At 60.8% G+C, this 113,228-nt stretch carries 106 protein-coding genes and 1 pseudogene (2 of these 107 only partly in view); 57 read left to right on the top strand and 50 right to left on the bottom strand.

All coding sequences use genetic code 11. The annotated features are described in order from the left end of the window. Both HZ994_14010 and HZ994_14015 read right to left on the bottom strand, forming a co-directional pair. Positions 1 to 449, bottom strand: partial view of a hypothetical protein gene (locus HZ994_14010; protein ID QTN33382.1) — the 5' portion only. 178 nt of this gene lie to the left of the window's left edge; 449 of the gene's 627 nt are visible here — the first part of the coding sequence; its start codon is at positions 447 to 449; its stop codon lies beyond the left edge, outside the window. Between the two features lie 43 nt (positions 450 to 492). After that, positions 493 to 1,077 (bottom strand): PEP-CTERM sorting domain-containing protein, encoded by a 585-nt coding sequence (locus HZ994_14015; protein ID QTN33383.1) that lies wholly within the window; start codon positions 1,075 to 1,077, stop codon positions 493 to 495. Between the two features lie 546 nt (positions 1,078 to 1,623). On the opposite strand from HZ994_14015, the gene HZ994_14020 reads away from it, so the two are divergent. Continuing rightward, on the top strand, positions 1,624 to 2,397 hold the full coding sequence (locus tag HZ994_14020; protein QTN33384.1) for a hypothetical protein: 774 nt from the start codon (positions 1,624 to 1,626) through the stop codon (positions 2,395 to 2,397). A 119-nt stretch (positions 2,398 to 2,516) separates the two neighbouring features. On the opposite strand, the gene HZ994_14025 is transcribed toward HZ994_14020, so the two are convergent. Further along, positions 2,517 to 4,334: an alpha-amylase gene (locus HZ994_14025; protein QTN33385.1), complete on the bottom strand. Its 1,818-nt coding sequence runs from the start codon at positions 4,332 to 4,334 to the stop codon at positions 2,517 to 2,519. An 875-nt stretch (positions 4,335 to 5,209) separates the two neighbouring features. Then, a pseudogene (locus tag HZ994_14030) lies at positions 5,210 to 6,031 on the bottom strand (MFS transporter). Positions 6,032 to 6,154: 123 nt separating this feature from the next. Between HZ994_14030 and HZ994_14035 the strand changes: the two are divergent. Continuing rightward, positions 6,155 to 8,068: a hypothetical protein gene (locus tag HZ994_14035; GenBank protein ID QTN33386.1), complete on the top strand. Its 1,914-nt coding sequence runs from the start codon at positions 6,155 to 6,157 to the stop codon at positions 8,066 to 8,068. Here the strand turns inward: HZ994_14035 and HZ994_14040 are convergent, their stop codons facing one another. Continuing rightward, positions 8,069 to 9,472 (bottom strand): Gfo/Idh/MocA family oxidoreductase, encoded by a 1,404-nt coding sequence (locus tag HZ994_14040; protein ID QTN33387.1) that lies wholly within the window; start codon positions 9,470 to 9,472, stop codon positions 8,069 to 8,071. Next, entirely contained in the window at positions 9,469 to 9,663 is a 195-nt protein-coding gene (locus HZ994_14045) for a hypothetical protein (protein ID QTN33388.1), read from the bottom strand. Before HZ994_14045 ends, HZ994_14040 begins: the two co-directional genes overlap by 4 nt. A gap of 116 nt (positions 9,664 to 9,779) precedes the next feature. On the opposite strand from HZ994_14045, the gene HZ994_14050 reads away from it, so the two are divergent. The 7 genes from HZ994_14050 to HZ994_14080 all read left to right on the top strand — a co-directional run bounded on the left by HZ994_14050 (position 9,780) and on the right by HZ994_14080 (position 18,325). Beyond that, complete coding sequence (locus HZ994_14050; GenBank protein ID QTN33389.1) at positions 9,780 to 11,384, top strand: SAM-dependent DNA methyltransferase; 1,605 nt, start codon at positions 9,780 to 9,782, stop codon at positions 11,382 to 11,384. A gap of 98 nt (positions 11,385 to 11,482) precedes the next feature. After that, entirely contained in the window at positions 11,483 to 11,869 is a 387-nt protein-coding gene (locus HZ994_14055) for a hypothetical protein (protein QTN33390.1), read from the top strand. After that, on the top strand, positions 11,866 to 13,062 hold the full coding sequence (locus tag HZ994_14060) for a restriction endonuclease subunit S (protein QTN33391.1): 1,197 nt from the start codon (positions 11,866 to 11,868) through the stop codon (positions 13,060 to 13,062). Before HZ994_14055 ends, HZ994_14060 begins: the two co-directional genes overlap by 4 nt. 6 nt (positions 13,063 to 13,068) lie before the next feature. Beyond that, the gene (locus tag HZ994_14065) at positions 13,069 to 13,887 is read left to right on the top strand and encodes a hypothetical protein (protein ID QTN33392.1); all 819 of its coding nucleotides are present in this window, start codon (positions 13,069 to 13,071) and stop codon (positions 13,885 to 13,887) included. Continuing rightward, positions 13,884 to 14,594 carry a DUF3800 domain-containing protein gene (locus HZ994_14070; protein ID QTN33393.1) on the top strand — a complete coding sequence of 237 codons (711 nt, stop codon included), beginning with the start codon at positions 13,884 to 13,886 and terminating at the stop codon, positions 14,592 to 14,594. The genes HZ994_14065 and HZ994_14070 overlap by 4 nt, the downstream gene beginning before the upstream one ends. After that, on the top strand, positions 14,594 to 15,073 hold the full coding sequence (locus HZ994_14075; GenBank protein ID QTN33394.1) for a hypothetical protein: 480 nt from the start codon (positions 14,594 to 14,596) through the stop codon (positions 15,071 to 15,073). Before HZ994_14070 ends, HZ994_14075 begins: the two co-directional genes overlap by 1 nt. 114 nt (positions 15,074 to 15,187) lie before the next feature. Continuing rightward, complete coding sequence (locus HZ994_14080; protein ID QTN33395.1) at positions 15,188 to 18,325, top strand: type I restriction endonuclease subunit R; 3,138 nt, start codon at positions 15,188 to 15,190, stop codon at positions 18,323 to 18,325. Between the two features lie 59 nt (positions 18,326 to 18,384). Here the strand turns inward: HZ994_14080 and pyrE are convergent, their stop codons facing one another. Beyond that, a complete protein-coding gene (gene pyrE, locus HZ994_14085) occupies positions 18,385 to 18,951 on the bottom strand; it encodes an orotate phosphoribosyltransferase (protein ID QTN33396.1) in 567 nt (188 codons plus the stop codon). Between the two features lie 223 nt (positions 18,952 to 19,174). Between pyrE and HZ994_14090 the strand changes: the two genes are divergently transcribed. The 5 genes from HZ994_14090 to HZ994_14110 are packed head-to-tail and all read left to right on the top strand — an operon-like array spanning position 19,175 to position 22,087. Continuing rightward, the gene (locus HZ994_14090; GenBank protein QTN33397.1) at positions 19,175 to 19,837 is read left to right on the top strand and encodes a sigma-70 family RNA polymerase sigma factor; all 663 of its coding nucleotides are present in this window, start codon (positions 19,175 to 19,177) and stop codon (positions 19,835 to 19,837) included. Then, positions 19,818 to 20,411: a hypothetical protein gene (locus HZ994_14095; GenBank protein ID QTN33398.1), complete on the top strand. Its 594-nt coding sequence runs from the start codon at positions 19,818 to 19,820 to the stop codon at positions 20,409 to 20,411. Before HZ994_14090 ends, HZ994_14095 begins: the two co-directional genes overlap by 20 nt. Then, a complete protein-coding gene (locus tag HZ994_14100) occupies positions 20,408 to 20,905 on the top strand; it encodes a hypothetical protein (GenBank protein ID QTN33399.1) in 498 nt (165 codons plus the stop codon). The genes HZ994_14095 and HZ994_14100 overlap by 4 nt, the downstream gene beginning before the upstream one ends. 25 nt (positions 20,906 to 20,930) lie before the next feature. After that, entirely contained in the window at positions 20,931 to 21,611 is a 681-nt protein-coding gene (locus HZ994_14105) for a DUF1573 domain-containing protein (GenBank protein QTN33400.1), read from the top strand. Beyond that, a complete protein-coding gene (locus HZ994_14110) occupies positions 21,611 to 22,087 on the top strand; it encodes a hypothetical protein (GenBank protein QTN33401.1) in 477 nt (158 codons plus the stop codon). Before HZ994_14105 ends, HZ994_14110 begins: the two co-directional genes overlap by 1 nt. Here HZ994_14110 and HZ994_14115 read toward each other — a convergent pair. After that, entirely contained in the window at positions 22,062 to 22,925 is an 864-nt protein-coding gene (locus HZ994_14115; GenBank protein QTN33402.1) for a hypothetical protein, read from the bottom strand. The two genes, HZ994_14110 and HZ994_14115, sit on opposite strands and share 26 nt — an antisense overlap. A gap of 13 nt (positions 22,926 to 22,938) precedes the next feature. Between HZ994_14115 and HZ994_14120 the strand changes: the two genes are divergently transcribed. The 6 genes from HZ994_14120 (at position 22,939) to HZ994_14145 (ending at position 27,303) form a co-directional block, all read left to right on the top strand. Then, positions 22,939 to 23,127 (top strand): hypothetical protein, encoded by a 189-nt coding sequence (locus HZ994_14120; GenBank protein ID QTN33403.1) that lies wholly within the window; start codon positions 22,939 to 22,941, stop codon positions 23,125 to 23,127. Between the two features lie 466 nt (positions 23,128 to 23,593). After that, a complete protein-coding gene (locus HZ994_14125; GenBank protein QTN33404.1) occupies positions 23,594 to 23,929 on the top strand; it encodes an integration host factor subunit beta in 336 nt (111 codons plus the stop codon). Positions 23,930 to 23,941: 12 nt separating this feature from the next. Continuing rightward, positions 23,942 to 24,466: a septal ring lytic transglycosylase RlpA family protein gene (locus HZ994_14130; GenBank protein QTN33405.1), complete on the top strand. Its 525-nt coding sequence runs from the start codon at positions 23,942 to 23,944 to the stop codon at positions 24,464 to 24,466. Between the two features lie 64 nt (positions 24,467 to 24,530). Then, positions 24,531 to 25,742, top strand: a complete 1,212-nt coding sequence (gene lpxK, locus HZ994_14135; protein QTN33406.1) for a tetraacyldisaccharide 4'-kinase — start codon at positions 24,531 to 24,533, stop codon at positions 25,740 to 25,742. A 17-nt stretch (positions 25,743 to 25,759) separates the two neighbouring features. Continuing rightward, on the top strand, positions 25,760 to 26,389 hold the full coding sequence (locus tag HZ994_14140) for a phosphoribosylglycinamide formyltransferase (protein QTN33407.1): 630 nt from the start codon (positions 25,760 to 25,762) through the stop codon (positions 26,387 to 26,389). After that, the gene (locus tag HZ994_14145; GenBank protein QTN33408.1) at positions 26,386 to 27,303 is read left to right on the top strand and encodes an AAA family ATPase; all 918 of its coding nucleotides are present in this window, start codon (positions 26,386 to 26,388) and stop codon (positions 27,301 to 27,303) included. The genes HZ994_14140 and HZ994_14145 overlap by 4 nt, the downstream gene beginning before the upstream one ends. Before the next feature lie 199 nt (positions 27,304 to 27,502). On the opposite strand, the gene HZ994_14150 is transcribed toward HZ994_14145, so the two are convergent. The 11 genes from HZ994_14150 to HZ994_14200 form a co-directional block, all read right to left on the bottom strand. Then, complete coding sequence (locus HZ994_14150) at positions 27,503 to 28,549, bottom strand: hypothetical protein (GenBank protein QTN33409.1); 1,047 nt, start codon at positions 28,547 to 28,549, stop codon at positions 27,503 to 27,505. A 7-nt stretch (positions 28,550 to 28,556) separates the two neighbouring features. Continuing rightward, complete coding sequence (locus HZ994_14155; protein QTN33410.1) at positions 28,557 to 30,287, bottom strand: 4-alpha-glucanotransferase; 1,731 nt, start codon at positions 30,285 to 30,287, stop codon at positions 28,557 to 28,559. 197 nt (positions 30,288 to 30,484) lie between these two features. Continuing rightward, the gene (locus tag HZ994_14160; GenBank protein ID QTN33411.1) at positions 30,485 to 30,925 is read right to left on the bottom strand and encodes a hypothetical protein; all 441 of its coding nucleotides are present in this window, start codon (positions 30,923 to 30,925) and stop codon (positions 30,485 to 30,487) included. A gap of 49 nt (positions 30,926 to 30,974) precedes the next feature. Beyond that, a complete protein-coding gene (locus HZ994_14165) occupies positions 30,975 to 31,460 on the bottom strand; it encodes a type II secretion system protein (protein ID QTN34405.1) in 486 nt (161 codons plus the stop codon). An 80-nt stretch (positions 31,461 to 31,540) separates the two neighbouring features. Continuing rightward, positions 31,541 to 32,827 carry a type II secretion system F family protein gene (locus HZ994_14170; GenBank protein QTN33412.1) on the bottom strand — a complete coding sequence of 429 codons (1,287 nt, stop codon included), beginning with the start codon at positions 32,825 to 32,827 and terminating at the stop codon, positions 31,541 to 31,543. Positions 32,828 to 32,919: 92 nt separating this feature from the next. Continuing rightward, positions 32,920 to 34,590, bottom strand: a complete 1,671-nt coding sequence (locus HZ994_14175; protein QTN33413.1) for a type II/IV secretion system protein — start codon at positions 34,588 to 34,590, stop codon at positions 32,920 to 32,922. 44 nt (positions 34,591 to 34,634) lie between these two features. Continuing rightward, on the bottom strand, positions 34,635 to 36,314 hold the full coding sequence (gene tadA / locus HZ994_14180) for a Flp pilus assembly complex ATPase component TadA (protein ID QTN33414.1): 1,680 nt from the start codon (positions 36,312 to 36,314) through the stop codon (positions 34,635 to 34,637). A gap of 140 nt (positions 36,315 to 36,454) precedes the next feature. After that, positions 36,455 to 37,405 (bottom strand): SAM-dependent methyltransferase, encoded by a 951-nt coding sequence (locus HZ994_14185; GenBank protein ID QTN33415.1) that lies wholly within the window; start codon positions 37,403 to 37,405, stop codon positions 36,455 to 36,457. An 88-nt stretch (positions 37,406 to 37,493) separates the two neighbouring features. Beyond that, the gene (gene rpsP / locus HZ994_14190; GenBank protein ID QTN33416.1) at positions 37,494 to 37,745 is read right to left on the bottom strand and encodes a 30S ribosomal protein S16; all 252 of its coding nucleotides are present in this window, start codon (positions 37,743 to 37,745) and stop codon (positions 37,494 to 37,496) included. Between the two features lie 191 nt (positions 37,746 to 37,936). After that, entirely contained in the window at positions 37,937 to 38,368 is a 432-nt protein-coding gene (locus HZ994_14195; protein QTN33417.1) for an exosortase system-associated protein, TIGR04073 family, read from the bottom strand. A gap of 70 nt (positions 38,369 to 38,438) precedes the next feature. Then, complete coding sequence (locus tag HZ994_14200; GenBank protein QTN33418.1) at positions 38,439 to 40,043, bottom strand: phosphoglycerate dehydrogenase; 1,605 nt, start codon at positions 40,041 to 40,043, stop codon at positions 38,439 to 38,441. 220 nt (positions 40,044 to 40,263) lie between these two features. Here HZ994_14200 and HZ994_14205 point away from each other — a divergent pair, with 220 nt between their 5' ends. Then, the gene (locus HZ994_14205; protein ID QTN33419.1) at positions 40,264 to 42,084 is read left to right on the top strand and encodes an acyl-CoA dehydrogenase family protein; all 1,821 of its coding nucleotides are present in this window, start codon (positions 40,264 to 40,266) and stop codon (positions 42,082 to 42,084) included. A 34-nt stretch (positions 42,085 to 42,118) separates the two neighbouring features. Here HZ994_14205 and HZ994_14210 read toward each other — a convergent pair whose 3' ends face one another. Further along, positions 42,119 to 43,303, bottom strand: a complete 1,185-nt coding sequence (locus HZ994_14210; GenBank protein ID QTN33420.1) for an RNA methyltransferase — start codon at positions 43,301 to 43,303, stop codon at positions 42,119 to 42,121. A 151-nt stretch (positions 43,304 to 43,454) separates the two neighbouring features. Here HZ994_14210 and HZ994_14215 point away from each other — a divergent pair, with 151 nt between their 5' ends. Both HZ994_14215 and HZ994_14220 read left to right on the top strand, forming a co-directional pair. Continuing rightward, a complete protein-coding gene (locus HZ994_14215) occupies positions 43,455 to 44,138 on the top strand; it encodes a DUF1275 domain-containing protein (GenBank protein QTN33421.1) in 684 nt (227 codons plus the stop codon). Between the two features lie 9 nt (positions 44,139 to 44,147). Then, positions 44,148 to 45,302 (top strand): class I SAM-dependent rRNA methyltransferase, encoded by a 1,155-nt coding sequence (locus tag HZ994_14220; protein QTN33422.1) that lies wholly within the window; start codon positions 44,148 to 44,150, stop codon positions 45,300 to 45,302. A gap of 3 nt (positions 45,303 to 45,305) precedes the next feature. Here the strand turns inward: HZ994_14220 and HZ994_14225 are convergent, their stop codons facing one another. Then, entirely contained in the window at positions 45,306 to 45,797 is a 492-nt protein-coding gene (locus HZ994_14225) for a hypothetical protein (GenBank protein ID QTN33423.1), read from the bottom strand. A 140-nt stretch (positions 45,798 to 45,937) separates the two neighbouring features. Between HZ994_14225 and argJ the strand changes: the two genes are divergently transcribed. After that, positions 45,938 to 47,191, top strand: a complete 1,254-nt coding sequence (argJ, locus tag HZ994_14230) for a bifunctional glutamate N-acetyltransferase/amino-acid acetyltransferase ArgJ (protein QTN33424.1) — start codon at positions 45,938 to 45,940, stop codon at positions 47,189 to 47,191. A gap of 163 nt (positions 47,192 to 47,354) precedes the next feature. Further along, positions 47,355 to 49,301 (top strand): alpha-glucosidase C-terminal domain-containing protein, encoded by a 1,947-nt coding sequence (locus HZ994_14235; protein QTN33425.1) that lies wholly within the window; start codon positions 47,355 to 47,357, stop codon positions 49,299 to 49,301. A 6-nt stretch (positions 49,302 to 49,307) separates the two neighbouring features. On the opposite strand, the gene HZ994_14240 is transcribed toward HZ994_14235, so the two are convergent. Then, positions 49,308 to 50,597 (bottom strand): hypothetical protein, encoded by a 1,290-nt coding sequence (locus tag HZ994_14240; GenBank protein QTN33426.1) that lies wholly within the window; start codon positions 50,595 to 50,597, stop codon positions 49,308 to 49,310. 267 nt (positions 50,598 to 50,864) lie between these two features. Between HZ994_14240 and HZ994_14245 the strand changes: the two genes are divergently transcribed. Continuing rightward, positions 50,865 to 51,410 carry a hypothetical protein gene (locus HZ994_14245; protein QTN33427.1) on the top strand — a complete coding sequence of 182 codons (546 nt, stop codon included), beginning with the start codon at positions 50,865 to 50,867 and terminating at the stop codon, positions 51,408 to 51,410. Positions 51,411 to 51,482: 72 nt separating this feature from the next. Here HZ994_14245 and HZ994_14250 read toward each other — a convergent pair whose 3' ends face one another. After that, positions 51,483 to 52,946, bottom strand: a complete 1,464-nt coding sequence (locus HZ994_14250) for a sulfatase (GenBank protein ID QTN33428.1) — start codon at positions 52,944 to 52,946, stop codon at positions 51,483 to 51,485. 224 nt (positions 52,947 to 53,170) lie between these two features. Between HZ994_14250 and HZ994_14255 the strand changes: the two genes are divergently transcribed. Continuing rightward, complete coding sequence (locus tag HZ994_14255) at positions 53,171 to 53,344, top strand: hypothetical protein (protein ID QTN33429.1); 174 nt, start codon at positions 53,171 to 53,173, stop codon at positions 53,342 to 53,344. Between the two features lie 14 nt (positions 53,345 to 53,358). Here the strand turns inward: HZ994_14255 and HZ994_14260 are convergent, their stop codons facing one another. Both HZ994_14260 and HZ994_14265 read right to left on the bottom strand, forming a co-directional pair. Then, positions 53,359 to 54,165, bottom strand: a complete 807-nt coding sequence (locus HZ994_14260; protein ID QTN33430.1) for a TIGR03943 family protein — start codon at positions 54,163 to 54,165, stop codon at positions 53,359 to 53,361. Further along, positions 54,162 to 55,160, bottom strand: a complete 999-nt coding sequence (locus HZ994_14265) for a permease (protein QTN33431.1) — start codon at positions 55,158 to 55,160, stop codon at positions 54,162 to 54,164. Before HZ994_14265 ends, HZ994_14260 begins: the two co-directional genes overlap by 4 nt. 149 nt (positions 55,161 to 55,309) lie before the next feature. Here HZ994_14265 and HZ994_14270 point away from each other — a divergent pair, with 149 nt between their 5' ends. Next, entirely contained in the window at positions 55,310 to 55,921 is a 612-nt protein-coding gene (locus HZ994_14270) for an HNH endonuclease (protein ID QTN33432.1), read from the top strand. Between the two features lie 13 nt (positions 55,922 to 55,934). Here the strand turns inward: HZ994_14270 and HZ994_14275 are convergent, their stop codons facing one another. Beyond that, positions 55,935 to 56,942 carry a polyprenyl synthetase family protein gene (locus tag HZ994_14275; GenBank protein ID QTN34406.1) on the bottom strand — a complete coding sequence of 336 codons (1,008 nt, stop codon included), beginning with the start codon at positions 56,940 to 56,942 and terminating at the stop codon, positions 55,935 to 55,937. Positions 56,943 to 57,087: 145 nt separating this feature from the next. Between HZ994_14275 and HZ994_14280 the strand changes: the two genes are divergently transcribed. From HZ994_14280 to HZ994_14295, 4 genes are all read left to right on the top strand, one after another. Beyond that, a complete protein-coding gene (locus HZ994_14280; protein ID QTN33433.1) occupies positions 57,088 to 57,903 on the top strand; it encodes a glycoside hydrolase family protein in 816 nt (271 codons plus the stop codon). Between the two features lie 78 nt (positions 57,904 to 57,981). Continuing rightward, entirely contained in the window at positions 57,982 to 58,770 is a 789-nt protein-coding gene (locus HZ994_14285) for a DUF1080 domain-containing protein (protein QTN33434.1), read from the top strand. Positions 58,771 to 58,863: 93 nt separating this feature from the next. Further along, on the top strand, positions 58,864 to 60,921 hold the full coding sequence (locus HZ994_14290; protein ID QTN33435.1) for an alpha-galactosidase: 2,058 nt from the start codon (positions 58,864 to 58,866) through the stop codon (positions 60,919 to 60,921). A gap of 48 nt (positions 60,922 to 60,969) precedes the next feature. Beyond that, a complete protein-coding gene (locus tag HZ994_14295) occupies positions 60,970 to 61,734 on the top strand; it encodes a hypothetical protein (GenBank protein QTN33436.1) in 765 nt (254 codons plus the stop codon). A gap of 80 nt (positions 61,735 to 61,814) precedes the next feature. Here HZ994_14295 and HZ994_14300 read toward each other — a convergent pair whose 3' ends face one another. Beyond that, entirely contained in the window at positions 61,815 to 62,099 is a 285-nt protein-coding gene (locus HZ994_14300) for a 4a-hydroxytetrahydrobiopterin dehydratase (GenBank protein ID QTN33437.1), read from the bottom strand. A gap of 156 nt (positions 62,100 to 62,255) precedes the next feature. On the opposite strand from HZ994_14300, the gene HZ994_14305 reads away from it, so the two are divergent. The 4 genes from HZ994_14305 (at position 62,256) to HZ994_14320 (ending at position 65,414) form a co-directional block, all read left to right on the top strand. After that, entirely contained in the window at positions 62,256 to 62,696 is a 441-nt protein-coding gene (locus HZ994_14305; GenBank protein ID QTN33438.1) for a hypothetical protein, read from the top strand. 64 nt (positions 62,697 to 62,760) lie between these two features. After that, positions 62,761 to 63,372 carry a L,D-transpeptidase gene (locus HZ994_14310; GenBank protein QTN33439.1) on the top strand — a complete coding sequence of 204 codons (612 nt, stop codon included), beginning with the start codon at positions 62,761 to 62,763 and terminating at the stop codon, positions 63,370 to 63,372. A gap of 64 nt (positions 63,373 to 63,436) precedes the next feature. Continuing rightward, positions 63,437 to 64,315 carry an MYG1 family protein gene (locus HZ994_14315; protein ID QTN33440.1) on the top strand — a complete coding sequence of 293 codons (879 nt, stop codon included), beginning with the start codon at positions 63,437 to 63,439 and terminating at the stop codon, positions 64,313 to 64,315. A gap of 31 nt (positions 64,316 to 64,346) precedes the next feature. Beyond that, positions 64,347 to 65,414: an HD domain-containing protein gene (locus tag HZ994_14320; GenBank protein ID QTN33441.1), complete on the top strand. Its 1,068-nt coding sequence runs from the start codon at positions 64,347 to 64,349 to the stop codon at positions 65,412 to 65,414. Positions 65,415 to 65,443: 29 nt separating this feature from the next. Here HZ994_14320 and HZ994_14325 read toward each other — a convergent pair whose 3' ends face one another. Genes HZ994_14325 through HZ994_14340 form a run of 4 tightly spaced genes read right to left on the bottom strand, consistent with a single transcriptional unit; the run spans position 65,444 to position 70,805 of the window. Beyond that, complete coding sequence (locus HZ994_14325; GenBank protein ID QTN33442.1) at positions 65,444 to 66,082, bottom strand: YdeI/OmpD-associated family protein; 639 nt, start codon at positions 66,080 to 66,082, stop codon at positions 65,444 to 65,446. Then, the gene (locus HZ994_14330; GenBank protein QTN33443.1) at positions 66,079 to 67,677 is read right to left on the bottom strand and encodes a WG repeat-containing protein; all 1,599 of its coding nucleotides are present in this window, start codon (positions 67,675 to 67,677) and stop codon (positions 66,079 to 66,081) included. The genes HZ994_14325 and HZ994_14330 overlap by 4 nt, the downstream gene beginning before the upstream one ends. 11 nt (positions 67,678 to 67,688) lie before the next feature. After that, the gene (locus HZ994_14335) at positions 67,689 to 69,041 is read right to left on the bottom strand and encodes a DASS family sodium-coupled anion symporter (GenBank protein ID QTN33444.1); all 1,353 of its coding nucleotides are present in this window, start codon (positions 69,039 to 69,041) and stop codon (positions 67,689 to 67,691) included. 9 nt (positions 69,042 to 69,050) lie between these two features. Next, complete coding sequence (locus HZ994_14340; protein QTN33445.1) at positions 69,051 to 70,805, bottom strand: ABC transporter ATP-binding protein; 1,755 nt, start codon at positions 70,803 to 70,805, stop codon at positions 69,051 to 69,053. 95 nt (positions 70,806 to 70,900) lie between these two features. Between HZ994_14340 and HZ994_14345 the strand changes: the two genes are divergently transcribed. Together HZ994_14345 and HZ994_14350 are read left to right on the top strand one after the other, a co-directional pair. After that, positions 70,901 to 71,539: a hypothetical protein gene (locus HZ994_14345; protein QTN33446.1), complete on the top strand. Its 639-nt coding sequence runs from the start codon at positions 70,901 to 70,903 to the stop codon at positions 71,537 to 71,539. After that, positions 71,540 to 72,712 (top strand): hypothetical protein, encoded by a 1,173-nt coding sequence (locus tag HZ994_14350; GenBank protein QTN33447.1) that lies wholly within the window; start codon positions 71,540 to 71,542, stop codon positions 72,710 to 72,712. Here HZ994_14350 and HZ994_14355 read toward each other — a convergent pair. After that, entirely contained in the window at positions 72,704 to 73,621 is a 918-nt protein-coding gene (locus HZ994_14355) for a ribonuclease HIII (protein QTN33448.1), read from the bottom strand. The two genes, HZ994_14350 and HZ994_14355, sit on opposite strands and share 9 nt — an antisense overlap. Positions 73,622 to 73,644: 23 nt before the next feature. Then, positions 73,645 to 74,937, bottom strand: coding sequence for a CPBP family intramembrane metalloprotease (locus HZ994_14360; GenBank protein ID QTN33449.1), 1,293 nt, complete (start codon positions 74,935 to 74,937; stop codon positions 73,645 to 73,647). A 97-nt stretch (positions 74,938 to 75,034) separates the two neighbouring features. Between HZ994_14360 and HZ994_14365 the strand changes: the two genes are divergently transcribed. Next, on the top strand, positions 75,035 to 75,787 hold the full coding sequence (locus HZ994_14365; protein QTN33450.1) for a hypothetical protein: 753 nt from the start codon (positions 75,035 to 75,037) through the stop codon (positions 75,785 to 75,787). A 3-nt stretch (positions 75,788 to 75,790) separates the two neighbouring features. Here the strand turns inward: HZ994_14365 and HZ994_14370 are convergent, their stop codons facing one another. The 6 genes from HZ994_14370 to tatC form a co-directional block, all read right to left on the bottom strand. Beyond that, positions 75,791 to 77,260, bottom strand: coding sequence for a sulfatase (locus tag HZ994_14370; protein ID QTN33451.1), 1,470 nt, complete (start codon positions 77,258 to 77,260; stop codon positions 75,791 to 75,793). 343 nt (positions 77,261 to 77,603) lie between these two features. Then, positions 77,604 to 78,500 carry a zinc ABC transporter substrate-binding protein gene (locus HZ994_14375; GenBank protein ID QTN33452.1) on the bottom strand — a complete coding sequence of 299 codons (897 nt, stop codon included), beginning with the start codon at positions 78,498 to 78,500 and terminating at the stop codon, positions 77,604 to 77,606. Positions 78,501 to 78,545: 45 nt separating this feature from the next. Continuing rightward, positions 78,546 to 79,322: an MBL fold metallo-hydrolase gene (locus HZ994_14380; protein QTN33453.1), complete on the bottom strand. Its 777-nt coding sequence runs from the start codon at positions 79,320 to 79,322 to the stop codon at positions 78,546 to 78,548. Continuing rightward, positions 79,319 to 80,509: an ATP-dependent Clp protease proteolytic subunit gene (locus HZ994_14385; GenBank protein ID QTN33454.1), complete on the bottom strand. Its 1,191-nt coding sequence runs from the start codon at positions 80,507 to 80,509 to the stop codon at positions 79,319 to 79,321. The genes HZ994_14380 and HZ994_14385 overlap by 4 nt, the downstream gene beginning before the upstream one ends. Beyond that, a complete protein-coding gene (locus HZ994_14390; GenBank protein ID QTN33455.1) occupies positions 80,506 to 81,366 on the bottom strand; it encodes a hypothetical protein in 861 nt (286 codons plus the stop codon). Before HZ994_14390 ends, HZ994_14385 begins: the two co-directional genes overlap by 4 nt. Next, entirely contained in the window at positions 81,359 to 82,762 is a 1,404-nt protein-coding gene (gene tatC / locus HZ994_14395) for a twin-arginine translocase subunit TatC (protein QTN33456.1), read from the bottom strand. Before tatC ends, HZ994_14390 begins: the two co-directional genes overlap by 8 nt. Before the next feature lie 394 nt (positions 82,763 to 83,156). Between tatC and HZ994_14400 the strand changes: the two genes are divergently transcribed. The 5 genes from HZ994_14400 to HZ994_14420 all read left to right on the top strand — a co-directional run bounded on the left by HZ994_14400 (position 83,157) and on the right by HZ994_14420 (position 86,815). Beyond that, a complete protein-coding gene (locus tag HZ994_14400; GenBank protein ID QTN33457.1) occupies positions 83,157 to 83,570 on the top strand; it encodes a DUF883 family protein in 414 nt (137 codons plus the stop codon). 16 nt (positions 83,571 to 83,586) lie between these two features. Continuing rightward, positions 83,587 to 84,111 carry a phage holin family protein gene (locus HZ994_14405; GenBank protein QTN33458.1) on the top strand — a complete coding sequence of 175 codons (525 nt, stop codon included), beginning with the start codon at positions 83,587 to 83,589 and terminating at the stop codon, positions 84,109 to 84,111. After that, the gene (locus HZ994_14410) at positions 84,108 to 84,488 is read left to right on the top strand and encodes a hypothetical protein (GenBank protein QTN33459.1); all 381 of its coding nucleotides are present in this window, start codon (positions 84,108 to 84,110) and stop codon (positions 84,486 to 84,488) included. The genes HZ994_14405 and HZ994_14410 overlap by 4 nt, the downstream gene beginning before the upstream one ends. A 98-nt stretch (positions 84,489 to 84,586) precedes the next feature. Next, on the top strand, positions 84,587 to 85,669 hold the full coding sequence (locus tag HZ994_14415; protein QTN33460.1) for a type IV pilus twitching motility protein PilT: 1,083 nt from the start codon (positions 84,587 to 84,589) through the stop codon (positions 85,667 to 85,669). A 36-nt stretch (positions 85,670 to 85,705) separates the two neighbouring features. After that, on the top strand, positions 85,706 to 86,815 hold the full coding sequence (locus HZ994_14420; GenBank protein QTN33461.1) for a type IV pilus twitching motility protein PilT: 1,110 nt from the start codon (positions 85,706 to 85,708) through the stop codon (positions 86,813 to 86,815). Between the two features lie 355 nt (positions 86,816 to 87,170). Here HZ994_14420 and HZ994_14425 read toward each other — a convergent pair whose 3' ends face one another. Together HZ994_14425 and HZ994_14430 are read right to left on the bottom strand one after the other, a co-directional pair. Continuing rightward, the gene (locus HZ994_14425) at positions 87,171 to 87,476 is read right to left on the bottom strand and encodes a tyrosine-type recombinase/integrase (GenBank protein ID QTN33462.1); all 306 of its coding nucleotides are present in this window, start codon (positions 87,474 to 87,476) and stop codon (positions 87,171 to 87,173) included. Continuing rightward, positions 87,365 to 88,426, bottom strand: coding sequence for a tyrosine-type recombinase/integrase (locus tag HZ994_14430; protein ID QTN33463.1), 1,062 nt, complete (start codon positions 88,424 to 88,426; stop codon positions 87,365 to 87,367). Before HZ994_14430 ends, HZ994_14425 begins: the two co-directional genes overlap by 112 nt. Before the next feature lie 290 nt (positions 88,427 to 88,716). Here HZ994_14430 and HZ994_14435 point away from each other — a divergent pair, with 290 nt between their 5' ends. Then, positions 88,717 to 89,451, top strand: coding sequence for a hypothetical protein (locus tag HZ994_14435; GenBank protein ID QTN33464.1), 735 nt, complete (start codon positions 88,717 to 88,719; stop codon positions 89,449 to 89,451). A 161-nt stretch (positions 89,452 to 89,612) separates the two neighbouring features. Then, positions 89,613 to 90,437 carry a DUF4393 domain-containing protein gene (locus HZ994_14440; protein QTN33465.1) on the top strand — a complete coding sequence of 275 codons (825 nt, stop codon included), beginning with the start codon at positions 89,613 to 89,615 and terminating at the stop codon, positions 90,435 to 90,437. A 570-nt stretch (positions 90,438 to 91,007) separates the two neighbouring features. Here HZ994_14440 and HZ994_14445 read toward each other — a convergent pair. Then, a complete protein-coding gene (locus HZ994_14445; protein QTN33466.1) occupies positions 91,008 to 92,198 on the bottom strand; it encodes an IS110 family transposase in 1,191 nt (396 codons plus the stop codon). Between the two features lie 1,574 nt (positions 92,199 to 93,772). Here HZ994_14445 and HZ994_14450 point away from each other — a divergent pair. Next, positions 93,773 to 94,423 carry a hypothetical protein gene (locus HZ994_14450; GenBank protein ID QTN33467.1) on the top strand — a complete coding sequence of 217 codons (651 nt, stop codon included), beginning with the start codon at positions 93,773 to 93,775 and terminating at the stop codon, positions 94,421 to 94,423. Positions 94,424 to 94,555: 132 nt separating this feature from the next. Beyond that, positions 94,556 to 94,795: a hypothetical protein gene (locus tag HZ994_14455; protein QTN33468.1), complete on the top strand. Its 240-nt coding sequence runs from the start codon at positions 94,556 to 94,558 to the stop codon at positions 94,793 to 94,795. Positions 94,796 to 96,176: 1,381 nt separating this feature from the next. On the opposite strand, the gene HZ994_14460 is transcribed toward HZ994_14455, so the two are convergent. Continuing rightward, a complete protein-coding gene (locus HZ994_14460) occupies positions 96,177 to 96,587 on the bottom strand; it encodes a hypothetical protein (protein ID QTN33469.1) in 411 nt (136 codons plus the stop codon). Positions 96,588 to 96,879: 292 nt separating this feature from the next. On the opposite strand from HZ994_14460, the gene HZ994_14465 reads away from it, so the two are divergent. Further along, on the top strand, positions 96,880 to 97,623 hold the full coding sequence (locus HZ994_14465) for a HEAT repeat domain-containing protein (protein QTN33470.1): 744 nt from the start codon (positions 96,880 to 96,882) through the stop codon (positions 97,621 to 97,623). Between the two features lie 262 nt (positions 97,624 to 97,885). Here the strand turns inward: HZ994_14465 and HZ994_14470 are convergent, their stop codons facing one another. Genes HZ994_14470 through HZ994_14480 form a run of 3 tightly spaced genes read right to left on the bottom strand, consistent with a single transcriptional unit; the run spans position 97,886 to position 99,259 of the window. Then, positions 97,886 to 98,164 carry a transposase gene (locus HZ994_14470; GenBank protein QTN34407.1) on the bottom strand — a complete coding sequence of 93 codons (279 nt, stop codon included), beginning with the start codon at positions 98,162 to 98,164 and terminating at the stop codon, positions 97,886 to 97,888. Between the two features lie 59 nt (positions 98,165 to 98,223). Then, complete coding sequence (locus HZ994_14475; GenBank protein QTN33471.1) at positions 98,224 to 98,580, bottom strand: metallopeptidase family protein; 357 nt, start codon at positions 98,578 to 98,580, stop codon at positions 98,224 to 98,226. Positions 98,581 to 98,599: 19 nt separating this feature from the next. Further along, positions 98,600 to 99,259, bottom strand: a complete 660-nt coding sequence (locus HZ994_14480; protein QTN33472.1) for a hypothetical protein — start codon at positions 99,257 to 99,259, stop codon at positions 98,600 to 98,602. Positions 99,260 to 99,367: 108 nt separating this feature from the next. On the opposite strand from HZ994_14480, the gene HZ994_14485 reads away from it, so the two are divergent. From HZ994_14485 to HZ994_14500, 4 genes are all read left to right on the top strand, one after another. Continuing rightward, positions 99,368 to 99,853: a hypothetical protein gene (locus HZ994_14485; protein QTN33473.1), complete on the top strand. Its 486-nt coding sequence runs from the start codon at positions 99,368 to 99,370 to the stop codon at positions 99,851 to 99,853. A 69-nt stretch (positions 99,854 to 99,922) separates the two neighbouring features. After that, on the top strand, positions 99,923 to 101,281 hold the full coding sequence (locus HZ994_14490; protein QTN33474.1) for a DUF839 domain-containing protein: 1,359 nt from the start codon (positions 99,923 to 99,925) through the stop codon (positions 101,279 to 101,281). After that, positions 101,278 to 102,870, top strand: coding sequence for a hypothetical protein (locus tag HZ994_14495; protein QTN34408.1), 1,593 nt, complete (start codon positions 101,278 to 101,280; stop codon positions 102,868 to 102,870). Before HZ994_14490 ends, HZ994_14495 begins: the two co-directional genes overlap by 4 nt. Positions 102,871 to 102,917: 47 nt before the next feature. Beyond that, a complete protein-coding gene (locus HZ994_14500; GenBank protein ID QTN33475.1) occupies positions 102,918 to 104,096 on the top strand; it encodes a galactose mutarotase in 1,179 nt (392 codons plus the stop codon). Between the two features lie 26 nt (positions 104,097 to 104,122). Here HZ994_14500 and HZ994_14505 read toward each other — a convergent pair whose 3' ends face one another. From HZ994_14505 to HZ994_14515, 3 genes are all read right to left on the bottom strand, one after another. Next, a complete protein-coding gene (locus HZ994_14505; GenBank protein QTN33476.1) occupies positions 104,123 to 106,009 on the bottom strand; it encodes a SulP family inorganic anion transporter in 1,887 nt (628 codons plus the stop codon). Between the two features lie 15 nt (positions 106,010 to 106,024). Then, a complete protein-coding gene (locus HZ994_14510) occupies positions 106,025 to 107,125 on the bottom strand; it encodes an LptF/LptG family permease (protein ID QTN33477.1) in 1,101 nt (366 codons plus the stop codon). A 108-nt stretch (positions 107,126 to 107,233) separates the two neighbouring features. Further along, positions 107,234 to 107,920 carry a hypothetical protein gene (locus HZ994_14515; protein ID QTN33478.1) on the bottom strand — a complete coding sequence of 229 codons (687 nt, stop codon included), beginning with the start codon at positions 107,918 to 107,920 and terminating at the stop codon, positions 107,234 to 107,236. 202 nt (positions 107,921 to 108,122) lie between these two features. Here HZ994_14515 and tsaB point away from each other — a divergent pair, with 202 nt between their 5' ends. Then, positions 108,123 to 108,776 (top strand): tRNA (adenosine(37)-N6)-threonylcarbamoyltransferase complex dimerization subunit type 1 TsaB, encoded by a 654-nt coding sequence (tsaB, locus tag HZ994_14520; GenBank protein QTN33479.1) that lies wholly within the window; start codon positions 108,123 to 108,125, stop codon positions 108,774 to 108,776. On the opposite strand, the gene HZ994_14525 is transcribed toward tsaB, so the two are convergent. Next, entirely contained in the window at positions 108,765 to 110,276 is a 1,512-nt protein-coding gene (locus HZ994_14525; GenBank protein QTN33480.1) for a mechanosensitive ion channel, read from the bottom strand. The two genes, tsaB and HZ994_14525, sit on opposite strands and share 12 nt — an antisense overlap. A gap of 395 nt (positions 110,277 to 110,671) precedes the next feature. Here HZ994_14525 and HZ994_14530 point away from each other — a divergent pair, with 395 nt between their 5' ends. From HZ994_14530 to HZ994_14540, 3 genes are all read left to right on the top strand, one after another. Further along, a complete protein-coding gene (locus tag HZ994_14530; GenBank protein ID QTN33481.1) occupies positions 110,672 to 111,637 on the top strand; it encodes a hypothetical protein in 966 nt (321 codons plus the stop codon). A gap of 37 nt (positions 111,638 to 111,674) precedes the next feature. Then, positions 111,675 to 112,337: a PEP-CTERM sorting domain-containing protein gene (locus tag HZ994_14535; GenBank protein ID QTN33482.1), complete on the top strand. Its 663-nt coding sequence runs from the start codon at positions 111,675 to 111,677 to the stop codon at positions 112,335 to 112,337. Between the two features lie 387 nt (positions 112,338 to 112,724). Beyond that, a protein-coding gene (locus HZ994_14540; protein QTN33483.1) for an FKBP-type peptidyl-prolyl cis-trans isomerase crosses the window boundary here: on the top strand, positions 112,725 to 113,228 show its 5' portion. The gene runs 312 nt beyond the window's last position; only the first 504 of its 816 coding nucleotides appear in the window; the start codon lies at positions 112,725 to 112,727; its stop codon lies beyond the right edge, outside the window.

The following is a 113,228-nucleotide window of genomic DNA, read 5'->3' on the forward strand; positions in this document are numbered from 1 at the left end:
TTTCCGGGAGCAAGTCCGGAGAGAACGTTGCTGGAAAGCACAAGGGCGGCATTGCCTCCCTGGATGTCTCCGCCCCATTGCTGGTCACCGGGATTATTCAGGTTGCCGGGTGCGCCGCCATCGCCCTGGTTCCATTGGAAAGGCATATTCACGGGCGTGAATGCACCACCTGTGAGTCTCCAGAAAAGGGTGTGAGCGGTCACATCGGTGCCGTTGTTCTTGAAGGACTTCTGTTGGCCGCCGATCTGGAGTGTGTCGCCCGGGTTGAAGTTACCAAGCAGGCTCCCGTCGAAATCGTCGTTTGCCGAGACTGCGCCGATATCGTAGAAGTTGAGGGGAGAGGTTCCGGTTGTGGTGGTGAAGACAAAGGAATCGTAGATTCCGGCGGCTCCAAAGGATGTTCCTGAAGTGATCAGTGCAAGCGAGCCGATGAGGTTACTCAGTTTCATGACGGTTGGGTTGTTTAAGTTGTTGGAATGCAAGGATCAGAGATCAGGCGCGGCGGCGGCGGAGGAGAAGTCCTGCACCGAGGAGACCAAGCAGCGCGCTGCTTGGCTCTGGCACCACGGTGAAGGTTGCCTTGTAGTTGTTGCCGCCATTGTTGGAAAAGTGCGTTCCGTCGGAAGAGTTCGCCGAAGCGAAAACCTCCAGTGTATAGTTCCCGTTGCCGAGGCCGGAGAGGAGATCCACGGTGGCTGCGGTTTCATCCCATTTCTGGTCCCCTCCTCCGCCGATGTTGGAATCGAACGGTAAATTGATCGAGGCAAACGAGCCGGGAGTGTCGCCGTCCTTTACGACCCTGTAGCTGAGCGCCGCGCTGAAGACATCGCTGATCCCGTTTTTGAATGTCTTGACCTCGCCACCCCTCAAAGTCAGGGACACAATCTGTGTCAGATCGAATGTCCCGAGGCTTGCCCCGTTAAGGTCAGGATTGCCCGTCGTGGCCTGCATGTCGTAATAGGTGTCCGTCGATGCATTGATCTTCAGGATGCCGTATGACTCGAAGATTCCGGAGGCAGCATGGGATGCGCCGCTGGAGATGAGGGCCAAGACCACAACGAGATTTGTCAGTTTCATAAACCGAAGCTTTAGTTGGTTGAGTTTTTTTGCGCTGATGGATCTTCCAGATCTGCGCGAGGGAAATCATCTCTGCATCTCCCGTTCCGTCAATCAGATTTCCAGGTTTTTTTAGGCGCGGGAAAAATCGAATCTGAACCCGAAATGACCCCGGAAAAATGCACCTGCCCCGACGGAAGCGCCGCTGACCAAAGCTTACGGCACGCGCAATCTTCTCAATGTCATCATCGCCGATTCCGCCCCGCCCGTGGCCGAATACAGCTACAACGTAAGGAACCGGCTGCCCGCGACCAAGATCGAGAACGGCCTTGTTCACCGCCACCAGCGGGTATGACGGCGCGGGCAGGCTTACCGCCGTCGCCAATGACGCCCTGGACACCGCCGCCTACACCCCCAGCCCCGACGGCCTCAAAAAAGCACCAATCACCCCTTGGATCTAAGGTCGCACCTGACCCCATATCAAAAAAACTTGACACATAATTCTCGTATAGAATCCTTCCCGGACTAATTGAACTGGTAGTTCTAATTCCTGAAACCCACTTAGAGATGAGACTGATCCTTGCCTTACCCATCATTCTAGCCGCAGCTGCCGGCAGCTCTTCCGCAGCGACGATCGTCAATCTTCTGGAGGTGGACGCATATTATGACCAGACCGGCGGGGATCCTCTGACCACTCCCGCAAGCAACCCGGCCAACATCAATGCGGGTCTCACGATCAACGTGACTTTCACGCCGAATTCAACGGATATCGGTGAACTCGGAGGCGCGATCGCTCTTGTCGAGATCGGGGGTAACGCGAACGGCACCGGCCTGTATCTTCTCGGTGGGGAACTTCACTTTCTCGGAAAAATGCAAGGTGCTGCCGGAGATGTGGTCACCTCCTTCAACGACCTCGACTACAGTTCCGGCAACAATATGATCGGCGTGAAGAGCGCGTTCGGACAACTTTCCGCAGACACGGAATATTCGGTGGCTGTGCTTTACGATCCGCTGGGGGCGACGCCCACCCTGACCCTTGGTGTAAAGCCCACGGGAGGCGGCCTCGCGACCGAAAGCTACACCCTCACCGGTGTAGGTGCTAAGAACAACTGGTATGGCAACCGTACGATAACCTCTTTCCGCACGCCTCTCAACGCAGGCGCTGGGACGACGAATACCGGTTCGCCATGGAGGGAAGGCACAGGCTTCATGAAAGATCTGTCCGGGACGGCGGGGCGGGCTTTGCTTTGGAACGCGCAAGGGACGATCGTTCCCGAACCCTCGTCGCTCTCCCTTCTCGCGCTCTGCGGGATTTTCCTGCTGCGCAGAACGCGCAGGTAGGTTTCTTGAATTGGGTCAGATAATGGGTTGATCACACCCCTTGATTTCAATGCAGCATCTGCCCCCCTTGATGAGCTGGAATGAATGTAAGAACCGTACCTGGGGGGATGTAAGCCATTCTACCGCTTGATCTCGAGCAGTAGCGCGGAGCAAGGGGCGAGATCGGGTAGGGCGAGGCCTTCGCCAACAATGGAGCCGGACCATTCGGAATCGAGGCGGTCGGTGAATGCCAAGGGTTCGTCGCCGCTGTGACCCAGGAAAGTCCGGGCATCCTCCGGGATTGTGATTTTCACCCCGCGGAGGGTTTCCGTGCCGTGGAGATTGGCGACGACCAGAAACGTCTGTCCGCTTTCCGCATCGCGGCGCAGGAACGCATAGAGCCAATGGCCGGAAGCTGTTTCGCCGCCGACGCGGCCGAAATCCGGATTGTCCTTGTTGGCGTGGTTGAGCCCGTAGAACCCGCCTTTCGCAAAGGCTGGGTTCCGCGTGATGCCGATGAGCTTTCCATACCACTCCCGCAATGCTTTCTGTTCGTCGCTCAGGCGGCCGCCGTCGAATTTCCCGCCGTTCAACCACTTGCAGAATTCCGGCATGGACCAGTAATCGAAAATGGAGGTGCGGGCGTCGTCGCCGCCGAAGCCTTCCTCGCCGAGGGCGGGCTCGCCGACTTCCTGCCCGTTGTAGATCATGATCGGCCCGCGGCCCATGGAGAAGAGAATGGCCGAGACGGGCTTGCCGACCTTCATGCCGAGGCCACCCCAGCGGGCGGGGTTGGCGAGGCGGACCTCGTCGTGGTTCTCCGCGTAGCGGAGGGATTGGTGGAAACGGTCTCCGGTGAAGGTCAGCGGATCGAGGTCGTTGGCCCATTTGTCGGATTCGTGGATGGCCTCGAGGATGTCGTAGGAGGGATCGTCATAGACCGCGTCGAAACCGGCCTTGAGGAGTTCGTCGAGGACGTGGCCCTCGGTGAGTTTCGCGGGGTCGTTGTCGTAGGCCTCGGCGCAGAAGAACACCTGCGGATCGCGCTCGCGGCTGCGTTTCACGGACCAGCGCCAGAATTCCATCGGCACCATGTGGGCCATGTCCACGCGGAAACCATCGACGCCCATTTCCTGCCAGTAGCCGAGGATTTCATCCATCGTGCCCCAGGTTTTCGGGACGGCATCGGTTGCCGCAAGCTGCGAGGTGTCGCGGCCGGAGGTGAAGTCATGGCCGTAGTTGAGCTTCACCGTCTCATACCAATCGCTGATGGCAGGCGCCCAGGAAACCACGTTGTTCCCGGTCACCCTGCCGAAGTCGGTTTCCGGCGGGAATTTCCCGTCGCAACCCTCGCCGGTGGCGGGGAGCTTGAGCGGTGCGCCGCCGCCGGGATGGTCGGGCTGGAGGTAGAAGAAATGGTTGTCGCGGGAGAAAAAGGCGGACTTGTCGTCGTCCTTGCCGAAGGAGAGGTCGGGGCGGACATCGGACTCGTAGGATCGGGCGACGTGGTTCGGAACGAAGTCGATGATGACCTTGAAGCCCGCCTCCCGGCAGCGGCCTAGCAGCGCCTTGAATTCATCGAGGCGTTTTTCCGGATTCATCGCGTAGTCAGGGCAGACATCGAAGTAGTCCTTGATCGCGTAGGGGCTTCCGGCGATGCCTTTCAGGATGTCCGGATCGTCCGCCGGGCGGCCTGGATACGCGGTGCCGCTGGCCTGTTCGAGCACTCCGGTGAGCCAGATGTGGGTGATGCCGAGCTGTTTGAGCGAGGCGAGCGCCGCCGGGGTGATGTGGGCGAATTTCCCGCAGCCGTTTTCCTCCATGGTCCCGTTGGTCTTGCGGGTCTCGTTGATATTCCCGAAGGTGCGCACCATGAGCTGGTAGATCACGGGGCGCGGGGTTTCGGCGGCGCACACGGACGCCATCGCAAGGGCAAGGATGATGCTTCGCAGGATCATGGTTCGCTGGGGTTTCCGGTTTCCGAATCGTCGCTGACGATCAGCGTGGCGGCGGACGCGATGGCCATCGAGATCCCGCCGGCCAGCACGGCCTTCATGGCGTCGCCGCCGAGGAAAGAGTCCACCAGTTTCCCGAGCGCCACCGCCGCGAGGATCTGCGGGAGGACGATGAAGAAATTGAACACCCCCATGTAGAAGCCCATCTTGTGGCCGGGGATCACGTTCGCGAGCATGGCGTAGGGCATGGAAAGGATGGACGCCCAGGCGACACCCACGCCGGTCATCGAGAGCAGCAGCATGGCCGGCTGTTTCACCAGATAGGCTGAAACCAAGCCGAGCGCCCCGACCGCGAGGCAGACGAGATGGATGCGTTTGGCGGGAAGGAATTTCGTCAGGGCGAGCAGCACGAAGGAGAACCCGAAGGCCACCAGGTTGTAGGCGGAGAAACAGACCCCGCCCCACGCCGTGCCTTCCTGGTATCGGCGTGCGGATGAGAGATCCGCCTGAAGCTTTGCCGCGATCCCGGATGCAGCCCCTTCGTTTTCGGCGAAGGCCAAGGCAAATCCCTGGATCAGCGGACTCTCGGTCTCCTTTTCGCTGGGCGCTTCCGTGGCGGACATCGCGCCGACCACCAGCTCCTCCATGATCGCCGCGTCGATCCGCTCGCCCGGATCGGGATCCGCGGGCTTGAGGCCGAACATCTGCAGCAGCGAGCCATACCATGCCCTCGCCGGGCGTGCGGCATCCGCCTCGCTGGCAAGCTGCGCTTTCCTCGCCTCATACGCCTTGGCCAGCGCCGCGCCCGGAGCCAGCCACTGCGGCTCGCTGTCGATCAGTTCCTTCGACTCCTCGTCATGCAGGCCAAGCGGCTTGCCTCCGAAGACGCCTTTCCCGACCGCCGGGACGAAATAGATCCACATGCTGAACAGCGCCAGCCAGGTGAAAAACTGCACCACCGAGAGCTGCTTCATCGCCGTGGGCATGGAGCCGATCCCCTGGAAAATCTCCCGGAACGCGGTGCCCACCCCGGAGTTCTCGCGCTTCTCGCGCTCGAATTCCTCCATGTCCTCCGGGGGGTATTCGCGGGTGGTGAAAATGGTCACCAGCACCGCACCGAAGAACACGCCTGCGCCGATGTAGAACGCCAGCTTCACCGCAGGTGGGATCGGGCTTTCCACCGTGGCCTCCTTGCTGACCCCGAAGCCGTTGGTGAGGATGAAAGGCAGCGCCGAGGACAGCACCGCACCGAGCCCGATGAGCAGGCTCTGCATCGCGAAGCCGCTCTTCCGCTGATCCTTCGGAAGCATGTCGCCCACAAAGGCGCGGAAAGGCTCCATGCTGATGTTCACCGAGGCATCGAGGATCCACAGCAAGCCCGCCGCCACCCACAGCGTCGGCGAGTTCGGCATCGCGATGAGGGCGAGGCTGGCCAGGATCGCCCCGACCAGGAAATACGGCCGCCGCCGCCCGAGCCGCGTCCAAGTACGGTCGCTGTAGTAGCCGATGATGGGCTGCACGATCAGGCCTGTCAGCGGCGCCGCCAGCCACAGGATGGGGATGTCCTTCTCATCCGCCCCGAGGAATTGGTAGATCGACGACATGTTCGCCATCTGCAGCCCCCAGCCGAACTGGATGCCGAGGAAGCCGAAGGACATGTTCCAGATCTGCCAGAATGAGAGACGCGGTTTTTCGTTCATGGGTTTGGAATGGGATTTGACGGTATGAACTAAGTGCCGGGAACGGCCTTTCGGCAAGCTCCGACATTCGGCGGCCGAGAGAGGATTTGACCAAGCGCCATACCTGTCGGAACATCGCCGGACGTGAGCTTGCCGAAAATCATCCCCCTACTCGCCGTCCTGCTCTCCCCGGCCGTCGCCCGCCCGTGGAGCGACGACGTGATGTATTTCCTGATGACCGACCGCTTCCTCGATGGCGATCCGGAAAACAACAGCCCGCCGGGCTGCGATCCCGCTCTTTATGATCCGCACCAGAAGGACATTTCCCGATACATGGGAGGAGATCTCCGCGGCCTGGAAAAAACCATCGCCTCCGGCTACTTCAACGATCTCGGCGTGAGCGCGCTGTGGATCACCCCCGTGGTGAAAAATGTCTGGCGCTCCGGCTACGATCTCGGCGGGTGGAAGGCCGGATACCACGGCTATTGGACACAGGACTGGCTGGACATCGACCCGCACCTCACGAGCCGCGTTTCCTTGGATGGCAAGCCCTATGCAGATGATGCCAATGGCCGCATGGAGCATTACCGGGATTTCGTGAGGCTGGCGCACTCCAAGGGCATCAAGGTCATCCAGGACGTCGTGCTCAACCACGCCGGGCCGGTGTTTTACTATGACGCGGATGGCGACGGTGTTTTCGATGTCACGAAAAAGGACGAGTGGGTGCAGCCCTTCAAATGGGACGGCTTCCATGCCAATGCGAAATGGGCGGACATCGCCAAATGGAACGCGGCCCGCACGCAGCCGGACGGCCCGCGCGAGTTGTTGGGCGCGAAGATCCCGACGCGCGGCACGCTGGCACGGCTCGATTCATACGGCCGCAAGGGTTTCTCGGACGGCAGCCTCGGCAAGTCCGACGGCGAGGAGGTGATGTGCGATTTCTTCTCGCTGCGGGACTTCTGGACGGCGCCCGAAGGCGAACACTTCGACGAGCTGGTCGATGAGTTCGTGGCGATCTATCATTTCTACCTGACCACCGTGGGGGTTGATGGCCTGCGGATCGATACGGTCAAGCACGTGCACCACGAATTCTGGGACGTTTTCACGAAACGCCTGCGCGCCCGGCTCGGGGCGGCTGCGGCGGACAAGCTGATCTTCGGGGAGGTCTATGACGGGAACCCCGCCACGCTTGGCCGCTACACATGGCGCTCCGACTGGCCGCAATCCAGGGAGCCGGCGATCGACTCTGTGCTCGATTTCGATTTCTGCTTCAGCGCCCGCGAGTATCTGCGGCAGCCGGGGAGACACTTCGGATCCCCGGCATCCCTGGAGAAAGCTTTGGTGACCCGCACCGCTGCCAATCCGGACACAGGCCGCCCCTTTTACAACCCGGCACCCGGTGCCGACGGGCTGAACTCGCGGCAGAAGATGATCACCTTCATCGAGAACCACGACGGCCTGAACCGTTTCCGTGTCAAGGGCGTCACCGAGCGGCGCAACCGCCTCGCGCAGGGGCTCGTGATGACCTTGCCCGGCATCCCGTGCCTGTACTACGGCACCGAGTTCGCCCTGCTGGACGAAGGGGGAAAGATCGGGCAGGACGATGAAACCGGGCGCATGATGTTCATAACCCGCCGCAACGGGCCGACCTTTGCGGAAGTGAAATCGTCAGCATCGTTCCAGGAAATCAAGGCTCTCGCCGCCCTGCGCGAAAAGTTTCCCGTCCTGCGCACCGGGAACCTGATCCCGCTGTGGGTGGACAACGATTCGGGGACGGAGGACGACGGGGTCTTCGCCTTCGCCCGCGCGACGGATGACGGGGCATCGTTCGCCGTTGTCGTCGTCAACGCCGCGGACGAACCGCGAGTCACTGGAGTTGCGAACCATGTCATGCAGCTTCCCGTTTTCCTGCAGAAACCCGGGTTGGCACTTCGCCCCGTAATGAGCGTCGGAAGCGCCAAGCCGGCAGCGGCGGCCTCATATCCGACCACTGGGCCGCTGAGGATCACTGTGCAAGCTTCCGGCCTTGTGGTTTACGCGGCAATCAAGGAGCCATGATCATACCTTATCCGCCGTGTATTCCCAGCCGTCGCGGTATTGGGCGCGCTTGATGAGCTTGTTGGCGGCGTCGTTGCCGATGGCCAGGTATTTTTCCTGATCCCACTGAATCGGGGTGCCGGTTCGGATGGCGAGTGCGCCTAGGAGGCAGAGCTCGGTGAGCGGCACGGCGTAGTCGAACTGGGACATGAAGGGGAAATGCTTGCCCTGCTTGACGGCGAGCGACCATTCCTTCTGCGAATCGCCGGGAGTGGGGCTGCGGTCGAGGGTTTTCGCGGGCGGGCTGGCGAGGAATTCCTGCGAGCGGGCTTCGGGGAGGATGGTGAATTTCTGCGCCTGGCTGCCCTCGTTGCAGAGGATGCCGTCCGCGCCGACGAGGTAGAAGCCGGTGCCGCCCATGGGCTTGTTGAGATCCTTGGGGACGGGTGGGAGGCAATCGGAACCGTCGGTGTTTTTTCCCTCATACCAGTAGAGGGTGATCTTGCCGTGGCCGGGGACGTTTTCCCAAATGTATCCGACCTTTGCGCCGCGCGGCCAGGCGATGTCTGTGAGGCCGTCTGCAGTGGCCTCGATGCGATCCGGGACGCCGAGGCCGATAGCCCAGACGATGGGGTCGAGGTTGTGGCAGCCCATGTCCCCGAGTGCGCCGGCTCCGTATTCGAAGAGGCCGCGCCAGTCGAAGGGGTGGATCTTGGGGCGGTATTCCGCATCGGGTGCCTGGGCGAGCCAGAGCTGCCAATCGAGGGTGGCGGGGACGGCTTGTGCGGGTTTTGGATCGGCGGCGTGGCCCTGTGGCCAGATGGGGCGGTTGGTCCATACGTGGATCTCGCTGATTTTTCCGATGACGCCGGCATCGAGCCATTCCTTGAGCTGGCGGTTTTGCTCGTAGGTGTGGCCTTGGTTTCCCATCTGGGTAATGATGCCTTTTTTGGTGGCGGCCTTGTGGAGCTCGCGGGCTTCCCAGAGAGTGTTGACGAGGGGTTTCTGGACGCAGATGTGCTTGCCTAGGGAAATGGCGTGCATGGCGGCCGGGTAGTGGGAGTGATCCGGGGTGGAGATGGTCACGCCATCGATGCCCTTTTCCTTTTCCAACATTTCGCGGAAGTCCCGGTATTGCTTTGCGTTGGGGAATTTCTTCGCGGCGGCGGCGAGGTTGTTGGAATCAACATCGCAGATCGCGACGATCTCATTCTGCCAGGATGCGCTCTCCATATCGGAAAAGCCTTTCCCGCCCACGCCGATGCAGCCGATGCCGAGTTTTTTCCCGGCAGGGGTATCCTGGGCGCGGAGCAGGAGGTTCGGCATGGCGATGCCTGCTGCGGTGGTGGCGGTGAAGCCCTTGAGGAATGAGCGGCGGCTGCTGGTGGGGAGGTGCTGGGTCATGGCGGTATCGTGAAATTTCACGGGATAATACACCGCATCGGAACCCATTGTTTCATGGCATACCAGCCGGGGGATCTCAGGCGAGCAGCGTCGTCCGCGGATGGCTCTGGCACGACGGTGAGGAAACCGGTCGTGTAGTGGGCGTAGGTGTCCCAGGTTTTGTTGTCTGCAAGGGTCGGCAGGCTGATGGAATCGTGCGCTTGGCGCGCCACTTGTTCATGAGTCCTCCGCTTTTGAAAATCACGCCGGGCAGGTATAGTCAGCCACTCCCTATTCCGGCCTTTTATTCTTCCCGCTAGGACGGAAAGCGTTAGAACTGCATTAACACATGCATTGGACAGAACCCGCCACCGCCGACGACTCCCACGCCGCCCTGGAGAAAAAGCTCTGGGATGCTGCGAACATGCTCTGGGCTGGGGCGGATCTGAAGCCTTCCGAATACTCGCCGACCGTGCTCGGGCTGATCTTCCTGCGCTATGCGGATGTCCGCTTTGCGGCGGTGGAGAAGGATCTGAAACCGCAGGCGGGATCTCGCAGGAAGATAGGGGCGACGGATTACCATGCCGCCGGGGTCATCTACCTGCCGGAAAACGCCCGTTTCGCGGAGCTGCTGGCCTTGCCGGAAGGCGCGAACACCGGGCAGTCCATCAATGACGCCATGCGCGCCATCGAGAAGGAGAACCCGGATCTCGCCGATGTGCTGCCCAAGACCTACCACATCCTCGACAGCCGCACGCTCGCGGAGCTGCTGAAGGTCATGGCCTCCATCCCCATGGACAAGGGCGGCGATACCTTCGGCCTGATCTACGAATACTTCCTCGGGAAATTCGCCATGACGGAGGGACAGAAGGGCGGGGAGTTCTACACGCCCACCTCCATCGTCAAGCTCATCGTGGAGATCCTGGAGCCTTACCACGGGCGCATCCTGGATCCCGCCTGCGGCTCCGGCGGCATGTTCATCCAGTCCGCCCGCTTTGTGGAGGAACATAGGAAAAACCCCACCACGGACATTTCCGTCCACGGCCAGGAGCGGGTCACGGATACCTCGCGGCTCGCGCGGCTGAACCTCGCCGTCCACGGGCTGAACGGGGACATCAAGCAGGGGAACACCTACTACGAGGATCTCCAGGACTCCGTCGGCCGCTTCGATTTCGTGCTGGCGAACCCTCCGTTCAACGTCAGCAAGATCGACAAGGAAAGGCTCTCCGGCGATCCGCGCTACCCCTTCGGTATCCCGCGCACGGACAACGGGAACTACCTCTGGATCCAGCACTTCCACTCCGCGCTGAACCGCACGGGACGCGCCGGATTCGTCATGGCAAACTCCGCCGCCGATGCCCGCGCCTCCGAGCAGGAGATCCGGGAAAAGATCATCCGCGCCGGGGATGTGGATGTCATGGTCGCCATCGGGCCGAACTTCTTCTTCACCGTCACCCTGCCCTGCACCCTCTGGTTCTTCGACAAAGGCAAATCAAAAATCCACAATCAACAATCATCAATCGGCAATCGAAAGGACACCGTCCTCTTCATCGACGCCCGCCACATCTACCGCCAGCTCGACCGCGCCCACCGCGATTTCACCCCCGCCCAGCTCGAGTTCCTCGCTAACCTCGTCCGCTTCCATCGCGGCGAGGATCTGGAGTTCGCCCACGGCTCCGAGGGGAAATGGGAGGAAACCTTCGGCGATGCAGCGGGCTACACCGATGTCCCGGGGCTATGCAAAGCGGCGACCCTCGCCGAAATCGAAGCCCAGGGCTGGTCGCTCAACCCCGGCCGCTACGTCGGCGTCGCCAAGGGCGAGGATCTCAGCGATGAGGATTTCAAGGAACAACTCGAAGCGCTGAACGAGGAGCTTGAAGTGCTGAATACCGAGGCGCGGGAGCTTGAGGAGAGGATTGCGGAAAACGTCGTGGAACTGTTGGAAACAAGATAATGGCAACTCTCATCCAGGCGGCCACGCCATATTCTTGCGCTCTAGCATGCATAGAATCTATTTTTCGAGACGTTGGGACCGACTTTTCCCAACAGGTAATGTTTGAGAAGCTGGAAGGACAATTTCCAGAATGGGAAGAGCACCTTGGAAATACCCGAATTGCAGATCTTCCACGAATTTTTGAAGCGGCCGGGATTCCCGCGGAGATGCTGCAACCGAATGATGTTCCGGAAACAGTAGAGCTATTCGCTGAGTCACTGGGCGCAATAGTTAGTCGGGAGAAATGGTGGAAGGACGAATCGAAGTGTGAATTGATCGATAACTGGCATGCGATGCGGCTCATTGAAATACGGGATACTGAGCTAGTTGTAATGAATCCCGGTTACGCTCCTCGACAATCAAGGTTGGAATCTCTTCCTATACGCGATCTCAAGGCAATAGGATCTCGAATATTCGTCTTTAGAAGACGGGAGGAAAACGCATGAAGCTCACCAATCAGCCAGCGAAATCGACACGCCTCGATGAACTCGGGTTCGTGAGTCGGGGGCGTTCGCGCCATCGGCCTCGAAATGACGCGTCGCTTTATGGGGGCGAGTATCCGTTCTTCCAAACCGGCGACATTAAGGCCGCGAACCTTTATCTGACAGAATACTCACAGACCTACAGTGAAGCGGGCTTGGCTCAAAGCAAGATGTGGGACAAGGGGACACTTTGCATTACGATCGCGGCAAATATCGCAGAGACGGCAATACTCGGTATTTCGGGCTGTTTTCCGGATAGCGTTGTTGGTTTCGTTCCCGATCCAGACAAGGCGGACGTGAAGTTCATTAAATACTACATCGATATCCTGAAGTTGGGAATGCAGAGCATTTCTCGCGGCACGACTCAGGACAACATGAGTGTAGAGAAATTAATGTCGTTTGATTTCAACGTCCCTGATCTCCCCACCCAACGCAAGATCGCGGGCATCCTCTCGGCCTACGACGACTTGATCGAGAACAACCTGCGCCGCATCAAGATCCTGGAGCAGATGGCGCAATCCCTCTACCGCGAGTGGTTCGTCCACTTCCGCTTCCCCGGCCACGAATCCGCAACCTTCAAAGACTCCGAACTCGGCCGGATTCCGGAAGGGTGGGAGGTGAAGAAGTTGGGACAAGTCGCAAAAATCGTCATGGGCCTCTCGCCAAAAGGCGACACCTACAACGATCAAGGTGATGGTATGCCACTGGTCAATGGTCCGGTTGAATTTTCAGAGCGATTCACTAAGCGCATCAAGTGGACGACTTCACCCACCAAAACGTGCAAAGCTGGCGATCTGGTAGTTTGCGTACGTGGATCAACGACAGGTAAGAACGTCAAAAGTGACGGCGAGTATTGTCTTGGACGCGGTGTTTGCTCCATCAGTTCTGAACATCAAGGCTTCGTAGATCAAATGTTCGCCAATGAACTGCCGACTCTTCTTGGCATGACCAGCGGATCGACTTTTCCAAGTTGGACCGGTCCCGTTCTACAATCGCATCCCGTGATTTTGCCGCCGAAGACTTTGGTCGCTGAATTTGATCGGATTGCACGACCCATGTCAGACGAGATTCAAAAGCTCGCCTGTAAGAACGATAATCTTCGCCGCACCCGCGACCTTCTGCTGCCGAAGTTGCTGAACGGTATTTCAGAATCCTAACTGCCAATGTCCAGCATCACCACCATTGAAAAACGGCATCTCGAAGACCTTTTCGAGATGAGTGGTGGCTTTGTCCTCAAATTTAGCAACCGCAACCGTTTTGCAGAAGCCGTGCGCGATGCAACGGGGTTGGATATTGAAGATTCAAGATATGCCTCCCAGGGGACATCAATGGCAAAGCGGCTTCGAGCATTTTGGTCGCAGGAATCGGATCAAGTCGCAGGCCGGCTGATCAGTGCGTTTGTCAGCTATGCAGAAACGTTTAATTCACCAGATCCCAAAATGGTTGCGACCTGCCGTCAGATCGCTCGTCGATTGACTGGTGAGTCTCAATCCTTCGATTCGATCACGGAAAGCCAGTTCCTTTCCCACGAATACCCTGAGGTGAAGTTCGATCACCTGCCTATCGAGTCCGGATTTGTTCCCGTGATTCAGCAGCGATGGCAGGAGGTGAGGAAATGCATGGATGCAGGTGCTGACCTTTCGGCGATTATCCTGCTTGGCAGCATGCTGGAAGGCATTCTTTTGGGAGCGGCACAATCGAATTCAAAGGCATTCAATCAATCATCTGCGGCCCCGAAGGATGATAGCGAAAAGGTTTTGCCTCATTGGAAATGGAATCTCTCCCAACTCATCGATGCCGCCTACGGCATCGGAATGCTCAAACTGGATGTAAAAAAGTTCAGCCACGCGCTGCGTGATTTCAGGAACTATATTCACCCTTATCAGCAGAAGATTTCTGGATTCAACCCAGATCAAGATACTGCTCGAATTTGTGTTCACGTTTTCCGCGCGGCGGTGAATCAACTTTCCAAAAGCCAATGAGCGAGATTTACAACATTTACTGTGACGAAAGCTGCCATCTGGAAAACGACGGCCAGAAGAGCATGGTGCTAGGTGCCATTTCGTGCCCCAAGGATAAGGCCCGTGAGATCGCTGTTCGTTTGCGTGAGTTGAAGCAGGAGTGGGGCATGTCACGGCATATGGAGGTAAAGTGGAGCAGTGTGGCTCCGGCAAAGCTGGATTTCTACCGGCACTGGCTGGACTACTTTTTCGATGACGATGATCTGAGCTTCCGGGCGCTGGTGATTCCCCGGAAAGCGGAACTGGAACATGGCAAATACGGTCAAAGCCATGACGACTGGTATTGGAAGATGTATTTCGACATGCTTAAAGCGGTGCTGAGGGAGGACAGGCGCTACCGGATCTTTCTCGACATCAAGGACACGCTTGGCGGGAAAAGGGTGGCCAAGCTGCACGACGTGCTTTGCAACAATCTCTATGATTTTGATCGGGAGATCGTCAGCTCCGTCCAGCTCGTGCATTCCCATGAGATCGAGCAGATGCAGCTTACGGATCTATTGATAGGGGCATTGTCTTATCAGGCGCGGGGGCTCAAAACCAGTCCGGCCAAACTCGAACTGATTAAGCGTTTCAAGGAAAGGAGCAGGCTCTCGCTTGAACGCTCGACACTCCTTGGCGCAAAGAAAGTGAACCTGCTTTTCTGGCAACCCAATTTCCCCAAAGACTGATGGCAACGGACGATTGGCTGCCTCCCTTGATGGAGTTCAACGACTACGGGGGTGACTGGAATGCCTACCTTGACGCGATCTATGCGGCGTTTCGGAAGGATTTCGTGACCTCCAAGGCTTCGTTTCGCGGGCGTCGGCTGGGCTTGAAGCGTTATCCGGAATACGATGGCAAGGAGGCGACGTTCTGGCACATGACTTCCGAGGGGAGTGTGGAAGAGGAAAGGATTCCGGATTTTCGTCGCTGTGAGCGTATCCGCTGGCCGCGGCCGCTGATCGAGCACGAGGCGGAGCCTGAGGTGCTGGTATGGATTGAGCCCCGTGGGGCGAACGATGACCGGATCCACATCTACCTGCCGGACGAGCGTTATCTGGTCGTGCTGGCGGATCGCGGAAACTACATCCTACCTTGGACGGCGTTCTACATTGAGCACGAAAACGGGCACCGGAAATACCTGAAACGCCATGCACTCCACTCCTAAAATAGCTGAAGCCGCCCCGAAGGACGGCCTCGTAACTCCTTCCACAGCATGGTGGATGAGATGCAGAACCAGTAACACGTGGTTCCGAGGAGTCAACCCCTGAAATCCCAAACCATGGCCTCCACCTACACCGAAGACCACCTCGTCGAGCAGCCTGCGATCCAGCTCATGCAGCATGAGCTGGGGTGGGATGTGATGAATTGCTTCGGGGAATGGCAAGGTGGGGTGAGTGATCTTGGGCGGGAGGGGAAGCGGGAGGTGGTTTTGACGGGACGGCTGAGGGCGGCGCTGCTTTCCCTGAATCCGGATCTGCCGGAGGAGGCGATTGATGTGGCGGTGGAGGAGCTTTCACGGGACAGGACGGCGCTGAGTCTGGTGGAGGCGAACCGGGAGATAGCCAAGCTGCTGAAAGGCGGGGTGACGGTGAAGTTCCCCGACAAGGAGAATGGCGGGCAGCGGGTGGAGGTGGTGGCGGTGATCGATTGGGAGGTGCCGGAGAACAACGATTTCCTGCTGGCCTCGCAGTTCTGGGTGGCGGGGGAGTATTATACGAAAAGGCCGGATCTGATCGGTTTCGTGAACGGTCTGCCGCTTGTGCTGATGGAGCTGAAAGCGCCGGGCGAGAATGTGCGGCAGGGTTACGACAAGAACATCGCGGACTACAAGGGTTCGATCCCGCAGCTTTTCCACTATAACGGGTTGATCATCGTATCCAACGGGGTGCAGAGCAAGATCGGCAGCCTGACGGCGAAGTGGGAGCACTACGGGGATTGGAAAAAGGCGGTGAGCGAGGAGGAGGCACCGGACATTTCCCTGAACACCCTGCTGCGCGGGACTTGCGACAAGGGGCGGCTGCTGGATCTGGTGGAGAATTTTTCCCGCTTCTCCGATGAGAAGGGGAAGACGCAGAAGCTGGTGGCGAGAAACCATCAGTTCCTGGGGGTGAACCGTGCGGTGGAGGCGCTGAAGCAGGCGAAGGATGGGAGGATAGGGGTTTTCTGGCACACGCAGGGATCGGGGAAGAGTTACTCGATGGTGTTCTTCGCGGAGAAGGTGTTCCGCAAGATCGCGGGGAACTGGACCTTCGTGGTGATCACGGACAGGATGGAGCTGGATAGACAGATCTCCGATACTTTCGCAAACTGCGGGGCGGCGAACGGCAAGAACTCGAAGGCGACGAGCGCGAGCCATCTGCGGGAGCTGCTGACGGCGGATCACCGGTATGTGTTCACGCTGATCCATAAGTTCCGCACGGAGCCGGGGACGCTGCATCCGGTGCTCTCGGAGCGGGACGACATCATCGTGCTGACGGATGAGGCGCACCGCAGCCAATACGATACGCTGGCGATGAACATGCGCACGGCGCTGCCGAATGCGAAGTTCGTGGCATTCACGGGAACCCCGCTGATCGCCGGGGAGGAGAGGACGCGGGAGGTTTTTGGCGAATACGTGAGCATCTATGATTTCAAGCAGTCCGTGGAGGACGGTGCGACGGTGCCGCTCTACTATGAGAACCGGACGAAGGAGCTGGAGATCACGAACCCGGAGCTGAACGAGGAGATCTACCAGACCATCGAGGACGCGGGGCTGGACGAGGATCAGGAGGAGAAGCTCAAGAAGGTGCTGGGTCAGAAATACCATCTCATCACCCGCGACGACAGGCTGGACGAGGTGGCGAAGGACATCGTGCACCATTTCCTGAACCGCGGCTACCAGGGCAAGGCGATGGTGGTATCCATCGACAAGCTGACGACCCTGCGGATGTTCGAAAAGGTCAAGGCGGAGTGGAATGCGGAGACGGCACGGGTGAGAGCGAGGCTAGCGAAGATGAGCCCGCAGTTTCCGGAATACGAAGAACTGAACGCGCGGCTCAAGAATCTGGTGGAGACGGATATGGCGGTGGTCGTCTCACCGGGTCAGAACGAGATCACGGAGATGGCGGCGAAGGGATTCGATATCCTGCCGCACCGGGAGCGGATGGTGAAAGAGGATCTGGAGGAGAAGTTCAAGAATCCGGAGGACAAGTTCCGCCTGGTCTTCGTCTGTGCGATGTGGCTCACGGGCTTCGATGCGCCGAGTTGCTCGACTCTCTATCTCGACAAGCCGATGCGCGGCCACACGCTGATGCAGACCATCGCCCGCGCGAACCGGGTCTATGGCGACAAGGTGAACGGCCTGATCGTGGACTACGCGAATGTTTTCCAGGAACTGGAGAAGGCACTGGCGATCTACGGAGCGGGCGGCAGCGGCGGGGAACTGCCGGTCAAAGACAAGACCGAGCTGGTGGAGGCGCTGAAAATCGCGCTGGAACAGGTGACGGAGTATTGCCGGAAACAGAATGTGGATCTGGCGGCGATCCCGAACTCCTCGGACAAGCTTTTCATCCCTGCGGTGAACCAACTGATGCGCACGGACGAGGTGCGGGATGAATTTCTAGCGCAATCCAATGATGTCGCGAGGCTCTACAAGGCCGTGATGCCGGATCCGGTGATCCCCCTGCTGGCACCGAAGGCGCAGCTGATTGCGGAGCTGGCGAAATCGGTAAGGGCAACGAAGGATGCAGTGAACATCACCGAGGTGATGGAGAAGATTTCGGGTGTGCTGGATGGATCTATCGTGACGACGGCGAAGGAAGAGCCGGGTGCGCCTGCGAAGACGATCGACCTGAGCAAGATCGACTACGGGGCGCTGGCGAGGAAGTTCGAGAAGAGCAAGACGAAGAACATCGAGGCGCAGCAACTGCGGGCGCTGATCGAGCGGAAGCTGGACAACCTGATACGACTGAACGCGAGCCGTTACGATTTCCTCGACCGCTTCCAGAAGATGATCGAGGCATACAACAGCGGGGCGCTGAGCATCGAGCAGTTGTTCGCGGATCTGGTGACCTTCACCAAGGATCTCAGCGAAGAGGAGCAGCGCCACCTGCGGGAAAACGTCAGCGAGGAAGAGCTGGCGGTGTTCGATATCCTCACAAGGCCGGGTCCGGATCTTTCCCCGCAGGAGACGGAAGCGATCAAGAAGGTCTGCCGGGACTTGCTGGCGAAGCTGAAGACCGAGAAACTGGTGCTGGAATGGAGAACCAGACGCACGACCCGCGCGGCTGTGCGGGTGGAGATCGAGAAGATGCTGGATTCCGGATTGCCGGAGAAATACACCACCGAACTCTTCGAATCCAAATGCGGAGCGCTGTTCCAGCACGTGCTCGAAAAGTATCCGGATCAGGGGGCGAGTGTTTACGGAGAGGCGAGCTGAAGCTCGCGGTCCGATGGGGAATCATATGATGGGCGACCGTAGATCGCCCCCACGTGCTTTCAAGAGAGCAGCGTCGTCCGCGTGAAGAGCGGGATGACGTGGATGCCGCGTGCTTCGATGGCCTGGCGGCCGCCTTCCTCACGGTCCACCAGGACGATGCAGAATTTCACATGGCCGCCTTCCTTTTCGATGGCGTCGATGGCTTTGAGGGTGGAGCCGCCGGTGGTGATGACGTCATCGACGACGATGACGTTCTGGCCGGGGGCGAAGTTGCCTTCGATCTGCTTCCCTGCGCCGTGGCCTTTGGGTTCCTTGCGGACGGTGAAGACCTGGAGGGCTTCGTCCGGATGGGAGCGGGCGGAGGCCATGCCGATCGCGAGGGAGATGGGGTCGGCCCCGAGGGTCATGCCGCCGATGGCCTGGATGGAGAGCTTTTCGGAATGGATCTTGGAACGGACTGCGTGCCATCCGAGATCCCCGATGAGGGCGGCGCCGAAGGGATCGAGGGCGGTGACGCGGCAGTCGATGTAGAGGTCGGAATGTTTCCCGGAGGCGAGGGTGAAGCTGCCGGTGCGGACGGATTTTTTCAGGAGCAGGGCTTTGAGGTCGGCTGTGGTCTGGAGCATGTGGTGAGGATGAATGGCCGTGCCCGAACGTCCAACCATTTCAGCGCCGCGTGCCGCAGCGTCCGCCCGGCGTTGCATGGCGCGGCCATCAGGGAATCTCACGGAAACGCCATGAGACCCCAGGCGTCCTGGCGGCACCCTTCATTCTGACATTGCGCCGCCGCCCTGCCGCCTGCAACATCCCTACGGCGTATGTTGCTCCGCCATTTTCCCTACGAAACCGATGAATAAGCCGAGAGGTGATGCGTCCAAACCAGTGCCAAGTCCGCAAGGATCCGCAGACACGGATGCTGCGGCGGGGGATGCCGAAGAGGATTCCGCGCTGGTGGGCTTGGCGCAGCAGGGTGACATGCGTGCCTACGACGCGCTGGTCATCCGCCATCAGGGAAGGATTTACGCAATGATACGGAACATGGTCAAAAACGACGCCGATGCCTGGGATCTCTCCCAGGATGTCTTCGTGAAGGCGTGGCAGGCACTGCCGCGCTTCGAGGCGCGTGCCCGTTTTTCCACCTGGCTGTTCCGCATCGCCCACAACACCGTCTACGACTGGGTGCGGAAACGCAAGATCGAGGGCGCCGGCGAGCTCAACGACGAGATCTTCAACCGCGACAGCATCGAGGCCTCCGCGCGCACGGCTCCGTCCGTTGCCGATGCCCCGGATGATGCCCTTTCCAACACCGAACTGCGCGCAAAGATCGAGGAAGCCCTGGGGAAACTCAGCGAAGAACACCGCGAGGCCGTGATCCTCAAGGATGTGCAGGGGCTTTCCTACAAGGAAATCGCCGAGGTGATGGGCAGCACCCTCGGTACCGTGATGAGCCGCCTCTTTTACGCCCGCCAGAAACTCCAAACCCTCCTGAAAGATGAATACGAATCCCGATGAAACCAAGCTGGCACTTTGGCTGGACGATGAGCTGACCGGTGCCGAGCTCGCCGCCATGGATGCGTGGGCGGCGGACAAGCCGGAGCAACTCGCCGCCCGCGGGGAGCTGCGCCGTTACCGGAACATGATGGCCTCAGCACTGCCTGCCAGCGAGGAGCCGCCGTATCCGGATTTTTTCCTCAGCCGCGTAAACCAAGGCATCAGGGATCTCCAGGCTGCGCAAACAGCACCCGCACCTGCCGCAGCCCCATTCTGGAAATCCTGGCTCATGCCCATCGCCGCCTGTGCGGGGATGGTGCTCGCCTTCGGGATAGGTCGGCACGCCTCTCCGGACGGTGGCCAGCCGCTTACCGTTGTGCCACCGGCGACGCCGCGCATCTACACGCCGGAAGAGGGCGTGGATGCCGAGTGGTTTGCCAGCACCGGTGCCGGTGCGAATGTGATCGTCCTCCAGGGCGTCAGCGCGATCCCTGACTCCACGGACTTCTCGGAAACCGTTTACGTGCCCACCGCCCGGGAGTCCGACAGGACGGCCGGGCAGCGCAAGCAAGACCCCGAATCCAGCACCCAATGAAATCCTTCCGACATCTCTCGCTAGGCTTATTGCTGGCACTCGCATCGCTGCAGGCCCCGGCTCGCGCTCAGGAGGATCCGGGCCGGGCAAAGGTCGGCCAGCTTGAGGTGACGGTGTATTTTGCCACCGACGGGGATCCGCAGGCCGCTGGGGCAAATGCCAGGGAAATTTCCGAAGAGCTCCGGGCGCGGCTGATCAGTGAGGAAAAACTCAGATTCTCCCACTACCGCGCGCTTGGCGCCGAGACTCAGCCGATTTTCCGCAGCTATGAGAACTGGGCGCAGCCGCTCAAGCCATCCGATGAGATCCTCGTGCGTTTCGAGACCCGCATCCAACCGCAGGAGGATTCCGTCCTGCTCGACCTGGAGCTCTGGCTTGCGCGGAAAAAAATCCTCAAGACCGACGCCCATCTGCGTCGGAGTCACCCCTTTACGTGCTGGGTCCCCGAATGGCGCGGCGGGCGACTCATCATCGCCGTTGAGCTTGCGAACTGAACCGAGACGCGCAATGATGAACTCCATGAAAGCCCTAGCACTGCTCCTGTTGCTTGCCGCCGCCCTTCCGGCCGCCGCCGCCCTCCGCTTTGAGGCACCGTCCATCAAGGCCGAGGCGAACCTAGATGACAAGTTCATCACCAGGGATTTCAAGTTCACCAACAGCGGAGACAAAGCGGTTACGATCAGGGAAGCCGATGCCGGCTGCTCTTGCCTTGCCATTCAGGTGGCGGGCGGCAAGCTCAATTACGCCCCCGGCGAAACCGGCACCCTCCGCGCCGTCTTCGAGCTTGGAAGCTTCCAGGGCACCGTGGAAAAGCAGATCAATGTCTGGCTGGAAGGCGATCCCGAGGAAAAGCCATCCACGACCCTCTCGATGAGCGTCCACATCCCTGTCATCATCAGCGTGGAACCAAAAAGCGTGAAATGGCAGGTCGGCGGGCCGGCGGACATGCAGGTCATCGAGGTGACCATGGATTACGGGAAGCCGATCCGCGTCACTTCCGTAGCAACCGGCAACGACATGTTTTCCGCGGAACTCGTGACCATCGAGGAGGGGAAACGCTACGCGATCCAGGTCAAGCCGGCGAAAGGGACGGATGCGGGCGGCCTTGCGGTTGTCCGCATCGAGACGGATGTGGATGTCGAGAAACAGCGCGTCCAGCAGGCATTCGCGGTCATTTCCGCACCCATCGGAAAGCGCTGATGAACACCGCCGCCGCGCAGCTTGGCGTGATTGCCGCAATGTCCCTGGCTGCGGCCGGAGCCACTTGGCTCTTGAAAGGGCCGCCAGCCCCACCTGCTGCCTTCCACTGCGATGCGAAGGAAATCGGGGAGGATGAGATATGCCTTGCCGATGTCGCCGGGAATGTCATCTGGGTGGATGCCCGTACACGCTCCGAGTGGGAGGAAAACGGCCTGGATGGGTCCATCCTCTGGAACATGGACCCCAAGGAGGATCAGAATGAAATGGAAGCCGGTGCGATGATGCGCATCGCCGCCGCAGGTGCCGATCTCGTGGTGGTCTATTGCGGCAGCAAGGCCTGCGGCACCAGCAAGGAAATCGCACACCGCATCCGCGCCCTCGGTACAGGCACGAAGGTGAAAACCCTCCACGGCGGCTGGGATGCGCTACGGGGGCGGGGGAGGAATCCGCTCACGGATTCCAGTTCAGGGCCTTGATATCGAGCGCTTCGAGGTACGGTTTCTCAGGATCCTCCTCCATGTTCCAGCGCATGAACACGGTGCACGGCTTCGCCAGCCCGTAGGTGAAGCCGGAGTTTTCGTCCCTGAGCATCGCGCCGATCTTGGATTGTTTCCCGAAATATGCCTTCGCGATTTCCTTGGTATGATCCGTTGCCAGGACATCAAGCGTGAACTTTTTGTCGGCCCCGGGGACATCGTCGTAGCAGAATGCGCCAGCCGACACGATGACCTGGAAGGTGTCGGCCTCTTCCGACGGTTTCTCCGCATAGCGCGCAAACCTGCCACCGAAGAGATCAAGGAACGGATCCACCACCACCTTCGGCGGGCTCGTCCCGCGCGTGCGGACAAGCATGGTCTGGGGATCCTGGCCGCCGTCTGCGGTAGCGAACACGACATGGTAGTAGTAATCAACCGTCTGCTCGATGGAATTGATCTCGCGGACATCGACCGTCGTGCCCAGCACCTCCGGGAGCGGGCCGTCGAGAGGCGAGCCGATCAGATCCTCCTCCGGGCGCTTGGTCTCGATGTGCGGCATGCGCTCCTCGAGGGATTTCATGCCGAGGAATTCCTCCAGCAACTCCAGCGCCGCGATGCCGCCGTCCACCGGCTGCTCTGCGGGCGTGGATGCATCCCCGGCATCGCCTATCACAGGCATAGACGGCTCGCCGACAGGAAGCGCGGGCTGGCTGTCCGTGTTGGTGAGCGCCTCGAAGCTGTTATCGTTGCCGGCCTCAGGCTCCAGAACGCCGTTCTCGGCGACGGGCTTGGCACTCAGGCCGCCATCCCTCTGAAGGAAGGTTTTGACCCCATACATTACGCCTATAGCAATGCAGACGAAGGTCATGGGAACCATCAGCCGCAGAAAACGGTTCCGATGGGGTCTGTGGCGCGGCGGGCCAGCGGCACCTGCCTTCGTGCTGATCGATCCGCTCGGCTCCGGCCTGACCCTGGTCTGTGACGGTGCCGTATCGGCCGCCGGCAGCTGTCTGGGTTCGGGGCGCAGCACGCCTGGCTGACCCGTCACAGGCTGGGGCGTCCTGTTGTATTGCGGCAGTGGCGCTTGCCTTGGCGCTTGGTAAGCCGGCTCAGGGGCTGGCGCTGGCTGGCGTTGCCGATAATGCTGCTGGAGCGGATCCGGCGCATGAGGTGTCATCGAAAACGGTGCCTGGATGAGCACCTGGCAAGAGGGGCAGGGGCCTGTCACTCCTCCCATGCTTGCGGGCACGTTGAGCTTTACGCCACACGCCGGGCATAGGAACAGGATATCGTCGCTGGCATTCAAACCGGGCGATCCATAGCCGAAACGACTCGCTTAGTCAATCTTTCAGAAAACTTAAATGTTGCGGCCGGATGGTTCAACCGCCTTCACGCTGGGATGTCCTGAACTGGCATGGAACTGGCTGGAACATCCTTTTTTGGCGCGACAAGCGGCGCGCCATCTGCTTTAACCGCCGAGTCCATCCGCACATTTCATCTAACACAATGCCGTCATCCACCACAAAGCGCCAACTCGTTTCCAGGATCACCGACAAGCTAGGCCTCAAGGGCGTGGCGATCACGCAGCAGGACACCACCATGGTGATCCAGTCGTTCATCGATGAGGTCATGGAATCCCTCGCCAACGGAAACAATGTGGTGCTCAGGAACTTCGGGGTTTTCGAAGTCAAGGAGATGAAGGCCAAGGTCGGCCGCAATCCGAAGGATCCGGGAAAGCTTGTCACCATCCCCGCCCGCGCCGCGGTGAAGTTCAAGCCGGGCAAGGAGATGAAGGAAAAGGTCGCCGCCAGCCTCCAGCTCATCCGGGAGCGTGAGCAATAGGACAAGCCGCAGATGATACTCGGGCTTCCATCCGCAATCCGCCTCATCCCCTTCGCGGCGGTGGTGCTTGCCGGCTGCATTTCCTGCTCCTCGCGCCCCTCGGGCTACTCCGGCTACATGACCCGTTCCTACACAGTCCGTGGCCAGACATATCACCCCATGAGCGTCGAGCAGGCGCTGGGCCACAGGGAAACAGGCATCTGTTCCTGGTACGACGAATCGAGTTTCTTCGGCCTGAAACGCGGCAACACCTCGCTCGGCGAAAAAGTCCAGCCATGGCACATGACAGGCGCACACAAGACATTGCCGCTGCCCTGCCTCGTCAAGGTCACCAACATGGAGAACGGCCGCTCGGTCAAGCTACGCATCAACGACCGCGGCCCCTTCATCCCGGGGCGGCATCTGGATGTGACACCCCGCGCCGCCAAAAAGCTCGGCTTCCACGGCGATGGGCTGACCCGCACGCGCCTCGAGGTGCTTTCCGTAGGCGATGGGAGCTACCGCCGGAAATCCCGGGGAGGCTTCCTTTTCTGGTGAAAGCTACCGCACGTCGGGCTTGTCCGCCGCCGGGGGAACGCCCACCCTTGCCCATGCAGGAAACATGAAAGAGCGGATCGACGAGCTGGAACAATGGGGGGCGGATGTGATTTTCGGCCGCGCCAAGGGCTTCCGCGCCAGCCTCATGCGCATGCTCATGTTCGGCCTTTCCGGCATTTTCCGCATCCTCGTGCAACTGCGCATCGCGCGCTACCGCAGTGGCTGGAAGCCCCAGGAATTCCTCGGCGTCCAGGTCGTCTCCATCGGCAACATCACCCTCGGCGGCACCGGCAAGACCCCTGTCGTGGAGCTCCTCGCGAAATCCCTGCGCGACCGCGGCAGGAAGGTCGCCATCCTCTCACGCGGCTATAAGAGCAAGAAGCTCGACCGCGCCCAGAAATGGACGGGTGCGGATGGAAGACCGTTCCCCGCCGATCGCATGCCCAAGGTCGTCTCCACCGGCTCCGCCCTGCTCTTGGATTCCAAGTTCGCGGGGGACGAGCCCTTCATGCTCGCGAAGAACCTGGATGGTGTCGCCGTCGTCGTGGACAAGAACCGCGTCAAAGGCGGGCGTTTCGCCATCGGCGAGATGAAGTCCGAGATCCTGATGCTTGATGACGGCATGCAATACCTCGATCTCGCCCACTCCATCGACATCGTCCTGATCGACTCGAAGTCCCCTTTCGGCACAGGCTCTCTCCTCCCGCGCGGCACCCTCCGGGAGCCGCCGCGCAACCTCCGCCGCGCCTCCTACATCCTCATCACGAAGTGTGACGGCACGGCGAACGGAGAACTCATCGCCCGCATCCGGAAATACAATGCCACGGCTGAGATCATCGAGTGTGCCCACGGCCCCATCCATCTGGAAAACCTATACACCCGGGAGCGCGAGCCGCTCTCGTTCCTGGAGGGGAAATGGGTCGGTGCGATCAGCGCCATCGCCGTCCCTGAGAATTTCGAGAAATCCCTGGCAGCCCTCGGGGCGAAGGTGGAGATACGCCGCCGATTTTCCGACCACCACCGCTTCACCCGCCGGGATGTGGACCAGTTCATGCAGCGCTGCGTGGAGCGGGACATGGAGATCATTGTCACCACGGAAAAAGACGCCGTCCGTTTCCCCAAGCCCACGGAAATCAACGTCCCCATCTACTTCCTCCGCATCGAGGTGGAGATCCTTTCCGGGCAGGAGGCTTGGGACGGGATGGTGGACCTCATCTGCAACCCGCCCCCTGTCAGGGATTCCGTCCTCAGGAATGCCGGTGAATTCCGGGTGTGACGGGGAAATCCAAAGGAATGGAACTTGAACCTTGGCACCCGCCCGCTGTCGTTTACACAAGGTCCGTGCTCTCCCTCGGAATACTCGGCTCAGGCTCCGGCTCGAACATGCAGGCCATCCTGGATGCCATCGCTGCGGGCGGCCTGTCCGCTCGCGTCGCCCTCGTCCTTTCCGACAATCCATCCGCCCAGATCCTCGCGCGCGCGCAAGCCAACGGCATCCCGGCGGGCGTCATCGACTGCTCCCCGCACCGGATGAAATTTCCGGAGGAAACGCAGCGTGAAACCGCCCGGCGGCTCATCGCGGCAGGTGTGGACCTGGTCTGTCTGGCCGGATTCATGCGTCTCGTGAAAAAGCCGCTGCTCGATGCCTTTCCCGCCCGCATCCTGAACATCCACCCATCCTTGCTGCCCGCCTTTCCCGGCCTGGAGGCATGGAAGCAGGCCATTGCTGTGGGCGCGGAGGAAAGCGGAGCCACCGTCCACCTGGTCGATTCCGGGATGGATACCGGCCCCATCCTTGCGCAGGCCCGGGTCGGTGTCCTTCCCGGTGATACCCCGGAATCCCTCCACGCCCGCATCCAGGCGGCGGAGCACCGGCTCTACCCGGAAACCATCGCGAACTACGCCAGCCAGCTCAACCTATGAATCCCGACGCACTCCAGCCCCTCCTCCAGCATCTTTCCGAAACCGTGATCGGCGCGGAGGAGCCAGCCCGCATGTTGGTCACCGCGCTACTTGCCGATGGCCATGTCCTCATCGAGGGTGCCCCGGGGATAGGCAAGACAACCCTCGCCCACACCCTCGCCACTTCCATGGGAGGCACCTTCAAGCGTGTGCAGTTCACCCCGGACCTGCTGCCCTCGGACCTGCTAGGCTACAACCTCTACCGCTCCGCCACCGGAGGCTTCGAGTTCATACCCGGCCCCGTTTTCGCAAACTGCCTGCTGGCGGATGAGATCAACCGCACCTCCCCGCGCGTCCAGTCCGCGCTGCTGGAAAGCATGAACGAGGGCAACGTCACCATCGACGGTGTGACCCACGGGCTGCCCAAGCCGTTCATGGTCATTGCCACCCAGAACGACACCCACACCGCAGGCACGTTCCCGCTGCCCGAGCCTCAGCTCGACCGCTTCCTGCTTTCCCTGGAGATGACCCTCCCTGATGCGGCGAAACAGGCAGAGATCATCCTTTCCCACGCCTCACGGTGGGGGGCCGCAGCGCCTGCGCCGGACTTCGGCCTCGCCCGCGAGGCGATCCTGGCCCTCCAGGAAAAAGCCGCGCAGGTTCCGGTCTCGCGCGCCATCGCGAAATACATCACCGCCCTCTGCGAGGCCTTGCGCAAGCTCGCGGGTTCCGATCAGAGCGTATCGGTGCGCGCCTCCCTCGCCATCCTCCGTGCCGCCCGTGCGAACGCTTTCCTGGATTCAGCCCCCGCCGTCCACCCGGATCACGTTCAGGCAATCTTCCCCGCCGTCATGCGCCATCGAATCTTGGCGGACGAGAGCTTCGATGCCCTGGAGCTGATCGGCATCGCACTTTCGAAAACGGCGATCCCGTAGGCAGTGGGGAAGTGATCCGCAATTCCCCAATCGCACCCCCCCTCACATCCCAGACCGACCTTTTCGCGGAAGTCCCGCTCGGTGCATTCCCGGATCATCCCCCTGGAGAACTGGACAGATGATGAGCCCTTCCGCGATGGCGGGGGCTTTGCCAAAATAATGGGGAAGAACTGCGGGCGCGGTCAGCCGGGGAAAAATTTCAAGGCTGCTGAGGGATTTCTATGACCAGGTTGTCAAACAAGGCATCCCCGCCGAGGCGTCCGCTGCGGTCAAGGCTGATCGAGCCGAGGGCGCCGATCTGCGCCGCGGGCACGGTGATGCGGGTCGAGAATTTCCGTGCTTCCTTTCCCTTCGGGATGACTGAGGGGCGCAGTTCCACATCGCCGTTGGGCAGCCTCTCGACGCCGATGACCATGATGGCAAGGCTGTCGGTGGCGGGCGTGAAGCCCATGTCCTTGTTCGGCGTGAGCGATTCATGGGTGTCGATGAGTTCGAAGCGGAAGCCTCCGCCATCGTATCCGGGATGGAAAAGTGTGCGCACTTTTCCGACGGAGACGCCGATGTGGTAGGCGCTTACGCCGCCGGGGGCGCCTCCCAGCATCACCTCGATGCTGAAACGGTCCGGGAAGGTGTCTTTCCCGGTGAGCTTCCCGGCAGGGAGGATGAGGCGCTGGTCGCCCTCGATCGGCCCCCTGCCGGAGAGGATGAGGGTGCCCTTGGCGACCTTGCCGGTGAGGCCGGGGCTGGCATCGAATGTGAAATCGCGGTATTGCTTTCCGATGTCGGGGGCATCGTCCCGAAAAATCTCCGAGTAGAGGATAGGTGTTCCCCTGGGCGGTTCCACGCCTTGCTTTTCGCGGTGCAGGCTGGCGAGGGCGTAATTCAGGAGAGCCGGGCGCTGCCAGATGCCGTTCCCGCCGAGCTGTCCGCGGATTTCACGGATGCGGAAGTCCACTTCCGGATCACCGCTTTCCTTCAGCCCGTCCAACCACGGTTTTGCATCCAGTCCCATGCGCTGGATTTCCTTTTGCGCACCCTCCCGGGTGGCGAAGTTCTCGGAGGAAAGGAGGGAGACGAGCTCCAGGAAACGTTTTTCGGAAACGGCGCCCGCGACCTCGGGCAAGGCATCGCCGAGGGCGACGCCCTCTTCCGCAAGGAGTTGGAGACGCCAGTCCTGATGCTGCGCGGCGAGGCCGGAGGCGGCGCACCATGCGAGAGTCGGGATCAGCAATTTGGCCGGTTTCATGGCATGATCATGAAGGGGATGGGCACAACGCCGCATGGGGCTTGCGTCCGGTGACGGAAATGAGGTTTGCCAGGATGCGCCCGTGTTCCGCCATCTCGTGGGAGGAGATGTTGAGCCGGAGGCGCCAGTTCCCAGCACCGGCCGTGCCGGGGGTGTTGATGCGATCCCTGAGGGCGAAGAGATCCGTCACCATGAGCACCGCGTAGCGGGAGTTCGATTCCAGGAGCGTCTTGATGAGGCGCCAGTGGATCGCATCGGAGTACGGGGGCCAATCGTTGTGCGCTGGAATGGGGATGCCGGAGAATCCCGCGAGAAGGCGAAGCGCGTGAGCGGCGCCCTCCGCGGCCCAGTGGCCTTGCTCGGTGGGGTTTTCGTGCTGGATGAGTATGGTTTTGCGGCAGTTCTCCCAAGTGGCGCAGAGGGAGTCGTGATCGTGGGTGGAGTAGGAGGCGAAGGAGTTTTGCGGGAAAACATTGCCCATGACGGGGGAGCCGTCCTGATAGGAATCCCAATGCGGGATGCGGTATCCTGCGATGCCGAGCTCCCCGAGATGCGGGCGGACATATTCGGGAACCCAGCCGAGATCCTCCGCGATGATCTCGGCATCACCGGCGGCATCCAGGATGGCACGGAGGCGGAAATCGCCGTTGGCGAGGTTCGTGGCCTTGTTTTCATGGGAGTCATCCGCATGGATGAACCAGCGGGGCAGGCGGCCATCGGTGAGATCCGCAGCTTCGCCATGGCCGAGGCCGAGGAAGCGGTGGTTGTCGCGCGGGTGCCACGGGAATCCGTAGATGCGGTAGAATCCGAGGATGTGGTCGATGCGGAACATGTTGAAAATTTCCGTGAGGCGGGAAATGCGCTCCCGCCACCATGAGAAGCCGTCCTGGGCCATCGCGTCCCAATCGTAGAGCGGCACGCCCCAGTTCTGGCCCCATTCGTGGATGAAGGGGTTTTCCGAGGAGTAGCCTTCGGGCGGGGTGCCGCCGAACCAGTTGGTGTGGAATCCCGCGCGGTGGAAGAAGACATCCGCGGAGTGGAAGGAGACGCCGATTGGGAGGTCACCCATGAGCTTGACCCCGCAGAGATCGGCATGGGCGCGGACGGCGCGCCATTGCCGGAAGCAGAGCCATTGGACATATGCGAAGCGATCCAGCCGGGACTCGATGTGGCCGGGGTTCCGCGCCCTGAGGGCGGCGGCAAAGCGGCGTGCGGAATCCGGGCAGCGGGATTCTTCGGGCCACTGGTCCCAGCTGAGGTGCTCGCCATGGATTTCCATGAGCAGGCGGAAAAGGCAGTAGTCCGGCAGCCAGGCCGCGCTGCGGTCGCGGAAGGCCAGGAACTCCGCCGCAGGGGCGGACTCGGCGGCACCCATGAAGCGGGCGAAGGAGATCTCGAGAAGATGGTTCTTCGCGGCGCGCACCGAGGGATAATCGATGAGATGGGCGGAAACGTGAGCGCCGAGCGTGTTGCGCGCGGCATCCGTTTCCGCGCGGGTGAGGAAGGGGATTTCTCCGTCGCCGAAGGAAAGGTAGATGGGGTCGAGGGCGATGGAGGAGATGCCGGAATAAGGGCTTTCATCGGTGCCGTTCTCGTTGATGGGGAGAAGCTGGAGGAAGCCGATGCCGTGTGCGGCCGCCCAATCGATCCAATGGCGCATTCCTGCGGTATCGCCGATCCCGAGGTCGCCATGGATCCGGGTGGAGAATGCCGGGATCAGTAGGCCGGTGGTTTTCACTCCGGGATCCTTATTCCCGATTTGCGGTGTCTGGAAGTATGAAATGGGGTGGGATTCCCCTCGGTGAGTGATGCTGGCCAGCGGCAAGGGGTGGCTGCACCGTGATGCCGGGTAAGAGCGGAGGAAACCGCCGGCGCCTGAGGCTTGGGGTGCCGGGGCAGCGGAATGCAACCATTCCTTGTTCTTGCGGTGGGGGATCAGCTGCGCCTTCCTGCTTCCTCAAGGAAAATCTCGGAGAGCCGGAAGCAGCGGCGGGCGAGTTCGCGGGCTTCGTTGTCCCCGATGAGGGCGACACCTTCCTCGCTGACCTCGGCAAGGAAGATTTTCCATGCGTTTTTCGCGATTTTTTCGGGATCGGGCTTGCGGCGGGGTGGTTGCTGGGGGCGTTGGCCGCCGCTGGTTTCGGCTTTGCCTTCCGGGAGCTTGCCTTCGACGGTGGCGGAGGTTTCCTCGGCGACCAAAACATCCTCTTCCCTGGGGGATTTCCCCTTGCGACGGCGGCGGGATTTCTTCTTTGCCACCTCTGCGGTTTCTGGGGCTTCGGGCTTTCCGGAGGGATCGGGCGATTGCTTGGGATTCTTGTTGGAGACCCTGCGAACCTTGGGTTTCTCCGGAGAGGGTTGTGTATCTTCTGGCATGTGTTGCGTGTGTGGAACCGTAGGGGAGCCGGGCGAACCAGGCTGCGGCTCAGTTCCTCATGTCATCAGGGGTGTCCTCTGTGGCGTCCTTTCCTTTCGATAGGATATCGAAATCAGGGTTCTTGGCCTTGGGATCCGAGCCGATGCGGTAGATGTATTCACCTCCCCAGGGATCCATGATTTTCACGTTGGCACCGGTTCCCTCCGTCCAGCCCTGCTTGTTGTTGATCGGATCGAGCTGGTTTACGTAGATTTTGCCGGGAGGCGTTGCGTTGGCGGGATCCCAGTAAAGGATCCTGTAGAGGCTGTTGGAGTTGCCGGCCGGCGGATAGTCGCCGTTGTCGAGCTTGTAGTCCTCCAGGGCGTTGTCCAGAAGGCTGATCTGGATCGCCGCCTGTGAGAGCGCCTGTTTCTGGGTGACGTAGTTGAAACCGCCGACCGAGAGGGCGGCGAGGATCACGATGATGGTGATGACCACCAGCAGCTCGATGAGGGTGAAGCCCTTTGCCGGGGAGTGGGAGAGGTTCGTTTTCATGGGTTTTTGCGGATTGGCGTTTTACGACGGGGCAAGATAACCCGGTTGAGGTTGTGTTTCACCCGGAAAATGCAGGCGTGTCACTGTTCGCTCATCGTCTGGATCATCTTGATGAGCGGCAGGAACAGAGCGAAGACGACGGCACCGACCACGAGGGCGAGGATGACGATCATGATAGGCTCAAGGATCGAGGTGAGTGCGGTGACGGCGTTGTCAACCTCATCGTCGTACACATCGGCGACCTTCAGGAGCATTTCCGGGAGCTGCCCGGTTTCCTCGCCGACGTCCACCATGGAGATGACCATGTTCGGGAAGACGCCGCTGGCCGAAAGGGGTGTGACGATGGATTCACCTTCCTTGACGGCCTCGTGGACCTTGGAGATGGCGTCCGAGATGATGACGTTGCCTGCGGTGTCGCGGGTGATGTTGAGGGCTTGCAGGATGGGGACGCCGGAGGTGACGAGGGTGCCGAGCGTTCGTGCGAAGCGGGAGACGGCGGACTTGCGCTGGATGTCACCGAAGATGGGGAGGTGGAGCTTGGCCTTGTCGATGAACTGCCGCCCGCCCTTGGTGCGGCCGAGTGCGGTGAGGCCGGCGTAGATTCCGCCGGCCGCGACGAAGAGCCAGACGACGTTGGGTATTCCGAGGATCTGCCTTCCAAGGCAGAACTCCGAGAAGCCGAAGACGATCTGGGAGATGAGCGGCAGGGCGTCATCGGTTTCCTCGAACATCTCCTTGAATTTCGGGACGATGAAAATCATCAGGAAGATGAGGATGGCGATGGCGATGAAGATCACGATGGCCGGATAGACCATGGCGGAAACGATCTTGTTCTTGAGCTTCTGGGCCTTTTCCTGGTATTCGGCGAGACGGTTGAGGACGACTTCGAGAACACCGCCGAGCTCACCGGCCTTGACCATGTTCACGTAGAGCTTGTTGAACATCCTCGGGTGCTGGGCGAGGGACTCGGAGAAGGTGGAGCCGCCCTGGACGGAATCGGCGAGGGCGCTGATGGTGGATTTCAGGCCGGGGTTCGGCTCCTGTTTTCCGAGGACGGTGAGGGAGCGGAGGAGCGGAAGGCCGGAATCGATGAGCGTTGCGAGCTGGCGGGTGAAGACCATGAGCACCTTGGGCTTCACGGTTGCCTTGCCGGTGGCCATGGCCTTGCCCTTGGGCTTCTTGAGTGCGGTGCGCTTGGCCGCGATCTTGGCCTTGCCGGGCCCGGCCTTCCCTTCCTCGGAGATCTGCGTCGGATAGAGGCCTTGGGCGCGGAGTTTCTGGATGGCTTCAGCTTCGGTGGCTGCGGCGACGCTTCCGTCGGCCTGCTCACCTTTTGCATCGAGGGCTGAGTAAATGAAATTTGGCATTGGGGTTTGGTTGGGAGTTTCCGGAAGGATGGCGATTGTATGCGGTTTGGCGATGGAAAAGTTGGGTGAAATTCGAGCGGGGGGGAAGCAGTTCAGGTGTATTTGAGGACTTCCTCGATGGTTGTCTTGCCGAGGTAGATGTTGCGCAGGCCGTCCTCCCGGAGGGTGTTCATGCCAAGCTCGATGGCTTTCTGTTTGAGGACGACGCTGGGTGCGCGGTTGGTGATCAGCTCGCGGATGGGTTCGGTGATGTTGAGGAGCTCGTAGAGGCCGGCGCGGCCTCGGTAGCCGGACTGGCCGCAGACCTCGCAGCCGGAGCCGGTGTAGAACTGCTTGTCTCCGAGTTCGTGGGGCGAGACCCCGAGCTGCGAGAGGATGGCCTCGTTGGGTTCGTAGGGAGACTTGCAATCCTTGCAGATGGTGCGGACGAGGCGCTGTCCAAGGACGCCCTCCAGGGATGCGGCGACGAGGAAAGGCTCGCAGCCCATGTCGATGAGACGGGTGACGGCGCCGGGGGCGTCATTGGTGTGGAGGGTGGAAAGCACAAGGTGACCGGTGAGGGCTGCCTGGATGGCGATGGTGGCGGTTTCCTTGTCGCGCATTTCCCCGATCATGATGCGATCCGGGTCCTGGCGTAGGAAGGCGCGGAGGATGCGCGGGAAATCGAGGCCGATGGCCTCGTTGATGGGGATCTGGATGATGCCGTCGATGTCGTATTCGACGGGATCCTCGGCGGTGAGGAGCTTTGCGTCGATGGTGTTGATGCGGCGCAGGCCGGCGTAGAGCGTGGTGGTCTTGCCCGCCCCTGTCGGGCCGGTGACGATGAAGATGCCGTTGGGTTTCTCGATGGTCTCGCCGATGTATTCGTAGATGGCATCGGGCAGGCCGAGGTTTTCCAGCGAGAGGTTGACCGAGGAGCGGTCGAGCACCCGGAGAACGACGGACTCGCCGTGGTGTGTGGGGAGCGTGGAGACGCGCATGTCCACCTGTTTCTCGCCGATCTGCTTGACGATGCGCCCGTCCTGCGGGATGCGGCGCTCGGCGATGTTCATGTTCGCCATGACCTTGACGCGTGACAGGATGGGCAGCGCGAGGTGCACCGGCGGCGGGGCCATCTCATAAAGTGCGCCATCGACGCGGTAGCGGATCTTGAAATCCTTCTCAAAGGGCTCGAAGTGGATGTCCGAGGCTTTTTCCTTGATCGCCTGGTAAAGCACCAGATCAACATAGCGGATGATGGGGGCGGAGTTGGCCTCGGCCTCGGCGTTCTCCGGGTTGAATTCCTCGGCCCCGCTGTCGAGCTGGGAGAGGATGTCGTCCATCGCGCGGCCTTCGCCGCCGTAGCATTCGTTGATCTTCGCCTCGACGAGGTAGTCGGGGGCGATCACCACGACGATCTCGCGGCCGAGCGCGAAGCGGAGGTCTTCGACGGTCTGCGGGTTGAGCGGATCGACGAGGGCGAGGTGGAGGCCCTGGTCGTCGAAGTTGACGGGAAAGGCGCCGTGGAGGCGGGCGGTGCCGGCTGGCACGAGATCGAGGAGGGCGTCGGGCGGGGTCCAGTTTTTCAGGTCCACCAGGGTGGCCCCAAGCTCGGAAGCCACGACGGGCCAGACATCGTCGCGGGATTGGATGACCTGGAAGTCCGCGAGGAGTTCGGGCACGCTTTTGCCGCTGTTTTCGACCTCGGCGAGGATTTCCTCGGAGAGCGAGGCATCAATGAGGCCACGGGATTGGAAAAGTTCTAGGAGTTGGCGGTTGTCCATTTTTGGGTAAAAGCTGAGACGCTGAAATTCTGAGACGCGGAAATCTAGTCGAAGTCGCCCATGGTTGCGTGGACGACCTCGGAGCCGGATGTGAGGCCGGATAGGACTTTTCGGATGCCGTCCTCGCGTAGGGTTCGCATGCCCAGCTCGCGGGCGCGGCGGCGGAGCTGGCTGGTGGTGAGGCCGGTGTTGATCATCGCGCGCACCTCGTCGTCGATGTTGAAGAGTTCGAAGATGCCCATTCGGCCGCGGTATCCGTTGCGGCGGCATTTCTCGCAGCCGACGGGGCCGTAGATGGAGGCGTCCGCAGTGCGGGAGGCGTCGAGGTTGAGGGCGCGCATATCCTTTTCGGAAAGCTCGGCAGGTGCCTTGCAGACGGGGCAGAGCTTGCGGACGAGGCGCTGTGCGAGGATGGAGCGGACGGCGGAGGCGATGAGGAAGGGCTTGACCCCGATATCGGCGAGGCGGGCGACGGCGGAGGGTGCGTCGTTGGTGTGAAGGGTGGAGAAGACGAGGTGGCCGGTGAGGGATGCGTTGATGGCGATGTTTGCCGTTTCCGCATCCCGGATTTCCCCGATCATGATGATGTTCGGTGCCTGGCGGAGCATGGCGCGGAGGGCGGCCCCGAAGGTCATGCCGATCTCGGATTTCACCATCACCTGATTGATGCCGGGCAGCTCGTACTCGACGGGATCCTCGACGGTGATGATCTTCTTGTCCGGCTTGTTGATGACGTTGAGGCAGGCGTAAAGTGTCGTGGTTTTTCCAGAACCCGTCGGGCCGGTGACGAGGATGATGCCGTCGGGCAGGCCGAGCAGCTCCTCGAACTTCGCCTGGTCGTCGGAGAAGAAGCCGAGCTCGGGCAGTCCGAGAAGCAGGGCGGTCTTGTCGAGGATACGCATGACGATGGATTCGCCGTGGTTCGAGGGGACGGAGGAAACGCGGAGATCGACTTCCTTTTCGCCCATCTTGAGCTGGATGCGGCCGTCCTGGGGGAGGCGTTTTTCCGCGATGGACATGCTGCCGCTCATGACCTTGAGGCGGGCGATGATGGCGGGGAGGAGTTTTTTCGGGTGGGTGTCCACGTGGACGAGCTTTCCGTCGAGGCGGTAGCGGATGCGCACGGAAGTCTCAAGGGGCTCGATGTGGATGTCGGAGGCGCGCAGGCGGAAGGCTTCCGTGAGGGTCTGCTGTACGAGCTTGATGATGGGGGCGTCGCTGGCTTCGGAGCCGGCCTCGGAATCGCCGGTGGAGACCTGGAAGGAGTCGTCGGGGGAGCTGCTGCGCTTTTCCTCGACGTTGTAGAACTGCATCAGGTGGTGGTTGATGTCAGTGTGGGTGGCGCAGGCGAGATTCAGCTCGCGCCCAAGGACGTGCGGCAGGCTGTCGAGCGTTTCGAAATCGAGCGGGTCGGCGACGGCGACGGTGAGGTACATGCCGTCGTCGGAGACAGGGATGGCGCGGTATCTGCGGGCGATGTCCTCGGATACGGTGAGGATGACGGAGGGGTCGAAATGGAAGCTGGCGAGGTCAACGAAGGGGACGCCGGCATTTGCGGCGAGGGTCTCGGCGACCTGTGATTCGGTCAGCGGGGTGGTGTTGATGAGGTGCTGGATGATCGTCTCGCTGCCGCTCAGGGAAGCGCGTGCGGTGCGGATCTGTTCCGGGTCGATGATGCCGCTTTCCGCGAGCAGTTCTGCGAGATAGTCTTCGTTTGAGAACACGGGGATATGGGTCTTGTAAGGTCTGAAGGGGCTTGTGAGCAGGGGATTTTACCCATCACACGGCGCGAAGATGGGCAAAGGGCGGGAGAGTGTCAACCAACCACATCGCGAAATGCGGCGGGGAGGAATCATTTGCCGATTCATAGCCTCTCCTGTGACAAGGCCATGAAATTGCCCGCCGCCTCCATGAGGTGGTCGCCGCCGGCTGCCGTGTAGCGGCGGATGAAACGTCCGAGGGCCTCCGGATCGCGGGCTCCGAGCCATGCTGCGGGCCATTGTGAGAGATCGGTGAAATTTACATCGGCGGTGATGTCGCGGAGTCCGGGATTCTGATAGATCTCCGCGCCGCAGCTGCGCTGGTGCAGGAAGTATGCGCGGAGGCTTCCGCCGGGACGGCGGTGATAGAGGGTTTCCGCAGTGGTGCCGTAGTCGATGGTGAGCATTTTCCCGCGCTTCCAGCCGGGCAGCCAGGATTCGAGCCACAGGCGGTATGAATCGTGGATCTCGACGCGCTGGCCATCGGGGAAATCGAGTTTGAAAGCCGAGGATGGAGGTAGCCCGGCGGGTGGCAGCAGGATCTCGGCAGGCTGTCCGGAGGAGTGCACGAGTGCGACCTCGCGCCATTCTCCGTTGGATTTCTCGAAAAGCCGGCATGGGAACGCATCGACGAGTTCGTTGGAAAAAATCACCGCGTTGCCGGAACACGCGGCCAGCGCGCCGTGGATGCGGGTGTGGTGGGAAACCTTTTTCCCAAGCAGCTCCGCCTGCCGCTTTGCAAGGGCGGGCGAGGATTCCACGAGATGGAAGCGTGTCCGCAGCCGGAGGGTGAAAGGCAGCCTGCGCATGACCTGCCCGGAGAGCGTCCCGAGGCCGGGGCCGATCTCGATCACGTGGCGGGTTCCGGTTTCGCGTAGTGCCTCCGCCACCCATCCTGCAATCGCTTCCCCCGGTGCCTCGGATAACTGCGGTGCGGTGGTGAAATCGCCACGCGCGCCGATGCCGCGGATGTTGCGTGCGTAGTAGCCGCGCACCGGATCATGGAGCGCCCGCGCCATGAAATGCTCGAAGGTTTCTGGATTCCCGGGGTCCAATGTGCTGGCGGCTGTTTGCCTGAAAAGGAACAACCGCGAACCCGAGGGTGCGCGGTTGTTTGAAGATATCCCTGCTGGTACGCCTGGCTTACTTCGCGGCGGCGGTGCGCGCCTTGCGAATGAAGCTGTTCACGGTCTCGGATGGCTTGGCGCCAACGGCGAGCCATTTGTCGGCCTTCGCGAGATCGATCTCGTAGTTGGTGCCCTCGACGAGGGGATCGTAGGTGCCGATCTGCTCGATGTAGCGGCCGTCGCGGCGCTTGCGGCTGTCCACGGCTACGATCTTGTAGTAAGGGCGGTCTTTGGTGCCCTTGCGGTTGAGGCGGAGAGAAACTGACATGATATGGCTTGGTGCGGGATTGCCCGTTTTCGGGCGGGCGCGGAGCTTGCTGCAAATCCGGGATGGCGACAAGCGAAATTTTGATAAGTTTTGGGCCGGGTTTGGGCCGGTGGAAAAGGGGTGTCCCGGCAAAAAAGAACCCGGCAGGCCGAAGCCTCCGGGTTCCGAGGAAAAGTCCCTTGAGCCGGGCATCAGTATTTCTGAACGCGGACGTGTCCGAAGTAGGACTCGGCGCCGAGTTCCGGCGGGAATTCGGAGAGCCCGTCGTAGACGTTCATGTCCACGCGGTTGTCGGTGCCGCATTTCTCGTAAGGTGGCTTGAAGGTGCCGCGGTAGGTCGGGCAGGTGAAGGTGAAAAGCTCGTAGAAGCCGTAGCCGAGGCGGCGGAATGCGCGCTGCGTGCCGTCAACCGCACCATAAGACCAGCCCGCCTTGCGGCCATGCTGCTCCGACCTGCGGACGACCATTTCCGGGATCTCGATCACCCCGTAGAGGATGTTGCTGATTGCGCGGCCGAGCTTGCGGGTGGAAGTGTACTGGGAGCCGGGAGGCGCCTGGATATCCGCTGCGGCGAATCCGGTGAGGACGAGCAGGGCGGTGGCGGTGACAAGGAGTTTTTTCATGCTTGGGGATACGCTAAAGAGCCGGTGCTGGGATTGGCAAGGAGAAGTTTGGAGAAAAAGCCGCTTTCTTTCACAGGCTGATGCCGGTGGCGGAAGTCACTCCGGGGATGGCACGGATCGCTTCCATGACCTCGCCGGGCAACGCGCCGTCGAGCTCGATGATGGAGAGGGCGTTGCGCTGCGATTTGTCGCGCGCCAAGGAGAGGTTCGCGATGTTCTGGTTGGAGTTTCCCAGCACGGTTCCGACGGCTCCGACGATTCCCGGGCGGTCGTCGTTGCGGACGATGAGGAAATGCCCCTTGATAGGCGTGTCCACGAAGAGGCGGTCGATCTCCACGATGCGCGGGCTGCGCCCGATGATCGTGCCGGCCACGCGGAATTTCTCGTCTCCCTTGCGCAGCTCGGCGACGAGGAGGTCGTTGAACTCGGTCTGTGCGCTGATCGTGGACTCGACGAGATCCAGGCCCATGGATTTCGCGATGGCGGGGGCGTTGACAAGGTTCACCTGGCCATCGGGACGCGAGCACTCGAGCAGTTTGTAGAGCGCGGTGCGGGAAATCAGGCCGGTGTCCTTGGTGGCGAGGTCGCCGTGGTAGGAAACGCGGATCGAGTCCGGGTTGGCTGGGCCGAGCTTCGCAAGCAGTGCGCCGAGCGCGGCGGCGAGATCGAGGTAAGGGCCGATCGCGGCGAGCGCGGCGGCATCGAGCGAGGGCATGTTGATCGCGTTGCGGATTTCGCCGGTGGTGAGGAAATCGCGGATCTGGATGGCGACCTCGATGCCGACGTTTTCCTGCGCCTCGTTCGTCGAGGCACCGAGGTGGGGCGTGAAGGCGACGTGTTTCTTCAGGCCGAAGAGAGGGTGGTCTGCGGAGGGCGGCTCGGTTTCGAACACATCCAGTGCGCAGCCGGCGATGTGGCCCGAGTCGATGGCGTCCTTGAGCGCCGCCTCGTCGATGAGGCCGCCGCGGGCGCAGTTCACGATGAGGGCGCCCTTGTTCATGAGGGCGATGCGCTCCCTGTTCATCAGGTGGTTGGTGTCGTCGGTAAGAGGGACATGGAGCGTGACGACATCCGCCCCGGTGAGCGCTGCATCCGGGGACTCTGCGAGGGTCACCTTGAGCTCGCGGGCGCGGGATTCCGTCAGGAAAGGGTCGTAGGCGACGACGTCCATGTTGAAGGCCTGGGCGCGTTTCGCGAACTCGCTGCCGATGCGGCCCATGCCGATCACGGCGAGCCGCTTGCCGTTCAGCTCGATGCCCTGGAAGGCCTTGCGGGCGGCGTTGAAATCCCCAGCCAGGACACCCGCGTGCGCCGGGCCGATGTTCCGTGCGGCGGAAAGCATGAGTGTGAAGGCGTGTTCCGCGGTGGAGATCGTGTTTCCGGTGGGGGTGTTCATCACGATCACCCCGTGGTCGGTCGCGGCCTCGCGGTCGATGTTGTCCACGCCTACGCCGGCCCGGCCTATTGCCTTGAGGTTCTTTGCGGCGGCGAGGATCTCGCGGGTCACCTTGGTCTGCGAGCGGACCACCAAGCCGTGGTAATCGCCGATGATTTTCACAAGCTCCTCGGGGGCAAGCCCGGTGTTCACATCGACGGTGATTCCTTCGGCGGTGCGCAGGGCTTCCACGCCTTTTTCGGAAATGGGATCGGAGACAAGGACTCGGTAGTTGCTCATGGGGCGCCCTCCGTAGTCGCGTTGCCCGCGACTGGCAAGAGGAAGTGTGGCAAAAAAGAAGAAAAACATAAAAATAGATATATAAACAAAGATCCATGGGTTCCCGGGGGTGTCGGAACGGAATGCGGAGCCCGGCAGCGGGAAGCATGGAATCCGCGAAAATTCGCGTTCATTCGGGTCGATTTTCGGTTACAATTCCGAGTCAAAGCCCCACATAGCCATGTCCGACTCCATCATCGACACCACGAAAATGACCGCAGGCCAGCGCGCCGCCCTCGAGCTTGCGGAATCCTCCCGCGACACCCGCGAACTCTCCGGCTTCGCCGCTTCGATCTTCGATGGGGCGCCCGATTTCGGGTCTATCTTTCCTTTCCCGGTCCAGACCGAGGGCGACAGGAAAAAAGGCGACGTCTTCCTCGGCAAGCTAACCGCCTTTCTCAGGAACGAGACCGACCCCGATGCCATCGACGCGGAGGGTGAGATTCCGGAAAGCGTCTTCACCGGACTCGCCGAAATGGGGGCGATGGGCATCAAGATCCCCGAGGAGTATGGCGGCCTCGGTCTCTCGCAGACGAACTATTCCCGCGCCGCGATGTTGCTGGGAAGCCATTGCGGGAATCTGACAGCCCTGCTCTCCGCGCACCAATCCATAGGCCTTCCCCAGCCGCTGCTCGTCTTCGGCAGCGATGCGCAGAAGGAAAAGTATCTGACCAAGTGTGCCGCAGGCGGCATCTCCGCCTTCGCCCTGACGGAGAAGGAGGTCGGCTCCGATCCGGCCCGTATGAAGACCGAGGCCGTCCTCTCCGCAGATGGCACCCATTACACGCTCAGCGGGGAGAAGCTGTGGTGCACGAATTCGCTCAAAGCCTTCGCCCTCATCGTCATGGCGCGCACGCCGACGCCCGAGAAACCCCATGCAACCACGGCATTCATCGTGGACATGGATCAGCCCGGCGTCGAGATCGTCACGCGTTGCCATTTCATGGGGCTCAGGGCGCTCTACAATGGGGTTGTGCGGTTCACCGATGTGAAAGTCCCCGTGGAAAACATCGTCGGCGGGGTCGGCAAAGGCCTCAAGGTGGCGCTCACCACCCTCAACACCGGCCGCCTCACCCTGCCCGCCGCCTGCGCCGGCCTGTTGGGGCGTTCACTCGAGATGGCCCTCGCCTGGGCATCCACCCGGGTCCAGTGGGGCCAGGAAATCGGCAAGCATGCCGCGATCGCCGCGAGGCTCGCCGACCTCGCCGCCGACAAGTTCGCCACCGAATCCCTTGTGCTCTACACCTCCGCCCTGGTCGATGCCGACAAGGACGCCGACATCCGAATGGAGGCCGCCATGGCCAAGCTCTGGGGCACCGAGGCCGGCTGGAAAGGGGCCGACTCCACGATGCAGATCAAGGGCGGGCGCGGCTACGAGACCGCCAGCTCCCTGCGCGCCCGCGGCGAAAGCCCGGATCCCATTGAGCGAAATCTCCGCGACTCCCGCATCAACACGATTTTCGAGGGCTCGACGGAGATCATGCACCTGTTCATTGCCCGCGAAGCCCTCGATCCCCATCTCCGCCGCGGTGCCGCGGTGCTCGACAGCCGCAAGGAATTCGCCGTCCGTTTCCAGACAGCCCTCAGCGCAGGCATTTTCTACTCCCTCTGGTATCCAAAAAAATACCTACCCATCGCCAACGGCCTGCCGGCAGACCTTGATACCCAGCTCGCCCGCTCATTGCGGAAAGCCGCCGCCCTTTCCCGCAAGCTCGCCCGTACGATCCTCCACAGCATGGCCCGCTACGGCCCGGCGCTTGAGAAAAGGCAGCTCATCCTCGCCCGCCTGGTGGACATCGCCACCGAGCTGCTCACCATCTCGCTCTCCGCTGCGCGCGCCCATGCCCTTGGGGACCGCGAGTCGCTGCAAACGGCGCGCTACATCGCCAAGCGGGGGATCACGCGCTGCGAAGCGCTGTTTTCCGAGATCGGAACAGCGCCCGACGACGAGGGTTACCGCCTGGCGCAGGAGCTGATGGGGAAACAAAGGGAAGCGTTTTGAAGTCCGGCCCTCAGATGATTTGGTGATGGTCAAGCTACCGTTTCTCCAATAGCGAGGCGTGGAAGCCGTCGTGGCCGGTCTCGGAGGGGAAGAGGTTGGTTTGGGAAATGAGTCGGAACTCGCCGGGGCGTTTTTCGAGGAAGCGGGCGATCTGATCCTGGTTTTCCGAGGGGAGGATGGAGCAGGTGGCGTAGAGGAGCTTGCCGCCGGGTTTGAGCATTTTCGGGTATTCGGCGAGGAGCTGGGCTTGGATGGAGCAGACGCGGTCGATGGCGGCGGGCTTGAGGCGCCATTTGAGGTCAGGTTGGCGTTTCAGGGTGCCGAGGCCGGAGCAGGGGGAGTCGATGAGCAGGGAGTCGGCGATGTTTTCGAAATCGGCGGGGGTGGTTTCGGTGATGGCTTTCGGGGAAATCTCGGTGGCGCGGGCGCTCTTCGCGCGCTTCTTGAGTGCATCGAGTTTTTTCTGGTCAACGTCCATGGCGAAGATCCGGGCTTCGTTTTTCGAGAGGGCGCAGAGGTGGAGGGCTTTTCCGCCGGCACCGGAGCAGGCGTCGATGATGCGCTCGCCGGGCTGTGGATCGAGGAGCGGGGAAATAGATTGCGAGGAGGGATCCTGGATCTCGATGCGGCCGTCGAGGCGGAGGGATTTAGGCAGCATTTTCCCGGGAAGGAGTGCGAGGGCGTGAGGGTGTCCGGGGAGGGTGGTCGTTTCGACGTTGTTTTCTGCAAGCCATGCCCGGGCTTCCTCGACGGTGGAAAGGAGGGTGTTGACGCGGAGGAAGACGGAGGGTTTTTGGTTCAGGGCGATGAGCTGGGGCTCCCAGAGGTCGCCGAGTTCGGATTCGCCGAGCTGGTCGAGCCAGTCGGGGATGGATTGGCGGATGGCTCGGGGTTGGCCGGCGATGAGTGGCTGGCGGGCGAGGATTTCATCGGCGGGGAGACCGTTGTAGGTGTGCCACTCCGGGAGTTCGTAGCCCATCAGCAGCCACTGGGCGGTGAGGATGGAGTTGGTTTCCTCGGAATCGACGAGGAAGGAGAGGGCGCGGCGCCAGCGGGTGGCCTCGAAGAGGGATTCGGCGACGAAGTTGCGGTCGCGTTTCCCCCATTTCGGGTTTGCATCGAATGCGGCGGCGAGTTCGTGGTCGAGGACGCGATGGTTGACGAGGACGGACTTGGCGATCTCGAGGGTGGAGGCGCAGAGGTGGCGGTGTAACTTCATAAGTTCAAATTCCGAATTTCAAACCCCTGGGGAGAGGTTGGTGGGGGACGGTGGCAGGTTGGGGATGCGGCGGCAAGGCGCGGGAATGGGCTTTGATGCGCCTTGCGGCCGGCGGGTTGGGGGATAGGGTGGGTGTGCGGGGTTTTCCGCAATGAAAGCGATGTATGTTCAGAGGGTGATACTGGCGGGCGGGTGTTGCCTGGCGTTCGGGGCGGCGTTCGCAAACATCGGGGTGGTGCTGGAGACCGGTATTTCGGTGAGCCATCTGACGGGGGATATCTCCAGGGTGTCGATGGATCTTTCGCACCCTTCGCCGGTGATGCTGAGGGAGGCGCTGTTGGTTGGCGGGGCGGCGCTGTCCTTTCTGCTGGGCGCGTTTCTGGCAGGTTTCCTGATCCACCATCCGACATTGGATTTCGCGCGTCCGTATGGCAGGACGGTCACGGGGATCGGTATGCTGCTCATCGCTTCCGGGCTGCTGATTCCGGCATATCCTTTGGCAGGCATCGCGCTCGCTGCGTTCGGGTGCGGGATACAGAACTCGCTGGCATCGAGCTACAGGGGGATTGTTTTGCGCACCACGCACCTGACGGGCCTGATGACCGATTTCGGAGTCGCGCTGGGGATGAAGGCGCGGGGCTGTGAGGTGAACTCGAGCAGGTTCGTCGTGCCGGGCTTGCTGATTGTATCGTTTTTCCTGGGCGGGGTGGTTTCCGGGGTGGTGTTTTTCTCAGGGAAATACGACGTCATCGTGCTCGCGGGCTGCGGGTATGTTCTGGCGGGGCTGGCCTGGAGCGTAGGGAAGCGGGTTGCAAAGCGGGGCGGGGTGTGGTGAGGATGCGGCGTGGCTACGGTTCAACTGAAGTATCAGACATTCCATCCCTCGATCTGGCCGAAGATGGTGGGCGAGGTTTCGCGGGATGCAAAGGCGGGGGATTTGGTTGAGGTGATAGGGAAGCAGGGAACGAGGTTCGGCTGGGGCATCTGGAATCCGAAGGCGCGGATGCCGCTGCGGGTGGTGAGCCACAGTTTGGAGGATCTCGACGAGACTTTTTTTGAAAGGGCGATCATCAGGGCGGGGGAGCTGCGGAGAGGAATCCTGAAGCTTGATGGCGAAACGGAATGCTACCGCTGCATCCACGGCGATGCGGATTTCCTTCCGGGGATCGTGGCGGACAAGTTCGGCGACGTGCTCTCGGTGGAGATCACGGCGCTGGGGGCGTGGATGCGGCTGGAGGGCTGGCTGCCGCTGATGCATGAGGCCTTCGGGACATCGCGCGTGGTGGTGCAGGTGGATGCGGATCTTGCGAGGATCGAGGGGATCCCCAGGACGGGCGGTGTAGAAAGCGACAAGGTGCGGCTGGTGAAAGTGGTGGAGAGCGGGGTGAGGTATGAGATCGACTTCACCACCGGCCACAAGACCGGTTTTTTCTGCGACCAGCGGGACAACCGGAAAAAATTCCGTGGCATCGTGGAGGGGAAATCGGTTCTGGACCTCTGCTGCTACTCGGGTGGTTTCTCGATTTCCGCCGCGCTGGGCGGTGCCACTGATGTCACCGCCGTGGATCTCGACGAGGCGGCGGTGGCGATGGCCAAGCGCAATGCGAACCTCAACGATGCGAAGGTGAAGCTCACCCACGCCGATGCGTTCACCTGGGTGCGGACGATGATCGAGAACGGCCGCAAGTGGGATGTGGTGATGGTGGATCCGCCGAAGTTCATGTTCGGGAAAGAGGATGAGACCGGCTACGCGAAATACCACGACCTCAACAAGCTCGCAGCGCAGCTTGTGGAAAAGGACGGGGTGCTGGTCACCTGTTCATGCTCCGGCCAGCTCGGCGTGGAGGCTTTCGAAAACATCGTGACGAACGTGATCCACCGCCAGGACAGGCGGCTGCAGGTCTTTGACAGGACGGGGGCCGGCGGCGACCATCCGACGCTATCGAACTACCCGGAGTCCCGCTACCTCAAGGCGGTGTGGGGTCGGGTGATCGGGTAGCTCTCAATAGACCGGCTCGATGTCATGCTGGTAGGCTGCGGCGGGTGATGTCGGCGAAGCGGTTTCGCCCGAGCGGCTCCATCCGCGGCGGGGGGCTTCGGTCGTGAGCTTCGCATCGAAGTCCGAGAAGGCCGCGTCGAAGGACTTCCGCGCGACCCCATCGCGGCCGATGAGCGGGATCCCTGCGGCGCGCCCCTCGGCTGCGAGGATCGTTTCCTCGCCTTCGCTCAGGCCGATGCGGGTGGTCGTATTCACCGGGCCCTCGGACATGGTGAAATCGAGCTGGAGCTCGCCCTTGCCGCTGCGGACGGGCACGAGGCCTTCTCGGCGCAGAGCGGTGTCGATCTCCGGGACGAAGCCGCGCTCGCGCTCCGAGAGTTTTTCCGGCATGCCGACGGTCGTGGAGCCGCCGGGCGAAAACGGAGTGCGGCTGGTGAAGCAGGAGCAGAGCGACAGCGAGCAAATTGCGGCGAGTGGGAAGGTGTGGAATTTCATGTGCGGATTTCTTAGCCGGGAATTTCCGGAAATCAAGAGGCGGTGAGCGGGCTTTTTTTGATAAGGTTCCCCTCGATCGGGGGGAATTGCTTGTGCTGCACCCGCCCGAGACGGTAGCGTTCGCCTTGAGTTTGTTCCGAATGGATTTTCCTATCACAAGAATCAAGGGCGGCGTGGGAGCGGCGAAGGGTTTTCTCACTTCCGCGCTGGCCTGCGGGATCAAGAATCCCGACGCCGTGCGTCTGGATCTTGCTCTTGTCTATTCGGAAGGCAAATGCGCATCCGCGGGAACCTTCACGACGAACAAGGTCAAGGCCGCGCCCGTCCGCGTGTCCCAGGCGCACCTGCGCAAAGGCACCCTTCGCGCCGTCATCGTCAACTCCGGGAATGCCAACGCATGCACCGGATTGCAGGGCATCCGCGATGCCACATCCATGTGCGAGGACACCGCGAAAGGCCTGGGACTCAAGAAGACCGATGTCGGCGTCTGCTCCACCGGTGTCATCGGCCTGCCCATGCCTATGGTGCGCATCACGCCCAACATCCCGGACTTGGTAAAAGGGCTCTCCAAGAAAAAGGGCAACGATTTCGCCAAGGCCATCATCACCAGCGACACCCATGAGAAGGAGGTCGCCATCTCCTTCGACATCGGCGAGCACCGGGTGCGCATCGGCGGCTGCGTGAAAGGCGCGGGGATGATCTCGCCGAGCATGGCGACGATGCTCTGCTTTATCACCACCGATGCGAACCTCTCCAAGGAGTGCCTGCAGAAGGCCGTCAGCGAGGCGGTGGAGGAAAGCTTCAACCGCATCACCATCGACGGCGACATGAGCACCAACGACTCTGTCATCGTGCTTGCCAACGGCGCCTCCGGGATGCCCGTCGCCCGCCGCAACGGCTCCGCCTGCGGGCAGTTCCGCAACGCCCTGAAATGGGTCATGCTGGAGCTTGCGAAAGCCGTCGTCCGAGATGGCGAGCGGGTGACGAAATTCGTGACGGTGAACGTGAAAGGCGCCCGCACCCACCTCGATGCGAAGAAGGTCGCGGAGGCCGTCTGCAAAAGCGCCCTGGTCAAATCCTCATGGAATGGCGGCGATCCGAACTGGGGCCGCATCATCCACGCCGTCGGCTACTCCCGGGCAAGGATCCGGGAGGAACTCATCGACATCTTCATCGGAGGGAAACCGGCCTGCCTGGGCGGCCTGCAGGCGGAGACGCCGATGGACGAGCTACGCAACGCGGTGGCCGCAGCGGAGTTCACGATCGACATCGCACTCAACCAGGGAGAGGCGGAATACACGATGTACTCCAGCGATCTCTCTCCGGAATATGTCGATTTCAACCGCTCCGAATACGCCTACTGGAAGCAGGCGCGGAAAGACGGGCTGGTGTGACCTGAAGCCCCCAAGGCCTGGCTCTGAGGGAAGGCGACAGGCGGCGGGACGGCGTTTCCACGGACTGCCACGCGGCGCGGAAGCGACCAAGGGGTTGCCCCGCTGCGGCATTGCTGGCATAGTGATCGCATCGAGGTCGCTCAGCGGCCGCTACACACCGCCTATGATTACCTACTCCGATGCCACGCCCACCGCCCGCGAAAGCCGCCTGACACTTGCCAGGCTGATCCCCCGGTTGCACAAGGCCTTCCCGGATGAGGTTGACACGGCGGAGTGGCACGCTTTCGAGGCGCGGCTCGATGACCATTTCCCCGTCCTCTTCGACCTTCTCTGGCGCATCTACGGGCCGGGCTACGACTTTTTCTTTCATGTCGAGGCCATCGTCCAGACGGCAGCCCACGCGTGGCTGGAGCGCGATGCGGACCTGAAGAGCCTGGATGCGATCCGCGAGGGGCATCCCCATTGGTACCAGTCGAACCGCGTGGTCGGCGCGATGGCCTACGTGGATCTGTTTTCCGGGGATCTTGCCGGTCTCCGCGACAAGATCCCCTACCTCAACGAACTTGGCGTGACCTACCTGCACCTGATGCCGCTTTTCAGAAGCCCGGCCGGCGATGATGACGGCGGCTATGCGATCAGCAGCTACCGCGAGCTGGATCCCGCTGTCGGCACCATGGATGACCTGCGCGAGCTTTCCGCGGAGCTGCGGCGGCAGGGCATGAGCCTGGTGCTTGATTTCGTTTTCAACCATACCTCCGACGAGCACGAGTGGGCGCTGAAGGCGCAGGAGGGCGACGAGGAATTCCGGAAGTATTACCGTATGTTCCCGGATCGCACCGAGCCGGACCAGTATGAGAAAACGCTGCGACCGATTTTCCCCGATGCGCATCCCGGCTCCTTCACCTACCGCACATCCATGGGGCAGTGGATCTGGACGACGTTCAACAATTTCCAATGGGATCTCAATTACGCGAACCCCCTGGTCTTCAACGCGATGGCCGGCGAGATGCTCCACCTCGCCAATGCGGGGGTGGAGATGGTGCGGATGGATGCCGTGCCGTTCCTGTGGAAGGAGAAAGGCACCTCCTGCGAGAACCTGGAGAAAGCCCACCTGCTCATCCAGGCGTTCAACTGCCTCGCCCGCATCTCCGCGCCGGCTCTCATCTTCAAATCCGAGGCCATTGTCGCGCCGGACGAGATCAAGAGATACGTCTCCGAGGAGGAGTGCCACCTTTCCTACAACCCGCCGCTCATGGTGCAGCTGTGGAATTCGATCGCCACCCGCGATGCGAGGATCATCTCCCATTGCCTGCCGAAGCGCTTCCAGCTCCCCAACGGCTGTTCATGGGTGAACTACATCCGCTGCCACGACGACATCGGCTGGGGTTTCGAGGATCGCGATCTCTGGGAGATCGGCATCAACCCGGGCGATCACCGCTGGTTCCTGAACCGCTTCTTTTCCGGGGAGGGCGATAGCTTTGCGCGCGGGAAGCTCTTCCAGCACAACCCGCAGACGGGCGATGCGCGGATCTGCGGCACGCTCGCCTCGCTCTGCGGGCTTGAGAAAGCGCTTTTCGAAAAGGACGATCACCAGGCCGAGATGGCGGTGCGGCGCATCCTCCTGCTGCACGGGATCATCTTCACCGTCGGGGGCATCCCGCTCATTTACCTCGGCGATGAGATCGGGCAGCTCAACGATTACGATTACCACAACGATCCCGCCAAGGACGGGGACGACCGCTGGATGCACCGCCCGGCCTTCGATTGGGAAAAGGCGGAGCGGCGCAAGGAGCCGGAAAGCGTCGAGGCGCGCATCTTCGCGGGCATACTGAAATTTTCCCAGATACGGAAAAACAACCACGCCTTCCAAGAGTGCCACACGGAGTTCGTCGATACGGGCAACCACCACGTCTTCGGCTACTTCCGCAGCTACGGCGGCCAGAGCATCCTCTGCCTCGCGAACTTTTCCGAGCACCCTCAGGATCTACCCGCCACCCGCCTGCGCCAGCTCGGGATGCGCAAGACCTTCACCGACATTGTCGCCGGGAAATCCATCGTCGCCACCCAGAAGCTGACGCTCGAGCCGCTGCAGTTCGCGGCGCTGCTGTGAGCGGGGTCACCCTGTCGGCGAGCCTAGATCCTTGGCGATTTCCTCGATGAGGGGAACGCCGGCATATTCGGTGGCCAGCTTCTCCGCGGCCTTCTGTGTCTGCGGGGTCGTGAATTTCCTCCTGGATCCTACCCTTGCCCCACCGTCACCGTATAGTTTCTCCGAAAACCCATCGATGGCCGCAAGCCCTGCGGTGTAGCGGGCGTTGATGGGGTCCGCCCCGAGTTTCTCTAACAGCTTGGCGACGGGTGCGGCATTCGCCCCGGCGATCTGGTATTCCTCGGTGAGAAACGTGCACCAGTAATGGGCCCGGTATGGCTCTTTCTCGCTTAGCCCTCTCGCCCAGGTGATGAGGGATGCCTCGAAATCGAGGCGCTCGGCATCGAACTCGGACTCCTTTTTCCTGTCGCCCAGGTATCGCCCGTTGAGCCACAGGATGCCCTCCACGCCGATCCACGCGGGGCCGCCGTCGTGGCCTCCCGGGTGGAGGCGGTGGAAGCCGCGGTCCTTGAATTCAACGATCGCCCCGGCCGTCGCGTAGCGGTTGTAATCCCTCGTCCCGCCGATCCCGTAGCAATATTGTCCCTTTTCGAAAGTCCCGTCATGGGAATATCCGATGAGCGGCATGTTGCCGGCGGACTTGATCCGCAGGGCGTTGTAGAAGGACATCGCGCCGCCGCCGGAGCCGCCGGTGAAATAGACGCGGTTTTCGTCGATGGGCAGGTTTGCGATGAGGTGTTCCACGCAGCGCTTAGCGTGGTCATGGTTCGCCTCGAAGCTTTGCCCGTTCTTCGATTCCACGCATGAGGCAAGGATCCATCCGGCCAGCTCGGCGGCTTCGGCATACATCTTCGCGGAGTTCGCGTTCCCGCCGCCCGCGCCGGTGTGGAGCATCAGCGGAGTCTTGCGCCCCTGGCGCAGCGTTTTTGGGAGGTAAACGTGATAGTGGGAGCCGCCGCCCGCATCGATGGGGCCGGAGACCTCCCCCACAGGATGCGGCAAACCGTCTGTCAGGGGTGCCGCCCCGCTGTCCGTCGGCTGCCCCGGTTCCGGCTCCTTGATGGCGAAGTGCGCCTTGAGGAACTCCCTGTCCTGTTCCGAAAGCTTGTCCATCGGCACGACAAGCGCCCGCCCGTCCGCCGCCTTCATGGAAACCTGCCCGTTCACCACCTTCTCCGCAGTGGCCTCGATGGTTGTTCCGGCCGTGGATTTCCAGGCACGCATCCCGGTCGGCTCCGCCATTGCGAAGGCAGTGAGCAGGGAAAGCGGGAGAATGAGCTTTGCGATACTTGTCATGCGATAGGAACAAATCTAGCAGGACGGGGTATTGGTGACAAGAAGGATGGTGCCCCATATCCGGGGCGTGCTTGGGTGTTTCCCGAGTCGTCGCAACGGTGACATGACACCGGGGGAGTAGGAAATCCGCTTGCGGCCCTCCGGTGTTCTGGCAATCCTAACCAACAATATCCGTGGGGTTTGACATATCGAACAAAGGATATCCAGCAAAGCGAATGGCCAAGATGAAGATCCGATTTTCGCCAGGGGAACCACCGTCCATACGCCATGAAAACATATCAATCCATATTTGCAGCGCAGGTCCTGATGGTCTCGGCCTGCACGACAGCCGTTGATAATCGGCATGTGTCGGCTTCGGGAAAGTATGAGATCAGGTTCTTTGAAGCCAAGGGTGAATCGGATTCCCGCTACCAGATCAGAAACCGGGGGCGTCCCAACCTTCATTATCCGTCGCCAGGTGGTGCGACGCCGCTTGCCAGCGAGTACATTTCCTGGAGTCCGACAGAGAAGACGTGTGCGATCATTGAGAGACGCCCCGGATCGATAGGGCTGCCAAACGGCACAGGTTTGATCCGGATTCTCTACATCGTGAGCATTGCCGAAAATTCGGGATATCATCAGATCTACATGCGCCCCTTTGAGGTGCTGCATTTCAATGATGAGAAGGTTAGGGTGCTATCGGTTTCCGATGAGGTTTTGAGGTTTCGATCTGCAAGCGGGCGGATCACAAAAGAGTTCGGCATTGATGCCATGGTTGAAGAGAGCCACAGGCAATATGCACTGAACCTCAAGGATGATGAGATTCTGGACTAGATTCCCAGCGTCGCATCGCACAGCAACCCTGTCCTTTCTGTGAAAGGCGAGGGGGATTGGCGGAAGGCTGCCTCAGCGCTTCTTGCGGTTTGGCTTGGGCTTGGAGGCGTATTCCTTGCTGACCCTCAGTGTAGTTTCCGCAGCGACGGATGGGTCGTCGCGTTTCTCAAAGGCATCCGCAAAGGGGTCGCCGCTTGATTTCAGCAGGGCGAGCAGCTCGCCGCGCATCGATTCGATCTCCGCCTTGTGGGCGGGGTCGGCGATGAGGTTCCTGCGCTCGCAGCGGTCTTCGGTGAGGTCGTAGAATTCCTCGGGCGTGCGGTGGAGGTAGAAGTCGGTGCGCGCGGCGAGGGCGGGATCGGTTTTCCCGGCTTCCTGCATCGCCTTCCAGGTGAGGCCGGCCATGTTCTCGGTGTGATATTTTTTCTTCCCGTCGCTCCATGCGTTCCAGATGTAGGCCCTGTCCTTGGTGCGGATGCAGCGCATCGGCAGCCAGTTGTTCCCGAAGGCGGCGTTGTAGAAGGTGAAGACCACATCCCAGCCGGGGAGTTTTCCGCCGCGCAGGACGGGCAGGAACGAGCGGCCGTCTATGCCGGGGATGGCGGGCAGGCCGACCGATTCCAGCAGGGTTGGCGCGAGGTCGATGGTGGAGACGAGGTGATCGGAATCGACTGTCCCGGCCTTCACCCTGCCCGGCCAGCGGATGATGAGGGAACCGCGGGAGCTGTTCTCGTAGTTGTTGGATTTTGCGAAGGGGAAGGACATGCCGTGATCGCCGCCGTAGAAGACGACCAAGGTGTTTTGGGCGAATCCCTCCTCTTCGAGCACCTTGAGCACCGATCCCAACGCATCGTCGAGGCGGCGCACGTTGGTGTAGTAGCCAGCCAGCTCGCGGCGCACCTCCGGGAGGTTTTCGAGGAAATCCGGCACGTCGGTGATTTCCTCCGGCTTGATCCAGCGGCTCGGGGCCTCGCCTTGGGCGAGATCGTCGGGGCCGCGCATCCCGATGAAAGGGCGGTGCGGGTCGTAGCAGTTCACGTTGTGGAAAAACGGTTTCCCCTGTGCGCGGGCCATACGCAGGAATTTCCGGGTCGCCTCGGCGAGTTTCTGCGGGTGGCGGCTGATCGAATCGTCCGCCACATCGACGCGGAATTTCCCGGTCGGCTGGTGGTGCCTTCCTTTTCCGAACATGGATATGAGGTAGCCTGCGTCATGCAGCTGTTCGTTGAGGGTGCGCACCTCTGGCTTGATCGGGAAGAAGCCCATGGAGCCGTTGCGGTGCGGATAACACCCGGTCTGGATGATCTGCCGCACCGGCTGGCAGACGGCGACGGTGGAGTAGGCATACTCGAACCTCATGCCCTGGGCGGCGAGCTTGTCCACATTCGGCGTGAGGTCTCGGATCGGCCCACCGCAGACAGCGGTCGAGTCGAAGTTCATGTCATCCGAGGTGAAGAAGAGGATGTTGAGCTTTGGCTCGGCGGCCTGGAGGCAAGTGAGCGTCAGCAGGGCGGAGGCGAGGGCGATGAGCTTCATTGCGGCATGGGCGGGAAAATCGGATTCGCATTTTCCACCGGGCGAGCATGGCCGGGATTCCTGCCGATACAACCAAACAACTCTGCGGCTTGTCCTCACCCATGCTTGACCTGAGGGCGTGGCTGTGAAGCTTGCGTAAGCATGAGGACCCTTCTTTTTCTCGTTTCGACCGTTCCCTTCCCGGTGCGGGCTCTGGCGATCTTTCCGAGGAGGAAGGAGTGCCGATGGCCATCTCCGATGCCGGCGGGTATCTCGACAAGCCTTACAACATCATCCCCGCCCATCCCGCCGATCCGAATGCGGACAATGGCCTCTCGCTCGATCTCAAGCATTTCGAGCAGGGCGGGAGTGTCTCACATGCGACGGAACGAATCGGTTTCATCGGCGCAGCGGATTGACGGCGGGCATGCCCCTATTGCCGCAGGAATTTCTCCTCCTCCGGCACCTCGGCGGCGGTGGCTCGATCCACCACCAGGACGGCGCGCAGGGTGCCTTCCTCTTCGGGGAAGGTCATGGTGCCGGCGACTTTCACCCAGCCGTTTTCCGGGAGCATGGGAGGTTTTTTGCCGAACTCCAGGATGATGGGGATGGCGCGGGAATCCGCCACGCAGCAGGTCATGAACATGCGGTAGAGCCTCATGCGGGTGCCATCCGGGTTGTTGACCTTTTCCTCGATGATGCGGCCTTCGGACTCGACCTTCAGGCCGCCCATAATCGCCTGCAGCTCCCTGTCGCCGGTGGCGAAGTAGAGCTCCATGAGGTTGAACTCAAGGTAACCGTCGGCGGTTTTCCGGTGGCTTTTCTCGATCTCCTCCAGGGTCAGCGGTGGCAGGGAGGAAGCGAGGAACGAAGGCTGCACATCCTCGTAGAGGCCTTTGCGGGCGAGGGTGGCCTCGGAGAACTGGTCTTTCGTCCATACGCTGGAGAGGCCGACGGGCAGCACCATGAGCAGTAGCGCGGCGAGGGGATTCATGTCACCGCCCTCGTGGTCATGCTCCTCCCCGTGGGCATGGTCGTGGCCGCAATCGGCCTCGCGGCTTGCGGTGAGGAGATTGAAAAGCCCCATGACCGCCAGACCCAGGCCGCCGGCGAGGGCAATTGGGCGGAAGTCCGGCGCGAGGTATTTCACGATGCGGCCGGACTGGTAGAAGTAGAGGATGCAAGCGGCCCATAGCAGGACGGCGAGGGAGAAGAGTGTGCGGCGTGCGACCGGGGTCATGGCATGCCCCCTTTCGCGATGAACATTTCCCATGCCACGGCCACCAGCCAGATCACCGTGAAGAGGGAGGCGGAGAGGGCGAGGATGAATTTCTTGCGGAGCACCGTCTGATAGAGGAAGACGAGCTTCACATCGAGCATGGGGCCGAGGACGAGGAAGGCGAGCTTGGCGGACCATGTGAACTTGGCCAGCGTGGCGGCGATGAAGGCATCCGAGGTGCTGCACAGGCTGAGGATGAAGGCGAGCGCCATGAGCGCAGCGGGGGCCGCGAACATGTTCCCCGCAAGGCCGTCCAGCCACACGGCGCCGGGAGCGATGCCGGTGTTGAACAGCGCGGTGATCGCCACGCCTATGGTGAAATACACGCCGACATCGACGAAATCCTTCTGTGCGGAGCGCATCGCGGCAATGAGCCGGGAGTCGTCCGCCGCGGGCTGATGGTGGTGGTGCGAATGATCGTGGTGGTCGTGGTGATCGTGGCCGCAGCAGGGGTGGGAGTCGTGAGCTTCTTGCTGTGCCTCGTCTTTCTCGATGGAGTCCACGATGCTTTTGCGCAGCACCTTCCTAACAGAAATCCTTGCCACCACGAGACCCACGCCCACCGCCACCAGGTAGCCCAGCAGCATCCGCCCGCCTGTCATCATCCAAGGGGCCTGGCCCTGGAAGGCCTTCCATGTGCTCAGTGCGGTGATCGGGTTCACGATGGGTGCGGCGAGCATGTAGGTCAGGGCGCAGCTCATCGGCAGGCCTTTGCCGACGAGCCGCCGTATCACCGGGACGACGGCGCACTCGCAAACGGGGAACACCGCGCCGAGCAGGCCGGCGCTCATCACGGCCAGGGTTTTGTTTTTCGGGAGGAAGCGATCCATCGCGCCCTTGGGCAGGTAGATGTCGATGAAGCCGCTGATCACAGTCCCCAGAAGGATGAACGGAGCGCCCTCAAAAAGGATGCTCAGGAACGCCAATGCGAAATCCTGCCGTGCGTCGCCGTTCATATGCCGGGAAGGAAAGCCCCGACCATGCCGCTGCGTCAAACACGATCCATGCGGCGGCGCATCTTCCCCCGCCATCATTTGCGTTCCTTTTCGGTTGCCCGGAGGCGCTGGTTTGCTAGCTTCCGGATGTTTGCTGGGAAAGTAAGGATATGAGTGCAGCCCTTGAAATGCCCGTGCTTGTTCTCAACCGCTATTGGCAGCCGGTGCACACCTGCTCCGCCAGGAGGGCGGTTCACCTGCTCTGCCTGGGGCATGCCCAGGTTGTGCAGGTGGAGGGCGAGGAAAAGTTCAGCACCCACGATCTCTGCTCCTGGGCGGGCTATTCAAAGGATATGCCGGGCGGGGAGATGATACACAGCGTGCGCCTCGCGCTCGGGGTGCCGAAGATCATCGTGCTGGCGATCTACGACCGCCTGCCCCGCCTCGAGGTGAAGTTCACCCGCCGCAACGTTTTCCTGCGCGATGGTTTCACCTGCCAGTATTGCACCAACGTGCTCCCGGAGACGAAGCTCAACCTCGACCACGTGATCCCGCGGGACAAGGGCGGGAAAACGACATGGGAGAACATCGTGACCTCCTGCGTGAAGTGCAACACGCGCAAGTCCAACAAGCTACCGCACGAGGCGAACATGCACCCGGCGGGCAAGCCGTATGCACCGCGCTGGAGGCCGCTCTACGGCTTGCGGGAAAACGGCCTCGGGGATGAGAGCTGGGAGCATTTCCTGCATCACGAGAAAAAGGCCGCCCTGAAATCCGCGTGACCCTTGCCGGGGTTCAGTTCCGGCACATAGCGAGCAGGCTTTCGAGGAAGCGGGTGATCTGGATGAGCGCATCCTTGTATTCCGAGGCAGCCAGGACATCGAGATCCGAGCGGCAACCATCAAGGAGCCCAAGGGCGGTGCCAACGGCTTTTCCCAGTGCGGAATCGTAGGCTTCCGCACTGGTGATCGCGGCGAGATTCACTTCCTCATGCGAGAGGATGCGGCGGCTGATTTCCTCGCGCTGCGATTTGGGCGCGGCTTCCAGGAGGTTCAGGATGGGCAGGGTGAGCTTGCCCTTTTCAAGGTCGGTGCCGAGGGTTTTCCCGACCTCCTCCTCGGAGCCGACGAGATCCAGGCAGTCGTCGTAGATCTGGTAGGCGGTGCCGAGCTTCATCCCATATGCGGCCAAGGATTCCTCATCCCTTGCCGATAGGCCTGAGACTGCTGCGGAAAGCCCGGTGGCTGCGGCGAAGAGCGCCCCGGTTTTCATCTCGATCACGCGGAAATAATCCTCCTTGGAAAGCGTCAGGTCAAAGCGCCGCTGCGTTTGGAGGATTTCCCCCTGGCAGACTTCCTTGGCCGCGTTGCCGACCTTGCGGCAGATCTCGATGGAATTGAAATCGGTGGCCAGGGTGAGTGCATGGGAGAAGAGCGCATCGCCCAGCAGGACGGCCAGGGAGTTCCCCCATTTCGCATTCGTCGTCGGCATGGAGCGGCGGGCGGTGGCACCGTCGATGATGTCGTCATGCACGAGGGTGGCCATGTGGATGAGCTCCAGGATCACGCCGATCTTGCGGTGCTCCGCGGCGACGCCGCCCGTCGCCCCGCCTACCAGGATGGCGAGCGCGGGCCGTATCCTTTTTCCGGAGGTATTGCAGATGTAGGCGATGTATGGCTCCACCGCGGAATCGAAATCCCGCACCTGCTCGCGGATCGCGATCTCGACTTTCTCCAGATCCGGGCGGACTAGCTCGAAGGGGAATTGGCTGTTGCTCGGCGATGTGGCGGTGAAGGTGGCCATGGTTCGGCCAGACATTCCCACGGATCTGGCGGCGCGGCAACCTGCTTTCGCAGTGGATCGGATTTCCCCCCCTTCGGCCTCCTTTCCCTGCCCGGTTTTCATCGACAGCCACAGTGCATCCGTCTATGGGAGGGATCACATTCTCATGATGAAAAGAAGATTGCTCGCCATCGCCCTCCTTGTCACCGCCCCCGTTGCGCTCGCCGACGAGGATCCCGGCTCGAAAAAAGGGATCTGCCTCTCAAAGAACTGGGGCGACACGCGCAAGGTCGAGGCGATGATCGGATCCCTCGATGTCGGCTGGCATTACAACTGGACAGGGAAATGGCAGGGAAAGGACATCAAGGGCGTTCCTTTCGTCCCGATGATCTGGGGCAAGACCCCTTGGGCGCTCGCGGCGATCAAGGAGGTGAGGGTTGCGAAATCGCGCGGGGACTCCAGCCCGCTGCTCGGCTTCAACGAACCCGACGGGAAATCGCAGGCGAACATGAGCGTGGAAGAATCGCTCGATCTCTGGCCGCAGTTGGAAAAGACCAACCGCCGCCTTGGCAGCCCGGTGACCGTACATGCGGACAACGAGTGGATGCAGGCCTTCATGAAAGGTGCCGACGAGCGCGGCTACCGGGTGGACTTCGTTTGCGTGCATTGGTATGGCGGCACCGATGCCGACAAGCTTGTGAACTTGCTGGAGCGCATCCACAAGCTCTATGGAAAGCCGATCTGGCTCACCGAATTCGCCCCTGCCGATTGGAAGGCCAAGACGCGGAAAGACAATGAGATCAAGCCCGCCGAAGTCCTCGATTTCATGGAGGAAGCGCTGCCGAAGCTCGACAAGCTCGAATTCCTGGAGCGATACGCATGGTTCAGCAGCTTGCCCGATCATCCGAAACTCGGGCCTTCCGCGCTTTTCAATGCGGATGGATCGCTGACACCGCTGGGAGAGGCGTACGCGGCGCACTGAGCCGGCGCAAGCAACCCCAGGCCAGGGGGGCGATTTCCCTTGAAAGGTGGCGGTGGCGGTGACGGTTATTATCCCGACATGAAAAAACAGACATTGGCCGTTTTGGGCGGCGCATTCATCACCGCAGGCGGGCTCCACGCACAGGGTCTCGGATACCAGGATACCCCGATCATCCCAGGGACGAAATATCATGTGCACGACGGCGAGAGGCCGCAGCCAAGGATCATCGACACGGCTGGTGCGGTGGTGGTCAAGCCGCCTTCCGATGCGAAGGTGCTCTTCGATGGCAGCAACCTGGACGCCTGGGCGTCCCGCAAGGGCGAGCCCACCTGGGAGATCAGGGACGGCGCCATGGTGGCCAAAGGCTCCGACATTTTCACCAAGGAGGAGTTCGGAGCGGTGCAGCTCCACTTCGAGTGGAAAATCCCTGCCGGGCGCAAGGTGAGCGGCCAGGGCGGCGGCAACAGCGGTTGTTTCCTGATGGGCAAATACGAAGTCCAGATCCTCCAGAGCCATGGCAACAAGACCTACCCGGACGGCCAGGCCGCAGCGCTCTACGGAATCCAGCCGCCCATCGTCAACGCCACCTCGCCTCAGGGTGAGTGGAACAGCTATGACATCACCTTCGAGCCGCCCGTGTATGAGGACGGCAAGCTCAAGACACCCGCCATGGTGACGGTCATTCATAACGGCATCATGGTGCAGCATCGCGAGGCATACAGCGGCCCATCGGGCCACAAGACGCTTGCCAGCTACCCTGCGGAGCATCCCGCCACCGGGCCGATCCGGCTCCAGTTCCACGGCGATCCGGTGGAATTCCGGAATTTCTGGGTGCGCCCGCTCGGCGTGCGCGACCAGGAAGAATAAGGCCCGCGCCGGGTGTTTGCATCAGGTGTGCCTTTTCCGCATGCATGGCGTGAGGGAATCGTGCAGCCTTGCGGCACCTTGATCCAGTTTCCCATGAAATCATTCTCGACGTTTCTTCTCGCCGCTCTCCTCCTGCCGGTCCAGTCCTTCGCGGAGCGAGTGGAACACGCGGGCTGCTATGCGGAGTGGGGCGATGCGGAACTGACGGTTGGGAACGCGCTGGTTGAGCGGAAATGGACCATCAAGGACGGCCTGCTGACCGCTGTGTCGTTCAAGGACAAGGCCAGCGATACGGAATGGCTGCGTGCGCCGGGGCGGCAGGCGGCACCCCATCCGGGCGGCAATCCCCCTGCGGAAACCCGCGCGCTCACCTTCGCTTCCCGGACTGGGAAGCTCCTTGCCGTGGAGGAGGAATCGCTGGTGGTGGATCTTACGGCGAGGGGAGGGCAGGCCTCGTTCATCTATCAGTTCCGGATTTTTCCCAGCTCGGCGGGAGTGACCGTGAGGTTCACCGACACCGTCCCGGCTGTCCCGGGCGCCGGGGATTTGGAAGAGGGCGAAAAACCCGGCCCGGACGGGCTGGAGGTGGCGGCTCCGTCCGCAAGGCCGGAGCGCGGGCAGGCGATGGCCGCACTGGAGGATTTCATGCTCTCGCCGCTGCATCTCCGCTACACCCAGGTGGAGCTGATGGATCAGACGGATCACCATGATGAACTGGTCTTCGAGCGCGAGTGGCTGCCGCTCCAGGACAATTTCGAGGTCTCTTGCAACGTCTTTCACCTTGAGGATGCCCTGACCGGAAATGGGCTGGCCTTCCTCAAGCTCGCCCCGCTGCCCCACGCCCGTCCCGTGAAATCGCCGTGGGATGCGAAAGTGGCCGGCGCGGCGCGGCGGGTCACCTTCGGCGGCCATGGTTATGCTTGGACGGTGCTGGCCTATTCCGGCGGAAAGGCGGGTCGCATCGCCGCGATGCAGGACTACCAGCGTTGCCTGCGGAAATACGTCCCGACCCGCGACGGGATGTTCCTGAGCAACACCTGGGGCGACCGCTCGCGCGACTCGCGGGTGAATGTGGATTTCCTGCTCAAGGAGGTGGAGGCGGGCGCGCGGCTCGGTGTGGACGTGGTGCAGGTGGATGACGGCTGGCAGGCGGGTAAGACCGGCAATTCCGCCTTCGGCAAGGGCGCGTGGGGTAATTTCCGATCGGCGAACCCGGATTTCTGGAAACCGCATCCCGAGCGTTTCCCCAATGGCCTCAAGCCGCTCGTGGAGGCAGCCCGGGACAAGGGCATGAAGTTCGGGCTGTGGTTCGGCCCCGATGCGGAGAACGACATGGAGAACTGGGAGAAGGACGCAGAGGTGCTGCTGGGCGCCTTCGAGAAGGAGGGCGTCGACTACGTCAAGATCGATGCGGTGGAGATGAAAAGCTCTGCGGCGGAGGCGAACCTCCACAGGTTTTACGAAAAGGTGCTCAAGGAATCGGATGGCCGCGTGGTCTTCGATGCGGATGCCACGGCGGGCCTGCGGCCGGGCTACTACGGCACGAACAATGTCGGGACGATTTTCCTGGAGAACCGCTACACGGATTGGAAGAACTACTATCCTCACCATACGTTGAGGAATCTCTGGACGCTTGCGCCGCACGTCGATCCGGTGCGGCTGCGGCTGGAATTCCTGAACAACAGCCGCAACGCGGACAAGTATGCGGGCGATCCGCTGGCCCCTTCCGCGTATCCGCCGGACACGCTGTTCGCGACCGTGATGTTCGCCAGCCCGCTGGGATGGTTCGAGACATCCAACCTGCCGGAGTCTTACCATGAAAAGCTTCCGCCGCTGGTGGAGGCATGGAAAAAGGAGCGGGAGGCGATTTTCTCCGGCCACATCATCCCGATCGGCGAGGCGCCGGACGGCAATGCCTGGACCGGCTTCTGCTCCACGGCAAAAGACCGCAAGAGCGCGCGGATGGTTGTTTTCCGCGAACTGAATGCGGAAAAAACCTGGTCTTCCGCGATTCCGCTCCTCCCTGCGCGGAATGCCAAGGTCACGGTGCTCGGCGGCAAGGGTTCGGCTACCTTTGAAAATGGCATCCTTGGCACCATGATCCCCGATACCCTGCAATACCTCTTTCTGCGGATTGACGCAGACCAATAGGTTTGGGCTTTCATCCCTTAGCCGTTAGGTGTTTCCTAGCCAAGTGACATGACCACCGAGAAAAAGCCCGACCAAGAGCATCCGCTTGCGAACATCCTCATCAACGTCCTCATTCCCGTTCTTGCGCTCAGCTACCTGAGCAAGGATCCGGGCTTGGCCGACGCGAAGCTCTGGCACATTGGGCCCCTCAAGGCACTGATCGTGGCACTGGCCTTCCCGATCTGTTACGGGATCTGGTTTTTCGCGAAGACCCGCAAAATGAATTTCTTCTCCGGGCTCGGGCTCTTCTCCGTGCTGCTCACCGGCGGGCTGACGCTTTTCCTATGGAACAAGGACGGCACGGTGAAGGAGCACGCCGCCGTGCTCTTCGGGCTCAAGGAGGCGTCCATCCCCTTCGTGCTCGGGATCGTCATTGTCGTCTCGCACTGGTCAAAAACCCCGCTGCTGCGGACTTTCCTTTACAGCGATTCGATCTTCGATGTGAAACGGATCGAGGGCAAGGTCGCGGAGCTGGGCAAGGAAGCGGAGTATGGGAAGGTGCTCTTCAGCGCGACCCTGCTGTTCTCGCTGTCGTTTTTCATCAGCACTCTGATGAACTTCGGGCTGGCGATGTATTTCCTCGGCGACCTGGATCATGCCGCGCAAGACGCGATGACGGTTTACAACGAGAGGGTGGCGAAGATCACCGGCTGGGGCTTCGCGGTGATCGGCGTGCCAATCATGGCCTTCCTCTTCTTCACCCTAAAGAAACTCCTTGGCGGGCTGCGCGGGATCACCGGGCTGAGCGATGAGGAGCTGATGATGCCGCGATAGGAGCCTCCGACATCCAATCCCAAAGCAAAAGGAAGCCCCGGCTCATGGCAGCCGCATGGAAGGGCGGCTCACCGCAGGCCTCAATCGACGAGGTTGTCGATGCGCTGTGCCAGCTGGATGTCGAGGTCGGTGACGCCGCCGACATCGTGGGTGGTCAGCTTGAGCGTCACCTTGGTGTGCTTGATGGTGATGTCCGGGTGGTGTTGCGCCTCCTCGGCGATCTCGCCGACATCGTTGACGAAATCGATCCCTTCCATGAATTCCTCGAACTCGATGGTGCGGGTGATGTACTTCTTCTCCGGCTCCCACTCGGGGCATTTCTTGAGGGCGGCGGCGAGTTCTTCTTCTTCTAACAGATCGGACATGAATGGGATGGTTCGGTGATTGGGGTCGGGAAAGATTTGGGGATAGTTCTCCGGGTTGGCAAGCCCGTGTTTGAAGTTTCTTGGCGGGTGTGGGCGATACCCTCCGCGGCCATCTTGGAGTTTGCAAAAGCCCGGCCCGCGTGCCAACCTGGAAATATGAAAAAAACCTCACAACTGCTCGCGGCCGCTTTCGTCACCCTGCTTGCGGTATCCTGTGCGCCGCAGACACCCGATTACCGGATCTCGATGCGCCCCGCCGCCTTCGAGCGGTTGAGTGAGAAAAACAGGGAACTCGTCAGAAAAGGCGAGATCGCCAAGGGCATGGACAGGGAGGCGGTGGAACTTGCATGGGGCAGCCCGTCGGGCAGGGTGGAAGGCCTGCGCGACGGCAAGCCGATGGAGCGCTGGGACTACCAGGGCACCAAGCCGGTGGTGACCAACAATTTCTTCGGCGGCTACGGCTACGGGGCATACGGGCCATACCGTTATTCCGGGCTGGGCGGAGGCTTTGGGCCGCAGGTTTCCTACCTGCCCTACCGCAAGTCCTCCGTGTGGTTCATCGGCGGGCGCGTCGATGCTTGGGAGCGCACACGCTGAGGGTGACGCAAGTGTGGCCTGGCTTTTCCGGGCTTCCAGCGGGCATCCGCGCCACGGACAGATCATGAACATGCACAAAACCCTCATTTTTGCCGCCGTCGTGCTGGGTACTTCGGGATTTTCCTCCTGCTCGATGAACAAGCCTGGCGGCGGGATCCTCTCCTACCATGCCTACGACAGGCCGGCCAAGCTTCCGCAAGACCCCGCTGCCGTGACCGTGAAGGTATCCCTCAGCAAGCAGCGCGCCTACCTGATGGAGGGCCGGGAAATGCTGATGGTCATGCCGGTTTCCATAGGGGCTCCCGAAACGCCGACCCCGGTGGGGGATTTCCGGATCACCGACAAGGAGCGGAAGCGCCGGGAGGGTGGTTCGGCCAACGGATCGCCACTGCCGTACTGGTGCGGATTCAAGCCCGGCCTGGGCTTCCACACAGGCTGGCTGAAGCACCATCCCTGTACGAACGGCTGCATCCGCATGCACGAGAATCTCGCCCCAAAATTCTACCGCCTGGTATCCATCGGCACGCCGGTGAACATTTCTTACGCCCAGCCGCAGGATGCGCAGTGGGCGCACATGAAACTCCCTCCGGACGCCGGCCCCTTGCCGGACTACGATAGCGCCATGTATCTTGGCGACGGATATTTCCACCGGCACAAGGAACCGGAGTTCGAGTGAGGTCACGGCCCGGTTTTTTGCGGAATCCCCTTGCATCTTTCCGGGATCGCCCGCTCGTTAGCGCATGAGAAAATTTACTGGGATACTGACCCATCCGGGCAGTGCGCATAAGGACGAGTTCCTTGCGTGCTCCCTCCTTGTCGCCGCCTGCGAGGCTCCCGTCTCGCGGCGGGAGCCTTCGCAGCGGGATCTGGACGATGCGGACATGGCCGTGGTCGATGTCGGCGGCGAGCACGATCCTGAACGCGGGAATTTCGATCACCACCAGTTCCCCAAAGAGCATCCGCCCACCTGCTCGCTCAGCCTCGTGCTCATGGACATGGGGCTCTACGAGGATGCCCGGCAATACTGCGATTGGCTGGAGGTGGCCGAGTGGTTCGACACCCGCGGGCCGGTGGAGACGGCGGCGTGGCTCGGCGTGGAGCGCGAGCTGCTGGCCAAGCTGAACTCGACCTGCGACCTCACCCTGTTGCGCCGCTTCGCCGGCATGTCCCAGATCCGCCCCGGCGAGCCGATGTGGGAGGTGATGAAGTGGATAGGCGGAGACCTGATCGGCTACCTGCGGTCTTTGCGCGAAAAGCTCAACGAGATCTCCCGCAGCTGCGAGATCTGGGAGTTCGACCATCCCGGGGAAAGCTTCCGGGTGCTGTTCCTGCCGCGGAGCGAGAACATTTCCGAGGATGCCTCGGCGGGGCTCGCCAGATACGCGGCGGGTCTGCCGGAGCATCAGCGCGTGACCGGCTTGGTCTATCCGGATAGGCGCGGGGCGGGCTTCGCGCTCTCGCGTTTCAACGACCATCTCGGCTTCGATTTCACCCGCGTGGAGGGCGAGCCGGATGTGCATTTCGCCCATGCGCGGGGCTTTGTGGCGAAGTCCTCTGCAACCGATCCGGCGAGGATCAGGGAGTTGCTGGAAAAAAGTTGGAAGCCAATCGGTTCGTGACAGGGCGGGGCGATCCGCGCAGCTTTTGGAAATGAGCGTGATCTCGATTTCTAGCCTGAAGGAGCAAGCGGGGGAGGTGCCCCTGATCGCATCCGTGAACGCGCAGCTGCAATCGCGCACGGTGAAATCCACCAAGGGCGGCAAGCCTTATTTCGACCTGGTTTTCGCGGACGCGACCGGCTCGCTGGGCCTGAAGGTCTGGTCCGATACGCCGCTGCATTCGGAGGCGGGCGAGTTGCCGCTCAACGCCATCGTGCGGCTGGAGGGCGAGTGGACTCAGAACCAGTACGGGGTCAACGGCAGCGGCGTGAGCTGGGCGCGGCTCGATGATGCGGCCATCGCGGATTTCCTCGCAGGCGATCCCATGGTGAGGAGCAAGCAGGAAAAGGATTTCGCGGACATCATGACCTTCTGTGAAGACATGGCCGATCCGCGCCTGAAAAAACTCAGCGCGCATTTTTTCGGGACGATGGGAGACAGATTCCGCCGCACGGCCGCCGCGCGGAAAAACCATCACGCACGCCGAGGCGGTTTGGTGGAGCACGTCGCGCAGATGATGCGCTCTGCCGTGGCGATCTCCGGGCTTTATCCGGAGCTGAACCGCGATTTGATGATCGCCGGGGTGCTTTTCCATGATTGCGGGAAGCTCTGGGAAAACAGCTATCCGGAGGACGGCTTCGGCCAGATCCACTCGCGATACGGCGAAATGCTCGGCCACATCCCGCTAGGCATCGAGCTGGTGAACAAGCTTTGGCACGATCTGATGGGTGCCTCGGAATTCGATGCGTTTTCCGCCTGCAAGCCTTCCACCGAGGATGTGCGCCTGCACCTGCTCCACCTGATCGCCAGCCACCACGGCCAGCTTGAGTTCGGCTCCCCAGTCTTGCCGAAAACCCCCGAGGCTTACGCCCTGCATTACATCGACAATCTCGATGCGAAGATGGAGATGCTGCGCGATGCCTATCCGCAGGCGAACGAGGTCGCGCCGGGGATCTACGACAGGGTTTTTCCGCTCGCGGCGAATCTCATCAGGCCGCTGGGGGAGTTTGAGATGGTGGAGAAAGTGGAGGAAGAAATGGAACGTGCGACTCCAGAGTAACGAGACAAGCTACTGGAGCGGCGCTTTCCTCACTTCAGGAATTTATGCGAGCCATCGCACTGCGGCATCCGCTTTGAGAGGCCGCAGGTGCAGTCGTTCAAGCCCTTGCCACATAGGATGAGCGGAGTGCATTTCTCGATCCGGGCTGTGCGTGTGGCGGATTGCTTTGCGGCGCTAAAATGGACAACATAGGCGCGCTGGCGGCCGGGGGTGAGTGCGTGGAATGCGGATTTGAGGGCGGGGTTGGCATCAAGTTTTTCCTTCAGCTCATCGGGGAAAACGAGATCCGGTTTTTCATCGGGTATTGCTTTCAATCCAGCTTCCTCAGCCGCAATCGCCTCTTCGATGAAGGCTTCCAGGGCGGGCTTCATTTTCGCGATTTCCGCAACACTGGTGAAACGGATCACCCGCGCCGCCTGGGTGTTCTCGCCGGGTTTTGAGAGGATTCCGTTAGGATCGGTGAGGAGCGCACCCTTGAAAAATGAGAGGACGCAGCAATCCTTCAAAATCCCGATGATGGCGATGTTCTTGGCGCGCGAGGTGTAGCAGGGGGAACCCCACTTGAGTTCTTCCTTCAGTCCGCAATCGAGGGCGATCTCGCGCAGAGCGTTCAATTCGTCGCTCCAGTTCTTGGCTTGATCGAAATATGAATCGGCCGGGGTGATCATTTTTTCTCAACGGGGTTCGCTGGTTGTTCGTTTTCAATCAGTTCGATGGGCAGATCGATGGACTCCGAGAAGTGCTTCCCCGAATTTCTATAGTAGCCCTCAAGCCGTAATGTCACAGACCCTCGTGCTCTTCCGGCATCCAGCGCGTCGTCATCAAGCTTTCCATTGATTCGTGTGATGCAGCAGCCGCATGTGAATTTCTTCCCTTTGCCGTAGCTCGTAGCGTGCATCCTTTTGTAGAGGTTTGCGTTATCCGGGAAAATGATGCGGCTGCCGCCTCCGCCGGAGAAACCTCCGCTCCAATGCTTCAGCGAATAGCTGAGCGACTGGACTTCCGGCACTTCGAGGAAAATCTCCTCTTCTAGCAGATTGACCACCGAGATCGGGATCTCTCCAGCGCCTTTGCCTTGGAAGGGTATTTTCGGAGGGCAGGTCACGAGCAGGCCTTTTTCGTCGCCACTGATTTTTGTGAGGATGCGGATCGTGGGGATGCGGCTTTTTTCCTCCTGCAGTGCCGCCAGATTCGCTTTGTCCTTCTCCCTGAAGTCCTTGGGACGCCAGACGAACTCTCCTTGCTTGTCAATGTAGCCGCTCCAGCTGGTCTTCTCGTCATATCCGCCGACCCTCACATAGGCGAGGCCATTGTGGAACGGATCAACGGTGGTGAATTTGCAGGTAACTGCAAGCTTGCCAGCCCTATCCACAAACCCGTTGCCATCCTCGTTCACCACCTTGGCCATGCCTTCCTCAAACGACCACACGGTCTCATATTCGGCGGGCACGATAAGCTTCCCGTTGCGGTCGATTGCTCCCCATCTGCGCAGCGGCCAGCCGGACGCGTCCTCTTCTATCAAACATACGGCCGCCCGGCCCTCGGTAAAGCCCCTGACTTCGCAGAAGCGGGGAGGGATCACGAAATTGCCGGTCTTGTCGATGTAGCCATATGCGCCCTGCTTCTCGTCGAACACCGCAGCCAGCCCTTCTGAAAACCCCATGTGGTGGGGATGGGCATTTTCCAACCGAATCACCCATTCGCCCTTCGTGTTGATGAATCCCGCCGTGCCGTCTTCTGCGATGACACCGGCCAAGCCGTCGGAAAAGTTGTTGGTATCATCGAATTTTGGCGGGATCGCCCATGCGCCCTTGGTATCGAGGTATCCCCATTTCTCGCCTTTTTTCTCATACATCAAACCGTCGTCAAAACCAGAGTAAGACAGCTCTTCCTCCGATTCGAAAACATACTTACCCGTCTTGTCGATGTAGACCCACCGGCCTTTGCCCACCTCGCTGCTGCCCTCACGCACGGCGGCGATTCCGTTCTCGAAATTCTGTGCACCCGTAAATTTGGCGGGGATCACCATGCGGTTGGATGGGTCGATGTAACCCCATTTCGCCCCGATCCGTACAGCGGCCAATCCCTCGCTAAACGGGTAATAGCTATCATCGTACTGGGGCTTGATGACGAATTTCCCATGCTGGTCGATGAAGCCCCACTTGCCACCTTCTTCTGCGCGAAAAAGAGGGCTATCCTCTGGAGGTGCTGCGAAAGCTAGGGAGACGCTTAGCAGGAGGGAAATAATGGTTCTGAGCTTCATGGCTTAAGGGATTAGAATAGCAGCAGCGACATCGCCGTGATTAGGATGATGAAAAGTAAGTTCAGCACGAAGCCCGTCCGGAGCATGACGGGTTGTGGGATTTTTCCGGTGGCGTAGGCGATCGCGTTGGGCGGGGTGCCGACGGGGAGCATGAAGGCGCAGGAGGCGGCGAGGGCTAGGGGCAGGATGAGCTGGGCGGTGGGGAGGTCAAATTCCTTTGCCAGGGTGTAGAAGATGGGGACGAGGAGGGCTGCGCTGGCGGTGTTGCTGGAGAGTTCTGTTAGGAAAATCACGAAGGTGACGACGGCAGCGATGATAGCCCAGAGCGGCCAGGTTTCTATTGCGATGCCTAGCAGGCGAGCCATGAAGAGGCTGGTGCCGGAGCTGCCGAGTATGCCGCTGAGGGCAAGACCGCCGCCGAAGAGGAGCAGCACACCCCAATCGGTGCCACGGCTGATTTCCTCCCAGGATACCACGCGACTGGCGGCAAGGAGGGCTACGGCTGTGAGGGCGATCCACGTGTCCGTATCTGTGATACCTGTTAGGGCGGCGACGCGGGAGCTGAAAATCCATGACAGGGCGGTGAGGGCGAAGATGGCGAGGGTGATTTTCCGTGGGCGAGTGAATGCGAAATTCTCCTCATCCTGGGTGATGGCATTCGCATCCGATGGTTTCAGGAGAATGTAGAGAATGAAAATCATGGCCGGTAGCAGGATGATGACGGCGGGTATGCCGAAGGACATCCACTCGGCGAAGGTGATACCGAGCTGCTTGGCGGCAATCCCGTTCGGCGGGCTGCCGACGATGGTGCCGAGGCCGCCTATGCTGGCCGAGTAGGCGAGGCCGAGGAGCAGGAAATGGATGTTGGCGGGCTTCTCGGCAGCGGTCTTGAAGCGGACGAGGATGCCGAGCGCAAGGGGGATCATCATCGCGGTGGTGGCGGTGTTGCTCATCCACATGGAGAGCAGGGCGGTGGCGATGAAAAGCGAGATGGAAACACGGACGAACCTGCCTTTCCCGAGGCGGGCCAGTTTTTCCGCAAGCCACCTGTCCAGCCCCTGGGCGGAGAGCGCGGAGGCGAGCGCGAAGCCGCCGAAGAAAAGAAAGATGGGCGGGGCTGCGAAGGAGGCGAGCGATTCCTTGACTCCGCCAAGCCCCAACGCGGCAGCGAGCACGGGGACGAGCAGGGCGGTGATGGGGAGCGGCAGGGCTTCCGTCATCCAGAGGAATGCGATGCATACGAAAAACGCGAGACCTAGGCGGACTTTCCCCGGATCAAGTCCTGCAAGTGCGTCGGAATCCGGCGACATGGGAAGCAGGAACGCGATGGCGAGTAGCAGCACGGCAGCGGCGGCGATCTTCATTTGAATGATTCAAGCTTGGATCCGGGGTGCAGGGGAAGGGTGGTTTTCGCTAGCCCATCCCTTGCCGCTGTGGAGGGTGGCGTAGCGCCCGCCATTTTCCAGAAGCTCCTCATGAGTCCCGCGCTCGACGATCTCGCCATCATGGAGGACGCAGATGAGATCCGCGTTGCGGATGGTGGAGAGGCGGTGGGCGATGACGAAGGAGGTGCGCTCGGCACGGAGGTTTTCCAAGGCTTGCTGGACGAGCTGCTCGGTGCGGTTGTCCAGCGCGGAGGTGGCCTCATCAAGCAAAAGCAGGGGTGGGTTTTTCAGAAGGGCGCGGGCGATGGAGAGGCGTTGTTTTTCGCCGCCGGAGAAACGGACGCCGCGCTCGCCGGCGAGGGTCTCCAGCCCCTCGGGAAGCTCGCGGACGAAGTCGGCGGCATTGGCTGCCTCCAGGACTTCCCACAGCTCCGCATCGTCCGCGCCGTGCTTGGCCAGGGTGAGGTTTTCCCGGAGGGTGGTATTGAAAAGGAAGGCTTCCTGAGTGACGAAACCGGTGTTATCCCGCAGCCATTCCTTGGAGATTTCCGAGATGGGTTTTCCGTCCAAAAGGATTTCCCCGGAGCGCGGCTCGTAGAAGCGGGCGAGAAGATTGAGCAATGTGGATTTCCCGGAGCCAGTCGCGCCGACGAGGGCGATGGTCTGGCCGGGCAGGGCGGTGAGGCTGATATTGCGCAGGGAGGTGCTTTCCGCATCGTAGGAAAAGCAAAGATCGCGGATCTCGATTTTCCCGGAGAAGGAAGCTGGCCTGTCGCCTGCGGTGAGGTTTGGCTCGTCCGGGGTGTCGATGATTGCGAAGACGCGCTGGGCAGATACCAGACCTTTCGTAAATGTCTGGGAGAGGGGATTGATCTTGGAAATCGGCTCGAAGAGGAAGCCCCAAGCCACGAGGAAGGCGATGACCGTGCCGCCGCTGGCCGGAAGCGTGCCGCCCAGCGTCCACCACGCACCGAAGGCGACCATGAGGATGATGCCGCTTTCCGCGATGAAGGATACGGCGGGCCAGACGATGGACTGGCCTTTCATGACGGCCATGTGCTTGTCCCCGACTTTTTGCGAAGCCTCATCGAAATCGGAGAGCGCCTGCGGCTCCACGGTGTATGCCTTGATCTGGCGGATGCCGGCGAGGTTGTCGTGGAGGATGGCGTTGAGCGCGGAGGAGGCCTCCGAGGATTCGCGCCATTTCGGCTCCGCCTTGCGCGACCACCAGACAGTGAGCATACCGATGAAGGGCAGCGGGGCGAGGACGATCAGGGTCAGCTGCCAGGAGTGGTAGAGCATGTAGCTAAGGACGATGAGGAACTGGAGGATGGCGGCGATGGCCTGGTCCAGCCCCTCGATGATGACGCGGTTTGTCGCCGGGACATCGCTGGAGACGCGGGACATGATTTCCCCGGAGGATGTCTTGTCGAACCATGGGATGGGCAGGCGCTGGAGCTTGTCGTAAAGCTCCACGCGGATGACGTGGGTGAGCTTGAGTTCCAGGTGGTTGTTCAGGTAGGATCGGGCGGTGAAAAGGATCTGCCGCAGCAGGATGACGCCCATGCCGGTGAGGGCGGTGGAAACGATGAGATCCGGGCGGTTTTGGCCGATGATGACATCGATGAAACGCATGGTGATGGCCGGTAGCACGAGGACGAGGGCGGCGCACAGCACCGCCATGAGCAGGGAGACGGCGCTAAGGAAGGGGAAGCGCAGGGTGTGGCGGATGATGCGGAGCATTGGCGTGCCAGTATTGGCAAGTGCGTGCGAATGACAAACCACTTGTGCGGCGCATCCGCCTTGCATTGGGGCGGGGAACCGATTTAGGGAACGGGGTGCCGAATGCCTCCAGCCCAAGCCGCCGGGAGTCCTCCTGGAAGAAAACCCTGCTCCGGGGACTGCTGGTCTGCGCCGGATCGGTGACGATCCTGCTGCCCGCGTGGCTGCCGAACAGGCCGGGCGCGCCCTTGGAGCGCGGGACGGTGGAGCTTCTGCAGGCGGCGTTGCTGGCGGCATCGGCGGCGGTGATGATCGGGGCCTTGGCCCATGCGGGGCGGAGGCGTCCGGTGTGCCGGGTGCTGGCCTTCGGACTGGCGGCGGCGTTGGTGGGGGAGCTGGAGGATTTCATCTCCGGCATCATGAAATGGCGTTTTCCCGATGCGTGGGTGATCGGCCTGCTGCTGGCCGCAGCCCTCATCACGGCGCTCCGGCACCGGCGGGTGATGCTGCGGTTTTTCGAGACCATGGGGCACCATGCCGGGGCAGGCTTCATCGCCGCGGCGCTGCTCATCATCTACGTGTTCAACCGGGTGATCGGAGCCCCGCAGTTCTGGCAGGTCTCGCTGGGGGATGCGTTTTCCCCGGAAATCCCAAGGATCTGCAAGAGCTACCTGGAGCTGCTTGCGTGCTACCTGATTTTCGTGGGATCCCTGGGTCTTGCAATCACCCTCGGCAGGCGGGAGGAACCCACCTAGATGGCCGCCGGGTTTTCCAAACGCCTGAAATGGCGGGCTGAGGCGGCGCTGCATTCCGGGCTGGCGGCAGTCCTGCGGCAGCTCCCGGTGGAGAGCGTTTTCACCTTCGGCGAGTTTCTCGGGAAAATGATCTGGCCGCTGATGAAGGGGCGCCAGAAAACCATAGGCAGGAATCTCAGGATCGCCCTGGATGGAGTGCATGCGGAAGATGAGATCGGGGAGATGGCAAGGGCATCCTTCATCCGCACGGTCGCGAACCTGCTCTGCTCCTCGGTATCCGCAAAGGCCGAGGGCGAGGATCTCGGCGATCTGATGGAGGTGGAGAATCCGGAGGTGCTCGACGAGGCGCTGGCGAAAGGAAAGGGAGTGGTGCTGCTGCTCAGCCACATGGGGAACTGGGAGCTGCTCACGCGCCTGAAAAGTTTCCTACCGCAGATCGAGCATCTGGGCGGCTTCTACCGCCCGCTGAACAATCCCATCCTCAACGAGCGGGTGCTTCGCGAAAGGCAGGCGGACGGCTCGCGGCTGTTCTCCAAAAGGGACAGCCTGCACCATGTCAGCGGGTTCCTGAAGGGGAACGGGGTGGTGGGCATCCTCGCGGACCAGCGCGTCGGCAGGCAGGGCGAGCTGGTGGAGTTTTTCGGGAGGCTCACCCGCGCCAGCCCGCTGCCAAGCCTGCTGGCAAGGCGCTGCAAGAGCGAGGTGGTGGCGCTTTCGCTGCGGACGGTGGCTCCCGGGAAATGGAGTGCGCGCTGCCATCGCGTCGGGCAACCCTACAGCTCGCGCAACTGCATGGCCGCCCTGGAGGAGGCGATGAAAGTCGCGGTGGAAGATGTGTTCTGGCTCCAGGAACGGTGGAAGGTTTACATCAACAAGAGCATGACGCCACAGCAGTGGCTCGGCGATTCGGATGCTCGCGGCAGCAAGCCCCACCGCGCCTTGGTCTGGGCCAAGGATTCCGAAAAGGACAAGCCGCTCCCCGCATCCTGCCTGCACGGCGACATCCGCTACGAATGGGCTCTCGGCAAGGAACCCTGCGATCTGGATGCCATCGATGCCGCGGCGGACTTGCCCATCGACTTCATCCTGGTGCTCTCGAAAAGCCCCGGCTTGCGCGAGCGGGCCAAGGCGCTGGGCATCCCGGTTTTCCCGGTTTCCTATTTCTCAGAATAGCTCACCGCAGACCTGCTGGGTGGTCTTGAAATGGAGCTTGGCGAATTTCCCGAGGATCTCCGGCCCGTGGGCTTTCACGAGAGCTTTTCCGGCATCCACCACCTGTGCGGATGCGCCGAGCGGGATCTTCATCCCGGCCTTTGCCGCGGCAGCGTCCATCCAGTCGATGAAGCGCTCGCGGGCGAGGATGGATGCGGCGGCAACGGCGGTGTCCGATTCGCCCTTGGTGCGCTGGTCGAGCTTGAGGGTGATGCCTTTCTTCTTCAGCGCGGACTGAAGGACATCCGCGCGGGCGAACTGGTCGGAAAGCGCGCGGGGGCAGCCTGGCACCTTTTTCGCCATCTCCTCGATGACGGTGGCATGACCCCAGGCGAGCATGCGGTTGAGGTTTTTGAACGAGGCGTAGAGTTCGTTGTATTTCTCGGGGCGCAGGGCGATGACATCGAAGGCGATCCCGGGCGTGGCCTTGATGATGGCGGCGAGCTTGCGGATCGCGGCGGGGCTTGTGATTTTCTTGGAGTCCATGATCCCAGCCTTTATCAGGTGGCGGGTGATTGCCGCATCCGTGTAAACCCCTGCAATGACCAGCGGCCCGAAGAAATCGCCCTTGCCGCTCTCGTCGATGCCGAAGTGCGGGAGGTACTGGCCGGTGTCATCCGTCTCCTCCTCGTAGCCGAGCTTCGCCACGCCCGTGACCAGCGGCTCCAGCGTGAAGCGGATGAAGTCCTCCGTATCCTTCCCCTGGATCAGCGCCTTGGGCCCCTTTTCATAGACGCTGACGTTCAGGTTGCCCTTTTTCGCGGCGAAGACCGTGTATTCCTTTGCGACGAACTCGAAGCCCCGCTCTAGCAGAACTGATTTCAGCGTCGCCACCTGGGCGGCGGTGAGCGGTGCGGTGTGGGATGTCATTGCGGGAGGGTATGGGGAAATTTTCAGAGCGGCAACTGGTAGAACAGATAGACGTCGAGCGAGATGAGAAGATTCCCGATGGCATGGAAAACGATGGCGGTTTTCAGTGAGCCGGTGCGGTGGGTGAGGTAACAGGCGGCGAAGCCCATCATGCCGACGGAGATCCAGCCCCAGATATCATACTGGGTGTGGACGACGGCGAAGAGAACGGTCGAGGCCAGCGCCGCGCCCGCGACGCCGGTCTTCGATTTCAGCCCCTGGAAAAGGAAGCCGCGGAAGATGATCTCCTCGAAAATGGGAGCGACGATGACGCTGCTGAAAAGGAGCTTTGCGAAGAATTCGAGATCGTCGGAAGCCGTTTCCATGAAGTCGGTGGGATCGGCATCTGTGCCAGGGGCGATGAGGAAGAAGATCCAGTGTGCCGCGCTGATGATGGCGAGGGCGGCGATGAGCAGCGGCCAGTGGATCCGTCTCCCAAGACCGAAGACCCTCCAGGTCCGGTGCGGATACCTGAGGAAGAAGATGGCGGAAAACACTGCGGGAAAGGCTCTCCAAAGCGCATCGTAGGGAGTGTAGATGTCCGCCAGGCCGCCCAGCGCGTAGTAGGCGCCATATCCGAGATCGAGCAGCCAAAGCCACGGCCTGGTGAGGATTTCTCCGAGGAAAAACACCCCCATCACCGTCGTGGCAGCCCATGAATCCGGAATGCGCGGGCCGCGCAGCGGTGGGTGGCGATGGAGCATGAGATATCCCGCCAAGCAGAGGCCGGCCACAAGGATGGCGTTTTCCAGGTTGCCCGTCCACATCGCGCGTGAAAGCAGGCGGTCGTTCTCGCGGTGGTAGCGGGCGAGGATTTCGGGGTCGTTTTCCGTGTGGAGGAACAGCTCGTAATCCCACGCCTGGCCGTGCCCGGCGAGCAGGTAGTCCCTCATTTCGCGGCGGTAGACGGGGTCGTCGCTGCCCTCCGCCGGTGTCAGGGGCTCGCCGAGGCGCAGCGCGACGGCATCGAGCGCGTCTTGGCCCGGTTCACCGAGGTCGGCGAGGTAGAGGTTGCGTATCGTTTCGCGGGATTCCTCCAGCCATTGCTCTTCCAGGTCCGCTCCGCCCATCCATCGCTCGTAGGCGTTGCCCCGTTTCGCCGCTTCGGTCACCCGCAGCCCCCTGTCGTAGTAGCGTAGCACCACTTCGGTATCGGTTTCCCCCGGCTGAATGGCCTGGCGGTTGAAGTCCGACCAAGTGACCCATGCCCAGCCAAGCCCGAGGGCGATCACCCATGGTATGGGAATCCCCGCGCGTATCCGTTCACTGAGTGTCATTCCCGCCGCTTTCCTAGGCCATGGGATCCGGTTTGGCTTGCCCAAAAGTCAGGGAAAGTGCGATTGCGCTGAACCTGCCGCCACGCATACTCCATGCATGAAAACATCATGGCTCCCTCTTGCGCCTGCCTTCCTCTCCCTCCTTTGTTGCGGCGGGCCGATCGTGGGCGGGCCGCCGCTGCTGCCTCCGCCGGGAGCTCCTCCGCAGATTTTCGACAGCTATCTGGCAGACCGCGATGCGAACATGGCGGACGGCTGGACGCGCGGGATGGACATGTCCGGCGTTTCCTTCAACGACAGCCGCACGGTCACGCTCATCACCGCGCGCCACGTCGTGATGGCCAAACATTATGTCCGCCCGGCGGGTGCGCCCGTCGTTTTCCATGATCGCGGCGGCAAGCGCATTCAGCGCAAGCTCATCGGCTTCGCACCCGCCGCAGGCGATGTGATGGTCGGCCTGCTGGACGAGCCGGTGCCGTCGAATTACCGCCCCTATCCCTTGCCCTCCACCTCCACCGCTCCCGCCAGCCTCATCGGCCGCCATGTCATCGTAAGCGATCAGAAACGCTCTCTTTTCATCCACCTCATCGCCGGGATCAACGGTGGCATCATCGCCTTCAAGCAGGACACCAGCGAAGCCCACGGCTGGGGCAAGAATCTGGTCAAAGGCGATAGTGGGAACCCTTCCTTCGTCATTTCCGGCGGTGAGCTCGTCCTGGTGGAAACCCACACCAGCGGCGGCGCGGGAGCCGGGCCTTATTACGGAGATCCGGGCGTCCAGGCATCTGTTAGGGCGGCTGTTGCGAAACTGGATCCGGCCTACCGGATACGGACGGTGGCGGTCAGGTGAGCCTTAGAGCTCGGGCACAGGATCGCCGGACTTGATGGGCTTGCCTTCCCAGTGCGGCACGCCTTCGATGAGGGTGGAGAGGCGCACATCGGCACCGGGGAGCGGGGCTTTCGGCTCCCCTATCGTAGCGATGAGGGTTTCCCGGAGCCTGCCCTTCGTCTCGGCGAAGGCCGGATCGTTTGCAAGGTTCTTGTGCTCATGGGGATCGGTGGTGTGGTCGTAGAGCTCCTCCGATCCGTCCATGTAAAGGATGTAGCGTTTGTCCAAGGTGCGGATGGTCTGGTTGTATGGCCCTTGGCAGGTGATGGCGGTGCGCTCCGGGTCAATGGTTGCATCGAGTGGCAGGACCAGGCCGTCGAGCTTGACCTTATCATCCCCAAACACGCCAGCCAGCCATGCAAGCGTGGGGTAAACATCCAGCAGCTCGACGGCGGAGGCGTTTTTCACACCTCCGGAGATACCCGCGCCGGTGAGGATGAGCGGGACCCGGGTGCTGGTGTCCCAGAGGGAGTTCTTTCCGGAAATCTCCTTTTCGCCGAGGTGGTAGCCGTGGTCGGAAAGGAGGCAGATGATGGTGTTGTCGGCGTTGGGGGATTTTTCAATGGCATCGATCACGCTGCCGATCTGGGCGTCCACGAAGCTGACGCTGGCCAGGTAGGCATGGACCTTCGATGCCCAGGTATCGCTCTCGCGGAGGAATTTCAGGCGCGGCTCGGGCAGCTTCCAGGTGAGATACCAGGCGGCGTGGGGGCAGTCGTCGCGGTCGTTTTCCCGGAATGCCGGAAGGGTGCCGGGGACGGCGTAGTCTTCCGGTTGGTAGAGATCGAACCACTTCTGCGGGACATTGAGCGGCACGTGCGGGCGGGAGAATCCGATGCTCAGAAAGAGCGGTGCGGTACGGGCTTGCTTGATCTGCCTGATGGCGGCCTGCGCCACTTCCCAGTCGGGCATTTCTTCATCGGTGATGTCAAGCGGCCCCCAATCGAGCGCGGGGTGGCTCGAAGGGGTGTTGACGAGTTTTTTCTTCCTCAACGGCCCCATGTTCCCGGCTGGGCCGAAGGTGGCGGCTTCCTTGTCCTGCTTGTCGGTGAGCATGTGGTAGATTTTCCCGGTGCTGTAGGTGGTGTATCCGGCACGCTTGAATGCCTGGTGGATGGTGGGGTGGTTTTTCAGATCCGGGTTCTTGCGGAATGCGGCGTCGAGCGAATACACGCCGCTGGTGGTGGGGCGCAGGCCGGTGAGGAAGCTGGTGCGGGAGGGGTTGCAGACGGGTGCCTGGCAGTGGGCGTTCGTGTAGAGGATGCCGCGCGCGGCGAGGCGATCCATGTGCGGGGTTTTCACATTCGGCTGCCCGCCCATGCAGCCGATCCAATTGTTCAGGTCGTCGACTGTGATCAGGATCACATCCGGCTTCTGGGCGGCGGGGGAAAATGCGGCAAGCCCCAGGGAAACGGCGAACAGGAGTTTTTTCATAAGCGTCCTTACGCTGATGCGAAGTGCCGGGAATGGGAAGCCCGGAAAGATTTTGGAAAGCCCCCAATGATATCTGGCAGAAAACATGGGTCGTTTCGTGGGTTCCATTTTCCATTGCAAGTTCCCATTGCGAATTCCCGGGAAAATAGAAAAAAGCCTTGATGGGGAAAGGGATTTACAGGAGTCATGGGGTCATTTCCGTGGCAAAAGGAGGAAGCCGCCGCACCGTTGTCCCGCCTGGCACCATAAGGGGGCGGGATGTGAGGAAGGGCTTGGGAAACCGATTGGGCGCGCTGAGACCCTTTCCCTCATTTGTACGTTTCCGAGGGCGGGAACCAGGAGTTCATTGCGACGGTTCCTTCTCTAGCGCCTCCACGATGGCCCCCACATTCGCGCGCATCATTTCCTCGTAGCTGGTGACCCCGCGGCCGTCCGCGATCAGTTCCCCGCCCAGCCTGATGCCGGTGTCGCGGGTGAGGCTTTGCAGCATCTTGGGATTGGATTCCTTTTCGGGGAAAATGGCGGCCACGTTTTCCTCCCTGAGGGTTGTGATGAGCTTGGCGAGTGTGGCGGCATCCGGCATCTGCTCCCGGTTCATTCCCTGCACTGAAAATGCCTCAAAGCCGTATCCCTCGCAGAAATATTGGAAAGCGGCATGGGCGGTGGCGAGCTTGCGCCTGTCCCTGGGGATGCGGATGACCTCGCGCTTCACCCATTTCTCCAGATCATCGAGCTTCAGGCGGTATGCAGATGCGTTGTTCTGGAAAATCCGCGCCTGCTCCGGGCGCTGCTCCGAGAGTTTATCCGCCACGATCCCCGCCGCCCTGCGGAAATGATCCACGGAGTGCCACCAATGCGGATCGACCTCATGCGAATGGTCGTGGTGATGTCCCTCGTGGTCGCAGGCGCCGTGGAGGGCGGGAAGGGTCGCGCCGACCTCGACGATGCGCGCCTTGCCACCTAGCACGGCCTTGAGCTCCGTGAGATAATTTTCCAAGCCCATGCCGGAAACGAAGTAGATCTCCGCGCCCTTGGCCGCGAGCAGATCCTCCGCCTGCGGCGCGAAGCTGTGGGGATCCCCCTTTGTGCCGATGAGATCGACCACCTCGATGGCATCCCCGCCCACCTGCCGCAGGAGATCGCCGACCAACGGATGCAGCGAAGCGACCTTGAGCTGCTCGGCATGGGTGGCGCCGGACATTGCAAACAGGAAGACCAGGTTGAGGCGGAATTTCTTCATGCCGCCATTTTCGCGGTGAAATCCCCTTAACGCAAGTTTTTTGCACTAACAGGATGCCGCCGCGAGGAACGGGTTCGAGGAAAGCTCTTCCGCGACGGTGGTGGCGGGACCGTGGCCGGGGAGGATCACGCAGTCAGGCCCGGCCTCGCGGAGGGCTGGGAGCAGGGTGGCGAATGCCGTGCGGTAGGCTTCGGTGCTGCGGCAGCGCCCCATGGAGCCGGCGAAGATCGCATCGCCGGGGACGAGCAGGAGCTTCCCCAGCCCCTCGATGAGATAGCCTGCCGTGGGGCTCATGTGCCCGGAAAGGTCGATGGCACGGATCCTTAGCGGACCATGGACGAATCCCTTTTCCGCCAGTGCTTCCGTTTCCGAAATCACCCGGATCCCCTCATCCTCCATCGCGGCGACGCCGCCGACATGGTCCTCGTGGGCGTGGGTGATGAAAACCGCATCCGGGCGAATGCCACCGAGCGCCCGTGAAATGTCCTCGCGGGTGCACCCGGTGTCGAAGAGCAGGCGCACACCGCCCGCCTCGACGAGCCATGCGTTGACCGTCCATTGCCGGAAGGGGAGCTCGATCCTGCGCACGCCGGGGATTTCCCGTTCCGCAGGAAGATAGCCGGGTAGGGCGGCGAGGGCGGCAGGGGACAGGCCGAGGCTTGCGGCGGCCGTTCGCAAAGCCTGGCCGTCATCGTCACCATCGAGGAGCGCGGCGATCCGCTCCTGTGGCAGCCCGGACATTTCCGCTAATGCCACCGCATCGATGCCGAGGCCTAGCATCGCCTTTGCGATGACATCGGATGTGCCGTCCTCCAGGCTCATCGCATGCGGTAGTAGCCGTCCGGATTGTAGAGGAAATACACATCCTTCGGGGTCAGGCGCGGGAGGTAGGAGAACACCTTCCCGTCCGCATCCACCTGCTCGGAGAGCGCCTCCTTCGCGGCGGCGGGTTTCTTCTCCGCGTCCGGGTTGACGTTGATCGAGCTTTCCACGATGCCCTCGACGATGTTGTTGACCCACTTGAGCTTCTTCGCCTCATCGCCGAATTCGCTCCAGTCGCCGCTGGTTGAGCGGGCGTACATTTGCTCGATGAACTCGTCGGTGCTTAGGCCCATCTTCTTTGCGACGGGTGCGGCGAGCCTATCCCACCAGCGCTCGCTCTCCTGGTAGAATTCCTTCTGCTGGGTGAGGTTCAGGCGGGCGAAGGCGATCTGCGAGCTGATCTGGTGATGCAGGATGATCGCGTTCGGGTAGGCGTAGCTTTCCTCGGCGAGGGTGGTGATGCACGCGGCCATGGAGGCGGCGAAGCTTTTCACCACCACGTGCACCGGCGCGGCGCTGGCCTCCATGGCCTTGAGGATGCGGTAGCCCGCCATCACCGAGCCGCCCGGGCAGGCGTCGATCACGATGAAGATGGGCAGTTCCTTGTCGCGGTTGTTCCAGAAGTCGATGCGGCTGGTGACGTAGTCAGCCGTGGATTCACCGATCATGCCGTTGAGGGGGATGCGGCGGTCGGAAATGACCAGCACCCCGTCCTCGCGGAGGGGGTTCTTGAGATAGACGGGCTTCGAGTCCGCATAGGTTTCGCGCTTGTCCTGGGTCTCGATGGTGCTGATTTCGTTCTGGAGCTTCGTGAGTTCCAGGGCGGCCTCGCTCTGCACGGCCTTGAGATCCGCCGCGAGCTTTTCCGAGCGGATCTTGGAAATCTCGAACTCGCGGTTGAGTTCCGCGACTTCCATCTCCGATTTCGCGACGGCATCCTTGATCGCTTCCTTCCGCTTCGCAGCCTCCAGGGCGAGTTTCTCGGTGATCAGCTCGCGCTCAAGCTTGAGCTTCGCGATCTCCGCCTGGAGCTTGGCGTTCTCCGCATCCTTGTCAGGGGCTTTTTCCGCAGCCTCCGGCTTGGCTTCGGGCGCATTGCCTACGGCGGCATCGGGGCTTGCTTCCTTTGCCTGCACCGGAGCCACCGCCGCAAGTGCGGCCAATATCATCGCTATGTGTCTTGTCATCCCCCGGATACTGCCGCATCCCGTCTTTTTTTCAAGCGGAGGCCGGCAAAAATCACGACGGCGGCAAAAAACAGGAAAAGCGAGGCCGCGATTCCGAGAAAGGTGAACAGCCGCCTGCTGGCCTGGTCAACTTCCTCGTCCGTAACCGTGTCCGTGGCGATCTCGCCGGCCTTTTTCTCAAATACGATCGCACCATCCCTGAGCGAGACCGATGTGAGCTGCGGCATCACCGCGCCCATCCTGTCATCTCCCACATACCTTTCCGCGATGCGGTAGGGCGACATCTGGGCGATGAATTCCTCGGCCACTTCAGCGCCCTCCACCTCGATGTCGCTGATCCGGAGGACGACCTCGTTTTTCAGCAAGCCCGGCTCCGCGACCAGGATCCCGTTGAGGTAACGTGGATCCGATGTGACCCAGCCGCCCTCGCCTTCCTTCGCTAGCCGCGGCTTGCCGTTGAGGCGGAAGGAAATGTCGATGCGCATCCGCTCGGCGCTGATCTCCGCCACTTTCATCGTCCCGCGCAGATCCTTGAAATCCGCGTAGGCGGCGATCGCAAGGTTGATCTCCTCCGCGCTCAGCGCCAGCTCTGCGGATCCCTCGCCGCCTGCGGCCAGCCGGAACGCCCCGATCTTCTCAGCCAGGCGGTTCAGGTCCGCCTCGCGGCCTTCGATCACCGCGATCTCCACGGGCGCCGGTTCCTCGCCGGTGAATTTCGCGATGGCGTTGAACTGCCTGAAGAGCACGGAAACGGAAAACCCGATCAGGAAAACCATCACCAGCAACGCCGCGACCAATATCGCACAGCCTGCGAAGGGCGATTTCTCGCTCACCGATTTCGGTTCCATCTCACTCATCGCCTTTGGCATCGTTCATTCGTTTCTTTTCCTCCTCCGGGATGTCATCGCCGGTCACCGCGTCATCCGGCTCGGTCCATTCCTCGTCGCCGGGCAGGCCGTGATGCCTGTCATGGTATTCATCGTGCCAGTGGTGGTCCTCATCGTGGTGATACCCGTCATGCCAGCCATGATCGCCCGCCTCGGTGGCATCGCCCTCGTGGTCCGGGTGGCCGTGGCCGGCCGCCTCCGCGCGCTCATTGTCCTGGATCATCCACTGCCGCCGCCGCTCCCTCAGCTCCGCCTCTTCCTCAGCCTCCTTCTGGCGCGCCTTTTTCCTGTCGAACCACGCCAGCCAGATGCACATTTCGTAAAGCAGCAGCATGGGCAGCGCCATGAGGTTGAGCGTCATGATGTCCGGCGTCGGAGTGATGACGGCGGCGGCGATGTAGATCGCCAGGATCGCATAGCTGCGGGTGCGCGACATCGTCTCATAGCTCAGCAGCCCCAGCTTCACCATGACCATGACCACCACGGGAAGCTCGAAGGAAAGGCCGAAGAGCAGGGTGAACTGGGTGGCGAAGGTGATGTATTCGCCGATGCGCCAGTCGTTGGAGACGCCCAGCTTCGCGCCCCAGTCGAAGAAAAAAAGCAGGGCGCGCGGCAGGACGAAGAAGTATGCGAAAAGAACCCCGGAAAGGAACAGCCCGAAGCCGATCCCCATCGCCGGCCAGAGGATTTTCCGCTCATTCTCGTGCAGGCCTGGCAGGACGAACTGGAGGACGAACATCAGCAGCAGGGGAAACGCCAGGACGATGCCCGCGAAAAATGCCAGCTTCATGGAGAGCATGAACGGCTCCGTCGGCTTGAGCGCCGACATCATCTTGATGTTCGAGCCCGCACTGGCATCCACATCCGGATCCGAGTCTATCAGCGCAAGCAGCTGGGCAACCATTTTCCCATCCACCCCGAGATTTCTCACAAAACCCTCCCGCTTCTCCTCCGGCAAGGCCTTCGCGGCCCGCAACAGCGCGACGCTGCGCGCATGGAACTCCATGTCGGGCTTCCCCAGCTCCCTGTAGAACGCGGCGCGCTGCCCTTCGTCCAGCCCGGCCGCGATCCGCTCGATTGCCTTCGCCTCGTCCCATGTTTCCACCGTCGGCACGGTGATGCCCGGATGCGCCTTGGCATCCGGCATGGTCTCCTGCTGCTTGTCGAAGATCACCTTTTCCGCAGGCGCGCGCAGCACATGCATGAGCTGCTCCTGGAACGTGAAGCAGACGATCATGGAGACCAGGAGCGTGACCACCACCCGCGTGATCATCACACGCAGATCCTCGAGATGCTCCAGGAAGGGCTTCTCGTGGTCGGAATGGGCTTTCTCCCTGAGTTCGAAGACTTTCTTGAGCAGATACATTCGGTGCGGGGGGATTGAAATGCCACCAACCCCTCACCGCAAGGGAAGATTGGCATCGTTTCGGCAGCCGAGGTGCAGGATTGCCGGGGTTCCCACACGGGCGATGTGCCCACCCAAAACCCTGCCAGCAAAAGGTTTTTGAACCGCGAAGACGCGGAGGCGCATGATTTTCCAGCGGTCATCGGGTTCAGCCGGTGAGTTCAAACCGGGAGTCTTTGCGCCTTCGCGGTTCAATGTTTTCCGTCGCTTGCGCGGCTCTGGCGATTTCTCGCCAATCGAGGAAACCTGGCAGGATTGCTCCCAATGTGTTCTTGCACCGAGAATGGGCGGGTGTAGGCTGTGGTTGGAATGCGACATGCTCTGTCCCTTTCCAAGCAACAACAATCCCACCATCATGACAGACAATCCATTTTCAACAACACAGCCTGCGGGCTCCGCCCCGTCCGTTTCCAGCGCCGCCTCCGACCTCCGCGCCGCAGCCGGCGATTTCGCGAACACTGCCGGTGCCGAGGCGTCGAAGCTGAAAGACCGCGCCGTCGAGGCCGCGCAGGCACTCAAGGCGAACGCCACCGAGAAGGCCGAGCACTACAAGGCGGTCGCCACCGAAAAAGCCGAGCACTACAAGTCCGTCGCGACCGAGAAAGCCCAGCAAGCCCGCGAGACCGCCCAGCACCAGTGGGAGGAAACCCGCGTCAAGGCGAAGGAAATCCACGTGACCGCAGAGGATTACATCCGCCAGAACCCCACCAAGGCCGTGCTCGGTGCCCTCGGTGTCGGATTCCTCATCGGCCTCATCGCGCGCAACTGAATTTTTACGGAACCAGATGTTTCCCCGCAGGGGCGGCGGCCGCAAGGCGGTCGCCCCGCGCCATCCGCCCACCGCGGATGCGCCGCAAGGGGAGGACGTATCGCTGCATATGAGCGCTGAAATGGGAGAATCGCCTGCCGGGCGGGAAGGGGACATCGCTCACTCAGCCCCCCATGGCACCGATGCGCCGAAGGACTGGAAGGCCGCGATCGCCACCTTGGTCTCCGCTAGGCTGGAAATCATGCGCATCGAGGCCAAGGCCGCCTCTTCCGCCTTCGCCGCAAACATCGCACTTCTCGTCGCAGGGCTGTTCGCGCTCCTTTCCGCATGGGTGCTCGCCATCGCCGCCACCATAGGCGCCATCGCCGCCGCCACTTCCTGGGAGTGGTACCACGTAGCCTTCGCATCCGCCGCTGCGCACCTCCTTATCGGGGCGCTGCTCCTGATCATCCTGAAATCCGCCAAAAAAACCGGATTTCCCGTCACACGTGCAGAATTTGAGAAAGACCGCGAATGGCTGGAAGGACTGAAAAAACAATGACACTCGAGCAGCTCGTCCGCACCAGCGAGGCCTCCCGCACTCGCATCGCGGAATCGCACGCACACATGCGTCATGCCCTCGATTTCCCTGCGCGCATCAAGGGCTCGCTCATGGAAAAACCTGGCAAATGGCTCGGCGCATCCCTCGCGGCAGGCTTCGTCGGCAGCTTTCTGTTCCGGAAAAAAAAATCGCCCCCAAAGGCCAGGGAACTCAAGCGCCGGCGCGGATTCCTGCTCGGCACGCTCTCCCTTGCCTTCACCTTGGGCAAGCCCCTTGCCAAGGCCTACGCCGCAAAGGCAGCCAAGGATTACCTCGCCGCGCGCCTGGCTTCCGGCATCCCGCAGCGACATGCCCTCGGCCGGAGGCCTCCATATTGACACCCGCCCGCTTTCCTGTCTTAACCTGTCACACCGCAGCATGAACGGCTGCCTCCCCGCTTCCCCAAAAAAACGCATCCCCACAAAACCTTCACAAAATGTCCGAACACACAGTCCTCGATCACGTTGACGAATACCTCAAGCTCGGTCGGGAATACGAGTGCTCGGATCTTCACATCGCCACCGCATTCCCCCCCGCATGGCGCCGCTACGGCCAGCTCTCCCCCATCTGGCCGGACCATCCCCCGCTATCCCCCGCAGATACCGAAAGGCTCGCCAGATCCTTCCTCGGCGAGGAGGAATGGGCGCGTCTCGAGGAAAGGGGCGACATCGACTTCGCATACATCGGCTCCGACGGCCGCTACCGCGCCTCCGTCGTCAAGCAGCGCCTCGGCTATGACATGGCCTTCCGCGTCATCAACGGCAAGATCCGCTCCATGGAAAGCATCGGCCTGCCCATCGAGCACATCGTCCCCCTAACCCGCTACCAGAACGGCCTCATCCTCATCACCGGCTCCGTCGGCTCCGGGAAATCCACAACCCTAGCCTCCATCGTCGACTTCATCAACGAAGACCGCGACGACCACATCCTCACCCTCGAGGATCCCATCGAATACGTCTTCGAATCCAAGGGCTGCCACGTCAACCAGCGCGAAGTCCACAAGCACACCGAATCCTTCGCCCGCGCACTCCGCGGCGCACTCCGGGAAGACCCCGATGTCATCATGGTCGGTGAAATGCGCGATCTCGAGACCATCCAGCTCGCCCTCACCGCCGCGGAAACCGGTCACCTTGTCCTCGGCACCCTACACACCGGCAACGCACCCCGCACCCTCGACCGCGTGCTCGACGTCTTCCCCACCGACCAACGCGACCAGATCCGCATCATGGTCTCCGAGTCCTTGCGCGGCATCCTTTCACAGCAGCTCGTTCCCACCGTCAACGGCGATAGCCGCGTGCTCGCCACCGAGCTCCTCGTCAACACTCCCGCCGTCGCGAACTGCATCCGCGAAGGCAAGACCTACATGCTCCCCGGCGTCATGCAGACCGGCAAGCACGTCGGCATGGTCACCATGGACGAGTCCCTCCGCAAACTCTACATCAAGGGGCTCATCAGCGCCGATGAACTCCTCTTCCGCTCCGACGACAAGGCGCAGATGCGCCAGTTCCTCAATTCATAAGTTCCGGATTTCCCCCGAGAAAAACCTTCCCATCCCATGGCCAGAATCGACGCACTTTTCAAGACCCTCATCGCCAGCAAAGGCTCAGACCTTCATCTCTCCGAGGGGCAGCCCCCCAAGATCCGCGTCCACGGCGCCGTCACCGCCATCGAGGGCGAGGGTGTCCTCGAAGGCGAGGATTTCAAGGAACTCCTCGGCGAGATCTGCGATCCCAAGGCCTTCCAGAAATATCTCAAGGAAGGCGATCTCGACTTCGCTTACGAAATGGACGAGGATTCCCGCTTCCGCTGCAACTACCTCCAGCAGCAGAACGGGCTCGCCGCCGTCTTCCGGCTCATCCCCACCGAGATCATGGCCCTCGAGGCGCTCGGAGTGCCCGAGATCGTCAAGGAATTCGGACACATGCGCTCCGGTCTCGTCCTTGTCACCGGCCCCACCGGCTCCGGGAAATCGACAACACTCGCCGCCCTCCTCGATTACATCAACACGAACTTCGCACGCCACATCATCACCGTTGAGGAACCCATCGAATTCGTCCACAGAAACAAGAAATCCATCCTCACCCAGCGCGAGGTGCCCATCCAGACACCCTCCTTCGCCGATGGCCTCCGCGCCGCCCTCCGCGAGGATGCCGACATCGTCCTCGTCGGCGAGATGCGGGACCTGGAAACCATCTCCCTCGCCCTCACCGCCGCAGAGACCGGGCTCCTCGTTTTCGGAACCCTGCACACCAACAACGCCCGCAAGACCGTTGACCGCATCATCGACGTCTTCCCCGCCAACCAGCAATCGCAGGTACGCACCATGCTCGCCGCATCCCTGCGCGGCGTCGTCGCACAGCTCCTCTGCAAGCGCGTGGACAAGCCCGGCCGCGTCGCCGTCCACGAGATCATGTTCGGCACCCCCGCCGTCGCCGCCATCATCCGCGAAGGCGCCACCCAGAAGCTCTACGACGTCATCACCGGCGGCAAGGGCGAGGGCATGCAGTTCATGGACGAATCCATCTGGTCCAAGCTCCGCGAAGGCATGATCTCCCCTGCGGAAGCCTACATGAAGGCCATCGACAAGACCCGCTTCAAGAAATTCCTACCCCAGGAACAAGCCCACCTCGGCGACGCCTCCGGAGAGAACCCGCTCGCCCACTGAGCCGCAAAAAAGCCATCCGCCCCCAAGCCGAAAAGCCCGCAAAGGGATGCGGGGCATCTTCCTGCGCCAAGCGAGAAACCGGGCGGCAAGGTCAGCGGACTCTCGGCCCACCCGAGAGATGGAACGCCCCGAGTGCGGCTCATCGCAAGGATCTCTCGGCGACCGTCGCCCTCCCCCTGCCCGAGGCCACCCCCCTTCTCACTTCCCACTCCACCTCTCCCAGCTCCTCGAACCTGTCCCCCTTGCATTGCGCTCCCTCCCCGAGCCGCCCAACGGCCTGCCGGGTGAGGAGGCTGTCAGGGCGAGGCGCCGCCGGATCCAATCCGGCACGCCTCTGCGCCTTCCTCGGAATATCCTAAATGCGGTTGCCCTGCGCGCCCAACGCATCCAGCGGGCTCCGCACACCTTTCCCGTTCACATCCTCCGCCACGTGCGTGTAGATCTCCGTCGTCTTCACATCCGCGTGTCCGAGCAGTTCCTGCAGAGTCCGGATATCCGTCCCGCCCTCCAGCAGATGGGTCGCGAAACAATGCCGAAGCACATGACTCGTCACCCTTTTTTCCACCCCTGCCTTTCTGGCAGCCCTCGTGATCGCCTCGCCGTAAACCTTGGCATGCACATGGTGCCGTCGCTCGATGCCCGTTTCCGGATCGCGCGACAAGTGGTCGGCAGGAAAGATCCAGAACCATTCCCATCTCTCCCCCGCCTTCGACATTTTCCTGGCAAGCGCCGTCGGCAATGCGACACCCGGCACCCCTTCCGCGCGGTCTTTTCCGTGAACGGCGCGCAGATCTCCCAGATCGCATCCAGGCTTTCCTTGACCCGTTTGGGCAGGACCGTCACGCGATCCTTGCCGCCCTTGCCGCCCCGCACCACCACCTGCCCGCGCGCCCTGTCAACATCCTGCACCCGCAGCGAGACGAGCTCCCTGAGCCGCAGCCCGGCCCCATACTGCATCTCCGCCATCAGGCGGTGGCGCGGTTCCAGCTTGTCGAGCAGCGCCACCACTTCCTTCGCGCTCATGACCACCGGTGTCCGCCTTTCCGTCCGCCGCAGCCTCACATCGAACAACACCTCCTCCTTGCGGCACACGTCCCTGAAGAAAAACGCCAGCGCATTGAGCGCCTGTTTCTGCGTTGCGAAGCTCACCTTTCCCTTGTCCACCAGCTCTGCCAGCCACGCGCCGCCGCGTTCCGTATCCATGGCCTCTTCCGCACCGGCCACCCACTCGCCGTAGCGCGCCATCCAGCCCGCGTAGGTCTGCCGGGTGCGCAGGGCGAGCCCGCGCCGCGCCCCCGCCAGCATCACCGCACGGTGCAGCCTTTCTCCCAGTGAGCGCGGCTCGCGCCCGTTCTGAGCACATAGCTCCAGCCACCGCCTGTGCCAGCGCATCGCCACCGCCCAGCGCTCCAGCTGCCAATCCTTGCGCGGCTTGGTGATCACCTGCTCATTCCAGAATCTCACCGCCGATGCCCTGACCGGCTCCAAACCCTGCCCCAGCCTCCAGTGCTCATACCACGCCAGCAAAAACACGTGGTTTTGCTTTTCCTGATCCGTGAGATCCCGGGAAGCCTCGAGATCCGATCTCCAGTCGGCATGCGAACCTATCATCGGAACACTGTTCGTTTGAAAGGTGTTTGCAATCAAGGTTTTTCATCACGCTTCGTAAATTCTGGTATTCAACCATCTATGACCATCACAGATGCCTGACGGAACGAACGCCTTCACCGCAACCCCGCGCAAAACCGCCACCCTCCGCCGCCCGATATGGACACGCCCCCGCGCGAAAAGCCTTGATCTTCCAACGATTTCCCGCTCCCATACTGGAAGACTATCCCGCCCGATATCACAAGCTGGGCGGAACTAATACATCTGTTCTGCAAAATAATTCCGATACCACAATGCCAATCGAAGACGTACACTATGCTCTGCCATTCGAGATGATGAAAGCGGGATATGAAGCCCACGGGAGCCGATTCTTCGCTATTGGATATACCGAATTTTTGCAAGGAGTCGATACGAATAGCATTCCTCAGACAAAAATGAGTCATCAAATGATGAGTCGTTTTTCCGAGATCACTGAACTATTACTGGCAAGATCAGAAAGATCAGAGTCGGACGTTGCATTCATTAAGTGGATATCCAATATTGCTCTAGATTTTTCTCACAATAGAGCATCTTGTTACTATAGCGATATTGCCCACGGAGAAGATTCTGTTGGCCCCTACTCCGTTTACTCAGATGAGAGTGTTTCGAAAGAATATGAACACCTATACCGAGTCAGAAGTCGAGATATTGCACTCATTTATGCTGAGCACATAACGGCAAAATTTCCGCCTAATCGAGATAGGTCTAGGAAAAATTACCAACGCAATATTGAACACTATGAACGATCAATCCAGATGATCGATAACGGAGAGATTGGAGAAGTTTATTTCATGCCGAAGGACATGTATCTTAGTTCTATTAGAGATGCTAAACGGTTTATAAATTGGCATCTGAGATCGGATTCCGCCCTAGTAGACTTTGAGTTCGATAACTATTTTCACCGTGTCTATAATGAAATCGGCGACGTTAAACGTCTTTGGCAGAAAGCCTACGAAGGCAAACATGGAATTCTTATCACACAAGGTTAAGAATTTCTTAGCGAACTAATACAGTAAGCAGAACAAGACGTCACTCTCAACACCTGCCCCGCCTCGAGTTCAAGTCGCTATGACCATTCAACCTCTAACCCACAGTCGAAGCCTCGCCCTCGGGCAGGTGTGAGAGGACTTTGACGTTAGCCCAGAAAATTATGTCCGACGAAAGCTCCAAAACAAAAGATATAGTCGAGGCCGTGACGGAACTCACTAAACAAGTGCCTATCTACCAGGATGCTATACAGCCCGCAGCCAAAGAGTTGGGCAAGGGACTTGAGGTGGTTGCTAAGGCAGTGAATGCCGCGCTTGTGCCAATCGAAGGTCTAGTTTGGGGTATCGAGAAGATTCGTGAATTTGTTCATTCCCGCGTATCGGAGAAACTCAAAGATGTCCCTCCGGATCGAATCCAAGCACCCGACCCGCACGTCGCGGGGCCAACTCTCGAAGCTCTTCGATATAGTGGCCATCACGATGAGCTTAGTGAGATGTTTGCGAATCTATTGGCCACCTCGATGGATCGCGAGACAGCCATCAACGCGCATCCGTCTTTTGTCGATATCATCAAGGAACTGACGCCTGACGAAGCGAAGATACTGACCATTTTAGCTACTCGGGATTCCGTTCCAGCTGTGAACATCAAGATGACGCTGGCCAAAGCGGGAGGCTACATCCTCACGCACCGCAATATTACAACTCTAGGAGTCGAGGCTAGCTGCCAGCACCCACAGCTGACATCCAATTACCTCGGAAACCTAGATCGCCTCGGTCTCATCGATATTCCCTTTGGAGTGAGGATCAAGGACGACAAAGCATACGAAACTCTACTTGAGCACCCTCAAATCAAAGAGATTATTAAGAGTCAGACTCACGAAGGTTCGACTACCTGCGAGGCCGAGAAGCGTAAGGTGGAAGTAACCGATTACGGGAAGCAGTTCATTCGTGCTTGCGTCATCGGCAAAGGCATTCAAACCAAAGGCTAACAAGTCGAGACACAGCAACCCCTATCAGCCGCCCGGTTTACATGCCTTCACCTTATTCCACCCTCAACCCCGTGATCGACGCTCGCCCCCGCTGATAGGGGTGCGTGCTCTTTGACGTTGCTATGGCTGCCTGTTTGTCAATGGGCAAAAGTTTCTCTATGTCATCTATGGTGTTTGATGAGTTTTCTTCCGGTTTCCCTGTGCTGTAGGCCGGGATGGGAATGGCGTTGTTTGATCCAGTTGTGATCAGCAGGTTCGCCTAGTGCTTGGTATGCTGCTATTCGTGGGCTGCCCGGTTTCCCGAGCCTTTCCAACAGTTTCTTTATTCACGTTTGTGGCCCTTGTTTCAGTCTCTGCACGGGTGCTCGTCCGGCAATGCCGGACTAACCCAGAACGTCTATCGAGGATTGGGCCGGCTGGCGCTTCCCATCCCGGTCTGCAACGCAGATGACCGGGCTATGTCTCTTTCTTTTGTGGTTTCTTATGTCCCTGGTAACGGAAGCTTTCATTTTTCAAATCCCCCCCAAGGGACGCCGGGGGATTTGAAAAAGGGAAGGTGGAGTGGTGCGGTTATCGGTTCTTGCGGCGGGCGGGCATGGCGGAGGTTTTGGACGTTTTCCCGATGGGGGTTTTGGATTCGATCCTGGTGCCAAGCTCCCAGATGAAGGCGCAGAGCTCGCGGGCGACCGATACCTTGATCTTGTTGTGGTGCAGCCTGCGCTTGGCCAGCGACATGAAGCGGGTGCTGAGCCGCAGCTGGGTGCTCCATGAAAGCTCGAGGATCCAGCGGGACTGCCCGGTCTGGCGGCGCGAGAGCTGTTCGCTGACTTTGGGCGGGTAGCGGTAGTGGGTGGCCTGCTCGATCAGGAGCCAGCGGGCGTGGGGGTTGCCGCATTTGGTGATGCCTCCCTGCCTCTGTTTCCCTCCGCTGGAGTTTTCCGAAGGGACGAGGCCGAGGAATGCCATGAGCTTCTTGGGGTGTTCGAAACGGCTGAACGTGCCGATCTCCGAGACGGTGACCATGGCGGCGACGAGCTTGAAGCCCTTGAAGGCCATGAGTGCGTCGACGAGGGGTTTGCGCTGCCAGCCGCCGAGGAGGTTGAGCATTTCCGCCTCGATGCGTTCGACCCGTTTCTCATGGAAGTCGATGAGGGTGAGGTTGTCCTCGAGGACGATGTGGTGGGCGCTGTCGGGCATCTTGAGGCCGCGAAGGTAGTTCATGTGCGCCTGGCTCCAGTGGGACTTGCCGTCGTATTTGTAGCCGAGGCGGCGGAGCAGGGCGAGGAGCCTGGCCCTGGCGCGGCGGAGGTCGTCGACCGCATCGGTGCGGCCGCGGCAGAGGTCGCGGACGGCCTCGTCGACGCTGTCGGGGATGTTGACCGGGACGAGGTCGTTGTAGCGGAGGTTTTTGGCGAGCTTCATGGCGTCGCGCTTGTCGGTCTTGACGCGGTCGCCGGACTTGGTGGGGATGAGGGAGGGGGCGATGACCTCGCAGCGGACGCCCATCTGCAAAAGCCGCCGCGCGATCCAGAACCCGCATCCGCTCGCCTCGTAGCAGACGTGGAGGTCGGAGAGTTTGCGCCCGTTGCTTTTGGCGATCCTGCGTATGGCACGTTCGAGGGCGTGCTGGGTGGTGTTGATCTCGCCGTAGGGGCGTGGCTCGGCATCGCGCTCCGCTTCGAGGATGGCGACGGATGTTTTTTCTTTATGGACGTCGAGTCCGATGTAGAGTGCGCGTGGCGTGTCCGGGTTCGTTTTCATTTGTTTGTTCATATGAATGTTGGATAGGTCCCGTTCATTCGGGATAGCCCACGGATTGAACCGGACACGCCACCTTTCAAACCAATAAAGAATGGATCTGAAATGCTGCGCCGTGCTCAACGGGCAGCCATATGGTCTCGAAGAAAACCACCCGATGAATCCTCCCAAGCAATTGCTACTAGCCTGCGCACTTGTCGCTTTCTTCAGTTACCTGGCACCGTGTCGCGGAGCAGTGGTCTTCTCACAGCTCTATGCGGATAGCACTTACGAACCTAGTTCCTCATTTGCCATCACCGGCAGTAGCGCATCGATAAACAGTTCCTTCGTTGGATACTATAGCCATGCAGCTCCATTTGTTCTCGAATCTGACACGCTGTTGTCATCAGTTGATCTGGCCTTATCCTTTTATTCTCATTCGTCTTCACCAGAAGTTAAGCTCTCTATTCGTCTGAGTTCTTCGCTTTCAGATCTCCCTGCAGGTGCACCGATCACTTCAGGATTTGTCATGGCTATACCGAATGACTCGAGCTCTTCATTACTGACCTCATTTGTTCCTGAAGGCCTCCAATATTGCTTGCCGCCGGGCAGACATACTGGATCACCGCAGAGCCCACAGACTCGCTCACGTTCAATGGCTGGAATCAGATTAAGAATAATTTGAACGAGATCTCTCCGTTACCCTACCCAGACAGATTTCGGCTAGCTGTATCCACTGATGGAATTGATTTCTTAGAGCTACAGAGTGGATCGTTGCCAGCCTTTCAGGTGGTCGGCACCTCAATTCCTGAACCGTCATCAGCGTGGCTTGCCTGCCTTTCAAAGATTTACCTGATGCGAAGAAGAAGAATTCGAACAAGGCGTCCCTCCTAACGCCTGACCCGCCTCCAGTTCCAGCCGTCATGACAATAACAACCTCAACCCCGAGTTCAACCCTCGCCTCCGGTCAGGCGTAGGAGGACTCGACGTTCGCTAAGAGAAAGAGACGATATGTCAGCGCCCAAAGCCAAGTCAAAGTTCGCACGAATCCTGATTCGCATCTTATTTACCTTCGCGATACTCGTCGTTGTTGTTTTGCTCTTAGTAGTGCGATCGAGATTCTACCCGCCGGGCAGGACTCAAGTGGTCGGATCATCTGGATCCTCAAATCGAGCGTTCATTGAGAATCGTAGTTTCGGAGATCTTTCCTTTGTTTTGTGCGCTTCGGATTGGCCGCATACGTTCACTAAACCAGTTTCTCTCGAGTCGGTTCTATTCTCAGAGGGGTCTGACTCTCGCGTATTCTGGAGTTCGGATGGAAGTGTAGTGGTCGTGAAGGATGATACCTCATTTACATCTGCCTACGACTACAAGTTGCATGAGACCTTACGCTACGACTCAGCGAAGATTAGCAAGTTGATCAAATCGCGTGGAGGTCTTGGAGCCGAACAATCGAGATATCCAGACGGCAAAGGTGACTACTAACCAACCAAATAACAAAAGCGAACAAGGCGGAGATGGCGACGCCGAGGCAGCTATACTGATCATTTTGGAAGTTGACCCCGGCGCCGCCATTCCTTAGACGTTAGTCCAAGAATATGGGATTTTCCGACACAGCCACCTACCTGCGAGCCGATGCATCCTCCAGCATTGAGACAGCACTCTCACCTCTGCTGGAGCAACTCGGATTCTTCGCGAGTCCAGAGACTTCTGCGGACGACTTCATTGCTTCGTATGACGAGCCTCAGAAGCTGAATCGATTGGTAATCTGGGCGAAGAAGGCCGCGCCGAACTGGTGGCGGCTTTACTCCAATGCACCTGGGCTATTCACCTGGCACAATGGCGATGACATTCCATTTCTACAGCGCCTCGCGAAGAATGGATCCACAATGGGGTTTGAGATCTGCGTCAACGATGGAGACTCGATCTGCGTGATGGAGACGACGGGAGACGGATATCGTCTGACCGGGGCGCATTCTTATGTGTTGGACGACCTTTACGAACAGGATGAGACGATGAGCTTCACGCCCGGCAGTGTATTTCCGCTTAAGGGAGTTCGCCTTGCTTATACCTCTTTAGAGGTCGACGCCACGCTGATCGACGAGTTGATCGGCTATGATTTTGGATTTGATATGCAGGAAGCGATTGCTGAATTTGAGGCAGCACGCTTCGGCACCACGTTGGAATCCTATTACGATGCTTCGCGAGACGATTTCGATGCCCGCTGGTTCTACAAAAGAAGGGACTAACAAGCCGCGCCGTGACAACCACTACCAGCCGTTCAGTTTCGATGATTTACCGTATTTCAACCCTTAACCCCGTGATCGACGCGCGCCCTCGCTGGTAGTGGTGCACGCGCTCATCGTTAGGCAAAAGAATTGATGTCACTCCGCACCATTATGACGAACAACTTGGTTTGCACACTCTATGTTTGTGCGGTTCATCTGGTTGCGGGACTGACATCAGTGGCTGATATGGTGCGACCAGAGAACTTCATCAAGCTCACGGCATTTAATCAGAAAGTGGTGCTAATCGAAATTAGGAAAGTGGATCTTAAATCTCTAGAGATCGACAAGGGAATAGAGACGCGTGAAGTAACCATTACCTCAAAAAATAGTTGAGACGATCCGCGGCGATGACAGTGAACAAGATTTTACCTTTTCTGACAATGAGTATAGAATCGTTGATAGGGACAAAGCCAAGGCAGAGAACCCTTCTGATTTATTTGATATTCTAAAAAATCCAAATCCCCATCAGGCATCGTCTTGCTTAGTTGGTCATTGGTATTTGGTGATTTACATGGAACATCTGACCTTCTTCTACGAAGTTTCAAAAACATGACGATGGTTGGAGGAGTCAGATTTTGGAATATCGGGAACCCTAGAACCTAATCAAAAAGCCTAACAAGGCGTAGGAGCCGACGCCGAACCCGCCGTCTGATTAAATTGGGGGTTTCCACCGCCGCTGCTCTACTATAACGTTCTGCAAGAAAATGAAATCATCCCAGTGGATCCTCCTCTTCTTCTCGGCGTCATCGTTGGTCTCAGTCTTCATAACCATGAAGGACGGGGCAATGCCCGTGGTGTTCCTCCTCGTAGCGCTGATCGCCTCCACGTGTGCTCAATCCTTGCATGAGATCCATAAGCGAATTGATCGAATTGAACGGAAGGACGACAAAGATCCAGAGTGCAGATGAGATTGGGAATTGTCGGTCGAGTCGAAATGACACTCTTGACTACAACCCTTAACCCTGTTGCGTAGTGGCGCACCCGGTAGCCGGTGCCAGACCTCGACGTTCGGCCACAAAAACACCGCTCCCAAAAAACCGCACTGGATTGAAACAAAATGAAAACAAGCAACCAGAACACGCCGGAGGAGCTGCCTGCAACACCTCCGACCCAACAGGTGGGCATGTTTAGCGAGGGAAGTTACGCAGCATTCATGGTCGGTCTCTTTCTCCTCGGCGGCTTTGCGGCCCTACCCTTTGTTTACGGTAGGATGGTCGGTCACCATTATGGATCATGACTTCCTTGGGCGCTTGGATTATGTGTGTTATTCTTGATTGGCTTACGCCACAACGGCACGATTTCTTGGCTGAGAGCCGCACCTGCCTTGTTCACGCTAATGGTAGCCGCATATGCCTGCCATAGGTTCACTGGCAAACAACCGTTCGGTTCCGGCGGCTTTCTCGGTTTACTTATCGCCATCGCTTGCGGCTATGTCGGCATCGGCGTCGCCAAGCTCACAAGCAGAGGCAGAGCATAGATGACAGGTTGCTTCCAGCCGAAGAAGGCGTCCCTCCTAATACCTGCCCCGCCGCGAGTTCAATCCGCCACGACCATTCGACCTTCAGATCACAGTCGAAGCCTCGCCCTCGGGCAGGTGTAGGAGGACTTGGACGTTGTGCCAAATTACCCCAGCCAACGAGAGCCGATCGAATAGCTGACCGCACTTCCAAACGATGCTGTCGTTATGCCATGGTTACCGAGCGGCGCGGAGGGATTAGTTGCGCAGTTGGCGTTTTAGTTTCTCAAGTTCTTGTTCCTGTTTCTCGCGTTCGGGTTCGAGGGCAGCGCCGGCACCGGGCATGTTTTCCCAGACGAGTTTGTCCCCGTCCCAGACAGCGGCGTATTCGGTGCTCTTTTGATCTCCGTTTTCGCTGCTACTCATTGCTTTGGAGAAGGCCTTTAGGTCTTTCTTAACGGGGCCTAGCCAGACCTTTTTTCCATTGTAGGTGATGGTGCCTTTTCCGTTGATGACGGAGGTGGACAGTTTGGCCTCGGCGGCGTTCTGGTTGGCCTTTGCCTTGGCCTGGTCGATGAGGTCAGCGAGGTCGGGGTTTGCGAAGGCGTAGTTGGTGATGACGAGGGTTGAGGTCAGGGCGACGGCTTTCAGGGCGCAGGTGTATTCCATAACGAGATGAGTACTAAGCGGAGTCGGAGGTGGGGCTTGTCTGATGATTTTTTTGGGGGGGAGGGGTATTGGGCGATGACTCGCGCTCGCCAAGGATCGAATCACGCGGATTGGCGAATCCGAAGCCGTGCTCAGAAAACAAAAAGGCACAACAAGGCGTGGATGGACAACCCGCTGCACCGCCACGAGTCGGAGATTGAACCCTGATGAGAACCCTTTACCCTGGATCGGACGGGCGCTCCAGGTAGCGGGTGCCACCACTTTGGCATTAAACCTGAAACAAGAATAGAACATGAAAATAAATCACAGGAAAAGAATCATGGGTCTCTTGATGCCTCTGACGACAGCCTTAGTCTTCCTTTGCGTTAGCGGCGGCAATGCCGCGACTCCTTACGACGAGGCCAAGGAAAAGCTCATTGAGCAATGCATCCGTCAAATGACCGGGACTGGTGGTGATGGCGCGGGCAGGGGGATGTCCTTCCAAACGCTCCAGAAACTCGGGCCGGAAGCGAAGAGCGCCGTTCCAGCCCTGACCAAGGCACTTGAGCACGAGGACAGTTACATTCGCAATCAGGCTGCCTATACACTCTGGAAAGTCGACCGGCAAACCAAGGCCATCATCTCCCTCGGCAAAACAATGGAGAACGATGATAATCCGGCAGACCGCGAGGCAGCGGCGGAGCTCCTCAAAAAGATTGATCAGCAGTTGGCAGAGGAGGCAGATGCCAAAATCGGCGCGGAGAAAAAAGCCACGGCGGAGGCTGAGGCGGTTGCCAAGGCATTCATCACGGCACTCGTGAACAAGAATGTGGACGAAGCTGCCAAATTCGTCATCCCAGCGGAGCGCGAAGAGCTCAAGAAAGAGATGGAAAAGGGAATGCCACCGCTACCGAGAGATCCCCAAATCCAAATCAGGATCAAGGACGACGGCATTCAAGCAGACGTTTCGCTTCTCAATGGTCAGAAACCTGCGTCAGGGCCTCCATTTGGACTCGATATGAGATTTAGCGAGGGAAAGTGGTGGATCGTAAAATAGATGGCTGGAAAGGAATCCGAAGAATGCACATTGCCGAACAAGGCGCGGCACCCAATCCCTGGCCGCGCTGTGTTATCGGATCGAATTTATGATTACAGCCCTCAACCTGCCATCTACGTGCGCCTCCCGGCCAGGACTTGGTGCGCTATGACTATGACCTGTTTGGGTTTCTTTCCGGCGGCGATGAGCCTGTCGGCGAAGGTTTTTTTGGGCAGCGGGTTGGACACGCGCGCGGCCATCGCGGCCATGCAGAGGTCGCACCTCAGGTGGATGGATCGATCTTGGTGATCGGGGTTCTGGTGCGTCCCAAGGTTCCGCCCTTGAGGTGAGAGGACGTGAGGCCGACCCAGCCGGCGAGCTGGCGCGCATCGCTGAACCCGCGCAGGTCGGGGAGCTCGCCAAGGACGATCTGGACGATGGTCTTGCCAAGGCCGGGGATGCCCCGGAGGAGTTCGCATTTCGCTCCGAGCGAGGGATGCGATCTGAGCAGTTTCCCGATCAGCAGGCGGATTGCAGCGATCTCCTTTTCCTGGGCTTTGATGCGCCTTTTGAGCGAGGCGGTGACGTCATCCCCGTAGTGGCCGGTTCATTGTCATAGGCTCACTCCAGCCCTCGTTCCGCCACCTCATCCTCATCCCAGCCGAGGTAGTGGCCGAGCTCGTGGAGGTAGGTGGTGCCGACCTCGTCGCGGAAGTCCTGTTCGTCGCGCTCTGTGTAGTCCCAGAGGTTGCCCACGAAGATGCGGATCAGCGGCAGAGCGTCAGGGCCGGGTTCCTCGATGAGCGATGCCCCTTCGAAGAGACCTAGCAGGTCTTCCCCGAGTGGGTCTCCGGGCTGCGGCTTGTCCTCGTAGGAGACGGGGCACTGCTCCGCCTTTTCCTTCACTTCCTCAGGCAGGACATGGACAATCATCGCCACTTCCTCCTCGGCCATGGCGCACAGTTCGGCGATGTCCATAATTGTGCCCGGTCAAATCTCAGTCGGCGGCTTTGCCCGCATCCCCCTCCGCAGGCTTCACCCCTTCGGGTTTTGTTTCCTCGGGCTTTACTTCCTCGGGTTTCACTTCCGGCTCGGTGGGCTTGAGGTCTGGCACGGGGTCGATCTTGATCGGGGTTCCGGGATCGGGAACCGGTGCGTCGGGATCGATGATGGTCGGGATGGCTCCCTCGGGGGGGAGGCCGTTCGGATCGATGATGGGGAGAGGCTCGATGGATGTTCCGCCGGGCAGGGGGGGATAGACCTGGTAGGTGCCGTCGATGGGGTAGTTATCCGCGCCGGGGTTGGCGGAAGCGACCATCACGGATGGCACCCAGCCGACCTCGCCGCTGTCCAGCTCCACCTTGAGGTAATTGGAATCGTTCGAGACGATCTTCATGTTGGTTCCCATGCTCAGGAGTTTGTCTGCATCCTCCGTGCCCTTGGGCTTGTTCTTGTAGAAGGCGGTGTTGGGGATGTTCGCCGTGACGAAAGTCCCAGGCGAAAGATCCGGGCCGTAGCTGGTGGGTGCGCCCTGCATCCCGCTCCCCGGCGGCCTGAGGGGGTCGAAGCTGCCGCTGCCGTCCAGGGGTGCATTCATCATTCCGCAGGATGAAAGCGCAAGCGCTGCGGGAACCATGCCAAGGGAGAGGAATTTCATAACAGGGGGAAAGTGTCATCTGCCGGGGCATGGGTCAACGCGAATGAAAGGCCTTTCGCGCTGGCGTGTGGAGGCTGCCGTGCCTATGTTCCGCGAGCCTGTCCGCACATGAAAAAATTCCTGATTGCCGCCGTCGTTGCTGTGCTGATGCTCATCCCGCTGGGGATGTGGTGGTTCTCGCCGGAGCAGGTGATCATGCGGCGGACGAGCCACCTGATGGAAGTGATCTCGATGAGCGATGGGTCCGGCGGCCCGATGCGGCAGGCGAAGGTGTTTTCCATGAATGCGATGCTTGCGCCCGAGGTGGAGCTGGAGATCCCAGACATCCCGGATGCCAACGGCAGCTTCGACAAGGAGGAGATGGAGTCCGCGTTCTCGTGGATCTGCCAGAACGCGAAGCGCTCGGATTTCCGGGTCACGGCATTCCGGGAAGTGATCGTCGATGGCGGGGCGGCGCGCGTCGCCTTTGATGCGGAGGGCTTCCTTGAGCTGGGCTCCGGGCGTCCGGCGGATGGGAGCTTCGATGTTACGATCCATTGGGTGAAGGGTGGCGATGGCTGGCGTTTCCACAAACTGAGATGGGAAAACCGGTAGAGGAGGCCTTGGCGGAATGTTTGCGCAAGAATGCTGGAAAAATCCGGGAACCGGTGGATCATGCGGCACATGACAACACGCCGCCAGTTCATCGGAGTCACCGCCCTTGCATTCATGGGTCTCCGCCAATACGCGGGTGCCGCCCCGGCCACCCGGACCATCCAGCCCTTCGGGCCGCTCCGCAAAGACCCGCAGCGCATCCTTGATCTGCCGGAAGGATTTTCCTACCGCGTGCTTTCCAAGGCCGGGGAGACAATGGCGGATGGCTTCAGGCTCCCTGGCAAGCCCGATGGCATGGCGGCTTTCCCGGCAGCGGACGGAAAAGTTGTGCTGGTGCGCAACCACGAGCTCTCCCTGGCGATGACAGGAGCCGGCCCCTTCCCGAACAATCACCGCTACCCGGAAAACCTCGACCCATCGCTCAGCCATGATGCGGGGGAAAACGGCAAGAGGCCGCATCTCGGCGGGACGACGAACCTTGTCTTTGATCCGGCCACCGGCGAGACCGTTTCGCAGTTTCTCTCCCTTACCGGCACGGATCGGAACTGCGCGGGCGGCCCTACCCCATGGGGGACATGGATCACCTGCGAGGAGCCGGAGGATTTGACCAGCGAGCGGGGGCGCAACCACGGCTGGTGCTTCGAGGTCAAGGCCACCGCCACGCCCGGGCTCCAGAAGGCGGTAGCGCTCAAGGGGCTGGGTCGTTTCCGGCATGAGGCGGTCGCCATCGACCCCGCCACCGGCATCATCTACATCACCGAGGACAGGACGGACGGGTTGCTCTACCGCTTCGTGCCATCGCAAAAAAACAGCCTGACGGACGGCAAGCTCCAGGCGCTGGCCATCGTCGGCAAGCCCAAGGCGGATCTGCGCAACTATGATCCGGATTCGAAGTGGCCGGTGGAGCGCGGGGAGATGATGGCGGAATGGATCGACCTGACGGAAACCGATGCTGAGAAAGACGATCTGCGCATCCGCGGCCATGAGGCGGGGGCGGCGTGTTTTGCGCGCGGCGAGGGGATCCATCACACTCCGGACGGGGTTTTCATCTGCTGCACGGATGGGGGGCCGGCACGGCACGGGCAGCTCTTCCGCCTGCGCCCTTCCGGGGATGCGGGAAGGCCGGATATGCTCGAGCTGTTCCTGGAATCCGCCGAGGACGATATCCTGACAAACGGCGACAACCTCTGCCCCGCCCCTTGGGGCGGCCTGGTGATCTGCGAGGATCTCATCGATGATTCCTTCGCGGAGCAATCCCATGTCCAGTGCGTCACCCCGGAGGGGAAAATTTTCACCATCGCGACCAACGCAAAGGACAAGTCCGAGTTCGCAGGCTGCTGTTTCTCGCCGGACGGGAAATGGCTGTTCGTGAACCTCCAGGGCCACGGCCTGACCCTTGCCATCACCGGGCCATGGGAGAAGGCATGAAGGCTGCCGCGATGTTTCTTGCCGCCGCCGCCATGGCTTCGGCCGGGCCTGCGGTGCTCACAACCGATGCGCTGCGGGCATATGCGGAAAATTTCAACCGCACGGATGCAAGCCACGGCGGTCAGCACATCCCGAACGCGGAGGCGGCGGACTGGATGGCTGCAAACGTGCCGCCCTTCGACTGCCCGGACAAGGAGATCACGGAAATCTACCACTTCCGCTGGTGGACGTTCCGCAAGCATATCAAGCAGACCCCGGACGGCTTTGTCATCACCGAGTTCCTCCCGCAGGTGAGCTGGAGCGGGAAACACAACACGATCAGCTGCCCGGCGGGCCACCACTTCCGCGAAGGGCGCTGGATCCGGGACGGGAAATTCCTGGACGACTACTCGCTCTTCTGGTTCCGCAAGGGCGGCCAACCCCGGAGATACAGTTTCTGGGCTGCGGATTCCATCCTGCAGAGGGCGCTGGTGTCCGGCGATTTCACCCAGGCCATGGACCTGCTGCCGGATCTCATCGCGAATTACTCGGAATGGGAAAAAAGCCGCCTCGATGACGACGGCCTGTTCTGGCAGATCGACGACCGCGATGGGATGGAGGTTTCCATCGGCGGCGCAGGCTCGGCCGGAAAGGGCAAGCGGGCGACGATCAACTCCTACATGTTCGGCGATGCGCTTGCGATTTCGGAAATCGCCCGGCGTGCCGGGAATGTGGAGATCGCCGAAACCTACGCGGGAAAAGCCAGGCGGCTGAGGAGCCTGGTGCAGGCCAAGCTCTGGGACGATGATGCGAAATTCTTCAAGGTGCAGCCGCTCGGTGGCGATGGCGGGTTGGTCGATGTCCGCGAGCTCCATGGCTTCACCCCATGGTATTTCGGCCTGCCGGAGAAGGGCAGGGGGTATGAGATCGCCTGGAGGCAGCTCACCGATCCCAAGGGTTTCAAGGCACCCTTCGGCCCGACGGTTGCGGAGCAGCGGCATCCGCGGTTTTCCGTCTCCTACACCGGCCACGAATGCCAGTGGAACGGGCCGAGCTGGCCCTTTTCGACCTCGGTCACGCTCACTGCGATGGCCAGGGTGCTGCATGAATATCCGCAGGATTTCGTGACGGCGGCTGACTACCTCGGTACGCTCAAGACCTACACGGCTTCCCATCGGCTGAAGCGCGAGGACGGGACCGTCGTGCCGTGGATCGATGAGAACCTGAACCCCTTCACCGGGGACTGGATCGCGCGGACGAGGCTGAAGGCATGGAAGGACGGCACCTGGGATCCGGGCAAGGGCGGGGAGGAGCGCGGCAAGGATTACAACCATTCCACCTATTGCGATCTCATCATATCCGGGCTCATCGGCCTGCGTCCCCGTGCGGACGACAAGGTGGAGGTGCATCCGCTTGTTCCCGCCGGCTCGTGGGATTGGTTCTGCCTCGATGCGGTGCCGTACCATGGCCGGCTGCTGACGGTCCTATATGACAGTGACGGCACGCGATACGGCAGGGGGCGGGGCTTCCGCATCCTGGCTGATGGCAAGGAAATCGCTGCCTCGGAAACTCCGCGCCGCCTTGTTGCCGGACTCCCAGCCAGTCGGTGAGAGCGGATAAAGCTTTCATTTGGCATCGTATCCAATAGACATCCGGGATGATCCGCATCATCAAACCCATGAGCCTGTCGGTCGCGATCCTTTCCATGCTATCCTGCAATACCAACAACCATGAAACCGCAGCCGACGGCGTGCCGGAGGCGGTATCCTTCGGCAAGCTGCCCGATGGCGGCGAGGCGCTTCTCTACACCCTTTCCAACGGCCGCGGCATGGTAGCGAAGGTTTCCGATTTCGGCGCGACGCTTGTCTCGCTGGAAGTGCCCGACAAGTACGGCAAAGCAGCCGATGTGACCCACGGCTACGATTCCGTCGCAGGCTATGCCGGAACGAAGAACCCTTATTTCGGGGCGTCGGTGGGCCGTTTCGGGAACCGAATCGCCCATGGGAAATTCAGCCTGGACGGCAAGGAGCACTCGCTCGCCACGAACAATTCGCCGGGCGGCATCCCGTGCCACCTGCACGGCGGGGACAAGGGCTTCAACAAGCGGATGTGGGAAGTGGTCAAGCGCCCCTCGCCCGAGAGCATCACCTTCGGATACGTATCCCCGGACGGCGAGGAGGGTTACCCCGGCACGGTCACTGCGGCGATCACCTACACCTTGACCAAGGACAACGAACTCATCTGGGAGGCCACCGCCACCACCACGGCCGCCACCGTCATCAACCTCGTCCACCACACCTACTGGAACCTTTCCGGCGATCCTTCATCCACGGTCAACGGCCATGAGCTGACCCTTTTCGCGGACCGCTACCTGCCCACCGATGCCGGGCTGATCCCGACCGGAGAGCTGGCTCCCGTGGCCGGGACTCCCATGGATTTCACCGCTCCCCATCTCATCGGCGAGAGGGTGGGGGAGCCGTTCCCGGCACTGCAGCTGGCCGGCGGATACGACCATTGCTGGGTGCTCACCGAGCCGAAGCCGGATGGCCTCGCCCTTGCGGCAAGGCTTCGCGATCCCCTCAGCGGCCGCATCATGGAGGTCTCGACCAACCAGCCGGCGATCCAGTTCTATGGCGGGAATTTCCTCAATCCCGGGGATTTCGCAGGTGATTTCCAGCCCGGGAAAATGGGCGCGAAATATCCCCATCGCTCCGCACTCTGCCTGGAGACTGAGAATTTCCCGGATGCGCCCAACCAGGCGTCATTCCCCGGTGCGGTGCTCAGGCCGGGCGAAACCTACCGGCATGTCATGGTCCACGCCTTCACCAATGATTAGGCGGCCCGGCGCCGCTTCGTCCACGTTCACCCCGGGCCGTCCGTCCGCTTGCCGGCATCGTAGAAGATCCGGACATCGGCTTCCTTGGTGCCCAGCAGCTGCTGGGCGCGGAGCAGGGCGCCGCGGGTGGAGATGTTCGGGTTCGAGGGCATCGTCAGGAAGATGTTGCTCTCGCCCTGGGTGCGGTCGGTTCCTTCCTGCAAGGTTTCCAGGATGCCGGAGCGCTTGAGCACTTTGTAAACCTGCTTCGTCGCCCCGGATACGAGCAGGTGCAGCTCCCTGCGGCGCATGAAATGAACCAGGTCTTCGAGCGCCATGACGCTTGTGGCATCGAGGTGGCGGGCGTTCTTCAGGCGCAGGATGATGACCTTGATCGCCGGATCCGCCACGGTGCGCTGGATCTGTGTGCGGAACAGCTCCGCCGCGCCGAAGAAAAGATCCCCCTCCACGTGGACGATGGAAATGGCGGGAATGGGCCGCGCATTGCTCCCCTCCTTTTCACGCAGCTCGCCGGTCTCGTTGAACTCGTATTCCGTGAGGTAGGGCTTGCTCGCTTTCCGCAGGAACAGGGTGATGGAGATGGCCACGCCGATGAAGATGGCGACATGCAGCGGTGCCAGCAGGGTTGCCACGAAGGTCAGGCCGATGACGACCGCATCGTCGCTTGTGGAGCGCAGGCAGATACGGATCTGGTGGGCGTTGAACAGCGAGAGGGAGATGGCGATGACAAGGACGGCGAGGGCGGACTTCGGGATGTAGTCGATGAGGTTCAGGCCGGCCTCGCCGGACCATGCGATGAGGATCACGAACACCAGGGTGAATATGCCCGAGAAAACGGCGGCCGCCTTGGTGGCTGCACCGGATTGGAAATTCAGGGAGGAGCGGGTCAGCGAGCCGGAGGCGGGCATCCCGCCGGCGATGGCCGAGCCGAGGTTGGCGAAGCCCACGGAAAGCATGTCCTGGTTCACATCCACCCTGTCGCCGGTCTGGGAGGAGATCGACTTCGCCATCAGGGTGTTCTCCAGGGAGGCAAGGAAGGAAATGGCGAGAGCCAGGCCGAGCAGGGCGGAGATGTCGTTGAAAATCCCCGGCCTGAAGAGATGCGGCAGTGTGGGCATCAGCTGCTCGAAGCCGAAGGTGCTGAAGGTCGCCTGCCCCGCGAAGGGGCCTATGCCGGCATGGATGAGCGGGCCGAAGATCGCGGACCCGAGGACCAGGGAGATGGAGAATGCGGGCCACGCCTTTTTCCATTTCCTGCAGGCGAGGTAGATCAGGAGGGTGCTTGCGCCGATGAGCAGCGGCACCCACTGGGTGTGGGGGAGGGATTTCAAAAGCTCCCAAACGAGGCCGAAGAAGGTCGCCGTCTTGCTTGAATCGATGAATCCGTCCAGCCCCAGGAGCGGCTTGAGCTGGTTTGCAATGATGAGCACGGCCGCGCCCGCCATGTAGCCCACCAGCACGCTGCGGGAAACGTATTGGAGCAGGTCGGCGACCTTGAGGACGGCGCCGAGCATGGAGCAGAGCGCGATGAGCAGCACCAGCAGCGGCAGCAGCTCCGGGATGCGGCCCTGCATGGCCGGATGCACGGAGAAGAAGCTGAAGAGCATGAACGCCGTCGCGTTCGTCGGGCCGAGGACATTGAAGCGCGAGCTGGCGAACAGGGGGGCCACGATGGCGGCAGCCGCGGAGCAGACCACGCCGTAGATGACATCCAGCCCGGCGATGGCGGCGTAGGCGATGGCCTGCGGCAGGGCCAGCAGGGTCACGTTGAGCGCCGCCCGCGCATCCGCCCCGAGCTTGTCCCGCGAATACCCGCGCATCGGGCCGATGCGCGGGAGGAAGCCGATCTTTTCCGTGGCGAAGTAGTCCCTGACATTCCGGGAGGACTTCCTGATGAATTTTCCGAAGCTCATGCGTGTCCCGCCCTCTTACCTGAATCTCGCCCGCCTGAACAGATGGAAGCCTAGCAGGCCGCAAAGCAGGTTTGGCGCCCAGAGCACGGCGGTGGCGGCGGCGTCCGTCTTGAAATCCTCGGCCAGGACGGTGATGAGGAAGTAGCACATGCCGATGATGATGCTGAGTATGAGGCCGCCGGAGGTGTCCTTGCGCCGGGACTTCATGCCGAGGGGCACGGCCACGCAGGCGAAGGCGATGCAGGCCAGGGAAAAGGTGTAGCGCTTGGTGATCTCCGCGCGGAATTCGATCCGTTTTTCCTGCGGCAGATCCGGATTGTCCCGCAGGTAGCTGCGGATCTCGGTGTTCGTCATCGCCCCGGAGCGGATCTTCCGGTTGCGCGTGGATCCGAAATCGAAGAGCCACGGCTCCGCCTCCCGGGCGAATGCGAACTCGGACGTGCCGTCCGGCTCCTTGGTCTCGATGAATGCGTCGATGAGCTTGAGCCGCAGCTGCTTGTTTTCCTCATCCACCACCAGCGAGACCTTCCCGGCATGGACGTAGGCCTCGGCACGGTTTGTTTCCGGGGTGTCGCCGCCGGAAACCTGATAGAGGTGGAAGCCGTAGAGCGAGTCGCCCTTTTTCTCCTCCACGAAGACCTTCTGGTTCTCGAAGCGCGACTGCACGATGCCGGGATCCAGCAGGGAGCGGGGATCGCGTTTCACCTGCTCATAGACGAGATCGGCCAGCGAGGCGGTGGCGAGCGGCACCACGTTGACATTGATCCAGAGGCACAGTGCGGAAAGCGCCGCCGCGACCGCAAAAACGGGCAGGGAGAGCCGCGCGAGGCTGATGCCTGCGACCCGGAATGCGGTTGTCTCGTGCTCCCCCGACATACGCCCGAAGACAAGCAGCACGGCGGAGAGGAAGCCCCATGGGATGGTGAACATGAGCGAATAGGGCACGACGTTCACCACAAAGCGCAGCACCAGGCCGATGGGCGCGCCCTGCTCCACGAGCAGCGGGCGGAGCTGCTTGAAGAGGTTCCCCATCACCAGCACCACGCTCAGCACCACGATCGCATACAGCGTCACGACAATCACCTGCCGGGCGATGTAACGGTCTGAAATGCGCATGGCGGATGCTCACGAACGCACGGCCCTCTGGCAAGTTGCAAGATGCGCCATAAAAAAGACCCCGCCGCCCCGGAAAAGGGACGGCGGGGAAGGAAGGGCGTGCCGGTTCTAACGGCGGCGGGGCAGCAGCGCTAGCAACCCGAGGGCACCGAGCAGCGCGGCGCTCGGCTCGGGGACGGCGGTGCCGTTGAGGGCGAGATTGTCGATTACGGTATCCGTCGAGAACGTGGTCCGATTGGTGGAGTAGTAGAGCCTGAACTCGATCGATTCCGAGGCGGCCAGCGTGCCCAGCGACGAGACGTTGAAGGTATTTGCATAGGCGTTGGCCCTTGTGTCGTGGGCGTTGAATCCAACGCCCGGCGTGGCACCCTCGCCGAACTCCCTGCCGGCAATTGCATTCCCGTCGGCGAAGGCAAGCCGGCTTGACAGCAGGTCGATCCGGTAAAACTGGGTGCCGCTGGCGTTGGGGCTGTTGAACCACCAGTCAAAGGTCAGGGTATCGAGGGTGGCAGGCTGTCCGGTGTTGTTCGTGACCGTGAAGCCAACATAATCGTTGGCGGTGATCGAGGCCGCCAGGCTGCCGGCGGTGTTGCCATGGGGAAACTCCACAGAACCGTCCCCGGGAGTGGGAAATCTTGCGCCCCCTGAGAGCACGGCGTTGCCACCGCCCAGAAGCCCGTCGGTTTGGGCCAGGTTGTCGCCATTGAAGTTGTATCCGGCGAGGACGGCGGAAGAAGCCGGGATGGAAAAGGCACCCAGAAGGCAGGCTGGAAAGATGGATTTTGGTGGTATCATGGGTTTGGTGTCGATTTGGGTTTTTGCTGGAATTCGATGGCCTCACCACAAGGGGCGAGAATGAGGCCTTCCAAGGTATGGCCTTGAAATCACGCCACAAGAATATTCTCATGAAAACTTCCATCCTGAAATGGAATCGCCAATTTTCAGTTGGTTGAATTTGGGATTTCGAAACCGGGGAATCCCCGCCTAAGCTGCTGGCGTGAGTGCCATCCTGATCCTCGAAACCTCCACCGACGCAGCTTCCATCGCACTCGCTGTGGATGGTGGGATCGTTGCGGAAAGGGGTTTCGTCAGCGACCGCAGGCACAACGCCCTCCTGTTCAGCCCGCTTTCTGAGATCCTGGGAATCCACGGCAGGAGGCCTTTCGATGGCGTCCTTGTCGGCAGCGGGCCGGGAAGCTACAGCGGCACGCGGGTGGGGATCGCAGCCGCGCAGGGCGCGGCGCTCGCGGCAGGCTGCAAGGCGGTTGCGGTGCCATCCCTGCTGGCGACGCCGCAAGCGCTTTCCGGGAAACCCTGCCTCGCTGTCGGCGATGCCCGCCGTGGTTCCTTCTGGCTGGCGAGGATGGAGGGAGGCGAGTTGCTCAACGGGCCGGAACTGACCGACAGGATCGGCTTCGAGTCCGCCTTGGCGAGGGCGAGGGAGGATGGCAGCGTTGTTTTCTGCATGGACAGGATAAGCGGGGTGGAGATTCCGCAGACACGCCCCACTGCCGCTGGCCTCTGGCAGGTATGGCAGGCGGCACCACCCCAGACCCGCGCGATCTGGGCGGGGAAAACGCCGCAGCCGATCTATCTTGCTCCGCCGCACATCACGCCCTCGAAGAAGGCTGTCTTCGGATCAGGCGTCTAAGTGCCCGAAGAAATGGCGGATGCGGCGCACCAGCGATGATGGATCCGCCTTCTTCCGACCGCTTTCCTTGGTGTCTGCCGCTCCTGCACCAGTCAGGCTTTCCTCACGGTGAAGCCTGCGTTTTTCAAGGATTCTCCCCATGCTTTCCGCCAGTTCCGGGCGCTCCGCCATCAGTGGTGAAAGCTGCGCCTTGGAGATTTCCAGTACCAGCACATCCCCGGCGGCGCGAACCGTGGCGTTGCGCGGCTCGCCGGTGACGAGAGACATTTCCCCAAAGCAATCGCCTGAGGAAAGTGTTGCCAGGACAACCCGTGGCCCATCGGATGCCTTTGCGATGACCTCCACGCTACCCTCCAGGATGAGGAACATGGATTCGCCCGGCTCGCCGCGGGTGACAAGCGCCTCCCTTGGCCCGAAGACGAGGAAACGCCCGCTGGAAATGAGCTTTTCCGCCTCTTCCTGCGCCAGGCTGTTGAACATGCCGCTGCCGCGTAGGATGCGGGTGGCGTTTTTTCTGGCGGTCACGAAGCCCTGCGGGACGTTTGGGGTGCGGGTCTCAAGGCTGCGGATGGGGAAGGGGATGCGCATGTCGCGGCGGCCCAGCTCATACCAGAGGGCGGTGCGGATTTCATCGCAGGTGACGTTGTAGAGCCGGGCGTGGCGCATCCAGAAGCGCAGCTCGTAGGTGATGGATGAGTCGCCAAAATCTATTAGGAAAACGACAGGTTCCGGACTTTCCAGGACTCCTTGGGCGGTTTTCGCGCATTTGATGAGCACCTCCTTTGCGAGGGCGGGAGGGGTATCGTAATCCAGCCCCAAGCGCAGCCGCACACCGTGCTCCGCACCGGGGTGGTTGAGGTTCACGATGCGGTTCTTGACCATCTCGCTGTTTGGGATCTCATGGGACACGCGGTCGTTGTCGATGAGGCGCGTGGAGCGCCAGTTGATCTCCGCCACCTCCGCGCGCTTGCCGCTCTCCCCCAGCAGCAGCCAGTCCCCGACCTTGTAGGCGCTGGTCATGTGGATGCTGAAACCGGCGATCACGTTGCCCAGCAAATCCTGCATCGCGAACCCCAGGATCACCGCCGCAACGCCTGAGGTCGCCACCAGCCCGGTCAGCTCCAGCCCGTATCCCCATTTCAGGATGGCCGCCCCCGCCCCCAGCACCACGATGGCTCCCGCCAGCTGCCGCAGGATGATGGGCATGGCCACCTTGCGGCGCTTCTCCAGCCAGCCAACCGTCACACCCCGGTCGAACATGACCCATGCAAACAGCGTGCCGCAGAAAACCAGCACAGCACCGAGATGCCCCATCCAGGCCTCCTGCGGATAGAACGCCCTCCCGGACACCCAGAGACCCAGCGCGAGGGCGAAAACCTGCAGCGAGATCCCCGGCGGCTTGTCAGCCTTTTTCCACCCGAAACGGAAGGCCAGCCAGACGCAGAGATAAATCCCCGCCGCCAACCCAACCGCCTCCGCAAGCCTTGCATCAAACGCCATTGCCACCATCGGATAGCGGAAATCGCCCGCCTTGTCACGCCAAGAGCCATCCCCGAAAACGGCAGGGTCGCCCCGGCCTAGTTCGGCTCCTGATCCAGATCACAATGCCCGCCACCGCCAAAGCCTCCATCCCATCCCCCTTGCACCTCCGCAATACATCCCAATCCTTACCGAGCCTGCCCTCTTCCCGCCGATTCCGAAGCATCCGGCTTGGCGAATCACCCAGAAAAAATTTCCGATCTGCCGAAGTTTCTCCTTGTCACCCCACCCTTCCCGCTGTTTTCTTGTGTCGTTGATTCATTCAACTTCAGCGTTCCACCAGTGACAAACCTGTCACGCGTATCGAAACGAAATTTCTAGACCCCAATCATCTAAACCCCTAAACATTGGTTGCCATGAAACATCTCATCCCTCTCACCGCCCTCGCCGCGCTCGCCGCGTCGGGATTCTCCTCCGCCCAGACCCCAGCCTACTCGAAGCCGAGCGGATATGTGACGCAAAGCATCGTTCAAGGGTTTAACCCGATCGGCTTTACCCTTCAATTGGCTCCAACCACCAGCGGATCATTCACGGGTGTTGCTGCATCCACTGTATCCGACTCGACGAAAGATTTTTCCGCGCTTCTTGTCCCTGGGGCGATTTATACGTTGGAAGTAACGAATGGAAATGCAGTTTCTCAGGTTGTTGAGGTCGGCTCGGGTAGCGGAGCGAATCTGAACACCGCAGGTGATCTTCTCGCTGCGGGTGCGGTGATTGGAAATTCGTATGTGCTGAGGAAAGCGGCCACCCTCGAAGAGATTTTCGGAACCACCGGCTCTGTGCTCGCGAAAAACAATGCGGTGAACAACGCAGATGTGGTTTGGGTGCCCGATGGTGCAGGCAATTACACTCGTTACTTCCAGAACGCGGCGGGTGCTTGGCGCAATGCCACCACCCCTGGTTTGGCTCCTAACACTCCGGTCGTTTACCTGGATGCCGTCTTCATACAGCGCAAGTCGGCTACGCCAGTGAATCTCGTCCTCACTGGTCAGGTGAAGACGACACCCACCAAATCTGCGATCATTGAAGGTTTTAACTTCATTTCGACAGTTTACCCTGCTGGGTCCACCCTCCAAAACATCGGCCTTGACACTTCCCTTACCAAGAACAACTCCGTCAACAATGCAGACGTGGTCTGGATTCCAAATGGCTTGGGTGGTTATACTCGCTACTTCATGAACGCCGCAGGCACTTGGAGAAATGCCACCACTCCTGGCTTGGCCCCTGACAATCTTCCTATCACAACGGCTATCTTCATCCAGCGCAAAACAGCTAGCACGTCCATTACCCTCACACCTCCAAGCACCTATTCTAATCTCTAATAGATTATTAAGTAACAATCGCCACCTGTTAAAAATTATGAAAACACTGTTCAAGTCCATCCTGGTATGCGTGTCAATCGCCCAAACTAGCCAAGCTGCCATCATAAATGCCTCCTCACATCCAAACCTCTCAGGTCTTGCTGGCGACATTTTTGTCATAAACGCAGTGGGTGACCGTCTCGCCACAGGCTTCGCGGGACTTGGCGGCTTCGGTATTACAGATGCAGCAGTTGATAATTTCGTGACAACTAGCGATTTCACTTCGCTGGTTGCCAATTTCACGTCATTCATCGGATCAGATAACTTTGTCACTGGCACCACAAATGCGTTTGCCACCGTTGCGGGTGCATTCACGATATCTGTGGATCCCTTCGACCCTTCCGCTAATATCGGCCAGACCCTTTATTCGTTCATTGGTAACGGGACATCTCTTTCAGATAGCACTGAGTTTGCGCTTTTCAGGCACACTCAAAAGCTTGCTGCTGATCCCGCTGCCCCTGCTCTTCCGACTGAATACCAATTGGACTTGGTCAACGGATCCTTACTGATTGGATCACCTACCACGATTGTGACATCTGATGCCAACCTCGGTATCACTGACGCAACTGTCGATGCCATCCAACTTACTGCAGTGCCAGAGCCATCTGCGCTACTTCTCTCTGCACTGGGAGCACTCGCACTCCTTCGCCGCAAGCGCTAGCATTCGCGGAAGTGGTGATTTCCCAAAGGACGGGCATCAGCCCGTCCTTTTTTTGTGCGGCGCACACTGCGCCAAGGAACCCAGTTTCATATCCTATCCCACAAAGCTCTGGCGGATCCGGCCTGGACGGGACTGATTTTGGATCTGGCAGCAGCCTCCGGCGGATACGGGTGTGAAGCCTCAAACCAAGCCCTCTTTTCAGGAGCCAGCCTTCCGCCCGGTTTCACGGGGGGGCTGGCGGAAACCTGCCGAGCCGATTCCAATCACGGACGAGGCCGTATTGTCCCTGCCACGATGGTTTGAACCTTACCAACAGGCACAATCCCGCAAACCATTCCTCGACAGGCTGGAAGGGCGCTCCTAGGCTGCGCGGACATCAATCGAACCATGAGCACCATTTCACCCAACAGCGCCGCCCGCCTGGGCATGATCGCCCTTGCCAGCATCACCTTGGCCATGGCGCAGGACACCCCACCGCCCGCAGCGGAAGCCGCGCCGGCCCCTGTCAGCCCGGAGCAGGCGAAGTCCGATTCCTCCTATGCCTTGGGCTACCGCACGGGTGGTGGCTTTGCGGAGGAATTCGGCCGCTACGGGGTGAAACTGGATGACCTGGAGATGGAAAATTTCATCAAGGGCTTCCAAGCGGCGGCGAAGGGCGAGAAGCCGGAGGTCGATGAAGCCCGCCTCCAGGCGGCGATGGCCGCGCTCGGCGAGATGCTTGAGCAGCGAGAGAAGGATGCCGCCCAGGCGAACCTGGATGCAGGAAAGAAATTCCTTGAGGAGAACGGCAAGCGCGAGGGAGTCACCACCACCAAGAGCGGGCTCCAGTATGAGGTTCTCGCGAAGGGCGGCGACTCGAAATACGTCGCGCCCAAGGAAGGCTCCCCGGAA

It is taken from the genome of Akkermansiaceae bacterium (assembly GCA_017798145.1).
GTDB lineage: Bacteria > Verrucomicrobiota > Verrucomicrobiia > Verrucomicrobiales > Akkermansiaceae > Luteolibacter.

Excerpts from the sequence above, each read along its gene's own strand:
- HZ994_14015 (QTN33383.1), bottom strand. The coding sequence starts at position 1,077 with ATGAAACTGACAAATCTCGTTGTGGTCTTGGCCCTCATCTCCAGCGGC.
- HZ994_14020 (QTN33384.1), top strand. The coding sequence starts at position 1,624 with ATGAGACTGATCCTTGCCTTACCCATCATTCTAGCCGCAGCTGCCGGC.
- HZ994_14025 (QTN33385.1), bottom strand. The coding sequence starts at position 4,334 with ATGATCCTGCGAAGCATCATCCTTGCCCTTGCGATGGCGTCCGTGTGC.
- HZ994_14050 (QTN33389.1), top strand. The coding sequence starts at position 9,780 with ATGCATTGGACAGAACCCGCCACCGCCGACGACTCCCACGCCGCCCTG.
- HZ994_14055 (QTN33390.1), top strand. The coding sequence starts at position 11,483 with ATGTTTGAGAAGCTGGAAGGACAATTTCCAGAATGGGAAGAGCACCTT.
- HZ994_14060 (QTN33391.1), top strand. The coding sequence starts at position 11,866 with ATGAAGCTCACCAATCAGCCAGCGAAATCGACACGCCTCGATGAACTC.
- HZ994_14065 (QTN33392.1), top strand. The coding sequence starts at position 13,069 with ATGTCCAGCATCACCACCATTGAAAAACGGCATCTCGAAGACCTTTTC.
- HZ994_14070 (QTN33393.1), top strand. The coding sequence starts at position 13,884 with ATGAGCGAGATTTACAACATTTACTGTGACGAAAGCTGCCATCTGGAA.
- HZ994_14075 (QTN33394.1), top strand. The coding sequence starts at position 14,594 with ATGGCAACGGACGATTGGCTGCCTCCCTTGATGGAGTTCAACGACTAC.
- HZ994_14080 (QTN33395.1), top strand. The coding sequence starts at position 15,188 with ATGGCCTCCACCTACACCGAAGACCACCTCGTCGAGCAGCCTGCGATC.
- pyrE (QTN33396.1), bottom strand. The coding sequence starts at position 18,951 with ATGCTCCAGACCACAGCCGACCTCAAAGCCCTGCTCCTGAAAAAATCC.
- HZ994_14090 (QTN33397.1), top strand. The coding sequence starts at position 19,175 with ATGAATAAGCCGAGAGGTGATGCGTCCAAACCAGTGCCAAGTCCGCAA.
- HZ994_14095 (QTN33398.1), top strand. The coding sequence starts at position 19,818 with ATGAATACGAATCCCGATGAAACCAAGCTGGCACTTTGGCTGGACGAT.
- HZ994_14100 (QTN33399.1), top strand. The coding sequence starts at position 20,408 with ATGAAATCCTTCCGACATCTCTCGCTAGGCTTATTGCTGGCACTCGCA.
- HZ994_14105 (QTN33400.1), top strand. The coding sequence starts at position 20,931 with ATGAAAGCCCTAGCACTGCTCCTGTTGCTTGCCGCCGCCCTTCCGGCC.
- HZ994_14110 (QTN33401.1), top strand. The coding sequence starts at position 21,611 with ATGAACACCGCCGCCGCGCAGCTTGGCGTGATTGCCGCAATGTCCCTG.
- HZ994_14115 (QTN33402.1), bottom strand. The coding sequence starts at position 22,925 with ATGTATGGGGTCAAAACCTTCCTTCAGAGGGATGGCGGCCTGAGTGCC.
- HZ994_14120 (QTN33403.1), top strand. The coding sequence starts at position 22,939 with ATGCAGACGAAGGTCATGGGAACCATCAGCCGCAGAAAACGGTTCCGA.
- HZ994_14125 (QTN33404.1), top strand. The coding sequence starts at position 23,594 with ATGCCGTCATCCACCACAAAGCGCCAACTCGTTTCCAGGATCACCGAC.
- HZ994_14130 (QTN33405.1), top strand. The coding sequence starts at position 23,942 with ATGATACTCGGGCTTCCATCCGCAATCCGCCTCATCCCCTTCGCGGCG.
- lpxK (QTN33406.1), top strand. The coding sequence starts at position 24,531 with ATGAAAGAGCGGATCGACGAGCTGGAACAATGGGGGGCGGATGTGATT.
- HZ994_14140 (QTN33407.1), top strand. The coding sequence starts at position 25,760 with ATGGAACTTGAACCTTGGCACCCGCCCGCTGTCGTTTACACAAGGTCC.
- HZ994_14145 (QTN33408.1), top strand. The coding sequence starts at position 26,386 with ATGAATCCCGACGCACTCCAGCCCCTCCTCCAGCATCTTTCCGAAACC.
- HZ994_14150 (QTN33409.1), bottom strand. The coding sequence starts at position 28,549 with ATGAAACCGGCCAAATTGCTGATCCCGACTCTCGCATGGTGCGCCGCC.
- HZ994_14160 (QTN33411.1), bottom strand. The coding sequence starts at position 30,925 with ATGCCAGAAGATACACAACCCTCTCCGGAGAAACCCAAGGTTCGCAGG.
- HZ994_14165 (QTN34405.1), bottom strand. The coding sequence starts at position 31,460 with ATGAAAACGAACCTCTCCCACTCCCCGGCAAAGGGCTTCACCCTCATC.
- HZ994_14170 (QTN33412.1), bottom strand. The coding sequence starts at position 32,827 with ATGCCAAATTTCATTTACTCAGCCCTCGATGCAAAAGGTGAGCAGGCC.
- HZ994_14175 (QTN33413.1), bottom strand. The coding sequence starts at position 34,590 with ATGGACAACCGCCAACTCCTAGAACTTTTCCAATCCCGTGGCCTCATT.
- rpsP (QTN33416.1), bottom strand. The coding sequence starts at position 37,745 with ATGTCAGTTTCTCTCCGCCTCAACCGCAAGGGCACCAAAGACCGCCCT.
- HZ994_14195 (QTN33417.1), bottom strand. The coding sequence starts at position 38,368 with ATGAAAAAACTCCTTGTCACCGCCACCGCCCTGCTCGTCCTCACCGGA.
- HZ994_14200 (QTN33418.1), bottom strand. The coding sequence starts at position 40,043 with ATGAGCAACTACCGAGTCCTTGTCTCCGATCCCATTTCCGAAAAAGGC.
- HZ994_14205 (QTN33419.1), top strand. The coding sequence starts at position 40,264 with ATGTCCGACTCCATCATCGACACCACGAAAATGACCGCAGGCCAGCGC.
- HZ994_14210 (QTN33420.1), bottom strand. The coding sequence starts at position 43,303 with ATGAAGTTACACCGCCACCTCTGCGCCTCCACCCTCGAGATCGCCAAG.
- HZ994_14215 (QTN33421.1), top strand. The coding sequence starts at position 43,455 with ATGAAAGCGATGTATGTTCAGAGGGTGATACTGGCGGGCGGGTGTTGC.
- HZ994_14225 (QTN33423.1), bottom strand. The coding sequence starts at position 45,797 with ATGAAATTCCACACCTTCCCACTCGCCGCAATTTGCTCGCTGTCGCTC.
- argJ (QTN33424.1), top strand. The coding sequence starts at position 45,938 with ATGGATTTTCCTATCACAAGAATCAAGGGCGGCGTGGGAGCGGCGAAG.
- HZ994_14235 (QTN33425.1), top strand. The coding sequence starts at position 47,355 with ATGATTACCTACTCCGATGCCACGCCCACCGCCCGCGAAAGCCGCCTG.
- HZ994_14240 (QTN33426.1), bottom strand. The coding sequence starts at position 50,597 with ATGACAAGTATCGCAAAGCTCATTCTCCCGCTTTCCCTGCTCACTGCC.
- HZ994_14245 (QTN33427.1), top strand. The coding sequence starts at position 50,865 with ATGAAAACATATCAATCCATATTTGCAGCGCAGGTCCTGATGGTCTCG.
- HZ994_14250 (QTN33428.1), bottom strand. The coding sequence starts at position 52,946 with ATGAAGCTCATCGCCCTCGCCTCCGCCCTGCTGACGCTCACTTGCCTC.
- HZ994_14255 (QTN33429.1), top strand. The coding sequence starts at position 53,171 with ATGGCCATCTCCGATGCCGGCGGGTATCTCGACAAGCCTTACAACATC.
- HZ994_14260 (QTN33430.1), bottom strand. The coding sequence starts at position 54,165 with ATGACCCCGGTCGCACGCCGCACACTCTTCTCCCTCGCCGTCCTGCTA.
- HZ994_14265 (QTN33431.1), bottom strand. The coding sequence starts at position 55,160 with ATGAACGGCGACGCACGGCAGGATTTCGCATTGGCGTTCCTGAGCATC.
- HZ994_14270 (QTN33432.1), top strand. The coding sequence starts at position 55,310 with ATGAGTGCAGCCCTTGAAATGCCCGTGCTTGTTCTCAACCGCTATTGG.
- HZ994_14275 (QTN34406.1), bottom strand. The coding sequence starts at position 56,942 with ATGGCCACCTTCACCGCCACATCGCCGAGCAACAGCCAATTCCCCTTC.
- HZ994_14280 (QTN33433.1), top strand. The coding sequence starts at position 57,088 with ATGATGAAAAGAAGATTGCTCGCCATCGCCCTCCTTGTCACCGCCCCC.
- HZ994_14285 (QTN33434.1), top strand. The coding sequence starts at position 57,982 with ATGAAAAAACAGACATTGGCCGTTTTGGGCGGCGCATTCATCACCGCA.
- HZ994_14290 (QTN33435.1), top strand. The coding sequence starts at position 58,864 with ATGAAATCATTCTCGACGTTTCTTCTCGCCGCTCTCCTCCTGCCGGTC.
- HZ994_14295 (QTN33436.1), top strand. The coding sequence starts at position 60,970 with ATGACCACCGAGAAAAAGCCCGACCAAGAGCATCCGCTTGCGAACATC.
- HZ994_14300 (QTN33437.1), bottom strand. The coding sequence starts at position 62,099 with ATGTCCGATCTGTTAGAAGAAGAAGAACTCGCCGCCGCCCTCAAGAAA.
- HZ994_14305 (QTN33438.1), top strand. The coding sequence starts at position 62,256 with ATGAAAAAAACCTCACAACTGCTCGCGGCCGCTTTCGTCACCCTGCTT.
- HZ994_14310 (QTN33439.1), top strand. The coding sequence starts at position 62,761 with ATGAACATGCACAAAACCCTCATTTTTGCCGCCGTCGTGCTGGGTACT.
- HZ994_14315 (QTN33440.1), top strand. The coding sequence starts at position 63,437 with ATGAGAAAATTTACTGGGATACTGACCCATCCGGGCAGTGCGCATAAG.
- HZ994_14320 (QTN33441.1), top strand. The coding sequence starts at position 64,347 with ATGAGCGTGATCTCGATTTCTAGCCTGAAGGAGCAAGCGGGGGAGGTG.
- HZ994_14325 (QTN33442.1), bottom strand. The coding sequence starts at position 66,082 with ATGATCACCCCGGCCGATTCATATTTCGATCAAGCCAAGAACTGGAGC.
- HZ994_14330 (QTN33443.1), bottom strand. The coding sequence starts at position 67,677 with ATGAAGCTCAGAACCATTATTTCCCTCCTGCTAAGCGTCTCCCTAGCT.
- HZ994_14335 (QTN33444.1), bottom strand. The coding sequence starts at position 69,041 with ATGAAGATCGCCGCCGCTGCCGTGCTGCTACTCGCCATCGCGTTCCTG.
- HZ994_14340 (QTN33445.1), bottom strand. The coding sequence starts at position 70,805 with ATGCTCCGCATCATCCGCCACACCCTGCGCTTCCCCTTCCTTAGCGCC.
- HZ994_14350 (QTN33447.1), top strand. The coding sequence starts at position 71,540 with ATGGCCGCCGGGTTTTCCAAACGCCTGAAATGGCGGGCTGAGGCGGCG.
- HZ994_14355 (QTN33448.1), bottom strand. The coding sequence starts at position 73,621 with ATGACATCCCACACCGCACCGCTCACCGCCGCCCAGGTGGCGACGCTG.
- HZ994_14360 (QTN33449.1), bottom strand. The coding sequence starts at position 74,937 with ATGACACTCAGTGAACGGATACGCGCGGGGATTCCCATACCATGGGTG.
- HZ994_14365 (QTN33450.1), top strand. The coding sequence starts at position 75,035 with ATGAAAACATCATGGCTCCCTCTTGCGCCTGCCTTCCTCTCCCTCCTT.
- HZ994_14370 (QTN33451.1), bottom strand. The coding sequence starts at position 77,260 with ATGAAAAAACTCCTGTTCGCCGTTTCCCTGGGGCTTGCCGCATTTTCC.
- HZ994_14375 (QTN33452.1), bottom strand. The coding sequence starts at position 78,500 with ATGAAGAAATTCCGCCTCAACCTGGTCTTCCTGTTTGCAATGTCCGGC.
- HZ994_14380 (QTN33453.1), bottom strand. The coding sequence starts at position 79,322 with ATGAGCCTGGAGGACGGCACATCCGATGTCATCGCAAAGGCGATGCTA.
- HZ994_14385 (QTN33454.1), bottom strand. The coding sequence starts at position 80,509 with ATGACAAGACACATAGCGATGATATTGGCCGCACTTGCGGCGGTGGCT.
- HZ994_14390 (QTN33455.1), bottom strand. The coding sequence starts at position 81,366 with ATGAGTGAGATGGAACCGAAATCGGTGAGCGAGAAATCGCCCTTCGCA.
- tatC (QTN33456.1), bottom strand. The coding sequence starts at position 82,762 with ATGTATCTGCTCAAGAAAGTCTTCGAACTCAGGGAGAAAGCCCATTCC.
- HZ994_14400 (QTN33457.1), top strand. The coding sequence starts at position 83,157 with ATGACAGACAATCCATTTTCAACAACACAGCCTGCGGGCTCCGCCCCG.
- HZ994_14405 (QTN33458.1), top strand. The coding sequence starts at position 83,587 with ATGTTTCCCCGCAGGGGCGGCGGCCGCAAGGCGGTCGCCCCGCGCCAT.
- HZ994_14410 (QTN33459.1), top strand. The coding sequence starts at position 84,108 with ATGACACTCGAGCAGCTCGTCCGCACCAGCGAGGCCTCCCGCACTCGC.
- HZ994_14415 (QTN33460.1), top strand. The coding sequence starts at position 84,587 with ATGTCCGAACACACAGTCCTCGATCACGTTGACGAATACCTCAAGCTC.
- HZ994_14420 (QTN33461.1), top strand. The coding sequence starts at position 85,706 with ATGGCCAGAATCGACGCACTTTTCAAGACCCTCATCGCCAGCAAAGGC.
- HZ994_14430 (QTN33463.1), bottom strand. The coding sequence starts at position 88,426 with ATGATAGGTTCGCATGCCGACTGGAGATCGGATCTCGAGGCTTCCCGG.
- HZ994_14435 (QTN33464.1), top strand. The coding sequence starts at position 88,717 with ATGCCAATCGAAGACGTACACTATGCTCTGCCATTCGAGATGATGAAA.
- HZ994_14440 (QTN33465.1), top strand. The coding sequence starts at position 89,613 with ATGTCCGACGAAAGCTCCAAAACAAAAGATATAGTCGAGGCCGTGACG.
- HZ994_14445 (QTN33466.1), bottom strand. The coding sequence starts at position 92,198 with ATGAAAACGAACCCGGACACGCCACGCGCACTCTACATCGGACTCGAC.
- HZ994_14450 (QTN33467.1), top strand. The coding sequence starts at position 93,773 with ATGGGATTTTCCGACACAGCCACCTACCTGCGAGCCGATGCATCCTCC.
- HZ994_14455 (QTN33468.1), top strand. The coding sequence starts at position 94,556 with ATGTCACTCCGCACCATTATGACGAACAACTTGGTTTGCACACTCTAT.
- HZ994_14460 (QTN33469.1), bottom strand. The coding sequence starts at position 96,587 with ATGGAATACACCTGCGCCCTGAAAGCCGTCGCCCTGACCTCAACCCTC.
- HZ994_14465 (QTN33470.1), top strand. The coding sequence starts at position 96,880 with ATGAAAATAAATCACAGGAAAAGAATCATGGGTCTCTTGATGCCTCTG.
- HZ994_14475 (QTN33471.1), bottom strand. The coding sequence starts at position 98,580 with ATGGACATCGCCGAACTGTGCGCCATGGCCGAGGAGGAAGTGGCGATG.
- HZ994_14480 (QTN33472.1), bottom strand. The coding sequence starts at position 99,259 with ATGAAATTCCTCTCCCTTGGCATGGTTCCCGCAGCGCTTGCGCTTTCA.
- HZ994_14485 (QTN33473.1), top strand. The coding sequence starts at position 99,368 with ATGAAAAAATTCCTGATTGCCGCCGTCGTTGCTGTGCTGATGCTCATC.
- HZ994_14490 (QTN33474.1), top strand. The coding sequence starts at position 99,923 with ATGACAACACGCCGCCAGTTCATCGGAGTCACCGCCCTTGCATTCATG.
- HZ994_14495 (QTN34408.1), top strand. The coding sequence starts at position 101,278 with ATGAAGGCTGCCGCGATGTTTCTTGCCGCCGCCGCCATGGCTTCGGCC.
- HZ994_14500 (QTN33475.1), top strand. The coding sequence starts at position 102,918 with ATGATCCGCATCATCAAACCCATGAGCCTGTCGGTCGCGATCCTTTCC.
- HZ994_14505 (QTN33476.1), bottom strand. The coding sequence starts at position 106,009 with ATGAGCTTCGGAAAATTCATCAGGAAGTCCTCCCGGAATGTCAGGGAC.
- HZ994_14510 (QTN33477.1), bottom strand. The coding sequence starts at position 107,125 with ATGCGCATTTCAGACCGTTACATCGCCCGGCAGGTGATTGTCGTGACG.
- HZ994_14515 (QTN33478.1), bottom strand. The coding sequence starts at position 107,920 with ATGATACCACCAAAATCCATCTTTCCAGCCTGCCTTCTGGGTGCCTTT.
- HZ994_14525 (QTN33480.1), bottom strand. The coding sequence starts at position 110,276 with ATGGCGTTTGATGCAAGGCTTGCGGAGGCGGTTGGGTTGGCGGCGGGG.
- HZ994_14530 (QTN33481.1), top strand. The coding sequence starts at position 110,672 with ATGAAACATCTCATCCCTCTCACCGCCCTCGCCGCGCTCGCCGCGTCG.
- HZ994_14535 (QTN33482.1), top strand. The coding sequence starts at position 111,675 with ATGAAAACACTGTTCAAGTCCATCCTGGTATGCGTGTCAATCGCCCAA.